The organism is Paenibacillus sp. FSL R5-0490 (assembly GCF_001956215.1).
GTDB lineage: Bacteria > Bacillota > Bacilli > Bacillales > Cytobacillaceae > Cytobacillus.
Window position 1 is genome coordinate 1 of record NZ_MRTQ01000015.1, and the last position, 115,343, is coordinate 115,343.

111 protein-coding genes and 5 pseudogenes (1 of these 116 running past the window's edge) are annotated in these 115,343 nt (G+C 42.3%); 86 read left to right on the forward strand and 30 right to left on the reverse strand.

What is annotated here, in order from left to right; genetic code table 11:
- Positions 1–79: 79 nt before the first annotated feature.
- A complete protein-coding gene (locus BK139_RS13420) occupies positions 80–322 on the reverse strand; it encodes a DUF2164 domain-containing protein (RefSeq protein ID WP_076259566.1) in 243 nt (80 codons plus the stop codon).
- A 79-nt stretch (positions 323–401) separates the two neighbouring features.
- On the reverse strand, positions 402–566 hold the full coding sequence (locus BK139_RS24000) for a hypothetical protein (RefSeq protein ID WP_175609117.1): 165 nt from the start codon (positions 564–566) through the stop codon (positions 402–404).
- 89 nt (positions 567–655) lie between these two features.
- Here BK139_RS24000 and BK139_RS13425 point away from each other — a divergent pair, with 89 nt between their 5' ends.
- The 4 genes from BK139_RS13425 to BK139_RS13440 all read left to right on the forward strand — a co-directional run bounded on the left by BK139_RS13425 (position 656) and on the right by BK139_RS13440 (position 3,240).
- Entirely contained in the window at positions 656–1,618 is a 963-nt protein-coding gene (locus tag BK139_RS13425) for a LacI family DNA-binding transcriptional regulator (RefSeq protein WP_076259568.1), read from the forward strand.
- A gap of 374 nt (positions 1,619–1,992) precedes the next feature.
- Complete coding sequence (locus BK139_RS13430; RefSeq protein WP_076259570.1) at positions 1,993–2,466, forward strand: hypothetical protein; 474 nt, start codon at positions 1,993–1,995, stop codon at positions 2,464–2,466.
- On the forward strand, positions 2,463–2,972 hold the full coding sequence (locus BK139_RS13435; protein ID WP_076259572.1) for a hypothetical protein: 510 nt from the start codon (positions 2,463–2,465) through the stop codon (positions 2,970–2,972). The genes BK139_RS13430 and BK139_RS13435 overlap by 4 nt, the downstream gene beginning before the upstream one ends.
- A 76-nt stretch (positions 2,973–3,048) precedes the next feature.
- Positions 3,049–3,240 carry a transcription initiation factor TFIIIB gene (locus BK139_RS13440; protein ID WP_394578959.1) on the forward strand — a complete coding sequence of 64 codons (192 nt, stop codon included), beginning with the start codon at positions 3,049–3,051 and terminating at the stop codon, positions 3,238–3,240.
- A gap of 239 nt (positions 3,241–3,479) precedes the next feature.
- On the opposite strand, the gene BK139_RS13445 is transcribed toward BK139_RS13440, so the two are convergent.
- On the reverse strand, positions 3,480–4,889 hold the full coding sequence (locus BK139_RS13445) for a vWA domain-containing protein (RefSeq protein ID WP_076259576.1): 1,410 nt from the start codon (positions 4,887–4,889) through the stop codon (positions 3,480–3,482).
- Positions 4,890–5,033: 144 nt separating this feature from the next.
- Here BK139_RS13445 and BK139_RS13450 point away from each other — a divergent pair, with 144 nt between their 5' ends.
- Together BK139_RS13450 and BK139_RS13455 are read left to right on the forward strand one after the other, a co-directional pair.
- Positions 5,034–5,576, forward strand: a complete 543-nt coding sequence (locus BK139_RS13450) for a GNAT family N-acetyltransferase (RefSeq protein ID WP_076259578.1) — start codon at positions 5,034–5,036, stop codon at positions 5,574–5,576.
- A gap of 27 nt (positions 5,577–5,603) precedes the next feature.
- Positions 5,604–5,945: an avidin-fold protein gene (locus BK139_RS13455; protein WP_076259580.1), complete on the forward strand. Its 342-nt coding sequence runs from the start codon at positions 5,604–5,606 to the stop codon at positions 5,943–5,945.
- Positions 5,946–5,972: 27 nt separating this feature from the next.
- Here BK139_RS13455 and BK139_RS13460 read toward each other — a convergent pair whose 3' ends face one another.
- Positions 5,973–7,208 (reverse strand): Bcr/CflA family efflux MFS transporter, encoded by a 1,236-nt coding sequence (locus BK139_RS13460; RefSeq protein WP_076259582.1) that lies wholly within the window; start codon positions 7,206–7,208, stop codon positions 5,973–5,975.
- A gap of 136 nt (positions 7,209–7,344) precedes the next feature.
- Positions 7,345–7,728 carry a VOC family protein gene (locus BK139_RS13465; RefSeq protein ID WP_076259584.1) on the reverse strand — a complete coding sequence of 128 codons (384 nt, stop codon included), beginning with the start codon at positions 7,726–7,728 and terminating at the stop codon, positions 7,345–7,347.
- A 221-nt stretch (positions 7,729–7,949) separates the two neighbouring features.
- Between BK139_RS13465 and BK139_RS13470 the strand changes: the two genes are divergently transcribed.
- Positions 7,950–8,561 carry a hypothetical protein gene (locus BK139_RS13470; protein ID WP_076259586.1) on the forward strand — a complete coding sequence of 204 codons (612 nt, stop codon included), beginning with the start codon at positions 7,950–7,952 and terminating at the stop codon, positions 8,559–8,561.
- 58 nt (positions 8,562–8,619) lie between these two features.
- On the opposite strand, the gene BK139_RS13475 is transcribed toward BK139_RS13470, so the two are convergent.
- Positions 8,620–12,276, reverse strand: coding sequence for a polysaccharide deacetylase family protein (locus tag BK139_RS13475; protein ID WP_083675369.1), 3,657 nt, complete (start codon positions 12,274–12,276; stop codon positions 8,620–8,622).
- A 254-nt stretch (positions 12,277–12,530) separates the two neighbouring features.
- Here BK139_RS13475 and BK139_RS13480 point away from each other — a divergent pair, with 254 nt between their 5' ends.
- A complete protein-coding gene (locus tag BK139_RS13480) occupies positions 12,531–14,021 on the forward strand; it encodes a flavin monoamine oxidase family protein (protein ID WP_076259588.1) in 1,491 nt (496 codons plus the stop codon).
- A gap of 152 nt (positions 14,022–14,173) precedes the next feature.
- The gene (locus BK139_RS24400; protein WP_286148787.1) at positions 14,174–14,305 is read left to right on the forward strand and encodes a hypothetical protein; all 132 of its coding nucleotides are present in this window, start codon (positions 14,174–14,176) and stop codon (positions 14,303–14,305) included.
- Between the two features lie 38 nt (positions 14,306–14,343).
- On the opposite strand, the gene BK139_RS13485 is transcribed toward BK139_RS24400, so the two are convergent.
- Positions 14,344–14,988, reverse strand: coding sequence for a 2OG-Fe(II) oxygenase (locus tag BK139_RS13485; protein WP_076259590.1), 645 nt, complete (start codon positions 14,986–14,988; stop codon positions 14,344–14,346).
- Positions 14,989–15,234: 246 nt separating this feature from the next.
- Here BK139_RS13485 and BK139_RS13490 point away from each other — a divergent pair, with 246 nt between their 5' ends.
- The 3 genes from BK139_RS13490 to BK139_RS13500 all read left to right on the forward strand — a co-directional run bounded on the left by BK139_RS13490 (position 15,235) and on the right by BK139_RS13500 (position 16,819).
- Positions 15,235–15,855 (forward strand): YitT family protein, encoded by a 621-nt coding sequence (locus BK139_RS13490; protein ID WP_076259592.1) that lies wholly within the window; start codon positions 15,235–15,237, stop codon positions 15,853–15,855.
- Positions 15,856–15,921: 66 nt separating this feature from the next.
- A complete protein-coding gene (locus BK139_RS13495) occupies positions 15,922–16,158 on the forward strand; it encodes a hypothetical protein (protein ID WP_076259594.1) in 237 nt (78 codons plus the stop codon).
- Positions 16,159–16,252: 94 nt separating this feature from the next.
- Complete coding sequence (locus BK139_RS13500) at positions 16,253–16,819, forward strand: hypothetical protein (RefSeq protein ID WP_076259596.1); 567 nt, start codon at positions 16,253–16,255, stop codon at positions 16,817–16,819.
- A 581-nt stretch (positions 16,820–17,400) separates the two neighbouring features.
- On the opposite strand, the gene BK139_RS13510 is transcribed toward BK139_RS13500, so the two are convergent.
- The 3 genes from BK139_RS13510 to BK139_RS13520 all read right to left on the reverse strand — a co-directional run bounded on the left by BK139_RS13510 (position 17,401) and on the right by BK139_RS13520 (position 20,272).
- Complete coding sequence (locus tag BK139_RS13510) at positions 17,401–18,609, reverse strand: CynX/NimT family MFS transporter (protein WP_076259791.1); 1,209 nt, start codon at positions 18,607–18,609, stop codon at positions 17,401–17,403.
- A 186-nt stretch (positions 18,610–18,795) separates the two neighbouring features.
- Complete coding sequence (locus tag BK139_RS13515) at positions 18,796–19,311, reverse strand: PadR family transcriptional regulator (RefSeq protein WP_076259600.1); 516 nt, start codon at positions 19,309–19,311, stop codon at positions 18,796–18,798.
- Between the two features lie 226 nt (positions 19,312–19,537).
- A complete protein-coding gene (locus BK139_RS13520; RefSeq protein ID WP_076259602.1) occupies positions 19,538–20,272 on the reverse strand; it encodes an SDR family NAD(P)-dependent oxidoreductase in 735 nt (244 codons plus the stop codon).
- A 225-nt stretch (positions 20,273–20,497) separates the two neighbouring features.
- On the opposite strand from BK139_RS13520, the gene BK139_RS13525 reads away from it, so the two are divergent.
- From BK139_RS13525 to BK139_RS13570, 9 genes are all read left to right on the forward strand, one after another.
- The gene (locus BK139_RS13525) at positions 20,498–20,947 is read left to right on the forward strand and encodes a MarR family winged helix-turn-helix transcriptional regulator (protein WP_076259604.1); all 450 of its coding nucleotides are present in this window, start codon (positions 20,498–20,500) and stop codon (positions 20,945–20,947) included.
- 64 nt (positions 20,948–21,011) lie between these two features.
- Positions 21,012–22,385, forward strand: a complete 1,374-nt coding sequence (locus tag BK139_RS13530) for an FAD-dependent oxidoreductase (protein ID WP_076259606.1) — start codon at positions 21,012–21,014, stop codon at positions 22,383–22,385.
- Between the two features lie 39 nt (positions 22,386–22,424).
- The gene (locus tag BK139_RS13535) at positions 22,425–22,631 is read left to right on the forward strand and encodes a hypothetical protein (protein WP_076259608.1); all 207 of its coding nucleotides are present in this window, start codon (positions 22,425–22,427) and stop codon (positions 22,629–22,631) included.
- 14 nt (positions 22,632–22,645) lie between these two features.
- A complete protein-coding gene (locus BK139_RS13540) occupies positions 22,646–23,896 on the forward strand; it encodes an MFS transporter (RefSeq protein ID WP_076259610.1) in 1,251 nt (416 codons plus the stop codon).
- A 13-nt stretch (positions 23,897–23,909) separates the two neighbouring features.
- Positions 23,910–24,407 carry an arsinothricin resistance N-acetyltransferase ArsN1 family A gene (locus BK139_RS13545; RefSeq protein WP_076259794.1) on the forward strand — a complete coding sequence of 166 codons (498 nt, stop codon included), beginning with the start codon at positions 23,910–23,912 and terminating at the stop codon, positions 24,405–24,407.
- 160 nt (positions 24,408–24,567) lie between these two features.
- Positions 24,568–24,912, forward strand: coding sequence for an ArsR/SmtB family transcription factor (locus tag BK139_RS13550; RefSeq protein WP_076259612.1), 345 nt, complete (start codon positions 24,568–24,570; stop codon positions 24,910–24,912).
- 14 nt (positions 24,913–24,926) lie between these two features.
- Positions 24,927–26,222 carry an arsenic transporter gene (locus BK139_RS13555; RefSeq protein WP_076259614.1) on the forward strand — a complete coding sequence of 432 codons (1,296 nt, stop codon included), beginning with the start codon at positions 24,927–24,929 and terminating at the stop codon, positions 26,220–26,222.
- A gap of 16 nt (positions 26,223–26,238) precedes the next feature.
- Complete coding sequence (gene arsC / locus BK139_RS13560) at positions 26,239–26,658, forward strand: arsenate reductase (thioredoxin) (RefSeq protein ID WP_048011477.1); 420 nt, start codon at positions 26,239–26,241, stop codon at positions 26,656–26,658.
- Between the two features lie 412 nt (positions 26,659–27,070).
- Positions 27,071–27,439 carry a DUF5661 family protein gene (locus tag BK139_RS13570; RefSeq protein WP_286148796.1) on the forward strand — a complete coding sequence of 123 codons (369 nt, stop codon included), beginning with the start codon at positions 27,071–27,073 and terminating at the stop codon, positions 27,437–27,439.
- Between the two features lie 537 nt (positions 27,440–27,976).
- On the opposite strand, the gene BK139_RS13575 is transcribed toward BK139_RS13570, so the two are convergent.
- Genes BK139_RS13575 through BK139_RS13590 form a run of 4 tightly spaced genes read right to left on the reverse strand, consistent with a single transcriptional unit; the run spans position 27,977 to position 32,610 of the window.
- Positions 27,977–28,375 carry a hypothetical protein gene (locus tag BK139_RS13575; protein ID WP_076259616.1) on the reverse strand — a complete coding sequence of 133 codons (399 nt, stop codon included), beginning with the start codon at positions 28,373–28,375 and terminating at the stop codon, positions 27,977–27,979.
- 5 nt (positions 28,376–28,380) lie between these two features.
- Complete coding sequence (locus BK139_RS13580; RefSeq protein WP_076259618.1) at positions 28,381–29,775, reverse strand: sensor histidine kinase; 1,395 nt, start codon at positions 29,773–29,775, stop codon at positions 28,381–28,383.
- Positions 29,772–30,443: a response regulator transcription factor gene (locus tag BK139_RS13585; RefSeq protein WP_076259620.1), complete on the reverse strand. Its 672-nt coding sequence runs from the start codon at positions 30,441–30,443 to the stop codon at positions 29,772–29,774. Before BK139_RS13585 ends, BK139_RS13580 begins: the two co-directional genes overlap by 4 nt.
- Before the next feature lie 40 nt (positions 30,444–30,483).
- A complete protein-coding gene (locus BK139_RS13590; RefSeq protein WP_076259622.1) occupies positions 30,484–32,610 on the reverse strand; it encodes an MMPL family transporter in 2,127 nt (708 codons plus the stop codon).
- A 146-nt stretch (positions 32,611–32,756) separates the two neighbouring features.
- Between BK139_RS13590 and BK139_RS13595 the strand changes: the two genes are divergently transcribed.
- Together BK139_RS13595 and BK139_RS13600 are read left to right on the forward strand one after the other, a co-directional pair.
- Entirely contained in the window at positions 32,757–33,308 is a 552-nt protein-coding gene (locus tag BK139_RS13595) for an isochorismatase family protein (RefSeq protein ID WP_076259624.1), read from the forward strand.
- 73 nt (positions 33,309–33,381) lie between these two features.
- On the forward strand, positions 33,382–34,071 hold the full coding sequence (locus BK139_RS13600) for a YetF domain-containing protein (RefSeq protein ID WP_076259626.1): 690 nt from the start codon (positions 33,382–33,384) through the stop codon (positions 34,069–34,071).
- Positions 34,072–34,096: 25 nt separating this feature from the next.
- Here the strand turns inward: BK139_RS13600 and BK139_RS13605 are convergent, their stop codons facing one another.
- Positions 34,097–34,834 carry a YqcI/YcgG family protein gene (locus BK139_RS13605; RefSeq protein WP_076259802.1) on the reverse strand — a complete coding sequence of 246 codons (738 nt, stop codon included), beginning with the start codon at positions 34,832–34,834 and terminating at the stop codon, positions 34,097–34,099.
- Positions 34,835–35,112: 278 nt separating this feature from the next.
- Here BK139_RS13605 and BK139_RS13610 point away from each other — a divergent pair, with 278 nt between their 5' ends.
- Both BK139_RS13610 and BK139_RS13615 read left to right on the forward strand, forming a co-directional pair.
- Positions 35,113–35,955 carry an STAS domain-containing protein gene (locus BK139_RS13610; RefSeq protein WP_076259628.1) on the forward strand — a complete coding sequence of 281 codons (843 nt, stop codon included), beginning with the start codon at positions 35,113–35,115 and terminating at the stop codon, positions 35,953–35,955.
- A 174-nt stretch (positions 35,956–36,129) separates the two neighbouring features.
- Positions 36,130–36,846: a YwaF family protein gene (locus BK139_RS13615; RefSeq protein ID WP_076259630.1), complete on the forward strand. Its 717-nt coding sequence runs from the start codon at positions 36,130–36,132 to the stop codon at positions 36,844–36,846.
- Positions 36,847–37,038: 192 nt separating this feature from the next.
- On the opposite strand, the gene BK139_RS24005 is transcribed toward BK139_RS13615, so the two are convergent.
- A complete protein-coding gene (locus tag BK139_RS24005) occupies positions 37,039–37,197 on the reverse strand; it encodes a hypothetical protein (protein WP_175609118.1) in 159 nt (52 codons plus the stop codon).
- Between the two features lie 138 nt (positions 37,198–37,335).
- On the opposite strand from BK139_RS24005, the gene BK139_RS13620 reads away from it, so the two are divergent.
- Complete coding sequence (locus tag BK139_RS13620) at positions 37,336–38,031, forward strand: copper homeostasis protein CutC (RefSeq protein ID WP_076259633.1); 696 nt, start codon at positions 37,336–37,338, stop codon at positions 38,029–38,031.
- A 39-nt stretch (positions 38,032–38,070) separates the two neighbouring features.
- Here the strand turns inward: BK139_RS13620 and BK139_RS13625 are convergent, their stop codons facing one another.
- Positions 38,071–38,262, reverse strand: a complete 192-nt coding sequence (locus BK139_RS13625; protein ID WP_076259636.1) for a hypothetical protein — start codon at positions 38,260–38,262, stop codon at positions 38,071–38,073.
- A 278-nt stretch (positions 38,263–38,540) separates the two neighbouring features.
- Between BK139_RS13625 and BK139_RS13630 the strand changes: the two genes are divergently transcribed.
- Together BK139_RS13630 and BK139_RS13635 are read left to right on the forward strand one after the other, a co-directional pair.
- A complete protein-coding gene (locus tag BK139_RS13630; protein WP_286148802.1) occupies positions 38,541–38,714 on the forward strand; it encodes a hypothetical protein in 174 nt (57 codons plus the stop codon).
- A gap of 433 nt (positions 38,715–39,147) precedes the next feature.
- Positions 39,148–41,052, forward strand: a pseudogene (locus BK139_RS13635) (endonuclease MutS2).
- A 427-nt stretch (positions 41,053–41,479) separates the two neighbouring features.
- Here BK139_RS13635 and BK139_RS13640 read toward each other — a convergent pair.
- Positions 41,480–42,904, reverse strand: coding sequence for a Na+/H+ antiporter NhaC family protein (locus BK139_RS13640; RefSeq protein ID WP_083675371.1), 1,425 nt, complete (start codon positions 42,902–42,904; stop codon positions 41,480–41,482).
- 221 nt (positions 42,905–43,125) lie between these two features.
- Here BK139_RS13640 and BK139_RS13645 point away from each other — a divergent pair, with 221 nt between their 5' ends.
- The 11 genes from BK139_RS13645 to BK139_RS13700 all read left to right on the forward strand — a co-directional run bounded on the left by BK139_RS13645 (position 43,126) and on the right by BK139_RS13700 (position 57,189).
- Complete coding sequence (locus BK139_RS13645) at positions 43,126–43,548, forward strand: VOC family protein (protein WP_076259638.1); 423 nt, start codon at positions 43,126–43,128, stop codon at positions 43,546–43,548.
- A gap of 347 nt (positions 43,549–43,895) precedes the next feature.
- Positions 43,896–44,234 (forward strand): hypothetical protein, encoded by a 339-nt coding sequence (locus BK139_RS13650; RefSeq protein WP_076259640.1) that lies wholly within the window; start codon positions 43,896–43,898, stop codon positions 44,232–44,234.
- A gap of 772 nt (positions 44,235–45,006) precedes the next feature.
- The gene (eutB, locus tag BK139_RS13660) at positions 45,007–46,026 is read left to right on the forward strand and encodes a hydroxyectoine utilization dehydratase EutB (protein ID WP_076259644.1); all 1,020 of its coding nucleotides are present in this window, start codon (positions 45,007–45,009) and stop codon (positions 46,024–46,026) included.
- A 180-nt stretch (positions 46,027–46,206) separates the two neighbouring features.
- A complete protein-coding gene (locus BK139_RS13665) occupies positions 46,207–47,919 on the forward strand; it encodes a PucR family transcriptional regulator (protein WP_076259646.1) in 1,713 nt (570 codons plus the stop codon).
- A 264-nt stretch (positions 47,920–48,183) separates the two neighbouring features.
- A complete protein-coding gene (locus tag BK139_RS13670) occupies positions 48,184–49,371 on the forward strand; it encodes a M24 family metallopeptidase (protein ID WP_076259648.1) in 1,188 nt (395 codons plus the stop codon).
- Positions 49,372–49,387: 16 nt separating this feature from the next.
- Entirely contained in the window at positions 49,388–50,392 is a 1,005-nt protein-coding gene (locus BK139_RS13675) for a cyclodeaminase (protein WP_076259650.1), read from the forward strand.
- A 14-nt stretch (positions 50,393–50,406) separates the two neighbouring features.
- Positions 50,407–51,609: a cystathionine gamma-synthase family protein gene (locus BK139_RS13680; RefSeq protein ID WP_076259652.1), complete on the forward strand. Its 1,203-nt coding sequence runs from the start codon at positions 50,407–50,409 to the stop codon at positions 51,607–51,609.
- Between the two features lie 29 nt (positions 51,610–51,638).
- Positions 51,639–52,886, forward strand: a complete 1,248-nt coding sequence (locus tag BK139_RS13685) for a M20 metallopeptidase family protein (RefSeq protein ID WP_076259654.1) — start codon at positions 51,639–51,641, stop codon at positions 52,884–52,886.
- Positions 52,876–53,931 (forward strand): homoserine dehydrogenase, encoded by a 1,056-nt coding sequence (locus tag BK139_RS13690; protein WP_076259656.1) that lies wholly within the window; start codon positions 52,876–52,878, stop codon positions 53,929–53,931. The genes BK139_RS13685 and BK139_RS13690 overlap by 11 nt, the downstream gene beginning before the upstream one ends.
- 21 nt (positions 53,932–53,952) lie before the next feature.
- Positions 53,953–55,404 carry an aldehyde dehydrogenase family protein gene (locus BK139_RS13695; protein WP_076259658.1) on the forward strand — a complete coding sequence of 484 codons (1,452 nt, stop codon included), beginning with the start codon at positions 53,953–53,955 and terminating at the stop codon, positions 55,402–55,404.
- A gap of 240 nt (positions 55,405–55,644) precedes the next feature.
- Positions 55,645–57,189, forward strand: coding sequence for a BCCT family transporter (locus tag BK139_RS13700; RefSeq protein WP_076259661.1), 1,545 nt, complete (start codon positions 55,645–55,647; stop codon positions 57,187–57,189).
- A gap of 134 nt (positions 57,190–57,323) precedes the next feature.
- On the opposite strand, the gene shc is transcribed toward BK139_RS13700, so the two are convergent.
- Positions 57,324–59,213 carry a squalene--hopene cyclase gene (gene shc / locus BK139_RS13705; protein WP_076259664.1) on the reverse strand — a complete coding sequence of 630 codons (1,890 nt, stop codon included), beginning with the start codon at positions 59,211–59,213 and terminating at the stop codon, positions 57,324–57,326.
- Between the two features lie 108 nt (positions 59,214–59,321).
- On the opposite strand from shc, the gene BK139_RS13710 reads away from it, so the two are divergent.
- The gene (locus BK139_RS13710; protein WP_076259667.1) at positions 59,322–60,404 is read left to right on the forward strand and encodes a DUF2515 family protein; all 1,083 of its coding nucleotides are present in this window, start codon (positions 59,322–59,324) and stop codon (positions 60,402–60,404) included.
- Positions 60,337–60,780, forward strand: coding sequence for a CBO0543 family protein (locus tag BK139_RS13715; RefSeq protein ID WP_286148811.1), 444 nt, complete (start codon positions 60,337–60,339; stop codon positions 60,778–60,780). Before BK139_RS13710 ends, BK139_RS13715 begins: the two co-directional genes overlap by 68 nt.
- A gap of 199 nt (positions 60,781–60,979) precedes the next feature.
- Here BK139_RS13715 and BK139_RS13720 read toward each other — a convergent pair whose 3' ends face one another.
- A complete protein-coding gene (locus tag BK139_RS13720) occupies positions 60,980–61,786 on the reverse strand; it encodes a cupin domain-containing protein (RefSeq protein WP_076259672.1) in 807 nt (268 codons plus the stop codon).
- Positions 61,787–62,315: 529 nt separating this feature from the next.
- On the opposite strand from BK139_RS13720, the gene BK139_RS24010 reads away from it, so the two are divergent.
- The 4 genes from BK139_RS24010 to BK139_RS13735 all read left to right on the forward strand — a co-directional run bounded on the left by BK139_RS24010 (position 62,316) and on the right by BK139_RS13735 (position 64,657).
- The gene (locus BK139_RS24010; protein ID WP_175609119.1) at positions 62,316–62,462 is read left to right on the forward strand and encodes a hypothetical protein; all 147 of its coding nucleotides are present in this window, start codon (positions 62,316–62,318) and stop codon (positions 62,460–62,462) included.
- Between the two features lie 226 nt (positions 62,463–62,688).
- Positions 62,689–63,444, forward strand: coding sequence for a DUF2087 domain-containing protein (locus tag BK139_RS13725; RefSeq protein ID WP_076259674.1), 756 nt, complete (start codon positions 62,689–62,691; stop codon positions 63,442–63,444).
- Positions 63,445–63,461: 17 nt separating this feature from the next.
- The gene (locus BK139_RS13730) at positions 63,462–63,812 is read left to right on the forward strand and encodes a GIY-YIG nuclease family protein (protein ID WP_076259677.1); all 351 of its coding nucleotides are present in this window, start codon (positions 63,462–63,464) and stop codon (positions 63,810–63,812) included.
- 200 nt (positions 63,813–64,012) lie between these two features.
- Positions 64,013–64,657, forward strand: a complete 645-nt coding sequence (locus BK139_RS13735; protein WP_076259679.1) for a hypothetical protein — start codon at positions 64,013–64,015, stop codon at positions 64,655–64,657.
- A 61-nt stretch (positions 64,658–64,718) separates the two neighbouring features.
- On the opposite strand, the gene BK139_RS13740 is transcribed toward BK139_RS13735, so the two are convergent.
- Positions 64,719–65,975 carry a dicarboxylate/amino acid:cation symporter gene (locus BK139_RS13740; protein WP_076259681.1) on the reverse strand — a complete coding sequence of 419 codons (1,257 nt, stop codon included), beginning with the start codon at positions 65,973–65,975 and terminating at the stop codon, positions 64,719–64,721.
- Positions 65,976–66,426: 451 nt separating this feature from the next.
- Between BK139_RS13740 and BK139_RS13745 the strand changes: the two genes are divergently transcribed.
- From BK139_RS13745 to BK139_RS13790, 10 genes are all read left to right on the forward strand, one after another.
- A complete protein-coding gene (locus tag BK139_RS13745; RefSeq protein ID WP_076259683.1) occupies positions 66,427–67,317 on the forward strand; it encodes a Vgb family protein in 891 nt (296 codons plus the stop codon).
- A 172-nt stretch (positions 67,318–67,489) separates the two neighbouring features.
- Positions 67,490–68,092: a TetR/AcrR family transcriptional regulator gene (locus tag BK139_RS13750; RefSeq protein ID WP_048008510.1), complete on the forward strand. Its 603-nt coding sequence runs from the start codon at positions 67,490–67,492 to the stop codon at positions 68,090–68,092.
- A gap of 14 nt (positions 68,093–68,106) precedes the next feature.
- Positions 68,107–69,588 (forward strand): o-succinylbenzoate--CoA ligase, encoded by a 1,482-nt coding sequence (locus tag BK139_RS13755; protein WP_076259685.1) that lies wholly within the window; start codon positions 68,107–68,109, stop codon positions 69,586–69,588.
- Between the two features lie 4 nt (positions 69,589–69,592).
- A complete protein-coding gene (locus BK139_RS13760) occupies positions 69,593–70,009 on the forward strand; it encodes a MaoC family dehydratase (RefSeq protein WP_076259687.1) in 417 nt (138 codons plus the stop codon).
- A complete protein-coding gene (locus tag BK139_RS13765) occupies positions 70,009–71,007 on the forward strand; it encodes a 3-oxoacyl-ACP synthase (RefSeq protein ID WP_076259689.1) in 999 nt (332 codons plus the stop codon). The genes BK139_RS13760 and BK139_RS13765 overlap by 1 nt, the downstream gene beginning before the upstream one ends.
- A gap of 106 nt (positions 71,008–71,113) precedes the next feature.
- Entirely contained in the window at positions 71,114–72,292 is a 1,179-nt protein-coding gene (locus tag BK139_RS13770; protein WP_483310648.1) for a substrate-binding domain-containing protein, read from the forward strand.
- 39 nt (positions 72,293–72,331) lie between these two features.
- Positions 72,332–73,105: an ABC transporter ATP-binding protein gene (locus tag BK139_RS13775; RefSeq protein WP_048008515.1), complete on the forward strand. Its 774-nt coding sequence runs from the start codon at positions 72,332–72,334 to the stop codon at positions 73,103–73,105.
- On the forward strand, positions 73,083–73,787 hold the full coding sequence (locus BK139_RS13780) for an ABC transporter ATP-binding protein (RefSeq protein ID WP_076259695.1): 705 nt from the start codon (positions 73,083–73,085) through the stop codon (positions 73,785–73,787). Before BK139_RS13775 ends, BK139_RS13780 begins: the two co-directional genes overlap by 23 nt.
- 20 nt (positions 73,788–73,807) lie before the next feature.
- Positions 73,808–74,677, forward strand: a complete 870-nt coding sequence (locus BK139_RS13785; RefSeq protein WP_076259698.1) for a branched-chain amino acid ABC transporter permease — start codon at positions 73,808–73,810, stop codon at positions 74,675–74,677.
- Between the two features lie 53 nt (positions 74,678–74,730).
- Positions 74,731–75,672, forward strand: coding sequence for a branched-chain amino acid ABC transporter permease (locus BK139_RS13790; RefSeq protein WP_434002965.1), 942 nt, complete (start codon positions 74,731–74,733; stop codon positions 75,670–75,672).
- Positions 75,673–75,936: 264 nt separating this feature from the next.
- Here BK139_RS13790 and BK139_RS13795 read toward each other — a convergent pair.
- Positions 75,937–76,302, reverse strand: a pseudogene (locus BK139_RS13795) (Rrf2 family transcriptional regulator); the annotation flags it as partial.
- Between the two features lie 131 nt (positions 76,303–76,433).
- Here BK139_RS13795 and BK139_RS13800 point away from each other — a divergent pair.
- Together BK139_RS13800 and BK139_RS13805 are read left to right on the forward strand one after the other, a co-directional pair.
- The gene (locus BK139_RS13800; RefSeq protein ID WP_076259700.1) at positions 76,434–76,898 is read left to right on the forward strand and encodes a hypothetical protein; all 465 of its coding nucleotides are present in this window, start codon (positions 76,434–76,436) and stop codon (positions 76,896–76,898) included.
- Between the two features lie 69 nt (positions 76,899–76,967).
- Entirely contained in the window at positions 76,968–77,657 is a 690-nt protein-coding gene (locus tag BK139_RS13805; protein ID WP_286148821.1) for a DUF3231 family protein, read from the forward strand.
- Between the two features lie 126 nt (positions 77,658–77,783).
- Here BK139_RS13805 and BK139_RS13810 read toward each other — a convergent pair whose 3' ends face one another.
- Positions 77,784–78,623, reverse strand: a complete 840-nt coding sequence (locus BK139_RS13810) for an isocitrate lyase/PEP mutase family protein (protein ID WP_076259703.1) — start codon at positions 78,621–78,623, stop codon at positions 77,784–77,786.
- Between the two features lie 271 nt (positions 78,624–78,894).
- Positions 78,895–79,398 carry a DinB family protein gene (locus BK139_RS13815; RefSeq protein WP_048008520.1) on the reverse strand — a complete coding sequence of 168 codons (504 nt, stop codon included), beginning with the start codon at positions 79,396–79,398 and terminating at the stop codon, positions 78,895–78,897.
- Positions 79,399–79,585: 187 nt separating this feature from the next.
- Here BK139_RS13815 and BK139_RS13820 point away from each other — a divergent pair, with 187 nt between their 5' ends.
- Entirely contained in the window at positions 79,586–80,647 is a 1,062-nt protein-coding gene (locus BK139_RS13820) for a tetratricopeptide repeat protein (RefSeq protein WP_076259706.1), read from the forward strand.
- Positions 80,648–80,705: 58 nt separating this feature from the next.
- Here BK139_RS13820 and BK139_RS13825 read toward each other — a convergent pair whose 3' ends face one another.
- Positions 80,706–81,287, reverse strand: a complete 582-nt coding sequence (locus BK139_RS13825) for a biotin transporter BioY (protein ID WP_076259708.1) — start codon at positions 81,285–81,287, stop codon at positions 80,706–80,708.
- Positions 81,288–81,418: 131 nt separating this feature from the next.
- On the opposite strand from BK139_RS13825, the gene bioD reads away from it, so the two are divergent.
- Together bioD and bioA are read left to right on the forward strand one after the other, a co-directional pair.
- Positions 81,419–82,102: a dethiobiotin synthase gene (bioD, locus tag BK139_RS13830; protein WP_286148840.1), complete on the forward strand. Its 684-nt coding sequence runs from the start codon at positions 81,419–81,421 to the stop codon at positions 82,100–82,102.
- A complete protein-coding gene (bioA, locus tag BK139_RS13835; RefSeq protein WP_076259713.1) occupies positions 82,095–83,456 on the forward strand; it encodes an adenosylmethionine--8-amino-7-oxononanoate transaminase in 1,362 nt (453 codons plus the stop codon). Before bioD ends, bioA begins: the two co-directional genes overlap by 8 nt.
- Before the next feature lie 15 nt (positions 83,457–83,471).
- Here the strand turns inward: bioA and BK139_RS13840 are convergent, their stop codons facing one another.
- The gene (locus BK139_RS13840) at positions 83,472–84,515 is read right to left on the reverse strand and encodes a GIY-YIG nuclease family protein (RefSeq protein ID WP_076259716.1); all 1,044 of its coding nucleotides are present in this window, start codon (positions 84,513–84,515) and stop codon (positions 83,472–83,474) included.
- A 226-nt stretch (positions 84,516–84,741) separates the two neighbouring features.
- On the opposite strand from BK139_RS13840, the pseudogene BK139_RS24560 reads away from it, so the two are divergent.
- The 22 genes and pseudogenes from BK139_RS24560 to BK139_RS13945 form a co-directional block, all read left to right on the forward strand.
- Positions 84,742–84,939 (forward strand): annotated as a pseudogene (locus tag BK139_RS24560) (glucosylceramidase); the annotation flags it as partial.
- 30 nt (positions 84,940–84,969) lie between these two features.
- Positions 84,970–85,152, forward strand: coding sequence for a glycoside hydrolase family 30 beta sandwich domain-containing protein (locus tag BK139_RS24565; RefSeq protein ID WP_353615007.1), 183 nt, complete (start codon positions 84,970–84,972; stop codon positions 85,150–85,152).
- Between the two features lie 685 nt (positions 85,153–85,837).
- On the forward strand, positions 85,838–86,284 hold the full coding sequence (locus tag BK139_RS13850; RefSeq protein ID WP_076259722.1) for a YaiI/YqxD family protein: 447 nt from the start codon (positions 85,838–85,840) through the stop codon (positions 86,282–86,284).
- A 35-nt stretch (positions 86,285–86,319) separates the two neighbouring features.
- A complete protein-coding gene (locus BK139_RS13855; RefSeq protein ID WP_048008527.1) occupies positions 86,320–86,511 on the forward strand; it encodes a hypothetical protein in 192 nt (63 codons plus the stop codon).
- Positions 86,512–86,766: 255 nt separating this feature from the next.
- Complete coding sequence (locus BK139_RS13860; RefSeq protein ID WP_483310647.1) at positions 86,767–87,540, forward strand: glycoside hydrolase family 30 protein; 774 nt, start codon at positions 86,767–86,769, stop codon at positions 87,538–87,540.
- A 287-nt stretch (positions 87,541–87,827) separates the two neighbouring features.
- On the forward strand, positions 87,828–89,612 hold the full coding sequence (locus BK139_RS13865; protein WP_076259728.1) for a sigma-54 interaction domain-containing protein: 1,785 nt from the start codon (positions 87,828–87,830) through the stop codon (positions 89,610–89,612).
- Positions 89,613–89,854: 242 nt separating this feature from the next.
- A complete protein-coding gene (locus BK139_RS13870; RefSeq protein WP_076259731.1) occupies positions 89,855–90,835 on the forward strand; it encodes an aminopeptidase in 981 nt (326 codons plus the stop codon).
- 16 nt (positions 90,836–90,851) lie between these two features.
- On the forward strand, positions 90,852–92,369 hold the full coding sequence (locus BK139_RS13875) for a tripartite tricarboxylate transporter permease (protein WP_076259733.1): 1,518 nt from the start codon (positions 90,852–90,854) through the stop codon (positions 92,367–92,369).
- Complete coding sequence (locus BK139_RS13880; protein WP_076259736.1) at positions 92,366–93,409, forward strand: tripartite tricarboxylate transporter substrate binding protein; 1,044 nt, start codon at positions 92,366–92,368, stop codon at positions 93,407–93,409. The genes BK139_RS13875 and BK139_RS13880 overlap by 4 nt, the downstream gene beginning before the upstream one ends.
- A gap of 15 nt (positions 93,410–93,424) precedes the next feature.
- Positions 93,425–93,871: a tripartite tricarboxylate transporter TctB family protein gene (locus BK139_RS13885; protein WP_076259738.1), complete on the forward strand. Its 447-nt coding sequence runs from the start codon at positions 93,425–93,427 to the stop codon at positions 93,869–93,871.
- 119 nt (positions 93,872–93,990) lie between these two features.
- Entirely contained in the window at positions 93,991–95,115 is a 1,125-nt protein-coding gene (locus BK139_RS13890) for a 2-keto-3-deoxygluconate permease (RefSeq protein WP_076259741.1), read from the forward strand.
- 16 nt (positions 95,116–95,131) lie between these two features.
- On the forward strand, positions 95,132–95,896 hold the full coding sequence (locus tag BK139_RS13895; RefSeq protein ID WP_175609121.1) for an enoyl-CoA hydratase/isomerase family protein: 765 nt from the start codon (positions 95,132–95,134) through the stop codon (positions 95,894–95,896).
- A gap of 46 nt (positions 95,897–95,942) precedes the next feature.
- On the forward strand, positions 95,943–96,938 hold the full coding sequence (locus BK139_RS13900) for an aminopeptidase (RefSeq protein ID WP_076259747.1): 996 nt from the start codon (positions 95,943–95,945) through the stop codon (positions 96,936–96,938).
- A 37-nt stretch (positions 96,939–96,975) separates the two neighbouring features.
- Complete coding sequence (locus BK139_RS13905) at positions 96,976–98,121, forward strand: CaiB/BaiF CoA transferase family protein (protein WP_217695240.1); 1,146 nt, start codon at positions 96,976–96,978, stop codon at positions 98,119–98,121.
- 45 nt (positions 98,122–98,166) lie between these two features.
- A complete protein-coding gene (locus BK139_RS13910) occupies positions 98,167–98,694 on the forward strand; it encodes a gamma carbonic anhydrase family protein (protein ID WP_076259752.1) in 528 nt (175 codons plus the stop codon).
- The gene (locus BK139_RS13915) at positions 98,691–99,998 is read left to right on the forward strand and encodes an aspartate aminotransferase family protein (protein WP_076259754.1); all 1,308 of its coding nucleotides are present in this window, start codon (positions 98,691–98,693) and stop codon (positions 99,996–99,998) included. The genes BK139_RS13910 and BK139_RS13915 overlap by 4 nt, the downstream gene beginning before the upstream one ends.
- Entirely contained in the window at positions 99,985–101,409 is a 1,425-nt protein-coding gene (locus tag BK139_RS13920; RefSeq protein WP_076259756.1) for an NAD-dependent succinate-semialdehyde dehydrogenase, read from the forward strand. The genes BK139_RS13915 and BK139_RS13920 overlap by 14 nt, the downstream gene beginning before the upstream one ends.
- Positions 101,410–101,426: 17 nt before the next feature.
- Positions 101,427–102,827, forward strand: a complete 1,401-nt coding sequence (locus BK139_RS13925; protein ID WP_076259759.1) for an FAD-binding oxidoreductase — start codon at positions 101,427–101,429, stop codon at positions 102,825–102,827.
- Positions 102,824–104,122: a (Fe-S)-binding protein gene (locus tag BK139_RS13930; protein WP_076259761.1), complete on the forward strand. Its 1,299-nt coding sequence runs from the start codon at positions 102,824–102,826 to the stop codon at positions 104,120–104,122. Before BK139_RS13925 ends, BK139_RS13930 begins: the two co-directional genes overlap by 4 nt.
- 258 nt (positions 104,123–104,380) lie before the next feature.
- The gene (locus BK139_RS13935; RefSeq protein ID WP_076259763.1) at positions 104,381–104,851 is read left to right on the forward strand and encodes a hypothetical protein; all 471 of its coding nucleotides are present in this window, start codon (positions 104,381–104,383) and stop codon (positions 104,849–104,851) included.
- A gap of 61 nt (positions 104,852–104,912) precedes the next feature.
- Positions 104,913–105,971: a tetratricopeptide repeat protein gene (locus BK139_RS13940; RefSeq protein ID WP_076259766.1), complete on the forward strand. Its 1,059-nt coding sequence runs from the start codon at positions 104,913–104,915 to the stop codon at positions 105,969–105,971.
- A gap of 65 nt (positions 105,972–106,036) precedes the next feature.
- A complete protein-coding gene (locus BK139_RS13945; protein WP_076259769.1) occupies positions 106,037–107,404 on the forward strand; it encodes a M20/M25/M40 family metallo-hydrolase in 1,368 nt (455 codons plus the stop codon).
- 319 nt (positions 107,405–107,723) lie between these two features.
- On the opposite strand, the gene BK139_RS23620 is transcribed toward BK139_RS13945, so the two are convergent.
- Positions 107,724–109,057, reverse strand: a protein-coding gene (locus tag BK139_RS23620; RefSeq protein WP_139325633.1) for an IS3 family transposase whose coding sequence is annotated in 2 segments (ribosomal slippage) — positions 107,724–108,685 and positions 108,685–109,057 — 1,335 coding nt in all. Because the reading frame shifts where the segments join, the coding sequence is not laid out codon by codon here.
- A 272-nt stretch (positions 109,058–109,329) separates the two neighbouring features.
- Here BK139_RS23620 and BK139_RS13960 point away from each other — a divergent pair.
- The gene (locus BK139_RS13960) at positions 109,330–109,569 is read left to right on the forward strand and encodes a helix-turn-helix domain-containing protein (RefSeq protein ID WP_076259773.1); all 240 of its coding nucleotides are present in this window, start codon (positions 109,330–109,332) and stop codon (positions 109,567–109,569) included.
- Positions 109,559–110,698, forward strand: a complete 1,140-nt coding sequence (locus tag BK139_RS13965) for an HNH endonuclease (RefSeq protein ID WP_076259776.1) — start codon at positions 109,559–109,561, stop codon at positions 110,696–110,698. Before BK139_RS13960 ends, BK139_RS13965 begins: the two co-directional genes overlap by 11 nt.
- A 393-nt stretch (positions 110,699–111,091) precedes the next feature.
- On the opposite strand, the pseudogene BK139_RS24405 reads toward BK139_RS13965, so the two are convergent.
- From BK139_RS24405 to BK139_RS13980, 3 genes and pseudogenes are all read right to left on the reverse strand, one after another.
- Positions 111,092–111,271, reverse strand: a pseudogene (locus BK139_RS24405) (IS3 family transposase); the annotation flags it as partial.
- A 231-nt stretch (positions 111,272–111,502) separates the two neighbouring features.
- A pseudogene (locus tag BK139_RS24410) lies at positions 111,503–111,727 on the reverse strand (transposase family protein); the annotation flags it as partial.
- A gap of 497 nt (positions 111,728–112,224) precedes the next feature.
- The gene (locus BK139_RS13980; RefSeq protein ID WP_076259779.1) at positions 112,225–112,662 is read right to left on the reverse strand and encodes a very short patch repair endonuclease; all 438 of its coding nucleotides are present in this window, start codon (positions 112,660–112,662) and stop codon (positions 112,225–112,227) included.
- Between the two features lie 404 nt (positions 112,663–113,066).
- On the opposite strand from BK139_RS13980, the gene dptF reads away from it, so the two are divergent.
- Positions 113,067–115,250: a DNA phosphorothioation-dependent restriction protein DptF gene (dptF, locus tag BK139_RS13985; protein WP_076259782.1), complete on the forward strand. Its 2,184-nt coding sequence runs from the start codon at positions 113,067–113,069 to the stop codon at positions 115,248–115,250.
- Between the two features lies 1 nt (position 115,251).
- Positions 115,252–115,343 carry the 5' end (the start) of a DNA phosphorothioation-dependent restriction protein DptG gene (dptG, locus tag BK139_RS13990; RefSeq protein ID WP_076259785.1) on the forward strand. The gene runs 1,285 nt beyond the window's last position, so 92 of the gene's 1,377 nt are visible here — the first part of the coding sequence; its start codon is at positions 115,252–115,254; its stop codon lies off the right edge, out of view.

Below are 115,343 nucleotides of genomic sequence, written 5' to 3' on the forward strand. Positions count from 1 at the left end.
CGCTAGCGGAGATCTTAGCGACACTAGAACGCGACTAACAATCAGTGGGGGATAAGGAAAACCCCCACTGATTGAAGTTTCACTTTATGGGACGCTCGAGCGTCAGGATTTCATCCTCCATTGAAGCATATTGCTGTTCCACCACATGCTTTACATCAGCGATTGCTGCATTGTAGAAATGCGGGGCCAAAGACTCCTTAACAAAATCCAATACTCTTTCTGCAGCGAACTCAGATAGATCCTCATCTCTTTCCTCGGAAAAGAAAATCTGGATATCCTCAATCATCTTTTGCTGCTGCTCTTTTGTCACTTTAATAAACACAGCATGCCTTCCTTTCGGGTTGGGATACATGTTACTATACACGGAAATTTCATAAAATGGGAGGGTGGGATTTTGGCGGTTATGCCTCATCCCCGTAGACATCAAATAAAGAGCTGTAGTAATCTTTTACATAAGTGTTACTGTTTGCCTTCTTTTTCGGATAGAGGAAAATAGGTATAGATGACAGGGCAAGAACAGAGCTGCATAATAAAACCAGATAGAATATTCCTGATAGAATGAACATGAAGGATACCTCCTTTAGTAGTTAAAAAAAGCTTAATGTATGAAACGCATTTCATAGCAAGTAAAAAAGTGAAAAAAACAGGTGGGTTTATGGCAAATATTAAAGATATCGCTAAAAGGGCAGGAGTTTCGGTTACAACTGTGTCGAGGGTGCTCAATAATCATCCCTATGTGAGGGAGGACAAGCGGGAAGCGGTCCTGCAGGCGATGGAGGAATTCAATTATCAGCGGAATATCAATGCTGTTCATTTGAGTAAAGGGGAAACCCTTCTTATTGGAGTGGTTGTTCCTTTTACCAATCATCCCTATTTCGGTCTGCTGGTAGAAGGGATTGCCAATGAAGCCATGAAAAACAACTATAAATTAGTTCTTTTTCAGACGAACTACGAGGAAGCCAGGGAAATAGAGGCTCTGAAAATGCTGCAGCATAAGCAAATTGATTCTTTAATCATTTGTTCAAGAATCTGCGGCTGGGAGGTCATTAACCAGTTTACCGAGTATGGTCCCATTGTCTTTTGTGAAGATGCAAGGAATCAGGATGTGTCCTCAATCTTTATCGATCATTATATGACGTTCACTAATGCTTTAGAGTATTTACATAATAAAGGGCATAATAAAATTGGATATTGTATTGGAAGAAGGTCCGGCGCCAACAGCAGGCAGCGCGGAAAGGCCTACGCAGATTTTTTAAGCCGAATTGGGGAGTCGTATAATGAAGACTATATCTTTTATGAGTGTCTGAATTTTGAGCATGGCGAAGAAGTGGTTCAGCGGTTATTGAACATGGATAATCCTCCGACCGCGCTGCTGGTAACAAGTGACTTTGCTGCTGCCGGAATCGTCACATCCTGCAGGGAAAAAGGGATTCGCATTCCTGAGGATCTCGCGATTATGGGATTTGATAACCAGCCGATCGCCAAAATCATGCACATCACCACACTTGAAATCCCGCTGGTGGAAATGGGGAAAAAGCTGATGCTTCAAGCGATAGATAGTGAAAGCCGTACTCATGAGGAAATATCGGTGAAGCTGATTGAGCGGGAGACTGTTTAGGATGGCGGCTGGCGCCGGAGTTGGGCATGGAATCAGGAGCGGCTTCGGACAGAGAATGCAGAAATCATAGTTTTTGAGTCAGAACCTGGAGCAACTTCGGACACAGAAAGCAGAAACCAGTGATTTGAGTCAGAACCTGGAGCAACTTTGGACACAGAAAGCCGAAATCGGAGTGTTTGAGTCAGAACCCGACGCAACTTCGGACACAGGAAGCCGAAAACACAGTGTCTGAGTCGGAACCCAGCCCTGACTTCGGCCACAGAGTTAAAAAATAAGTCTTTTTTCAAACCAGGTAAACACCTAAAGGAAGCCACGACAGAATAATTACCTCCATGCCCGCCAATACTAACAAAAAAATATGGGGATGATGTTACATGGGGTTCGTACTTTTGGTTTTTCTGGCATGGCTGGTGCTAATGCTGTTTACTACTATGAATAAGAAACTTACTTTTATTGAAAATACCTTTGTTTATTTGGCAGCGATGGTCATTCATATTAATTATACGTGGATTGTTTATGAAGAGCTGAATATGGCGGATATTTCCCAGCAGATCTTAAACAATTCTGCCTTTATAATACATAGAAGCATAACGCTTCCAATTACATTAGCAATCACATTAAATTTAGTAAGGACAGGGGATTCGCTGGGTTCAAAGTTTCTTAAAGTGGCGGTTTCCGTTGCTTTCCTTGTTTCTGCTGTGATGATTGCCAGGTATTTTGGAATTGTTGATTATAAAAAATGGAATATTGGCTATGAAATCATCTATTTATTCCTCCTGCATTTAGTGGTTCAATTCTTACTGAAGTATTTTGGGCAGCTTAAAACAAGAGGGGTGAATGAAGCATGAAATTGTGGAAGGACTTCGGCGGCAATGAGATTTATCTTTTGCTCATGATTGCTGCTGCCTATCTTGTTTATTTTCTCCTTATAAGAAGGCCGGACAGACTGGCGAAGCAGATCAGAGTGCTGAGTTTACTGTGGGGCATTGCCATTGGGATCCTTTATGATTTCACCATAGGCGGGGGCAGAACCGATTTTTATAAGATTAATGATCTAAATAATTATGAAGTGACAGATATTTTATACTATATCTTATTCGCTCCATTTGGCTACTTCTTTTTTTACCTTTATGAAAAACTGAACATCAGCAAAAAAACGTTTATAATTTATGTGTTGGGGTGGGCCTTATTTGGTGTGTTTTTTCAATGGGTGTTGACGGCGGCAGATATTATTACCCTGCAAAAAGGGTATAAGCTCATTCATTCTTTCCCAATCTTTTTGCTGACTCAGACACTGACAGGTGTTTATATTCAGGTGCTCAAATCAAAGGAATCACTTAGAGCAGCTGAATAGGCCGCAATGTTTTCATGAAACTTTTTTCTGCTTCTGAACGTATGACTTACTAAATGAAGCGGAAAGGAGAATGAATATGAAAGCAGAAAAATGTCCAAAGTGCGGATCAAATGAACTGGGGAAAGGGAAGCATTCGGGTTATGGGGGCATGTTTCCTGTGGATAAGATGAGTCTCGGTTCTGATATTGAATATGTTATTTGCACCAGCTGCGGTTTTATCATTGAAGGGTATGTGAAGAAGCCGGAGAAGTTTAAAAATAGAATGTAGGAGCATCATGAAAAAATTTAAGTTAAAGAACATTTTAAAGGATTAAAAAAGGGTACGCACTTTTACTTGATTGCGGAATCTGAATTTATTGGCATTAAAGAATATGTACTGCGGACAAAAGATTTATCGTATCGGATCTCCATTAATGAGGCCGAGCTGAAGAGGAATTTTATTTTCATGCCCAAAGAGTAAAAAAGAATGCTCAGAGCATGCCGCCCGGAGCATTCTTTAAAAATTTGTCACCAAATATCCCCGCGTTCTTTCTTCAGAGTCTTCATTTTTTCAACCCATTCGTCTACTCTCTGTCTAATTTCATCACTTTCCGTTTCAGCTGTATTCCGATTTTTTTCGTGCAGCTTCATATACAAATCCTTCATTTGGCCGCTGCGTTCGTAGCCCCATTCACGGAGTTCGGATCGCTGCTCATCCGTGATCCAGCCCTTATCTCCCATAATGGTGACGGCATCCAGGATTCGGTGTGCTTCACGCCTGCCGACTGTAAATAATTGGCGGGGATAAACTTCACCAATTTTATATTCATCCATCATTTCCCAAGGGCTTGGTGCCATTGTAAAAGCCCATGCGAGGTCACCGGCAGACGGAAGCCACTCGTATTGAATGGTGTCTTTCAGATCGTCGGGACTGTCTGCTTTAAAGTACTCCCCGTTGCCGGCTTCGGCTACTGCTTTTAATTGATCCTCGGCCTTGCCGTCTACATCAAACCCAATGATATTTACAGTATTGCTGCTGTTGTTATTTACAAGGTTCTCGCTGGCCTTGACAGGGTCGCCGTCACATGTTTCGGCACCGTCGCTGACAATGTAGATCGTGGTGGAGCCGTCATAGCCGCTGCTCATTTCTGCTGCTTTTTGAATGGCGCCGGCAAGAGGCGTCCAGCCTTTGCTTTCAAATGAATCAACAGCTTCGTGAAATTCCTTCTTGGAATATTTGCTCATAGGATAGACTTCCTCAACACCAGAGCAGGAAATTTCTTTATCAGCGTCTGCTTCAGAGCCTTTATGGCCATAGACCACAAGGGATACATCACTGCTTTGGCCAATCGTCTGGGCGAAACTCTTGACGGCGCTTTTAGCAATATCCATTTTCACTTTGCCGTCTGCCTGCAGCAGCATGGATGAACTGGCATCCAGAAGAATAATGGCCTGTTCTGCTGCCTTTTTTTCTTCTTCTCCGGGTTCTGACTTGGTGGGATCCGGCAGGTAAGGTTCTTCAAAATCGGGTTTGTAGGCATTGGACTTTTCAATAATGTCTTTATAATGTGGACTCGCCAGCAGGGAAACTAGCCCTTTTTTAATAGAGTCTGTATCCTTGGCTTCCTTCGTCAGCTCTTCCAGTTTGGGCGTCATCTTCCGTAAAAGTTCAGGATCAGTTTCCGGTATAACTTCAATGGCTTCAATGTCTTTTTCGTATGTAAGGTTATCCATTAGGGTTCCAGGAGGTAAATTTAGCAGGGTTTCTTCAGAGACCTCCAAATTAATATTCTTAGACTCTGCTAAAATGCTTACCTGCTTTTCTTCTTTCTTTTGCTCTTCTTTAACAGGTGAATCAGCGGCTGTTTTCTCTTTGTCATTGCTGCACGCGGAAAGAATCAATCCGGCAGACAGCAGCCATAGACCATAACGTTTCACAGAAATTCTCCTTTTGTTTATATTTTACTAATAATAGAGTTTAACATGGATAAAGCTGGTTTTGAAGTAATTTCCATATGGTAGGATTTTTTTACAGCAATTTGGTATAGTTGAAGATAGATATTTTGCAGAGGAGGCAGTCCGTTGGAAAAAGCATTTCCGATTCTTGAAACAGAAAGATTAATTTTAAGAGAAGCAACTGAAGAAGATGCAAAAGATATGTTTGTATACCTGTCAGATCAGCTGGTTGTAAAGCATATGGGAATCTCAGCCAGTGAAACTCCAGAGGAGGTGCTTGGAGAAATAGAATGGTATAAATCCATTTATACAAATGGCACAGGAATCCGCTGGGGCATCACCCTGAAGGATTCAGGGAAGGTCATTGGGAGCTGCGGTTTTCTGAATAGGAATCCGAAACATTACCGAAGTGAAGTCGGTTATGAACTAAGCAGGGAGCATTGGGGAAAAGGAATAGCGAATGAAGCCCTTGAAAGGGTGTTGAAATTCGGCTTTGAACACTTGGGGCTTGAAAGGATAGAAGCTTTGATCGAGCCAAAAAATCTCTCATCCCAGAAGCTGGTTGAAAGGCAGGGCTTCACGAGAGAAGGACTGCTTAGGCATTATGAATATACTAACGGGAAATTTGATGACTTGTATATGTACTCCATTTTAAAAGGGGATTTATAAATCGATACATACCAGGAGGATATTTTTATGAACTATAATGGCCGTACCTTTGTTTCTGTGCAAAATACAGAGAATGGTGAAGTTTCATCAAAGACCTTTTTTCATTATAAACAGGATGGAAATATAATATCAGCTAGTTATGGCGGGGGAGAGATCATTCAGGGGACACTGATTGGAATTGCCGATGAAGACGGATGTCTGGAATTCAGATATAACCATGTGAATAACAAAAATCAGCTGCGCGGCGGAAAATGTCTCTCCACCCCTGAAATTTTGGCTGACGGCCGCATCAGGCTGCATGAAAAATGGCAGTGGCAGGATGATGAAGGAACTGAAGGACAGTCGATTATCGAGGAAGTAAAAGAATAAAGCAGGCGGCATGCCAGCCGGAGGGAATTATCCCTCCGCATGCAGCTTCAGGTTCTGTCGGCTTCTTTTTGTTTTTTCTTTGGTTAAGGTAAAGAAGAAAACAAAGCCGATGAATGATGTAATAAACAAGATGGCACCCATTGGAACTGCAGTGGTTTCATCAATGCTCACCAAAGGGGAAACAGCCGAACCCAGCACTAAAGGAAGCATTCCAATAACGGCGCTGGCACTTCCGGCACGATGCCCCTGATTTTTCATGGCCAATGTAAACGAGCTGGTGATGATCATCCCCATTGAAGTCATATAGATAAAAATCGGAATGACAAGCATGAATAGCGGCCCTTTAATGATGGTCATAATTAATAGGAACAAAGTGGCACTTACCGCAATGCAGACCGCTGTCCGGAGCAGGCTTCTTTCTGGAATGACACCTGCCAGGCGGCCAATCAGGAAACTCCCCGTAATGATGGCCAATCCATTAATGCCAAACAGGATGCTGAACATCTGAGGCGAAACACCATAAATCCCCTGATAGACAAAGGGTGTCCCAGACACATAAGCAAAGCTTCCGCCATGTATGAAACCAACTATAAGAGCATACCCGATGAAGGAACGGTCCCTGAAAAGTCCCCCCATGCTTTTAACGGAATTCCCAATCGAGCTTGGGACCCTTTTTTCTGGAGGAAGGGTTTCTTTTAATCGGAAATAGATCACAATGGTAATAAATAATCCCAAAAAGCTTAGAAAATAAAAGATGGATTCCCAGCTTGCGAAAGGAATCAGAAGCAGGGCACCGCCTGTCATTGGCGCGATCATCGGAGCCGTTGCATTAATGACCATAAGCAAAGCAAAAAATTTCGTCAGCTCTTTTCCGCTGAACACATCACGGACAACCGCCCGGGATAGGACGATTCCGGCAGAGGCGGTTAATCCCTGCAGAAAACGGGCTGCAATAAAGGCTGCAATATTGGGTGAAATGGCGCATAAAAGGGAAGATACGGCAAAAAGAGAGATGCCGATTAGAAGCGGTTTTCTTCTTCCATGTGAATCGCTGAGCGGTCCAACAATAACCTGTCCAGCTGCAAGTCCGATCAAACACGCTGTTAAACTCATCTGTACAAGTGAAGCTCGGGTACTGAAATCATCAGCGATATCCGGGAAGCCCGGCAAATACATATCAATATTGAAGGGCCCCAATATTCCTAGCATACTGAGGAGAAAAGCCAGCGCAAGCCTCTCTTTTCCAGTCGGATTGTGAATCATGTTAAACACCTTTCTTTCTATGAAGCTGCTAATCTTTTACATAAATATGGCTAGTATACGCGAGGCAAATGTGGATGTCCAGCGGGGAATGCTGTAAATAAAAAAATCCATGGCCATCTAGCCACAGATTCTTTCATTAGCAATTGCAGATCATCAATACATTGCCATCCGGGTCCTGAAAGTTGAAATAAGCAAAATCTCCAATACGTTCAATTTCCCTCACAATCGAGATTCCCTGATTTTTAACAAAATCGTACGCCTCGTCAATATCCCGGGCAAAGAAATTAAATAAAACGTGACCGGAAGGAGTCCATTTGAAGGATGGATCAAAGGTGTGGTCATCCAGTGTAAGACCAGTTTCAGAGTTCACTGGAATGTTGTATACCGGAGATTTCACATCATCCATATTAAAAGGCAGTCCAAGCAGGCTGCTATACCATTCAGCCGATTTTTTTAGGTCCTTGACATGAATAAACACATTGTTCACTTTGCCTGCGATCGGGGAAGCAATTGAATTCATACTCTCACCGCTTTCATTGTTATTATTTTACATATTCTCTATATGAGGCACAATCCCTTTATTTAATATTTTAGAAATGCGGCAACAGGAACTTCTTTAAATACACAAATCCCGATTAATAGGAAAAAGTTAAAATATATGTCGTATTATACCCCCATAATATTCAGATTCTTATTCGTATTCTATGAATATAATCAATCATTAGTCATGAGGAGAATATTATGAAATCACCAGCTAAGGGAGCCCTAGTCATGGTAATAGCGGGGGCTTTAACGTTTTCTGCTGCCAATGGCATTTTGAAAGCAACTGAACTTTTTTCAGCGGAAAATTCATCTGTTTTAACAGGTATTCAAAAGAAATCTGAAGCATACATACAACATGACAAAAAAGCTGAATCAAAAACAGTGGCTGAAAAAAATACTGTGAAACAAAAAACGGAGGAAAATACTCCTGCTTCTGCAGAATCCCCCAAAAAGGGAGATAGCAATAAGGCAATTGCTGCTGTGCAAACGGATACCGAATTATCGAGCCGGAAACCTGCAGCAAAACCAGTGGTAAAAACGGAATCTGTACCAGCCAAAAAGCCTTCAGCTCCTGAGCCTGCTTCTGCGCCTACAGGAAATAAGACAACAAGTGAACCCGCAAAACCTGTAACCAGCCCAAAAGATTCCCAAGCACCAGCATCTGGCATGGGAGGGAATAGTACAGCAAGTCCTGCTGAAAAAGTTCTCAACCATGGACAGCAGGTTTCCCAGACCGCTAAAGAAAAAGCTGAGAGCAGACGAGCGGAAAAAGGAAATGAAAACAAAGAAAGCAATGGGAAGAACTTATAGACTTCCTGGATCATTAAAAATTAAAGGCCTCTCCCGCGATTGGGAAAGGCCTTTTAGTTTACAGCGGATGATCTTGTGTCACACTGCCTTTACGTTTTAGTTTATTCCAGCCGACAGTTACACCTTTTATGGCAGAGAAAATCGATTTTACCACCACATAGGTCATCAGCTGTTTATATAAAATTCGCTGTAAGAACAATGAGGCCAGTGGTTTAGGACTTTCTTTTTCCAGCCTGAACGCATATAAGGAGGTAAAGAAATCCATCAAGTAAAATAGAACAAATCCAATGGCTGCTTTTTCAGGCTTGGTGCTGAAAAAGGCTAAGATAAACAAAAGATCTGCAATGGGAGAAATCGTTTGATAAACATATTGAAAGAGCCACATGTTTGGAAGGGCTACATATCCTAATGATTGATGTTTTCTGTTAAATAATGCCTCCCTGTGTTTCCAAAGGCATTGAAGAGTCCCATATACCCACCGGTAGCGCTGCTTTGCCAGGCTTTTAATATCTTCCGGCACTTCAGTATAAGCATAGGCCTTTTCTTCGAATTCAATTTTCTTTCCATTGCGCAATAGGGCAAGCGTGATATCCGTATCCTCTGCAAGTGTATCCTCGCTAAAGTATCCGGCTTCTTCAACCTCAGACTTTTTCCATGCACCGATTGCACCTGGTACTACAGTAATACAGTTGAGAGCGGCGAAGGCTCTTCTTTCCAGATTAAAGCCTGTCACATATTCAATATGCTGCCAGTTCGTCAGGAGATTCCCTTTATTGCCGACCTTCACATTACCTGACACAGCAGCCACTTGATCGTCCTTGAAATGGCTGACAAGCAGAGAAATAGCATTTTCAGCGATAAGCGTATCGGCATCTAAAGCTACCACAATTTCCCCCTTAGCTTCCTTGAAACCAAGGTTTACAGCTGAAGATTTTCCGCCATTGGCTTTTTTAATTAATCTGACGCGCGGGTTGTCTGCAAAAGCATCTTCAACAGCACGGGCCGTCTGATCCTTTGAGCCATCATCAATAACCAGTATTTCAAAAGCAGAATAGTCACTGGTTAAAATGGAATCTACAGTTTTGCAGATGACCTTTTCCTCATTATAAGCAGCAATGACCACACTGACATATGGAGTAAATCCAGGGTCAATCTTTGTCTCTTTATACCGCTTAACCTGCTTCCTGGACAGGAAAACAAGAAAAACAAGACGCAAAATTCCTAAAAGGATGGCTGAATAAAACAAAAAGCTGATGCCGTTATTCCAGTTTTTAAGGATTTTAAAAACGGCACTATCATATACAGAATAAGGGTTTTCCTGATCAGCAAAAGGCATGATCTCACTGTCCCTTTTCCCAATTAAGCCGGCAGTAGTTGAAAATGTATAGCCGCGGCCTTTAAGTGTTTCAATAATAATCGGAAGGGCCTCAACAGTTTTGGAGCGGTCACCCCCGGCATCATGAAGCAAAATGACATTCCCTTCTGACAGCTGATCCAATGTTTGATTTACGAGATGATCAACTGTGGCTTCCTGCCAATCTCCAGAATCAATGGATTGGCCGACCATGGTATAGCCAAGCTTCTGAGCTTCCATTATAGGAAGCTGCTCATTCCTTGTGGCCAGTTCCGTATCTGCAATGTATGGAGGCCGAAAAAGAGTCATAGAACGGCCGGTTATGCCTTGAATTAAGCGTTGTGTTGCATTCAATTCCATCCTCAAACGGGAAGGTGTGATGGATGTAATATCTGGATGTGTAAAGGTATGGTTTCCAAGCTCATGCCCCTCATCATAAATTCTTTTAACAAGCTGAGGATGCATCAGCGCATTTTCCCCTACGACAAAAAAAGTGCCTTTCACCTGATACCTGTTCAATATGTCCAGTATTTCCGGAGTGTAGGCTGGATCAGGACCGTCATCAAACGTGAGAACGACTTCTTTTTTACTTGATTTTCCATGGCGGATTACTTCAAAAGGCTTTGGATATTGGACATAGGATTCCTTTTTGATCATTCCATTGGAATCCATTTCGATTGTCCTTCTTCCTTTTTCTGTTTCTGAAGCGATTTTCAATACCTCTCCGCTGCCAGTATGAATGGCTGAAAAATGACTATCAAAGGTACTAAGCACCTGAGATGGTTTTTTGCCTTCATTCCCCTTGTTAAGGAAATTCCAGATCGAAGGATCCTCGGAACCGAGCCGCCATATGGCAATCCCGGTAGAACCACTATTTAGCGCAAGGTTCATCTGGTTATAAAAAGTAGCAGCATCCAAAAACCAGACAGTATGATTTTTTCCATCCAGTTTATATCGTAAGTAGGGGTTTCCAGCTTCCATACTCCAATTGATATGGAGGTTCGCTTCCCTGCCCATCTTCATGATATCCCCAAACGTCATTTCTGCTGCTGGTTCACTTGAATTTTCTTCCCAGTTGTAGCCGTATGTCCCCAGTCCTGCAACCAATTTTTCGGAGGGAATATCAGTTTGATTCAGTTTCTCCTTTACCCAATCTGTTTGAGCGACGGGGCCTGGTGTGCTCATGGCATAGTGCTGGTCATAGAGCATCACAATGACGCGGTCAGCGTAGTTAGTCAAAGAAGCATAATCATAGCTTTCATCGTTCGGCGGAACATCCAATGTCACCAGTAAATCTACCTTATGAAAGGCTTTGTACACCTTACTCATGAATTGTGTAAAATGATCCCTGTCAGAAGATTTAATGGCTTCGAAATCAATATTAATCCCATCGAAGTTATTTGCTTTCACATAAAAAATCATTTCTTCAATAAAGCGATCTTCTGCCCCTGGAACAGTGAATAACCTATGCAGAACATCTGAATCCCATTTGCCGTCTATAAAATTATTTACTAATGGCAAAACCTTGATTTGATGTTCTTTAGCTTCTTTTACAATGGATGTGTCAATGGTGGACTTGACCTTTAGATCTGGTGTAACCTGCATCCATTCAGGTATCAAAGTAGTTATAGACTCTTTGTTTTTCTTGAAAGATATTTTACTATTTTCATCCCAATTGACATAGAATCCATACACTTCTTGATCTTGATTTTCTTGAATTTTGGCATCAGAGTTTGTTTCCTGAGCCCGAGATGCCGAATCCTTTTCATGGAAGGGCTTGTCAATCGGCTCTATCTGTGTGCTTGAAGGGTGCTGCTCCAGATTTAATGCAGGAACCCTGGGAGCCGTATTTAGGCTCTCAATAAAAAATGCTGATATCACTGCAATTAATAGAATGAAGCCTGCAGTCATTCGTTTGATTAGAGACCAGCGCCGTTTAGCCGGATCAAGAAATATAGATTCCTGTTTTCCATCATTTGTTTTCAGCCCCAGATTATAAAACCAGTGGAAGAAAAAATAGCAGACAAGTCCTACAATCCCTCCTAAAATACCAGAAACAACTGAATCGGATGATAATAATCCGCTTTTAAGATTTGAAATCAGCCGGAAATCGTCTAATGGGCCAAAATCCATGTAAGGCAGCTTATGTATGTATGGGATAAAAACAGTAATCAGAGAGCCCAGGAACAGGGCCACAATATTAAGGCGCAGCAGCAGTGAACAAGCAAACAACAATGGAATTCTGTAACTATCCAAAGGTAAAAATGCCAGAAAGAAGCCCAGAGTACTTGCAATCGCTCCTGCAGTACCAGTGACAGGGGCAAACAGAGATCTGACAATCCACCTAAAAAAACGATCCACATTTATTCCTCCCAAGATGTAATGTTAATTATGTAAAAGGGTACGGCTGTACTCCTAAACCTCCATTATTTCTACAAAAAATGACCATCAACAAAAATTTAGGCTTTCACTCTTTGATTTTGGGGGTAGGTTAAAATTTTGCACTGATTTTTTTATGGTAAAACTGGTTAATCATAAAAGAAGCATATTGTAAAGCTGTCCGGCAGTATGATGAAGTAATAGCTATTTGTCAGTTCGCCGGAAGGAGAATCGGAATGGCCTATTATCGGGATCCGCAGTTATCAACAGAGGAAATGCTTACCATCATCCGAAACGGACTCGGCATTTCTCAGGTTCAGAAGAAAATTATTATTGTCGGAGCCGGTATGTCCGGGCTGGTGGCTGCTTCGCTGCTGAAGGAAGCCGGTCATGATGTAACGGTATTAGAAGCAACACAACGGGTTGGCGGCAGGATTTTCACGATGAGAGAGCCGTTCATGGACGATTTATACCTGGATGTGGGCGCCATGCGAATTCCTCATATTCATCCATTAGTTCTTGAATATATTAAAAAATTCCGTTTAAAAGTAAATGAATTTAAGAACACAACACCCCAGGACCTGATCTTTGCCAATGGAATAAAAACGAATCGAACCGCCTATCAGAAGAATCCGGATATGCTGGGTTACCCGGTTGCTCCGCATGAAAAAGGAAAGACCGCGGAAGAGCTGCTCGCGATGGCAATAAAGCCAGTTGCAGATTTTATTAGGCAAAACCCTGCTCAAAATTGGAATATAGTAGTTAGAGAGTTTGACAGATATCCAATGAGTTTCTTTCTGAGGTACAACCCGGTGGGCCCCAGTCTGTCTCCCGGAGCCCTTGAAAGCATTAAAGTTCTGCTGGGTCTGGAAGGGTTTCCGGAGCTGAGCTTTCCGGCCATTCTGCGGGAGCTGCTTCCTTTATTCAGTCCGGACATTCATTTTTATGAAATAGAGGGAGGCAATGACAAGCTTCCAAATGCTTTTTTGCCTCAGTTAAAAGAAAATCTTTATTTTGGCTATCAGATGACAAAAATAGAACAGGATCAACAGCAGGTTACCATTCATGCCAGACATACCTTAAGCCAAAGGCCTTTGGCAGTAATGGGTGACCTGGCCATTATCACGATTCCTTTTTCTTTGCTCTCCTTCGTTGAAGTCGTTCCCCGGCATTCATTTTCGCATAATAAATGGAAAGCCATTCGGGAACTTCATTATGTTTCATCAACAAAAATCGGGCTTCAGTTCAAGCATCGATTCTGGGAACGGGAAGGACTGCATGGAGGGAAGCTCATGACAGATCTGCCCATTCGCTTTGCTGCCTATCCGAGCCATCTGATCGGATCTTCAGGTTCCGGAGTTATTATGGCAAGCTATACCTGGGAAGATGATACGTTATCCTGGGATAACCTTAAGGAAGGGGACCGGATCCGGAATGCCCTTGACAATTTGGCTGTTGTTCATGGCAATCAGGTCTACGAGCATTTCTTAACAGGAGCTTCCCATAGCTGGTCCCAGTACCCTTTTTCGGGCGGAGCCTTCTCCATGTTCAAGCCGAGCCAGGAGACAGAGCTGTACCCGTCTATTCCTGTTCCAGAGGGGAGAGTTCATTTCGCCGGGGAACATACTTCCACAGCCCCGGGCTGGATAGAGGGAGCGATTCAATCAGGCATCAGGGCTGCAAGTGAAGTGACCGATTTGCCAAGAGGCTATTATAAGTGGTCTTAAAGGCTAAATTGCGACAGAGATGTCTGTTTTTGACGTTAAAATGTGCCATTGGATAGGCACTTTTTAACGATTTTCCAACAAATTGTACAAGACAGGTGTAAACGCTTTCAATTATAATTGAAGTATCAGATAGGAAAGGGGGATGCGTTCAGGTGGAACTTTTAATGGAGCAATGTGAACATGGCCAGCAGGAAGGACCTTGTGAAGAGTGTGCCCCCAATATAGAAGGGGAAGAGACTTTCGATACCTCTGATTATGACTATCATAAGAGACTGTGGTTTTAAAGAAAGACGCTTGGGAATAATTTTCCCAAGCGCTTTTTTCATAGTTTCTTTCTCCTCATCCATTGCGTTGCAGCCCATTTGTCGCCAATGACAACAGGTGCTCCGCCATGAAGGGTAAGATCGTTCAAGTTTTGGTCATTATAAAAATATTCAAAGTACACGGCCATGCCTTTTTGTGGAGATACGGAGAGGTTAAGCTTTGGAAAATACGTTTCCCCGCCCTGTTCCACATCATTCAGGTACATCACAAGCGTGCTGATCCTCGGATTGCTTGCTGCTTTGCTGGCCGAAGAGAAGAAGTCAAAGTGTGCTTTATATTCCTGGCCTATTTTATAATTAAGAATCTGCAGCCCTTCACCATGATCTACTGGAATGTTCATGATTTGGGATACTCTTTTCTCGATTCTGGCAACGAGTTCATTTTCCCCTTCTTCGAAAAACGTGCTGCTGCTGGTTCTGAGTTCATCCACTTCAAGGGAGTTGGCAACTTTTGAACGCTGCATGCGATCTTTTGACTGTTGAATCAGCTGGTCACATTCTTCATCGCTCAAAACATTTCCCAGTACCACAATTAATGGTTCTGCGAATTTAGCGATTATTTGAATTTCCCGATCTTCTGTAATAATTTTATTTCCAGCATGATCAAAAATCGTTTGTTCTTTTATAGATGCATCCATTGCCATGTACATCAACCTCATTTATTTAGTTTTCTGAAAATTCAATATATTTTTGCGCTGCTTGACGTATTTCTATTTCTGTTTTTTAACCAGTTTTTCAGCTGGCTGAATTTATTTTACACTCTGATATGAAGGAATTCTATCTTTTTTTTCTGGGAAACTATTAAAAATTTAAAAGAAGCAACCGCATTTTATGGATTTAACGGAATATATTTCAATACATAAGCCAGACTGAACAAAAGGAGATGGACGGTGTATCGAAACAGAGTTCCATACTATTTAGGCCAGAGTCGAAATGGCACTTTTTCCGCATTTAAAAATGGACTGATTATCATACTCGGGGCAACACTTGTGGCTGTATCCCTGCAATTATTCCTTGTGAAAAATTATGTCATTGATGGCGGCATTGTCGGATTGAGCATCCTCCTTTCACATGTTTTTCATGTAGATGTGGGTGCCTTGATCCTGCTGTTGAATCTCCCGTTTTTAGCGGCAGGCTTTTTCTTTTTAGGAGGAAGATTTTTGGTGTTAAGCCTGTTTGCCAGTTCCGTGCTGGCAGGGGAGACATACATATTGGCTCCATTTGAGGAAGTGACTAACCATCCCTTGCTGATCATTATCCTGGGAGGACTTTTGCTCGGAACGGGAGTAGGGCTCATTATCCGTTTCGGGGCCTGTCTGGACGGTACAGAGGTTTTGGCCATTATTTTCAGCGAGCGCCTGCCGTTCACCATCGGGCAATGCATTTTGATCATGAATACTCTACTTTTTGGAAGTTCGGTTTTTTTATTCGGACTGACCGAAGCGGCATACTCCCTTGCTACATTTTTGGTTGCTTATAAAACCATAGATACCATTTTAATGAAGACTTAAACATTTTCGGATAATTTGGTGGGCCAGGTGCATCCTAAGCTTTAAAAAGCTGAAGGAGATAGTAACGTGAATCCATACGAAATAACCGGCTTGATTGTGGATGATGAATTCGATGGGGAAGAATATGTGACGGCAGAATTTCTTCATGAACACAATACCTATAGCATCACATTTAAAAAAGCAGATCTTGAGGTGATCAACGCCTGGGTATTTACTGATGGCTCGTCGCTTCCAGCAAATTTGTCTGAAGAGATAGTCGGGTTCATTAGAGGTGATGTGAAAAATAGAATAGGACTAAAATAGGGGCAGGAAAGTGAACCTCTATTTTTTTTGCATATTATTAGTCATCTCTCAAACAATACTTGTAAATACAATGTATTTGCAGGGAGGGTATTCTATGAGTTATAGCGAGTATTGGGAACGGATATATTTACAAAGTGAAAAGATGAATTCACTCATCTCTTCCTACTGGAGAGAATATTCAGGTTTTGGAGCCTGGCAGTATTGGGTGGTTTTCGCACTTATGGTGCTGCCTCTCGTTATTGTATACCTATCAGTTGACCGGACGAGAATATTTGAAATTTTCTTTTTTGGATATACCGTACATATACTTTGGACATACGCCGACAGCTTTTTGGAGCGATATAGTTATTTTGTTCACACCCATTTTTTATTACCCATGTTTCCCTATGCACTGAATATGACAGCATCAGCTTTACCGGTCGGTTTCCTGCTGATCTACCAATTCTGCACCAACCACAGCAAAAGCTTTCTGCTTTACACGATTTTAGGTTCTGCGATATTCGCCTTCGGATTTGCCACTATTGAAGAGTGGGCAGGTATGGCGCATTTTAACAAGGGAATGAATCAATTCTATATCTTTCTGATCGATATCGCGATTGCTTATGCAGCCTATTTTTTAACGATGTTTGTTAAAAGGATGAATGAGAATATTAAAAGGTGACCAGGCGTGTAGCTGCTTGTTTGCACAAGGCCCGGGGTTGGGACACAGAATGCTTGGGGAGCACGGGGTGAGTCGGAAGATGGGGTGGGTTCGGACATAGAATGCGTGGAAAGCTTGTGTTGTGTCAGAAGAAGGGCTAGGTTCTGACACAAAATGCGTGAAAAGCTCAGATTGAGTCGGAAGATGGGATGGGTTCGGACTCAGGAAGCTCGGAAAGCTCAAAATGAGTCGGAAGATGGGATGGGTTCGGACTCAGATTGCGGGAAGAGCTCAGGTTGAGTCGGAAGAAGGGCTAGGTTCTGACACAAAATGCATAAAAAGCTCAAATTGAGTTTGAAGCTGAGCCAGGTTAGGACACATGATGCGAGAAAAGCCCAGTTAGAGTCCGAAGATGGACAGGGGAATTACATAATTAACGAGAATACAAAGGCAAATCAAAAAAAATCGTCGCCACAGAGCGCCCGTGACGACGATATCTTCAAGTCGAGTCCGAAGAGAAGCCTGGTTTACCCCAAAAAGGCTAAATGTGTTCCTGCATAATAACCAGCAGCCGTTCTGCTGTTACCGGTCGCCGGTTATATTCAAGCAATGGTTGACGCAGTCTTTTTATGGTCTTTGTCCTGCAGAACAAATTGATCACGCCCCGCTCCAATTCCGGAAATCGTAAAGATGGCAGTAATGACCAAAAGCAAGACCAGCGGAACGGTCCATGACTGGAACAGGTCATATAGTGATCCGATGAGAATCGGTCCAGCCGCGGCGAGAAGGTAGCCGACGGATTGTGCCATTCCTGAAAGACTGGCAGCCTGTTGCGCATTTTCAGCACGAAGGCCGATCAGTGTTAAGGAATGGCTGATGGCAGCGCCCAGTCCGATCCCGATTAGAACGATACTGATGTTAGTGATGATGCTATTAACATTCAAAAGCAGACCAGTAATGCCGGCAAAAGTGAAAGTGCCGATGCCTAAAGCGATCGCTTTTTGGTTGGGGAGCCGGTCAGCAAGGATAGGAATAAGAATATTTACAGGGAGTCCTGAGAACTGGAGAACCGTTACCATCCATCCAGCGGAGGCTATATCCCGTCCCTGGCTGTGAAGAATCTCCGGAAGCCAGGTTGTGGTGCTGAAATAGACCATTGATTGCAATCCCATAAATAGTGTGACCTGCCAGGCGATGGGTGAGGTCCACATGGAAGACTTTGGTGCAGAAACCGCAGATACTTCCGTTTTTTTCTTTCCCATTCTGAGCTGAGGAAGCCAGACAATGATGGCAATTAAGATCAGGATGACCCATGCTCCAAGTGAAAGCCTCCAGCCCAACCCGAGTCCCTCAGCAAGCGGGACACTGAACCCTGGCGCAAGTCCCGCAAAAATCCCCATTGAAAATGTATAAATTCCTGTCAGCAGGCCAACCTTTTGCGGAAATTTTTCCTTGACCATTCCCGGAAGAAGAACATTGCAAAGACCTACCCCTAATCCAATTAAAATAGTTCCTATGTACAGCGGAGTAAGCATTCCTGCAGAACGGGCCGCAATGCCGGACCCTAAAATCGTTAACCCCAAAAGAATGCTCCATTCACCGCCAAGCTTTTGGGCGATCCTCGGCACAAAAGGGGAGAGCAGTGCGAAGGCAACGAGCGGCAGAGTGGTCAGAAGACCTGCTGCACCATTGGAAATTCCTGTCTCATCCCGTATAGACCCAATCAATGGCCCGACTGATGTAATCGCTGGGCGTAAATTAAAAGCCACAAAAATAATGCCGGCCATTAGTATAAGGTTTTTTGAATCCATTTTTGCTATAGTTCTCAACTTAAGACACTCCCTAAAGGTATTTCGAACATCCTTCGTTTTACGAAAAGGCAATATTCAGAATAGTATAATTGCTTTCGGATGAAAAGTACATAGCTTTTGGGGGAATTGGTAAAAATTTTACAGGGTGTTGGGGTGAATTTAAAGAAGGTAAGTGGATATACCCTCTTACCTCTCATCCGGAGACTCTACTACTTGGAGAATCTTTGTCAGCCAATTCATATAAAATTCATTTAAGCCCTTATAATGTTCCTGTATCAGATTGGGGATGACCGCCTGGTAGTCATGCTTTACTTTGCTCTCTGCTTTCAAGTCGGAAATCCAGTTTTTTATATGCTCAGCTGCTTCGGGGACTTGGGCTGATTGAACAAACAATAGGGCAGGATAAAGGGATCGCGGTTCTGGCATCCGCTTTTTAAAGACCTCTATGATTTCTTCCGATAGCTGCTTCTTTCCATCTTCAGTTATTTGGTAGACGGTACGGTTTGGACGGTTATTCACCTGCTCCTGCTTTTCCGCCTGGATCCACTTATGCTTTTCGAGCTTGCGGATGGCATGATACAAATTACCGTCCGTAACGGGGAATAGGTGATCCCATTTGTGTTCTAAAATGACTTTTTTCATTTCATATGGATGATATTCTTTCTCTTTTAAAAGACCGAGAATGACAATTTGGATAGACACGATTGGTAACTCCTTTTTAGACAATACCTTTGCTCTAATACAGGATATCATACCCTAATGTCATTTTAATGCAAGCAGCATTGGAATACCAAATGGAAGAGCAGGGGGAAAAGCTGCTGTATCATATTCAGCGCAGCTCCTCCTTTTAAACTGTCCAAACCATCACATGGCAGATGAGGGAACACACAAAAAACTGCCCCGCAGCGGGAACAGTTTTTTTGTTTGTTTATTGTGCAGAGAAACCGCCATCAATAACAAGTTCTGCACCTGTAATATAAGAAGCATCATCTGAAGCAAGGAACAAGACAGCACGTGCCACGTCATCAGCTTCACCAAGTCTTTGAAGCGGAGTTGCCTGAATTAATCTCTGCAGCACTTCACTGGATTCTGACAGGTTCTCGGTCATTGGCGTTTTAATGACGCCAGGGAAAACAGCATTAACCCTGATTCCGAATCGGCCGAACTGTGTGCTTGCCGCTCTGGAGATGGCTCTCACAGCACCTTTTGAAGCAGTGTACGTGTTTGTACCCATGCCAACCATGGCTGTGTAGCTGGAAATATTCACAACGGCACCGCTTTGCTGTTTGACCATTTGCGGCAATACATGCTTCATTCCTGCAAAAGGCCCGAAACCATTGATGCGCATCATAAGATCCCAGTCTTCAATTGTCACATCATCCATATGTTTCTCGCTAGATATGCCGGCATTATTAATTAATACATCGATTCTTCCATGATCAGCAACGATTTCATCCACTGCCTTTTTCCAATCATCCTCTGACATGACATTCAGCAATTTGCCTTCCACTGCATCATTTTGGCTGACAACGTTCAGGAGCTCTTTATTAATATCCGCTGCAATAACATATGCGCCTTCACCGACTAAAAGCTCAGTCATGCGTTTTCCCATTCCTGATGCTCCGCCAGTAACCAAAACAATTTTTTTATCGAATTTACCCATGATATATTGCCCCCTTGATCTATCTTTTTAAAATGCCTATTCAAATATATTGTAATCGATAATATACTTTGTGCAAAGTAATTTGTTTTGGAAAAAAGTTTAAAGTTAATAATGATTAAAAAAAGGATGACCGCTTTTTTAGTGAAAAAAATTCTTTAAAATTCTTCAAAAATTAGTTGTAAAATGCAACTTTATTAACTATACTATAACCAAGAGGTGAAAATAATGGAAAATCTTCGCAGTTTGTTTCAAGTAATGACGCGCCGTTTCGGCTTACTCAATAAAAATTGCTGCAGTGTCGGCGGGTGCGATATTTCCCTCATTCAAAGCCATATTCTTTATGAGATTGACAATCAGCATAACCCGTCCATGCAGCAGATTGCAGATTCGCTAGGGACGGATATTACAACTTTCAGCAGGCAGGTTCAATCTTTAGTGAAAATGAACTTAGTTAAGAAAACGCCGGATCCTGCTGATAAGAGAATCAGTATTCTTTCGCTGACTGCTGAAGGGAAATATATTGCAGGTGCCATAGATCAGCAGATGAATTCTTTTTTACAAGAGGTTTTTTCACAAATGAATGAGTTTGAAAAAGAAACAGTCATCCGCTCAATTCATTTGTTAAATAATGCAATGGCAAAATCCAATGCATGCTGTAAGCCGTTTCAGGGGTAAATGCCTCTGGGGCAAATACTTGCAATTTGCAAGTAAAAATTTATAGGAGAAAAGAGGAGAAAGCATGACTAATCAGAATGATCTTGTAAAGGGATGCTGCACGCCTAAGAAAAACGAAATAGAAAAGAATTCACAAAACAAGGGGAAAGCAAGAGCGTTGCCTGTAGCTATAATTGGCGCCGGACCGGTGGGACTGGCAGCTGCTGCACACCTGACAAGCAGGGGGCAGTCATTTATTTTGCTCGAGGCGGGGAAGCAAGCGGGAGCCAATATCAAAAGCTGGGGACATATTCGTTTATTCTCACCATGGCGGTACAATATTGACAAAGCTGCTGCCAGTTTATTAAGCGCAAATGGCTGGGTACAGCCGCAAATGGAAACACTGCCTACCGGTGAGGAACTTGTTGAACACTATCTAAAGCCGCTGTCCAGTTTACCTGAAATAAAGCCTTTCATTCATCTGAATACAAAGGTTTTGTCAGTCGGCAGAAAAGATACCGATAAAATGAAAACGGCAAACCGGGACGATATTCCTTTTGTTATTCATACTGAGCAGAATGGAGAGTACAAAACATTCGAATCGAGAGCAGTCATTGATGCTGCAGGTACCTGGGGTAATCCAAATCCGGCTTCATCAAGCGGAATTTGGCTGGCTGATGAGAGGGAACTGAAGGAAAAGATATTTTATGGAATACCCGATGTATTAGGGAGTGAGCAGCAGCGCTACCGGAATAAGTGCATTGCCGTTGTCGGCGGAGGCCATTCAGCGATCAATGCCTTGCTGGATTTAGCCGAATTGAAAGAGTTCTATCCCGAAACGGAGATTCTATGGATTATGAGAAGAAATCAGGTTGAGGATGCTTACGGAGGAGAAGAAAAAGATGCACTTGAAGCAAGGGGCCGCCTCGGAAGCAAGATCCATCGATTGGTTGATAACGGGCAAGTGGAGGCCGTTACTCCATTTCGTATCCAGCTGGTCAAAGAGTCGGAAACGGGAATAGAGTTAATAGGCAGCCAAAACGGGAAGCAGATAAGCCTGGATGGAATCGATGAAATGATTGTCAATACAGGGAACCGTCCGGATTTTTCAATCATAAGTGAACTTCGTACTTCCATTGATTCTGCAACTGAAAGTGCAGGTTCATTGGCACCATTAATTGATCCTAATATTCATAGCTGCGGTACGGTTCGCCCACATGGAGAAAGGGAATTAAGACAGCCTGAGAAGAACTTTTATATTGTGGGTTCAAAAAGCTATGGCCGTGCTCCGACCTTTTTGATGGCGACAGGCTATGAGCAGGTTAGGTCTGTGGCTGCTTATTTGAGCGGTGATTTCACTGCTGCAGAAAAAGTGGAGCTGGATTTGCCGGAAACGGGTGTATGCAGCGTTAATTTAAAAAGTTCAATTGAAGAGTCTGCATCATCGTGCTGCAATTGATTCGCTGCTCCTTAAAATGTAATTGAATAGGTGATAATAATGACCATAAATCATGCTGGAGCTCTCAAAAAAGAATATTTTATATCCTATATGAAATTAATCATGAATGCTTTTGGGTGTTCTGTTGAGGATGCAAAAGATAAAACATTTGAAAGGCTGTTTCGATTGCGGCAAAGTGAAATGGGGCAGGAGACGTATACACAATTTATTTTGGCGTATCGGGAATTGCTGAATCATTCGAATTAAAGGAGAGAATGAAGATGGCGGCTATTAAAAATTATTTATCTGCAAAGCCTATAATAATAGTCGCCATAGTCACAGCTTTAAGCCTTTTAGGTGACTCCATGCTGTATATTGCATTGCCTATTTATTGGGAAAGTGCGGGCCTGGACTCCCTTTGGCAAGTAGGTGTGCTCCTATCAATAAACCGCTTCATACGATTGCCATTTAATCCATTTGCAGGCTGGATGTACAAACATATTTCATTAAAGGCTGGCCTGATTATTGCTGTCCTGTTAGGCGGGTTCACAACGATAGGCTACGGAATTTTCAAAGGATTTGCGGCCTGGGTGATCCTTCGTGCTTTATGGGGGATTGCCTGGTCATTTTTTCGGATCGGAGGATTGTCGGTTGTTGCTGTTTATGCTGAAAACAACAAGCGTGGAAGTTCTATGGGCTTATATAACGGGCTCTACCGAACAGGAAGCCTGGTCGGAATGCTGGTTGGGGGCTTGCTCATTCCAATTATAGGCTTGAGCACCGTATCAATTGCATTTGGGTTATTGTCCCTTTTGGGGCTTCCACTAATGATGAGTTCTAAATTTAGTCAAGTTGAGGAGACACCCGGGAGGATTGATAAAAGGGCTGAAGATAAGCTTTTCATTGGCAGGACCGCATATAAAGCAGCCATTATTGTTTCAGGCTTTCTCGTTGCCATGTTATATCAGGGAATAGTGACATCCACAATGAGCTCCTTGATTGAACACTTTTACGGAGAGAGTATATCAATATGGAATGTGGTTGTCAGTGTTACTTTTTTATCAGGCATAATCCAGGCGGTAAGGTGGACATGGGAACCGTTTCTGGGGAAAACAGTTGGGCACTGGTCTGACCGGGCGCAGGGGAGGCTGCCGATTTTTATTGTTTCTTTGTTTTCATCAGCATTAGTCTTTGGAATCGTATCCATTAGACTTCCATTAGGGCTGTGGATAGCTGTTACTCTTGTAATGATGGCCGGGGCTACTATTTTATCAACCATTTTGGATACGATTGCCCTGGACACAGCAAAAACTGCAAACGTGGTTACTTTCCTTACGATATACTCCATCTCTCAAGATGTGGGTGCAGCTTTAGGACCGGCAATTAGTTACATATTAATCCAATTAGAGGCTGGCTTTAAATTTTTATATTGGGGCGGTTCGATCATACTGCTTATCTTAGCCGTGATTTGGACAGTTTTAGCAAAGAGGTTAAACACATTTATAAAAAAAGAGATCTATGAATCTTATTAGCGGGGGACCTGCAATGACCAGTGAGACTGTTGTTCGTGAAGCCAGAAAGGCAGATTTAACAGCTATTCTGGAGATTTATAATCAGGGAATAGAAGACCGTATCGCAACATTGGAAACAGAGAAAAAAGATCTTTCCTATATGGCAAAATGGTTTGAACAGCACCAAGGGCGATATTGTGTGCTTGCCGCGGAAATAGGGGGTCAAGTAATCGGCTGGTCTTCTCTGAATCCGTATAGCAGCCGCTGTGCATATGATGGAGTGGCGGATCTATCAATCTATATCGCAAGAGAGTTCAGAGGCAAGGGGGCAGGCGGGAAGCTGCTTTCTGCACTCGAAAAGAAAGCAAGAGAAAACAAGTTTCATAAGCTGGTTTTGTTTACTTTTCCATTTAATGAACTGGGACAGAGTCTTTATAAGAAAATGGGGTTTCGTGAAGTCGGTATATTTCAAAACCAGGGTGTGCTGGACGGAGAATTTGTGGACGTGATGGCTATGGAAAAACTTCTGTAAATATTGTGTTTGCGGCTAAAGTTTTAGCCGTTTTTTTTGGCTGCGTTCATGAATCACTCAAAAATAGTCCTCATAGTTTCCCTAAATAAGAAAAAACCATTTGCTTATATAAGCAAATCATTATATATTAATACGTGTGCAAAGCGGAGGTGATGAGATCATGATAGAATCCACAGTCGAAATCGGCAAGGCAGCATCCATTTTAAAATTATTAGGCGATAAAACGCGGCTCACAATGGTGAAGCTATTAAATAACCATGATTGCTGTGTATGTGAGTTTGTGGAGATTTTTAAAATGAGCCAGCCAGCCATTAGCCAGCATCTTAGGAAACTTAAAGATGCCGGTATGGTCAGGGAAAACAGACGAGGTCAGTGGATTATATATTCATTGAATCAGGAAAGTGATTATTACCCGCTGGTTCAGAATGTCCTTGATCACCTTCCAAGCCAGGATTATTTATTAACAGAATTGGAAGAGCAGGGATTGCGAATTTCCTGTGAGTAAGAGGGGGGAACACATTGACTCAAATAATTTTAGCTTCGGTGATTTTCTTGGTCACCCTCATATTAGTCATTTGGCAGCCAAAAGGTCTGTCCATCGGCTGGTCCGCATGCGGCGGAGCTATCCTCGCTTTAATAGCCGGTGTGGTGGATTTCAATGATGTCATCGATGTTACATCCATTGTCTGGAATGCCACATTAACCTTTATTGCCATCATCATTATATCGCTTATTTTAGATGAAATCGGGTTTTTCGAATGGGCCGCTTTACATATGGCAAGAGCGGCAAAGGGCAGCGGAGTGAAGATGTTCATTTACGTTTCCATTTTGGGAGCGGTTGTCGCAGCATTCTTTGCGAATGATGGAGCGGCACTCATTCTCACGCCCATTGTCCTTGCGATGGTGCGAAACCTTCAATTTGAAGAAAAATTGGTTTTTCCGTTTATTATTGCAAGCGGATTTATTGCGGATACCACGTCACTGCCATTGGTTGTCAGCAACCTTGTCAATATCGTCTCCGCTGATTTCTTTGGCATAGGCTTTGTGGAATATGCGTCCCGCATGATTATTCCGAACTTCTTTTCACTGGGTGCCAGCATTTTGGTTTTATTCTTATACTTTAGAAAAAGCATACCAAAGAATTATGATTTATCTCATTTGAAAAAACCAGCCGAAGCAGTTAAAGACAGCAAAATGTTCCGATTGTCATGGCTCGTTTTAGGCATCTTATTAATAGGCTACTTTGCCAGTGAGTGGATTGGTGTCCCAGTCTCATTCATCGCAGGCATTGTAACGGTGTTCTTTCTGATCATGGCCCGAAGAAGCCCGGCCGTGAATACGCGCACCGTCATCAAGGGTGCACCATGGGCTATCGTTTTCTTTTCGATAGGCATGTATGTAGTGGTTTACGGACTAAGAAACGCGGGCCTTACAAATGTATTGGCTGATGTAATTCAAATGACAGCTGACCAGGGTCTATTTGCAGCAACCATTGGAATGGGATTCATTGCGGCCATCCTTTCTTCTGTCATGAACAATATGCCAACCGTGATGATTGACGCTCTGGCCATTGCTGAAACTGATACAAGCGGAATCATCCGTGAAGCCCTTATTTATGCGAACGTGATTGGATCGGATCTAGGTCCGAAAATTACGCCGATTGGGTCCCTCGCAACTTTGCTGTGGCTTCATGTATTGTCCCTGAAGGGAGTAAAAATCTCATGGGGAACGTACTTTAAAACAGGGATCATCTTAACGATTCCAACACTGTTCATTACATTAACCGGATTGTACATTTGGCTAATGATTATCTAAAAAGGAGAATCTCAACATGACTAAAAAAACGATCTACTTCCTATGCACAGGCAACTCATGCCGCAGCCAGATGGCTGAAGGATGGGCAAAACAGCATTTAGGTGAAGAATGGAATGTTTATAGTGCCGGGATTGAAGCACATGGCTTGAATCCGAACGCTGTAAAAGCAATGAATGAAGCTGGAATTGACATCTCAAACCAGACTTCTGATATCATTGATCCGGAAATACTCAATAATGCAGATTTGGTTGTAACGCTTTGCGGTGATGCAGCGGATAAATGCCCAATGACACCTCCTCATGTAAAGCGCGAGCATTGGGGATTTGATGACCCTGCGAAAGCAGAAGGAACAGAAGAAGAAAAATGGGCTTTCTTCCAGCGTGTCCGGGATGAAATCGGCGGGCGGATTAAAACATTTGCCGAAACTGGAAAGTAAATAATATACTTAAAAACATCCAAGGGGAGGGAACAGGCATGAAAATCACAGACAATGCGCGTGATGAATTGAAAAAAATGCTGGAAGAACAAAATGCCAGCAGCGTCCGCATCTTTTTTGACGGCTATGGCTGAGGACAGCCAAGAATAGGACTGGCTCTGGATGAGCCTGAAGCAGATGATATTATTGTCACAATCAATGAAATCAAAGTAGCAATCGACCCGATTATTGAACCAAACACCGAAGACCTTGTTTTAGAGCGGAGCGGTAACGGAAGCGGGATCTCGATGATCGGGAATACAGGAAGATGCTGTTAGGAAAGGGCCTTTTAGAGGCTCTTTTTTATTTGATCTAATCCATGCTCCTAAATAAATCATTCACATACATTATGGTATCTGGCATGGAGAGGTGAATGTTGTTGTATTACTCTTATAATCCTTATGGGCATCACTTTAGCAGAGGACCTGTGAATCATCAGGCTTTTCCAAATACCAGCAGAGAAAGAGCAGGCTTTTCCAAAGAAGAGGCTGCAGCCATTGCGCTGCTATTGGGAATTGATTTTACGAAAACCCAGTTTGATTTGAATGAATTCTGGGTGGGTGTTAATACAGAACTGGAACATGGAAAACGATCAGGCCAAACGAATGTTACTGGAGATGATCCGCTACTTACAGGGAAAATTGCCCTGGCGCATCTTAACGAGTTTCCTGACTATTATAAGAGATTAAAAGTTTTGGAAGCGGAAGCAAAAGCCTATTGGAATTCATTGCAGCAAGGCTGAATAAAACAATGCCGGAGATATTTTCTTGAAATGTAAGCCCTTTGATAAGGGCTTTTATTCTTTATGCTGCTGAAGGGGCAGCTGGGATGGCGCGTGCTTGGGGTTTGGCGTTTTATCTAACAGGTTTTGGAGTTTATCTAGCATGTTGAGAGTTTTTTCCAACTGGATTATGAATTTATCTAACAGGTTTTTTGATTTATCTAGCATGTTTTGGAGTTTATCTTACATTTAGAACAATTCCTCTTTACGGAGAAGAAATCGACTATGAAAGCAGAGGGCGAGATGAGGAATGTTCCAAATAATTTGATTCTGGCGCATATAGCATGAAAGTGACGCATATCTGTGCCAAAGTGAAGCATATCCAGAAAAAGTAACGCATAACTGCAATTTTCAATAAAAAGAAGAGTCCAACTGATTCAGCTACCTATAATTACACACAAAAAAGAGCACCCATCAGGTGCTCTTTTTTGCTCTGCAGCGTCCTACTCTCACAGGGGGACAGCCCCCAAGCAAAGAGGAGTGCATTGCTTTTTCAGCTTACTGTTCCGATGTTTTCTCAGTTAAAAAGGTAATGGCTACAAAAAGTGCAAAGGCAAGCAATAGCAGGGTTCCGCCGACAATAAAGAAGACCAGAACAAAGGTGTCCCCTAAATTAAACGGATTTAAAGTATACATCCACATGCCGATTGTCAGACCAAGTGCTCCTGCCATTCCAAGGATGCTGTGAATGGAAACGAGCTTTTTGTATTTTACGCGGTAGACTTTATAAAAGATTCCCCATGCAAAGACGGAAAGCCATCCTACCAGCAGGATGTGGGCATGAATGGGCCTTAACGAATAATCCATCTGCCCGGACATATGCGACCCAAGGTAGGTTCCGATCATGCCAAAGATAGCTGCAAACCTTATTAATCTAATACTCCATTTTTGTTCCATAATATTTATTCCTCCCGTTGTTTCTCCCTGAAAAATGTAATGGTAAAGGTGGTGCCTTCGCCAGCCTGGCTGTCTGCCTTGATTTCCCCATTATGCAGCTCAATGATTTGTTTTACAATCGATAGCCCGAGTCCTGTGCCATCTTTTTTCCTGGCCGAGTCCACCCGGTAAAAGCGCTCGAAAACCTGGCTGATCGCATCCTCTGATATTCCGATTCCGGTGTCTTTAAAAACAACTTCAACCGCTGTTTGGGTTTGAGACAGGCTGATGAGAATACTGCCGCCATGCGAGTTATATTTTATCGCATTCGTCAGCAGGTTGTCCCAGATATTCACTATTAGCTCGGGGTCTCCCTTCAAAATGACGGGCGCGAGCTTGTAGGAAACCTCAATTTCTTTTTCTTCCAGCCGCCATTGATGCCTGCGGATTGTTTCCTTGATCTGTTCGTCCAGTTTGACCTCCGAAAGCTTCATCGGATAGGAATTCTGGTCAAGGGAAGTCAATAGCAGAAGCTGTTTGGTCAGATTGGACAGCCGCTTCGACTCCTGATCGATAATCTGCACGTATTCGCAATGTTCTTCATCTGACAGTTTCTGTGTCTGCAGAAGCTCCGCATACCCCTGAATATTCATAAGAGGGGACTGAAAGTCATGGGACACATTGTTGATGAATGACTTGCGGGCCTCATCATTGTGCTGCAGCTGAGCCTGCATGCGGCTGAAGCTTTCCGCGAGCTGTCCGATTTCATCCCTTCGGTCAATGTTCAATGGGAAGTTGAAATTCTCACGAGTAATTTCCCTGGTCGCCTCCGTCAGCTTCGTGATCGGCTTGATCAGGTGCTTGGCGAACCAGATCACCCCGGTAATGCTGACAACGGCAATGGCGACAAAGAACCACGCGAAGATCATGTGAATGTCGGAGAAAAGCAGCTTATTATCCGGCCGGAGAAATAGCCCGTAATTCTGGTTGTCCATGGTAAAAGGGACGCCGACCGTATTTTCAAGGTCGTTTGAAAAATGGCCCATCATCAGAAATTGGCCGGCAAAGCTATCCATCCCATGATAAACCTTCTGATCGGTCAGCACTTTTTCAGCTTCTTCAGGCAGATCTGTCTTATTGAAAGGCTGCCCGAAGAATTCTCCATCTCCGGATTCACTCACGATATAGAGCTGATAGCCGAGTTTGCTCATCGAATTTAAGTACGTTTCATAAGTGGAGCCAGAGGAATGCATATGTTCAAGGCCATTCGCGATTTCCTCTGCAATCACGACATTGTGTCTGTCGATTTTCCCTTTTGTCGAAGCCATATAGACCCAGTTGGTTAAAAAGAAGGAAAGCAGGATACTTATGGCTAAAATCACAAGTGTGGCTGCAATGAATTTCCGGTAGAGCGTCTTCATTTTGTTTCCTCAAGCTTATACCCGATGCCGCGGATAGTCTGGATCTCAACGGTTGCCCCGTATTTTTTCAACCGGTCGCGAATCCGGTTGATGTGGGTATTTAAAGTCTGTTCGCTGCCTTCATAATCCGCTCCCCACGCCTGTTCAATCAATGCGGCCCTCTGTGTTATTTTATTTTTTCGTGCCGATAGCAGGCTCAGGAGCTCAAATTCCTTTAATGGAAAAAGGATAGTCTCCTGATTGATTTCCACTTCAAAGCTTTTTCTGTCAATAGACAGATTACCGGCTTTAACAACTGTTTCCATCGCCCGCTCGGCTCTTCTTAACACAACGGCTACCCGGAAAAGCAGCTCCTTGACTTCAAACGGCTTGACAATATAATCTTCAGAACCGGATAGGAAGCCCTGTTCTTTATCACTGAGCTGCCCCTTTGCCGTCAGAAGAATAACAGGAATTCCGAAGTCACCGGTTAATATTCTGGTAAGCTCAAAACCATTCATGCCGGGCATCATGACATCCACAACGGCTAAATCTGCCGTTTGCTCTTCCAGGAGCGTTAATGCTTCTTGAGCATTATTTGCTCTCAGCACCTGATAGCCTTCATGATTCAGATGAATCGTAACAAGCTTCTGTATATGAACATCATCATCTACGACTAATATTTTCATGGCAGGGCCTCCTTAAAGGGAATAGGGAGGGACCCTCACTCTATTCCGAAATTTTTTCCCGGGAAGTTTCCTTATCTTTTTCGAAAAATAAGATCAATGCCGGAAGCAGCATCCCTCTCACAAGGAAGGTATCAATCAATATTCCCATGGCAACGATGAAGCCAAAGACGAATAAGTCTGCGATTGGCATGGTCATAAGGGCAGCAAAGGTAGCAGCCAGAATGAGGCCTGCCGAAGAAATAACACCGCCGGTATTGCGGATGCTAATTTCAAGAGCGTCCTTCACCCGGTGTTTCTTTCGTTCCTCCATAAAACGCGAAACCAGGATGATGTTGTAATCAATCCCCAATGCTACAAGGAAAATAAATGAATAGACAGGAACGCGCGAACTGATGGCTTCAAAGCCGAATAATACATCAACCAGGAAAATCCCAAGCCCTAAAGCCGAGACAAATGAAAGCAAAATAGTTGCCATCATGTAGATCGGCATCCTGATGGATTTCGTAAGCGCAAATAACAGCGCAAGGATCAGGACCGTTTCAAGCAGGACAATTTTCATTATATCACCGCTGTTGACATCCTGTTCGTCCACTATTTTCGGTGTGACCCCGCTATAGTAGGACTCAGCTTCCACACCGATCTCTTCTAATAGCTCAGGTGTGTCGTCACGCAAATTTTTCATAAAGGATATGGCTTCATTTGAATAGGGATTGATGGATAGTGCCACACTCATTTTTGCCGCCTTTCCGTCTTCTGATAGGGCAGACAGGCGGACAGAGGCAACTTCTTCATATTCCTGCAGCTTTTCACTTATCGCTGCTGTATCGTTTTCAGCCAATTGCTGATCACTGACAACGAGAAGTGTCGAAGGAGCCAGCTCGCCTTTGTCATATCTGGCTTCCACTATTTCATAGCCGACCCGCGATGGCAGGTCCTCAGGGAATTTCTTGACGGTGTCGAATTCATAATCAAGATTGAAAATATTAAACGCTGTGATGAGCATGAAAATGCCGACAATTCCGCCTGAGAGGCCGGGCTTGTTCACAACGAATTTGGCAATGGGTTCCCAGACACTATGTTTAACTTCTGTTTCAGCACCGTATTCAGGAACCTTCGGCCAGAATGCCTTGCGTCCGAAGAGGGTGAATAAAGCTGGAACCAATGTAACGGAAGCCAGCATGATAAAAAACATCGCTGTTCCAAAAATCGGGGCAAAGTTCTGATAATCACGGAAATCCGCTAAGAACAGAACCAGCATAGCAGCCAGAACCGTTCCGCCCGCAAAGAAAACAGGCTCGCCGGTTGCGCGCATTGCATGCTTCATGGCTTCATATTTGTTCTCGAAATGGTTAAGCTCCTCGCGGTAACGGGAGAACACAAATAATGAATAATCAATCACGGCAGCAAACAGCAAAATGCTCATGATGGAGGTTGTCTGGTTATTGATCTCAAGTCCGCCGGCACCCATTAATGCAACACTCTGGTTCACGACCTGGTAGACAATCACCGTCGCGAGAAGCGGAATGATGGCAAGCAATGGTGAACGGTAAATGGCTATAAGCAGGACAAGAATGATGACAACAGTCGCAATCAGGAGAACAAAGTCAGCCTGTTCGAACAGCTTGACTGTATCTCCGGCAATACCGGCTGGACCGGTGATATAAAAGGAGGTGCTTTCGAGATCCTCCGCAATTTTATTGCCGACTTTTGAGGCATGATCATTAATCTCGGCATACTGGTCATTGCCAAGTCCCTGTTCTAGCTCCATCGGCACTATTAAAGTGGACTTGTCTTCAGAAATGAAAGAACCTAGTGCTTGCGGCGGAAGCTTGCTGATATCGATAATCGTCTTGATTCCATCGATATCTTCTTTCATGATTCCTTCCAGAATCTGTTTAGCTTCTTCGATTTGAACCTCGCCATTTTCATTATGGAAAACCAATATGCCCGGAGTTCCTTGTTTGTTTGGAAAATATTCTTCTGTTTTATTCTGGGCAATAATGGATTTCGCCTCATCAGGAAGTGACTGGAAATTATTTGTTTTATAATCTCCAAGCATCGGACCTGCACTTAAGCCGATCATCAGCACAAGCCAGCCGATAATCGTAATCCACATTCCCCGTTTGGTGGAAACCCAATCTGTTACCCCATGCAGCAGTTTTTTCACATGAATGCCTCCTAAAACTAATTTCAATGGCTATTCTACAAAATGAAAATAAACTGAACCTCAACTTCTGTTTACAATTAGCCCGATGCATGAAAGAAGTGGTTTATATAGAAAATATAATCATATTAACACGAGGAGAGCCAAGGATGAAAACAGCACTGTTAATTTTGGACATGCAAAAGGGATTTGATGACCCTTACTGGGGGAAGAGGAACAATCCCCAGGCAGAAAACAATATGTTTCGCCTGCTGACTGAATGGAGGAAGCGGCAGTGGCCCATTTTCTTTTCAAAGCATTTGTCGCTTGACCCGCAATCGCCTCTTTATCATAAAAATGAGGCGGGAATCCAATTTATGGACCTGCTGGCACCAAAATACGGGGAACAGGTTTTTACAAAGAATGTAAACAGTGCTTTCATCGGCACAGAGCTTGAAATACAATTACGGCAGCAGCTGATCAAATCGGTTGTCATCACAGGCCTGTCCACACAGCATTGTGTCTCAACCACAACGAGAATGAGCGCTAATTTAGGGTTTATAACGTATTTGGCATCAGATGCGGTTGCCGCTTTTGACATCACTGATCATAAGGGGGTTGTCCATTCTGCGGAGACCGTGCAGGAATTGGAGCTCGCGGCATTGCACAAGGAGTTCGCTGTGATCGTGACGGCTGATGAAGTGATAAAAATGCTGACTTAATATTGTGGATTGGCTGTATTGCTCCAGGGAGGCATAAGTCTCTTTTAAAATTTGAAAGGTGTGTGTGTTAAGTATGCCTGTTAGTGAAACGATACTCCGTGTAACCATCTCGTTTTTAGTGCTTTTTTTGCTCGCAAGGCTGATGGGTCGGAAGGAAATTGGACAAATGACCTTTTTCAACTGGGCGTCCGCCATCGGAATTGGGTCAATCGGCGGAAACCTTGCTGTGAATGACAGTACCCGAATCAAGGATGGAGTCATCGCACTGGTTTTTTGGACGCTTTTCACCATTGTAATGGATATGATCGACCTTAAGTCGAAACAGGGACGGTCAGTTACAACAGGGGATCCCTTGATTGTCATTAAAGCAGGCAGAATCATGGAATCTGCTCTTAAAACAGCGAGGGTGGATCTGGATGAGCTTCAGGCGCTATTACGGCAAAAGGATATCTTTTCTTTTAAGGATGTTGATTACGCCATCCTCGAAACAAACGGAGACCTGTCTGTGTTAAAAAAGACAAGTCAACAGGCTGTGACGAAAAAGGATCTAAACATAAGCAGTCCAAACAGGGCTCTTTTTTCTTTGCCGACGGAAGTGATTGCGGATGGAAAAGTCAATTCAGAAAATCTGACGAAATTAGAATTAGATGAAAACTGGCTTGAAGGGGAACTGAAAAAAGCGGATATCCGCTCTGTTGAAGATGTATTTTTCGCACAAGTCCAACAGGACGGCACTCTTTATTTTGATCAAAAAGACACATAAAGGACAGAAATCGGATTCTGTCCATCTAGTTATGCTTGAAAGTTCCCAGCAGCCTCTGAAAGGGGCATTTGGAAATCGCGGTGTCATCATCGCGAAGAAAATATTGTTTCCATTCAAAATTGTCATCGGCGCCATAACTGTTCAAGTCAGGATGGATAGGGATGGCATCGTAATGTTGGAGCCGTTTGCGGATCTGATTTTTAAGGCGGGACGCTAATGTTTCTTTTTTCATGAACTCCTGCAGAACCCATCTCGGCGTGATGGCCAGCATCATCGTATCAAAATGGCGGCTCTGCCGATTTTTATGAGCAGGGGTGGCACAGTACACAAAATATTTTTCCCTGTGAAAGCAGAATTCCCAAAGCGGATCGTGCGGGTCTTTTGGGATTTCGTTTGGCCATTCCACTTCATCAATCTCAGACAGCCCCGTCAGCCCATCCCAAAAAAGCTGCTCATATTCCTCCACACTCAAATGCTCCTTTTGGTTAAAAAAAATGATCAGTGACGTGTAGCTTCCATAATCTCTTGAGTGCTTTGTGAATTCCTTCAGGATGGATGCTGTCTGCTGTATGGAGGCCGGGTTTCCCGGATCGTCTGCAAATCCAAATCGAAGCTGATTTTTGGCAAACCCGATGGTCGCAGGGATGCAGGGGAAGGGTTTTTCTCTGTCGGTCATCTTTTTCCGGAATTTATCTAAGGCATTCAGCTGCCAATCTTCTAAACTCTGCAGGCTGGAGGAGCTGGCAGTATATAAATGGCTGATCTTAGTCACCCCCTCTAACTCCTACACTATATTCAAAGCGGGATAAGGCGGGTGAGTGTCCATGGTGAAAATGGGCGGACAGAGGCGGGACGCGGCAGTTAATCAGGAGGAATTACGCCAAAACTTCCATCGAAAAAGGGGCAGGTAATCACAAATATTCCTTAAAATATTTACTCAAAGGTTTATTAAATAAAATAACCGGGTAATGGTATATGTTTAGGTATAAGATGAAGCGTTCTCATTGTTAAGATTAAATCCAGGTGCTATAGGGGGAGAAAATGAATAATCAGATGCTTCTTTTAGGGGAAAAGATTTTAAAAGAGAAGGATATATTAGCGAAAAAGCTGCATAAGGATCGAATGAGCGGGGTCGAGATGACTGAAACAGAGAGACTTCAGGCTGACAAGATGGAATCGCACATTGTTCAGATTCGTGCTGAGTTTATTGAATTGTTCGGTGTAGCATTGCTGAATCATGAGAACAAAGATGAAGCAATGGAGAAGATTGAAAAATGGTGCAAGGAGACAGGAGAGTATTTTTATAAGCTCGGAATCCCTTTGGATGAAGCTTTAAAGGATGCGGGATATTACCGGAAATATATCTGGAATGAACTTGAAGAAACGATGATGGAGCATAAAATGACAGCATCAGAGGTTATAAAGGTAGTCTATTTGATAGACCCCCTGCTGGATCATTCCATTCATTGTTTCAGCATGGCTTATGTCAAATTCCATCAGGTAACTCTCGAGAATGCAAAGCAGGCTTTCCTTGAGTTATCTGTCCCGGTTGTTCCATTCTCAAAAGGGGTGGGCATACTGCCTTTAATTGGGAATATTGATACAGGGAGAGCCCGGCTGTTAATGGAAGAAACGTTAAAACAATCTGCACACCTGAAGCTGTCTCATTTAATTTTAGACCTTTCCGGTGTAATGATTGTCGATACCATGGTCGCAGATCAGCTGTTTAAAGTAATTGAAGCCTTATCGCTTGTCGGCGTTAAAACCATTATTACAGGTATCCGCCCGGAAGTGGCACAGACGATTGTTACGCTCGGCATTAATCTGAATGGCATTAAGGTAAGAGCCAATGTGTATCAGGCATTTGAAGAACTTCATGGGTAAAATTGAAAACATCAGAGGAATTCAGATTGAATTTACTCTGCTGTTTTTTGTTTTAATCCCTTTCTGCCATGGGCATCCATTCAATTTTTCCGCATATGAACCGTGTTAATTTTCCCAGCCGTGAATACAATGAATCAAACAGCACTTCAATGAATATTGAGGGGTGATGACATCATGTTTTCGGTAACGGGAATGCAGGGTTTTGAAATTTTTTCGCTTATGCATCTGGTTACGTTGTTTCTTTTCTTTTTTACAGCCTGGTGGCTGGTTTATTACAGACAGGCGCTTAGAGCATATCAGAAAATCATTAAATGGACGCTGTTTTTTACGTTGCTTGCCTGTGAAGTGACCTATCATGTATGGCTGGTCCTGACCGATCAGTGGGATGTGTCAAATCTGCCGCTCCAGTTATGTTCCTTGAGCACGTTCATTGCACTTTTCCTATTTTTAAAGCCAAATCAAAAGGCTTTTTGGCTGCTGTATTTTATTGGTACAATTCCTCCCATTTTAAGCATGGTGACACCTGATATGGTTTACCAATTTCCTCATTACCGCTACATCAAATACTTTCTTCATCATTCAGCCATTCCATTAGCCGTACTATATTTTATTTTGTTTGAAGGATACAGGGTGCCGAAGAAAGCGGTGCTGACCGGCTTTTTAACGCTTAACATAATTGCGGTGCCAGTCTTCTTTTTAAATCTGCTGCTGGGGACCAATTTCTTCTATTTGGCGAGCCCGACAGAAACCAAAACCCTGCTCTCATTTTTCGGGAATGGTGTCTGGTATTATGCAACGCTTGAAGCAGCTGCGTTAGTTGTCTTTTTTATAACTTATTTACCTATGCAATATTTGCAGAGAGCCGAACAGAAAAGAGTCCGGGACAATTGAAAGCCGTAATCCTGCTTGGCGAGCAGGATTACGGCTTTTTTTATCGCAGTCTAACGGGCAGTAAGACCCCCACTTCAAGACTCTGAGGAATCAAAGGAGGATAGCGGGGATCAAACTGCCCGTAAAGGCCCGATTGGTTCAACTAACAATCAGTGGGGGGATAAGGAACCCCCCACTGATTGAAGTTTCACTTTATCGCTTATTCTGTTCCTTTTCTTTTTCGTACTGCCGCTGCGGAGTCATTTTGGAAATGGCATCATCCACAACCTCCTGGGCTTTCTTCGCTTCGCGGTCCTGTTTTTGTGCTTCCTCCTGAATGCGGTTTACATCCTTTGGGGTATTTTCGCTCATAACAGTAGCCTCCCTTTTTCAGATATAGTTATAATGTTTCCGATATGGGAGGAAATAAACAATTTGGAACCTATTGATATTTGCAACAGCCTTCTTTAATCTAGTATAAGGTATTTTATTAAAAGGAGAATCTTTGAAATGCTAATAGAAGTGATTGCCGACACCCTCAGTGATGCGCGGATTGCAGAGCAGGCCGGGGCAGGCAGAATTGAACTGGTAACCGGGCTGGCAGAAGGCGGCCTTACCCCGAGTTATGGAGTTATTGAAAGAGTGTGCAAAGAACTAAAGATCCCAGTAAATGTGATGATCCGCCCGCACAGCCGCGGGTTTTGCTATTCGGAAGTGAACATAGAAATCATGATTCAGGATATTAAGGTCTGCAAGAAGCTAGGAGCAGCAGGTGCAGTATTTGGCGTCCTCACACCTGATCGCAAAGTACATAATGAACATTTGAATCGGCTAATTCAAGCCGCAGATGGACTGGATATTACCTTCCACAGGGCATTTGATGAGACGGATGACCAATTTGCGGCTCTGGAAGTGATCAAGGAGTATCCGCAGATTTCGAGAATCCTTACATCCGGCGGCCAAAGAAGTGCTGCAGATGCAGCAGAAAGACTGAAACGTCTGCATGAGCTTACGGCAGATAGCCATTTAAAAATTATGGCTGGGGCCGGTCTATCAGCTGAAAATATTAAAGCGTTTATAGAAAAAGTGCCTGTAACTGAAGTTCACTTTGGTTCTGGTGTACGTTTCCAATCCAGCTATGAGAATGCCATTGATCCTGAGAGAGTGCAGGCGTTAAAGAAGATTATCGGCAGCAGAGCGTTATAGAAAAAAGCATCAATTTGTATGATGCTTTTTTGCGTTCTATTATGAACGAATGTGATTTGCATACGGGTCATAAAAACCAGCCAGCAATATAAAACTACCAAATAAAATGATGACTTCCACTAATAACAATCCTTTGTCAATCAGTCTATCCCTCTTTTTAAGTGAGATGGTCCCCATTATCATTAAAATTAATGAGATGGGTGCAAGTATTAATCCCAATCCAATGTTCATTGTCTATTTCTCCCCTTATGACACTGCCAAATTCAATCCAGTATTTATAGTTAAACAGATAGACAACAAAATCCTTTATTTAAGAAAACCGAGTGCCAACTTGCCGATTTGTGAAGGGCTGTAAGTCCCGCTATTTGAAAAAGCTATGTATTATTTTCATAAACTTTCTTAAAAGAAGGTTAAGGCATGTAAAAAAATGGATTTTACTCTTCTTTTTCAGTTCAATTTTTTCTATGATAACTACTGTAAGAAATATAGCAGCCAAGGAGGAAATGAAAATGAAAAAATGGATTTTAGCATTGATGGCAGCTTTAATGATTACAGGTGTGGCGACAGGCTGCAGCAATGAAGAGGACACTGACGAGACGAACACAGAAGAAACTGAAGATACCGGAACAGAAGAAGGCACTGAAGAAGACAGCGAAGATGAAACTGAAGAGGAAACAGAGTAAGGAATAACATAAGAAAGTGCACCTTTTGCAGTAAAGGTGTGCTTTTCTTTTGCCATTAATTCAAATTTTCAGAATGAAGATTGACTGAACCGGCAGTTCCGTGCTACATTAATTTCATATTATTAAAAGGTGTGGTGAAGTATGTCGATTGCAGGTGTCAACTAATTGTTTAGTTGAATTAGGTGCTAATTTTCTGGTTATTGCCAGTTTATTAAGAATGCCTTTTTTCAAACATGACATGTTTGAATACCTGCTATCAGACTGCTTCCATTTCTATATATTCGTGCAGATTTAGACACTATGTCTCTTTTTTAGGGTTTAGTTTGTTTATGCCTGTTCGAAAAGTAGAACGCCCGCGGAAGCTTTCTGCCCAATTCACATTGGGGTGGGGAAGGCTTTTGCGGGCTATTTTATTTGGAATGAGGCAGAGAGAATGAATGGAATGACCTTTGATAAATTGCAATACCACGAATTGAAAAATAAAGTAAAACAGCATTGCGTCAGCAGTTTAGGGAAAGCGCTAATCGATAAGATGGAGCCGAGCTCGAGTATAAAAGCCGTCCGCAACCGCTTAAACGAAACAAGCGAGGCGAGAAGGCTGCTGGACGCCGAAAAGCATCTGCCATTAACCGGCATTTCCAATATCACAGGCATTATTGAAAAAGTGGAAAAAGGGATCATATTAACTCCTTCAGAGTTAAACGCTGTATCCGATTTTCTAAGAGGATGCAGGAAAATCAAAAAGTTTATGGCAGATAAAGAATTCTTTGCGCCAGTTCTCTACACGTATGCGTTATCTATGACAGAATTCAGAAATATCGAAGAAGAGATCTTGTATGCAATCAAAGGAAACATGGTTGATTCGGGTGCCAGCAAAGAGCTGAAACGGATCAGAAACCATATTGCCAAAACCGAAGAGAAAATTGAAGAACGATTGAATAAGTTCTTGCGGAGCAGTTCTAATAAGGAATATATTCAAGAATTTTATATCAGTAAAAAGGATGACCGTTTTACGATTCCGATAAAAGCATCTTTTAAAAATCAGGTAGCCGGAACAGTGGTTGAAACCTCTTCAAAAGGGTCGACTGTTTTTATGGAGCCTGATGCCGTTTCAAAGCTTAATGTGGAATTGGCCATGCTGAAATCGGAGGAGTCAGTGGAGGAATATCAAATACTGGCCACACTTTCAGGAGCGATTCTTGAATCCATTCATGAGATCCGCATCAATATTGAATCCATCAGCCAGTACGACATGATTTTTGCGAAAGCGTAGTACAGCAAAAGTACAGACGGTATTGAACCGGCGATTAATAATCATGGGTATATCAAATTAGTAGGAAGCAAACATCCTTTATTGGAAGGAAATGTTGTCCCGCTGAATTTTGAAATCGGGAAGGACTATAGAAGCTTAGTCATAACAGGCCCCAATGCGGGCGGGAAAACCGTCGTCCTAAAGACTATCGGAATCCTTACACTGGCTGTCATGTCCGGGTTTCATATTATGGCGAAGCCGGGAAGTGAAATCGCCATCTTTGACAATGTCTTTGTTGATATTGGTGATAATCAGAGCATCGAGAACGCCCTAAGCACGTTTTCTTCTCATATGAAAAATATTTCCGAGATCATGAGTGCTTCCACTAATAATACGCTGCTTTTATTCGATGAGATTGGCAGCGGAACAGAGCCGAATGAAGGGGCTGCATTGGCCATTGCGATTCTGGAAGAGTTTTATCATATGGGATGCATCACGGTTGCCACTACTCATTACGGTGAGATTAAACGGTATTCTGAAATGCATGATGATTTTATGAACGCTGCCATGTTATTCGACAGTGCGGAATTGAGACCGATGTATAAGCTTTTAATAGGTGAATCAGGAGAGAGCAATGCGCTTTGGATTTCCAGAAAAATGAATATCCGCGAACATGTCCTGCAGCGCGCGCAATTGTATATTGAAAATAAGGATTATAATCTGGAAGCAGTAAGAGAGAACAAGGTAAGGAAGCCATTGATTGAAGTGGAGCATACCGAGGATGTGATTCAATATGAAATTGGTGACCGGGTAAAAGTGATTAGCCAGGATGATTATGCCATTGTGTATGAGCCCATAGATAAATTCAATAACATCAAGCTGTTTTATAAAAATGAAATAGTGGAAGTCAACAGCAAGCGGATTGAATTGGACATTAAAGCAAGCGAGCTATATCCGGAAGGGTATGACAGGAATACCTTATTTACCAGTTACCATGAACGGAAGCTGCAGCATGACCTGGAGAGAGGGTCGAAAAAGGCGCTGCGAAAGGTTGAAAAGGAGATTCGGAATAGGAAGCAGGAATAGAATTTGGCGATTCTCCGGGTGGAGGATCGCCTTTTTAGTGTTTAATCAGAGGTAGCCTCGGGTTCGGACTCAGCTCCTTGTTTTTCAGCTGTTTGTGTCAGAAGTGGCTCCGGGTTCGGACTCAACTCCCTGGTTTCCAGCTGTTTGTGTCAGAAGTTGTTCAAAGTTCGGACTCAACTCCCTGGTTTCCAGCTGTTTGTGTCAGAAGTTGTTCAAAGTTCGGACTCAGGTCCTTGGTTTCCAGCTATTTGTGTCAGAAGTTGGCCCGGGTTCAGACACAGAACCGCGGTATCCGGTTTTTTGAGTCCGAAGTTAGCCCGGGTTCAGACACAGAACTGCGGTTTTTTGCTTTTTAAGTCCGAAGTGACCCGCAGATCTACGATTTTGACTGTCTGATTAAACACCAAGATGGGGTTTTAAGCAAAATCTATGAAATCAACAACCCTGCCGCAATAAATAATGCAGCTGCAAGCACAGCCCCAATGGCTGAAACCTTCAATTTATATCGGGCATAGTCCACGAGGTCCATATCCAGAATAGAAGCAGTGGTAATGGTTGTATCACCAAGCGGTGACGTCAGCGCACCGAATGCCCCGCTTGCGAACACGGCTCCAACGGTAAGCGGGATGGAGGCGCCGGTCGAAACCGCGAGAGTAATTCCGAGCGGCATGAACAGACCCCAGGTTCCCCATGAGCTTCCAATAAAGTAGCCGACCACAGACCCTAGCACAAAGATAGCAGCCGGTGTCAGATAAGCTGGCAGAAAGCTTCCGAGTGAGCTCCCGATAAAATCTGAAAAACCAAGATCCTCCGCCGCCAGTGTCAGCGCCCAAATCAGGATGAGCAGGCTGATCGCCTCCATCATCTGATTCCCACCATCGTAAAAATGATAAAGAATTTCGTTCATTTTTTCCCGTCTGAGTATGTAGAAAATAAAGGTTAAGACGAGGGTGATAAAGACAGCCAGCAGCATTACAAATGTAGCGTCGGCCATGGAAAATGCTTCGAATATCGTATTTGCACCCTGCGACATTCCATCCTGCCATAAGAGTAACAGAGAAAAGGCGAGCAATAAAACTACAGGGAAAATCAAATGCCATGGCTGGGCTTTGACAAGCGATAATTCCTTCTTAATTCCCATCCGGTGGAATTCATGCTCTTTTTCCTCCAAATCGGTATGGGCTTCAGCTTTTTGCTCTCCAGTCTTTTTCCGGCGCCAAAACGTCTGCACAATCCCAATCAGCAGCATAATGATTGCGTAAAAATTAAACAGAATACTTAATAAAAAGATCTCATATGCGGACATATCCAGATCCAGCCCGCTGATGCCGCCTTCAACAAGGGATACCATGAAGCCCACAAAAGCAGTCGCAACCGGAAGCAGTACAATCACGGATTCGGTTGAAATATCAAGAGTCATGCCGACTTTCTGCTTGGACAGGTTCATTTTTTTAATCAAGGATTTGATAATGGGCCCGATCATCATGATTCGAAACATCGGCATCATGAAGGTGAACGGGAGAGTGATCCAGATGAACACAAGAAGACCGCGTTCAGAGCGGATCCGTCTGCCGGCCCATTCGGAAAAACCCTTAATGCCGCCCGCAATATTCATCATTCCCACAAGCCCGCCGAACAAATATAAAAATCCGACTATCTTGATATTCGTTTCATCGGAAAGCGTCGTCACAATATAAGTGACCGACTGTTCCGTGCCCGCCAGCAGGTCCGCAGACACTAGTATGGAGCCAACAAGGATGCCCGCCACCAATCCCGGCAGGATATTCTTTAACCAGATGGACATTCCGATTACGATTATAAATGGTATGATCGATAGCCAGGTGCTGTTCAAGTTTGTGACCTCCAATGAAAATGCCGTTACCTGTTTAGTATTTCCAGGGGAGGGCTGTAAATTCCTGAAATTTGACAAGGATACTGTCAGCCTGATATATCGGTGAACGGGTACAGGGTTATTCACTTTGGAAGAAATACCCGATGTTGGTTCAATAAATATTCGATTTGTTAGCCCCCGTATTTTAAAATGAACAGAGAACATTTTTTAGGAGGCATTAAATGAAACCGCGAATTTCAGTTATTACATTGGGTGTAGATGATTTGAAAAGGTCATTGAAGTTTTATCAGGATGGACTGGGACTATCAACAGAAGGAATAGTAGGTCAAGAATTTGAGCATGGGGCTGTTGCGTTTTTTGATTTACAATATGGAGTAAAACTTGCCATATGGAATCGTAAGGATATTGCTCATGATACAAACTTAAATCAAACACCCAAAAGCCCTACTGAATTTACCCTTGGTCATAACGTAGGGAGTAAGGAAGAGGTCGATAAAATAATGGAACAGGCAGATAAAGCTGGTGCAGTTATAACAGTTCCAGCACACGATACCTTTTGGGGAGGGTACTCTGGAAACTTCCAGGACCCTGACGGACATTTGTGGGAAGTAGTTTGGAATCCAGCTTGGGAAATTACTGAATAGGGTTTTATGTAACTGCATTTTCAACAAAAAGCTGACATAAAATCGCTAGGTATATAATTAACGGGTTCGGTTTTCGAGTACAAAATCTTTATTCACACACAAATTAGCAGCCTAATTCGCAGCTGAATCGGGCTGCATATTTTTCTTGATATATAAGCTTTTACATAAATTTAGGGGTGTTATAGCACTCGAATTTGCACCCCTTTTAGCAGGGTAACAGAAGATGTTTTTTGGATATTTATGTTAAAATCATAGGAGAGCTTATTCAACTAACAAGCAGGTTAGCAGAATAAGGATGGTTAAAATTATTTTAATTACTGTTATTAGGTTTTAGGGATGTGATAGCAATGTGTGGAATAGATTTTGTAATTGGAGTAACCGATAAAGAAGCATCAAAGGCAGAAAAATTTGTTCATTTTAACGAAAGAACACACGCTTACTTAATAAATATTGAAAAGGGTTCTGGTAATGACTTTAATCTTCTTTTGAAACTTGACCCTTACCGTCAAACAATAATATATAGAGATAAGATTCCAGATTTATTAGTAGTTTGCGAAGCTTTAATTAATAAATACAATTTAGCTGGAGAAAAACAATGTGAAATAAGGAATTTTGCACAAGAATTAAAGGAACTATGCGAAGATGCGATAAAACAAAAGAAACATATATACGCTATTGGAGATTAGTTTAGTTTGCTTATCAATCTCGGTTTCCATCTTGTTCAACGAACGGGTGCTAATCTTCAACAAAGTGGTGCTATAAAAAAAGCTCAAAGCATTATGGATCCGAGCTTTTTTGCGGCTGATATTTCTGCTGAAACGTCGGTAAATCGATTCTGGAGGTGCTTAAGCGTTCCTGCGGCATATCGCCCCGCGGAAAAAGGACAGCAGTTCGAATCACAGGGAAAAACCAGCTTTATCCAAATCCCGATTGGCTTTTACCGTGCCCGTCCATGGCTGAGGGGGAATTTGATTAGCTAGATTAGAAGATGAATCTGATTGAATTTCTGTTTTCGGGTGCTTGACGTGTGAATTGGCACACGTCATTTTTCTTGTTTATGAAGGCCTTAGCCTTTTATCGTTTTTGTCATTGCAATTGACATTATATTTTAATAAGAATTGTGCCGGAATAGTTGTCAATTTCAATGCCACTTGGACTGTTCTTCCACTGAAAAACAGGTGATTTTGTATAACGGAGAGAATTTATTTTTAGATAGAATTAACTCATGGCGGTTAAAAAATCCATCTCATAAAAATAAAGAATAGTGAAAACTCGTCATTTAGGGCGAGTTTTTTACCTTTTATATGTCATGTAAGGCATAATTGATAAGTGTACCATCCAAAGTATTTAAAAAAGTTGTATGAAAACATCTCCCCTTTTATTAGCACTTTTGACAATTGAATTTTCTGAAATATCGAACTATTATTAGGGCAAGGAAATTCTTTTTGGGAGGAGAACATGATGCATTCAAGATCTGTAAAGGAAAGAATAGATATTTCCATCCGCGATATTTGGGAAGCAAAGAAACGAATTTCTTCCCTTGTAGATAAGACTCCATTGATTCAATCGGCTATCCTGTCTGAGAAATTGGGACGGAGGGTTTTTTTGAAACTGGAGAATGTTCATGAAATCGGCGCCTTTAAAGTCAGAGGGGCAGCGAATAAAATTTTGAGTTTAAGTCCTGAAGCGAGAGAACGGGGAGTTGCCACCTATTCTACAGGGAACCATGGCATGGCTGTTGCCTATGTGGCGAAAAAGCTTGGAATCGAGGCAGTTGTTTGCATATCCAACCGTGTCCCAAAAGCTAAGGTAGATTCTTTAAAAAGGCTGGGAACTAAAATAGAAATTTACGGTGACAGCCAGGATGCCGCCGGGGAGCGATGCTATGATCTGGAGAGGACGGAAGGGCTGACTGTGATTCAGCCGTTCGATGATCCTCATGTGATTGCAGGTCAGGGAACAATTGGTTTGGAAATTTTGGAGGAACTTCCGAATGTATCAGATGTAATTGTCCCTCTTTCAGGCGGCGGGCTTCTTTCAGGGGTTGGGCTCGCACTTAAATCAAATGACAGAGGGATAAAGGTTTCAGGTGTATGTATGGAAAAATCCGCTGTAATGTATGAGAGTTTAAAGGCAGGGAAACCGGTAGTGCTTGAAGAGAGTGAGACTCTGGCTGACAGCTTGCTGGGAGGAATCGGTCTGGATAACTGCTACACACTTCGTATGGTTCAGGAATACATGGATAACGCTTATTTGATTCCCGAAGAGGAGATTGCAAACAGCATGGCTTTTATGATGGATAAGCACAGAATGATTATGGAGGGAGCAGCAGCTACTGGAGTTGCAGCGGTTTTAGGGGGTAAGATTCCCCGGCAGGAGGGGGATGTTGCTGTAATCATCAGCGGACATAATGTGGATCTTTCTGTCATACATCGGATCATTCAGGATTATGCCATCTGTAATGGTGTGAGTAAATAAGTGGCTGAAATGAAGGCTATGGCTATAACCGGACATATGGAAAAATACTGAATTTATTATATTAATAAAATATAAGCTGGCATTGCGGGAAATTTATAGTAGACGTTCCTATCTGAATATGGTTTCCTATAATAAAAGTCTTCTATTTTTTAATCTTAAGGTGTTCAGAGGGGAGCCAACATGAGATTAACAGTTAAAGATGTCCTAAAATACAAGATTCTCAATAGTGCCAAGATTGTTACCGGAAAGGAATATGCTGAAAAACGGCATATCCAATGGATTTCGGCCATAGAAATGCCAGTGGAAAACTTTGTCCGAAAAAATGAAGCGGTATTAACGACAGGGATAGGCTGCGGGCAGGATCCTGAAACTTTCAAAAGGTTTGTTCAGGATGTGATCGACTCTGACGCTTCGGCCCTGATGGTTGCTTTGGGAAGATACATTTTTGATATTCCGACTGAGGTCATAGAACTGGCTGAAATGAATAATTTTATTATTATTGAACTTCCATGGGAAATCCGTTTTTCCAGTATTATTGAATTGGTAATGAAAGAGATAAATGACATCGAATATAAAGAGCGTCAAAAATCAGAAAAGGTTCAGCAGGAACTTCTTAATCTCATTCTAAAAGACACCGATCTGAGGGGTATCTCAAAATTCGTTGAAAAACATATCGGGCATCCGCTCGTCATTACAGACCGATCAGGCACCCTTCATGAAAAAAGCATCCATACACAATCCTTTATAAAGGAGTGGAAAAAATATGTCCTGCAAGGAATTCTTCCATCAAGGACAGAAAACACTCTATTAAAAGGAGATCCTATGTTTCAGAAGTTCCAAATGATTAAAATAGAAAACCGGATTGTTTTTCAAATTCCGGTGCTCCAGGTAGCCGACAATCCACAAGGCTATATTTTTGTATTGGTTCCCAGTTCCGAATCAATCGAATCCTTTCTCACTCTCTTTCGGGTTAACGTGTTAGAGCACGCTGCAACTACGATTGCTCTTTGGCTTTCAAGGAGAAATGCCATTGAAGAGACAAAAATGCGCCTTCGCAGCGATTTTGTCCATGAGCTTTCTAAGGGCGAATTCCTATCACTTGAACAAGCCGATACAAGGGCAAAATTGCTTGGATATAATCTTAAACTCCCATATGTGTGTATTGTCGGGTATCCGGAAAATATGAAAATTTTATTCCAAAAGCGCAAGCAGGACTACGATTCCTACGAACATTGGCTTGAAAGCATGATTCAATATATTGAAGAAGAAGTCTACTATGCCGCCCAGTCTCTTAAAAAGGATATACTGATGACCTATCAGGGTGAACAGCTTGTCATTTTCCTGGAAACATCAGGGGTGAAGGGAAATGAAAACGCTACAAATTTCCTTGACCTTGTCGAACGGCGCCTGGGAAATTTGCTTCCTGAAGTTGTCATATCATGGGGCATAGGCAATGCGTTTGAAGGCATTTCAGGATTTGGTGAAAGCTTCCGTCATGCTGGCACTGCTTTAAGCATTGGCAGGCGGAAAAAGGGTTTCGGGCAGCGGATGATGTATGAGCAAACTAGAGTGGACAGGGTGCTGTTAAATTTGGCTGGCAATAAAGAGATGGAAGATATTATTATGTCAACTATTGAGCCTCTTGTACAATATGATGAGCAGCGGCACATGGATTTGATTGGAACTTTCATCGCTTATAATCAATGTCATGGGAATGTAAGTCAGACAGCGAGATCACTAAATCTCCACCGGCAGTCCCTGCTGTACCGGCTAAGGAAGATTGAATCCTTGACTGGCTTGTCCCTTATTGATCCGGATGATTTATTTCTTTTGGATCTGAGCATAAAGATTTGGAAAATAGGAGAACATGCCGTAATGGCAGGTCAACCTTAATAATATTAAAAAAATGCGGAAAAATCCTTTGCGGTTTTTTTCCGCATTTTTTTTGCTTCCAACCAATCACCCAACTTGTCTATTAATCTTTTTGCAGGAAAATTTACTTATAAATATTTTAAAAATTTAAAACCTTTCGATAGTTTGACTAAAATAAAATTTGAATTTTCATACAACTTTGCAGATGATAGTTTTTTTATCCTGACACTATAATAAACCTACAAACTTAATAAAATATCCGGTTTTGCAGGAGGGAGAGCCACCATGTCATTTGGAACAGCAGAGTTTAAAATGAGAATCTTGAAAACAAAAGAAAGAATGGCAGCAGAAGGGATTGAAGTATTGCTTATTACCGATCCCGCTAATATGAATTATCTATCGGGTTATGACGGATGGTCCTTCTACGTGCATCAAATGCTTGTCATCATCATTGATGAGGAACAGCCGATCTGGATCGGTCGCGGGCAGGATGCAAATGGAGCCAAGGTCACGACATGGCTATATCATGAAAATATTATTCCCTACCCTGACGATTATGTACAATCTGAAACCAAACATCCAATGGATTTTGTGGCAGAAATTTTAAAGCAAATCGGACAGCAGAATCGTTTCATTGGTGTTGAGATGGATAATTATTATTTCACGGCAAAGTGCTATGAGCAGCTGAAGAAGGGACTTCCAAATGCAAGTTTCCGGGATGCATCCCTGCTGGTAAACTGGGTCCGTATTATAAAGTCCGATACAGAAATCGAGTATATGAAGAAAGCAGCCAAAATTGTGGAGAAAACAATGGCAGCAGGAATTGAGCTGGTGAATGAAGGTGTACGGGAATGTGATGTGGCAGCGAAAATCTTTCATACACAAATAACAGGCACGGAAGAATTCGGAGGGGACTACCCGGCAATCATGCCTCTTCTTCCATCCGGGGAAAGAACTTCAACTCCGCACTTAACCTGGACGGACCAGCGTTATAAATCAGGCGAGCTTGTGATCCTGGAATTGGCCGGATGCTATAAGCGTTACCATTCTCCTCTTGCCAGAACGGTCCATATCGGCCAGCCCTCCGAAAAAATCATGTCACTTTCGGAAGTGGTTGTCGAGGGACTGAACGCTTGTCTGGACATGATTAAGCCCGGGATTGCCTGTGAAGAAATTGAGGAAGCATGGAAAAAATCGATTGAAAAGAGCGGAATTATAAAGGAATCGCGTCTTGGATATTCCATGGGTCTGAACTATCCGCCAGATTGGGGTGAGCATACGGCGAGCATCCGCAAAGGAGATAAAACCATCCTTCAGCCCAATATGACATTCCATTTGATCCCTGGTATCTGGCTTGATCAATACGGTTTCGAAGCAAGTGAATCATTCAGGGTAACCGAGAATGGATGCGAAACATTTGCAGAACTCCCTAGGCACTTATATATAAAAGAAGCATCACTTTCAAAAATCTAGGAGGTGAAGCAGAGAGATGCTAATTTTTACAGAACAGGAACTTAAGCAGTATGTGCAGCTGAACAAAGAAGCGATTGCAATTGTGGAAGCAGGATTTACGAAGCTTGCAGAAGATGAAGCCGTCATGCCGCCGATTATGCGCGTGGACCTGCACGACCAAAATGGGGAAGTGGATGTCAAAACCGCTTATGTAAAAGGGGAAGACATGTTTGCGATCAAAGTATCTTCCGGATTTTTCAATAATTATAAGCTGGGGCTTCCAAGCGGAAATGGCCTGATGCTATTAATCAGCACCCAAACAGGCCTCCCGCAGGCCATCCTGCTGGATAACGGCTATTTGACCGAGGTGCGGACAGCCGCAGCGGGAGCGATTGCTGCAAACTGCCTTTCCAGAAAAAACATTGAAACAGTAGGCGTGATAGGAGCTGGAAGCCAGGCGAGGTACCAGGCAAGGGCGCTGAAACTCGTACGGGACTTTAAAAAAATCCTGGTCTATTCCAGGTCAGAGGATCGGTCGAGAAAGTATGCCTTGGATATGTCGGCCGAATTAGGGGTTGAGGTCCAAGTGGCTGAGAGTGCTGAAGTTTTAGTCCGTAATAGTGATACCGTCATTACGACTACTCCCGCAAAAGAACCGGTGATCAAAGCGGAATGGCTTCATCCCGGCCTTCATATTACGGCTATGGGATCTGATGCTGAGCATAAGCAGGAGCTAGAGGCAGAAGTCCTTGCCCGGGCGGATAAGCTGGTATGCGATACAAAAGCACAGTGTGCCAGACTTGGAGAATTGCATCACGCACTTGACCAGGGAGTAGTAACGAATGAATCGCAGGTTATTGAATTGGGTCAATTAACATCTGGAAAGCTAAGCGGCCGGATAAATGACGAGGAAATTACGGTTTGTGATTTAACTGGAACAGGAGTCCAGGATACTGCCATCGCCCTGTTTGCATACAGTGAATTGGCCAGGCGGGAAATTGGGTTGAAAGTTGAGAACGAAAAACTGGCAATAAAAAACTGAGAAGGAGTGATCGTATGGTAAAAGAAAATGTTCAGGCAGGTACAAAAGCGGTATGGGCTGGGGAAAAGGATTATTTGGTGCATGGAGCGACCCAGGTGCCGGTCGTACTCAGTGTGGCATATGGCTATGATGATATGGATGAGTGGTATGATGTAGCGATTGGAAAGAAGAAGGGTCATATTTACGGAAGAAATACAAACCCGACTGTTCAGTCATTTGAAGATAAAGTGAAAATCCTCGAAGGCGCCGAATCAGCAACAAGCTTCTCAACTGGCATGGCTGCAATCAGCAATACATTAGCGACCTTCCTGGTTCCTGGAGACCGCATTGTATCCATGAAGGATACGTATGGCGGAACGAACAAGATTTTCACGGAATTCCTGCCGCGCCAGCAAATAGATGTGGCTCTTTGTGAAACGGGGAATCACGAGCAAATAGAAGCAGAGGTCGCAAAAGGGTGTAAAATCCTTTACCTCGAAACACCGACCAATCCAACTGTCAAGATCACTGATATCGAACGCATGGCAAAAGCAGGACACGATGCCGGGGCGATTGTCATTGTCGATAATACGTTTGCAACGCCAATGAATCAGAACCCTATTAAACTTGGTGTGGATCTGGTTATCCATAGTGCTACGAAATTCCTCGGCGGGCATGCGGATGCGCTCGGCGGAGTCGTTTGCGGTCCGCACGATCTTGTGGAAAAAATCTATCATTATCGTGAAATCAACGGAGCCACAATGGATCCGATGGCAGCTTATCTGATGATCCGCGGAATGAAAACGCTTCACCTTCGTGTCCGCCAGCAATGTAAAAATGCCATGGCGCTTGCCAAATACCTGCAGACAAAGGATATGGTGGAATCAGTTTATTATCCAGGGCTTGAAACACATCCAAACCATCATATTGCCAAAAGGCAGATGAAGGATTTTGGTGGGATGCTCAGCTTTGCTGTCAAAGGCGGAGTGGATACTGTCCGTGACTTGCTGCCAAAATTACAATTTGCCAACCGTGCTGCAAATCTCGGCGCTGTCGAAACAACAGTAGGGCCGGCCCGAACAACAAGCCATGTCGAGTGTACGCCTGAGGAGCGTGCAGCAGTTGGCATTCCGGAAGGGTTAATCCGTGTCTCCTGCGGGATTGAAGAAATTGAGGACCTCATTGCAGATTTTGAACAGGCATTTAGCCATGCAGAAAGTGTTTTGCAAGTAAAGTAGATTACTAGTTCCGATCGAGGTGAGAGATGATGTCAAATAATCATCCTATCGTTGAGCAAGCGAATAAGTTGGCTGGCCGTCTGGTTGAATGGCGCCGTCATCTTCATGAGCATCCCGAGCTTAGCTTTCAGGAGTTCGGGACCTCCCGTTTTGTTGCGGATGTGTTAAAGGAAATAGACGGTATCGAAGTAGAAACAGGAGTGGGTCTTGAAACAGGAGTATTAGGCACTTTGACCTCTGGGGATGGACCAGTCATTGCACTGAGGGCTGATATGGATGCCTTGCCGATTACGGAGGAAAATCGAACAGTCTATTCGTCCAGAACTGAAGGTGTGATGCATGCTTGCGGCCATGATGCACACACCTCCATTCTCCTGGGGGCGGCTTCCCTCCTCTCGGACCAATTTAAAAAGGGCGAATTGAAAGGGACGGTTAAATTTATTTTCCAGCCGGCAGAGGAGAGTACCGACACTAACGGACTTTCAGGTTCACCGTACATGGTCCGTGCAGGGGGTTATGACCAGGCCGAAGCTGCCCTTGCACTTCATGTCTGTCCATGGCTTCCGGTAGGGAAAGTGCAAATCAGCGATGGCTACAGTATGGCTAATGTAGATGTTTTTGAAGTGAAAATACATGGCTCAGGCGGACACGGAGCTTATCCGGAGCTTGGCACTGATCCTATTTGGATGCTTGGCCCCGTCATGCAGGCACTGTATGGAATTACAGCCAGGAGGGTTTCCGCGCTGGATGCTGCCGTTATCAGCATTGGGCAAATCCATGCAGGCACAGCAAGCAACATCATTCCGACTGAGGCAGTAATTCAGGGTACCATTCGAAGCTATACACCGGAAATCCGTGATTTTTTGGCATCGGAATTAAAGAAAGCGCTTTCTATTGTTGAGCATTTGGGCGGGTCCTTTTCATTGAGTATCCAAAGAGGGGAGCCGGCTTTAAAAAATCAACCTGCCGTCAATGAATGGATTACGGACGCCATTGCACAGACATATCCAGGCATGGGGATCATCAGGCGCCCATTTGGCCTTGGCGGAGAAGACTTCGGCTATGTCACTGAAAAAATACCGGGATCCATGTTTTTCCTTGGATGTGCACCAATGGAGGGGGGACAGCGTGATCTGCATACCCCGATTTTTGATTTGGATGAAGCCTGTCTGCCGATCGGAACAGCCATTTTGGCACAAACGGCGGGCACATTTTTAAAAAAGAAACAGAAAGTACAAATAGACCGAAATATGGAGGTGGAAATGCTTGGCACATAAATTGGCGTTTATAGGATTTGGGGTTGTTGGCCAGGGATTGGCGGAAATTCTGCGTGATAAGAAACAGGCGCTGAAACAGAACGAAGGATTCGAAGCAGAAATTGTTGCCATTTCCGATTTGAAGAAAGGGGCAATCTACCATCCGGGCGGACTGGATATCGTTAAAGTTTTGCAAGTATTGCAGGAAACAGGGAGCTTGGAGAATTATCCGGAAATCCCGGGGCTAATCAGGGGATGGGACAGTATCAGAACAATCAGGGACACCAATGCAGATACGGTTATCGAGGTTTCGTATACAGATGTCAAAACCGGTCAGCCCGCCATAGACCACTGTAAGGCTGCATTTGAAAAAGGAAAAAATGTGGTGATGACCAATAAAGGCCCTGTTGCACTCGCTTACCGTGAGCTATCTGAAATGGCCAAAAAGCATGGTGTCTACTGGGGATTTGAGGGAACCGTCATGAGCGGCACACCAGCATTACGGATGCCGGCCGCTGCCTTGGCCGGTAATGACATTACGGAAATCCGCGGCATATTGAATGGAACAACCAACTATATTCTGACCAAAATGGAACAGGAGGGTGTTTCTTATGAAGCGGCTCTAAAAGAGGCGCAAAAACTCGGCTATGCAGAAGCGGATCCTGCCAGCGATGTAGAAGGCTATGATGCAAGATATAAAATTGTCATTCTCGCAAACCATGTCATGAATGCTCCTTTATCAGTCGAGCAAGTGGAATGCAAGGGCATTACAGGCATCACGCTGAATGATATTGAAAAGGCTAAGGCGGAAGGGAAGACCTGGAAGCTGATTGCAAAAGCCAAAAAGGAAAACGGCAGGGTCATTGCCTCGATAACTCCTGAAAAATTGGATGCTGAAGATCCTTTGTCTTCCATTAGAGGCGCTGTCAATGCCATTACGTATCAATGCGATCTTTTGGGCACAGTCACATTAAGCGGTGCAGGAGCAGGGAAAATAGAGACAGGATTCTCCCTTTTGATTGACTTAATTTCCATTAATCGACAAAGGCAGCTTGTTTCAATCTAAAACGGAAAGGCGGTAATTAGCATGACCACTCAACTAACCGGACAAAGAATGTTTCTCGCAGGCGAATGGGCGGCAGGAGAAAGATTAATTGAAGTTCGCGATCCGCAGGATAACAGCATGATTGATACTGTACCAGCAGCTTCGAAGGAAGATATGCTGAATTGTATTGAAGAAGCGAAAGAGGGGGCGAAAATTGCTGCTTCCCTTCCTGTCCATCAGCGAATGGCGATTATTAATCGGGCTGCAGACTATATTGAAGCCAATAAAGTTAAATATGCCAATACGATCGCAAGGGAAGGAAGCAAAACCATTCGGGAAGCCTCTAAAGAAGTGGAAAGAGCCATACAGACCTTCCGGATCAGTGCAGAAGAAGCAAGAAGGATTCATGGAGAAACCATACCATTTGACCAGATGCCCGGGAGTGAAAACCGCCTGGGATACTACCGCCGTTTCCCTATTGGAATTATTGGCGCCATTACACCCTTTAACGATCCATTAAATCTTGTAGCGCATAAGGTGGGTCCCGCCATCGCTTCCGGCAATGCCATTATCGTGAAACCTGCAACAGTGACTCCTCTCAGCGCCCTTTTAATCGCCGAAGCCTTTGAACAAGCCGGATTGCCGCCTAAAGTGTTATCTGTCATCACTGGGTATGGAAGCGAAATTGGGGATGTTCTTGTCACCCATCCTGCTGTGCGAATGATTTCCTTTACTGGAGGCCTGGACGCCGGGGAACAAATTACCCGGAAAGCAGGATTGAAAAAGATAAGTATGGAGCTGGGGTCCAACTCTCCTGTCATTGTGCTAGAGGATGCTGATTTGGATGAGGCTGTTGAATCAACGGTTTCAGGGGCATTTTGGGCAGCAGGGCAAAATTGCCTCGGTGTTCAAAGAGTGTACATCCAGAATTCTGTTTATGAGGCATTTCAACAGGCTTTCGTTGCCAGGACAAATCAATACTGCGTAGGGGATAAGCAATCAGAACTGACGGATATGGGGCCGCTTATTACGGAAAAAGAGGCTGTCCGGGTTGAAAAGATGGTTAATGAAGCGAAACAAAAAGGAGCAGCCGTGTTAACAGGCGGGAAGAGGAATGGGGCATTTTACTCACCTACCGTTCTCGAAAATGTCCCGGAGGACTGTACCATTGCGAGAGAAGAAATTTTTGGTCCGGTTGTACTCTTGTACAAAGTATCTTGTCTTGACGAAGCAATCAGTAAATCGAATGACATAAATTATGGCTTGCAGGCCGGAATATTTACTAAGGATATCGAAAAAGCCCATAAAGCAATCGACAAATTGGATGTAGGCGGAATTATGATAAATGACAGCAGTGACTACCGGATTGATGCCATGCCATTTGGCGGCGTGAAAAATTCAGGATTAGGCAGGGAAGGCATCAAATTCTCCATCCAGGAGATGACGGAACCGAAAGTAGTCTGCTTTAAATTAGCGAACTATAGCAGTCTATAAATTTAATACTATCAGACAGCCGACAAGCTGCCTGAATATCGTGTGAGGAAGAACGATCCGGCTTCGGAGGGTCTTCCTTTCCTTTTAAATAGCTGAAGTTATAATTTATGTCATTCAACAACCTTTATAAACCTTTGAAATGCAGACAGGCTTTATAATCCTATCAAATTTGAATTACAGTTTTCCGGAAGGCAAACAAGTACGATAGCCGAACAAAAGACTAATAAGGAGGATTTTATTTTGAAGAAAAACGGGAACCGAGCTTCATATAACAATCCAGTCTTTAAGATCTCAGCCATAATTGTTGGACTTTTTACCATTTGGGGAGCCTTTTCACCTGATAGTCTTGCCAGAAATGCCTCAATTGTTTTTAACTTTACCAGTAAATCATTTGGATGGCTTTATTTAGTCAGTGTAGCTCTTTTTGTATTCTTTTGTTTATACCTTGCTTTTAGTAAATATGGAAACATAAAGCTCGGGCCGGATGGAGAAAAAGCCGAGTATTCCTTATTTGCCTGGATCAGTATGCTGTTCAGCGCGGGTTTTGGGGTAGGAATTGTCTTCTGGGGTGTAGCAGAACCGCTGTCTCACTTTACTTCTCCACCGCTTCCTGGTGTAGAGCCGCAATCAGCAGAAGCCGCACGGGTAGCCATGCGATATTCGTTTTTTAACTGGGGCATTCATCAATGGTCAGTCTTTGCCATTGTCGGACTGGCTCTTGCTTATTATCAATACCGTCATAAAAGGAAGGCTCTTGTAGGTGAAGTATTAAGCGCAAAGCACCCCGAAAAAAGAAAAAGGCTAAAGTCAGCAGTTAATATACTGGCGGTCATTGCTACAGTAACGGGAATTGCCACCTCGCTGGGAATGGGTGTATTGCAAATTAATGGCGGCTTGAACTATGTCTTCTCAGTACCCAACAATCCTTGGATGCAAATCGGCATTGTTGGCATCATGCTTGTCCTTTATCTTGTTTCAGCAACGACCGGTATTGATAAAGGGATTAAGATTTTGAGTAATACAAACATGATTTTGGTTCTTGCTTTAATGGTGATCTTCCTGATCAGTGGCCCCACCGTCTTTATATTCGAAAGCTTCGTTCTTGCCATTGGGGATTATATCCAGCATTTTATGGAAATGAGCTTCTATTTGACCCCATACACAGGTGAAGCGTGGGTTCAGGATTGGACAGTTTTTTATTGGGCATGGGTGATTGCCTGGTCTCCTTTCGTCGGTTCCTTTGTTGCACGGATATCAAAGGGGAGAACGATCAGGGAATTTATTATAGGTGTAATGATTGTCCCTCCAGCCATTGGGTTTGTATGGATGGCCATTTTCGGGGGAATAGGATTATACATGGATTTATTCCAGGGTACCGCCATTTCCGAAGCGGTTTCGCAGGATGTGACAACCGCCATTTTCGTTCTGTTAAAGGAGTTTCCATTATACACATTGTTATCAGTAATCATGCTTGTCCTAATCGTCATATTCCTTGTCACTTCGGCGGATTCAGCTGTTTTCGTTCTGGGCATGATGACATCTGATGGCGATTTAAATCCTTCCAATATGGTAAAAGTGATCTGGGGAGTATTAATGGCAGGGATTACTGCCGTGTTAATTGCCAGCAGCGGATTAAAAGGACTGCAAACCGCGTCCTTGGTTTCTGCTCTCCCTTTTACCATCATATTGGGCATTATTAGCATCTCGCTCTATAAATCATTGTCCAGGGAGAGAAAAGAAGCAAAAGGACAAACCGAGTCTGTTCCCTTGAAGAAAGCGCAGTAATAATTCAAAAGATTATACGGTGAACAATCCTAGCACTATTAACAGTAAAAACGCTATTCTTTCGATAAGGATAGCGTTTTTATTGTGTAAGGATTCTCTGCAGATGGCAGGATGATTTCTGCCTCGGCAGTATATTACTGGCCAAACTTCCCGCGATAATGAGCCAAAGCCATAAGCGGAAAGATATACCGATAGCTATGGTAATGAATATAAAAGCTCCCCGCCATGGCCTGCCCTTTTGGATAATCAGTCGTCCAATCCTCTTTGTCAATTGAGTTCAGCAGGTATTGAATTCCTTTTTGGATCTGTTCAGTTGGCTGGTCTTCCGCTGCAATTAGAGCATCAACCGCCCATGCCGTGTCTGTAAGGGTACTTGCCTTCAAGGGAACATAAGATTTTTGGCTGTCGCTCAGGCAGGATTCTCCCCATCCGCCATCCTCGTTTTGGATTTTCTTCAGCCAGTCACAAGCCTTCTTGACAGAAGGATGGTTTGCATGGCCTGCCGCAACAAGCCCTGTTACGGATGCCCAGGTCCCGTAAATATAGCAAATACCCCATCTTCCATACCAGGAACCGTCTTGTTCCTGATTATCCACTAGCCAGTTTACCGCGTTTTTATTCAAAGGGTCTGCAGCTGGCAGATTCGTATAGTTTCCCAAAAACTCAAGTGTTCTCCCGGTCAGATCGGCTGAGGTGGGGTCTCCAAACATATATTCACCCTTTTCAACCGGAAGGAAGGCGAGCCATGGATTTTCGGTATTTCTTTCAAATGAAGGCCAGCCGCCATCGTCATTCTGCATGGAGACCAGCCACTGAAGGCCGCGGTCCCAGGCATCCTGATATTCTGAACGGTCCTCGGCATCCTGATATTCTGAACGGTCCCCGGCACTTCTGGCGATGGCCCGCAATGTAGCAGTAGTATCATCTACATCCGGGTTGAGGGTGTTGACATCAGAAAATCCCCATCCTCCGGGCTTTCCATAGGGGTTATGGATAGCCCAGTCCCCAAACTTCACATGCTGACGCTTCAGCAAATAGGTGTTTGCTTTCTTTACTGCAGGGTCATCGGGAGAAACACCGGCTAATTGGAGAGCTGTATTTATGAGAGATGTATTCCATACACTGGCGTTTGCGTATTGGATATGAGGGAGGCCGTCTATATCAGTCCGGAGCGATTTCAGCCCCTCAACTGCATTCTTTATTACGGGCTCTTCTTTGGAATAGCCAAGGGACAGGAGCGCAAAAATCATTAAAAAGGTTGAGCTGAAATAACTATAGAAGGTCCCATCCGGCTCAATCCGTTCGAGCATATAATCCTTCGCCCGGTCCATTGCCAATGAGTGAAGCTGTTCTGGCAGACCCAAAAGCTCTTCAACACCTTCTTTGATGTCTGATAAAAATGATCGGTATCCCGGCTGGACCTCCCACCGGGCTCTTGTTAATAGCAAGTCAGAAAGGTCAGGGCTGTTTGCTGTTTTGATGCTGAACTTTTTTTCTGAAAGAATGAGAATCGGAGCCAGATTCACACGCCCATACACCGAAAACTGATAAAAATTGAAAGGGAAGGACAGGGGCAAAAGCATAATCTCAACATGAATCGGAAAGGATTCAGGCCATGGATATTGTCCCGTAGAAGCTAGCATAATTTTGGTAAATATATTTGCGTTCTCCATTCCGCCATGCTCCTGTATAAATTCTCTCGCAGCTTTCATCCTTGCGTCTTCCTTCCCTATATAGCCCGAATAAAGAAGTCCATAATAAGCCTCCAGTGTGGCATTTGCATTTCCATCCTGTTCATCCCGGAAAAGCTTCCAGGCTCCATTTTCTTCCTGCTTGCTTAGGATTCTTGCGGCCAGTCCCTTAATTAATTTTTCATCATGTATCTCCAGTGTCCTTAATAAAATGATCATATAAGCGTCTGTTGAAATGCCGGTTTCAAAAGGATAATTCCATGAACCATCATGGGACTGATTTTTTCTTAATGCGGCAATGAGACGTTTCATGCCAGCAGCGGTATAGGTCATTCATGCACATTCCTCTCCAATTAAATTGCTCCAATAAATACATATTCATTTCACAGAGAGAGAATTCATGGAGGAGGTCTGCTTATCTTTTTTCAAAAGAAACACCCAATGAACTGGTTAAAAGAAGAATTAAAGAAAAGAGTTCAAAAGCAGATAAACCTTTCAGATGAAGAAAAGAGGATTCTGAGCCAGGTTAAAAGGGAGACAACTGAATGGAATCTAAATAACGTCAGCCGGACACAAGCCTATCTTGATTTCTACCGGCAGCATCCCGATATCCATTGGGCCTTTTTGGGGCATATGGTTTCCCGCAATGGCGGCTGGAATATGACCGACCTAAAAGGGGAGCTCCTGTCCAGGTTACTATCAAATCGCGAAAAGCAATCCTTCTTTTCTTTTCTGGAAAGAGGGAACTGGCTCATTTTTCAGGATGCGTATCCGCAGTTTTTGATATATAAAGAAAGCCTGAAGCGAAACAAGCCCTTATTTTACCTTTTCCCGTTCCTTAATATCTCGGTTTTTATGGAAACAGTCTGGAGCAGTTTTTGGAGGAAGCCTGATCCCTATCTGCTCACTATTGCCCTAATCATCAATGAACAAAGCTATTTAGAACAAAGGGTGATTCAAAATCCGCATTATAAGCTCGAGGTTTTTCAAAAGCTTGAATTTAAGCTGCAGGAGCTGCTGTCTTTGAATCACATCCTCTTTCCTTATGAAAAGAAGGGTGTTCTTCATCTGAAAGGCCAGACATTGAATCATTTTGAATCGCTGCACGAGCGGATCACATTAGGGAAAAGGCTGTACGATGTTCTGTTTAAGGACAAAGAGGTGCTTGCCCTTACCGAAGAATGGGCAAATGCACATCCTCATACCGGCTCAAGAAAGGATTATTGGCCGCATATTTTCAATGATGTTCACCAAGGGCTTCCTGGTGAGCAATATCAATTTCAGCTAAAGTCGTGTCAGCTCCGGCCGGGCGGTAGAAGAATTTATAGCCCAAGCCTTGAAATCGCCTGGAAAAATGCAAGCCAGCCTGAAGCAGAATTAGGAGATTGGTATAAAAGTGATCACGTATTGGAGTATTTTTTTGAGTCAGACGATATGATTAATGGAGAGATCAGGCATGCATACTGTCAAACACTTGAAAGGCTCGAGCTCGCAGCCCTTGCCAAAAAGGCCGTCTGGAATTAAAGCCTATATACCGGCTATGCTGCTGGCATCGCTATTAGGCACATATTTAGATTTGTATTTTACCGGGAAGGGGATGTACTCTTTCCCAATAAGGCCATTCTCAGGCATCTTTACGATCAATATTTTATTCACCCTGGCCGTCCTTCCTATTTTCATGATTCCTTTACTAAAAATTATGGAAAGCTTAAAGGGCAGGTTCCGGGGAATATTTGTATTGGCCATCAGTATAGCGATGGCAGCTGCAGAAAAAATCGCAGAGAGCTTAGGTATGTTTGTTCATGCCGAAAACTGGCATCATCTTTATACCTTCACAGGCTACTGCTTATTTATTGGATTGATCGCTGTATTTCATGGATGGATGAATGGAAATCGCTAAAAAAAGCCTATTTCAATAGTGTAAAGGCTTCCGTTTTCGGTTGATTTATTGAAAATGGGCATAAAGAATGACGTGTGTTTGGCACACGTCATTTTCCTGAAAAACACAAAAAAACTCGTCACGTCATGATCGGCTAGTTATAAATACAAGCTGGAAAAAATATATCATTATTCAACAAAAGTTATTGATGTTGAATTATCTACATATTTTTGCTTTCCTGAAGAAGTTTGGATTTTCCGGTACGTTCCCATTCTTCTACTGTTTCATATGCCTTTTCAGGGGAATATCCCTTCCCTACAAGAACTCCCATTAGAATAAACTCTTGAAGAATGTGTGTCATATTAATTCCTCTTTTAACGTCCTCCAAGCCTTCTTTTACCAAAAACTCCGTATGTCTTACCCATTCATCCGGAGTCTTTCCGAAAGCTGCTGTTTTCCCATTTCCATTAGCCGAACCTTCTTCCATTGTCATCGCATCAGCCTTCGTTTTATGCACGGTACCAAATGGATGGTTTGGCGGGGCATATATGGAGTAAAGTTTCAACGGAACATTTCCTGTGTTTGTGACATTGTGCCACATTCCAGCCGGAATCATAATAGCAGAGTCATCGAAGACTCTCCATTGGAAACTTAAATTATCTTTGCTTTTGCCCATTTGAACAATTCCCTGGCCTTGTTCAATACGCAAGAATTGATCCACATCAGGGTGAACTTCCAATCCGATATCTTCACCAACATTAAGACTCATTAATGTAACCTGCAAATGATTTCCTGTCCATAGTGCAGTACGATACGTGCTGTTTTGTTTGGCGGCCTCATTGATATTGATAACAAATGGGTTAGAACCATAATCTTTTAAGATTTCTCTGCTATCACCATAAAATGCACCATAAGAATTGAATGCCAACTCATTAGGATAAGCCCAATAACCAGCAGCACTTCCGTAAGTATGCGCTGGTACATTTGCATAATAAGGATTTTGATGCGTATATGGCGTATAATACATTTTCCTCAATCCCTTCATATTTATCTATTATCAATAAATTATCTTATGTACATATAAGAGGAAGGTACTTATTAATTTTAAATGGCCAATTTCGCTGGTGGGAAATTCATTTCCTATTTTGCATTTATAAAACAAAGATGTCCTTTGTTAAAGAAAGCTAACACTCTATTTACAAATCGGTAAAGCTCCCATTGTTCGACATTTTTTAAATAATCCCTTGATATAATGACATTATTTTAAGAGGAAGGGAGATGAATACTGTTCAAATCCTAAGCAGTGAGAATAAACCCATCTAAAATAAAGATTCAATCATTGGGGGAGGAACCATGACAGAGATTTTGCTTTATGTCGGTACATATATTTCGCTAACTTTTGCCCTTGGCTGGCTGATTACGGTTGCTTTTAATCTATTTTTAAAATGAAAACCTTTGTAAAAAAGCTATTAAAGTCCTTTTCCTCTGCATGCACTCAGGACGCAGCTGCTCGTGCACATCTTTAAGGAATCTTATTATCCGGGGAGGAATTCGATATGTGGATTTTAACACTATTTTTACAGGACCGGATCCAAATGTTTGAGTATGACAGCAGGGAAGAAGCAAGAATTGAGCTAAAGAAAGCAAAAGGATGCAAAATACTATCTGAAATCATTCACTTTAGGGATTTTGAAAATAAATAAAATTCTCTTGGACAGCCGGAATACTAATCTGGGAAAAGACCTTCTTCCATTGAAGGTCTTTATTTTTTTTATTAGATAAACAGCTGCCTATTTTGTTTGGAAATAAGAAAACAAAGATAAAATCCGTTTAAGAGTTATTGACTAATATCAAACGTTGGTTTAATATGTTTATTATAAAACAAACAAATTTTGATTTTGTTTATAAAGATTAGGGTGTGTTTAACCGATGGAATTTTCAAATCAATTCTGGGACGCTTCTTTAGAGGAGCTTAAGCAGGGTTACATGGAAGAAAAAGAGACATACACTTGCCTGTTATGCGGGGAAAAGACGGAAAAAGGGATTGTATACCCATATAAAGATCGATTTTACGAAGCGGAACGGTATATGCGCATTCATATTGAAACGGAGCATATCTCGGTTTTTGACTATTTGCTTTCGATGGATAAGAAGCTGACAGGGCTTACGGATCATCAGAAAAGTCTTCTGCAGCTTTTTTATCAGGGGAAAAGCGATAAGGATATTCAGAAGAAGCTGGACATGGGGAGTACCTCGACCATTCGCCATCACCGTTTTGCCTTAAAAGAAAAGGAACGTCAGGCGAAGACCTTCCTGGCGATTATGGAATTGCTGAAGGAAAAGGATGAGCACGCACCAGCATTCCTGCCTGTCCATAAAACCGCCACAATGGTGGATGACCGCTACAACATTACAGAGGGGGAACAGGAGAAAATCCTAAAGAAATACTTTCCCGAGGGTGCCGCTAAACCCCTTGCAAAGTTTCCTCCTAGAGAGAAGCAAAGGCTGATTGTGCTGCGGGAGATTGCCGGTGGGCTGAAGGCCGAACACAAATACGGCGAGAAAGAGTTAAACGACACACTAAAGGCCATTTATGAGGATTATGCGTTGATCAGAAGGTATTTGATCGATTATGGATTTTTAGATCGAAAGCCCGATGGCAGAGAGTATTGGCTTAAAAAATAGAAAAACGGGGGATTAACATGGAACGAAAAAGAGAATTGAAGCAGCAGTTTAAAGAAACACCCATTGAAGCTGGGGTTTATCAAATTAAAAATACAGTTAACAATAAAATCTTCATTGGCAGCACAAATAATTTAAAAAGCCTGAACGGAGTCAGATTTTCACTCGAAACAAACGGCTACATGCCTAATCGGGGGCTGCAGGAGGAATGGAATCAGTTTGGGAAAGAGGCTTTTGAAATCAGTGTTCTGGAGAAGCTGAAGAAGAAGGATGATCCGTATTTTAACGGGAAGGAAGCCCTGGGGAAGCTGGAGGAAAAGTGGCTGGAGGAGCTGCAGCCATTTGGCGATAAAGGTTATAACCAGGAATAATACCAACAATAAGAAACAATTGAAGTCTGGTTCCCTTATGAATCGGACTTTATTTTTGTGGTGCAGCCTGATTTTGAAAGAATACTAGAAATCTGTGTCGATCTGGGATTTTTTATGAAAATTTTTGGTTATCTTTGTTAAAATTAAAGGCGGGAAGTTAACTTAATATAAGATATTTTATGAAAGGAATAAATTAACGAATGAAAAAGCCAACAAAGATTCTTTCTATTTATGTAATTGCAATGGTGATGGCAGGAATGCTCGCGGGATGCGGAGAAAAAACAAATGATGGGGCCAAGGATGACGATTTGAAAAACAATTCATCGTTAGAATCTGCTGCTGAAGAGACAGCAGGTGAGTCAGAGGCTAATGATGGAGAAGACTCTTCAACAGAAGAATCTGCTCATAGTGAACCAGATAGTATGGCTTCTGAAAATAGTGCAGGGGATAAAGAAGACAATAAAACATTATCCCAGTATTCCAGTCAGCAAATCGAATACGCAAGAGTTTGGCTGCAGCTTGGACCGAATCAGGATCTCGATGAATTGTATGTTAGGCACATTCCTGCCGGTACACCACTTAATCCGGAAGATGAGACAAGTGCAGGCTATCCGGAAGATGTAATTCAGTTAGCAGGTTCACGCCTTGCAGATGGTTCCGTTACTTATAGTGGAAATGGGGACGGGACGATTAATGTTTACAATGTTCCTTTGCGATGGGATGGCCAATACCCTGCAGGAGAAAAATTTTACAGTGATATAATTGAAAATACAAAGCAAGTGTCCATCGAACCAGGCGAGGATGAAAAGGTTATTGAATTAATAGAAAAGCAAATCGAAGAATAAATAGTATGGATGGAAAAAGAGCTGGACTGACAAAGTCAATTCCAGCTCTTTACACATGGTCTTATTTTAAAGCAAATGAATCCTTCAGCCAATTCTTCCCCTCAACAATCCGGCTGACCATCATGGCCGATACCGTGTTGCCGGCTGAATTCAGGAGGGTAGCCGGTGCATCAATGACCGTAGAGATGACTGCGATGATCGGCAGCACTTCAGGAGGGAAGCCGAACACACTCAAAATGAGCATCTCGCCTATCATTCCGCCACCAGGGATGGCCCCCATAACAGCTCCGACCAGGAATGAAACAGCCAGGATAGTAAGAATGCTGGTCATACTCGACATGTCTTTCCCGAACAAGCTGAACAGGAACACAATCTTAAAGACTCCGCCAAGAACAGAGCCATCTTTATGCGTGTTGGCCCCTAGCGGGATCATGGTTTCAGCGATATCCTGCGGAACGCCCATCTTTCTGACAGCAGCAAGGTTAATAGGAATACAAGCGGCACTCGAGCATGTAGCAATCGCACTGACAGAAGGAGTGATCGCATTTTTCCAGAACACCTTGACGCCATCTTTCCCGCCAGCCGCAAAGGCATACAGCGTAAAGAAGCCAAAGAAGTAGATTAGCGTTAATACCAGATAAAGAACAAACACACGTACATATCCGCCGAGTATCTGCGGGCCAAGCTCACCAATGATCGTCGCGAAATAACAGCCAAGACCGATTGGTGCATAGTACATCACAAATCCAACAATTTTCATCATCACAGCGGAACCGGATGAAAGAAGGTTGGCAATCGGTTTGCCTTTTTCACCGGACATCGCTGTTGCCAGTCCGAATAAAATCGAGAACACAATCAGCTGCAGCATGTTGTTCTTTGAGAACAGCATCTGGAAATCAGGAACCGTGAACGCCTGAACCAGCTGCCCTAGGAACGTAACTTCTTCTGCCTCAGGATCGATGGCCGCCTCCGTCATTATGCTTTTAATAGCAGAGACGTCTGTATTCTTCAGGGGATCCACAATGGAAATCCCGATGAATCCCAGTATAGCGGAAATGACAGCCGTTATAAAAAACACGGTGAAAATCCCGGCCATGATCTTCCCAAGCCTTTTCATTCCGCTCATATTCGCAAGGCTCGATGCGATGCTGAAAAAGACAAGCGGCACAATAATCATAAATAATAAATTTAAAAATAAATCCCCAAACGGCTTCACAACCGCAGTCTTCGGGCCAAAAACCACTCCGGCAACTCCGCCGATCAGGATGGAGAGGAGCAGGAAGATGGTTAGCTTGTAATTTGCAAAAACCTTTTTCATGATGTCTCAACCTTTCTGTGTAATTCAACACTCTATTATATAATTAAATCGTGGCTTAAAAGAAGGCTGATGGAATAATTCTTTTTATTCTGTCTGATTCGTCTTTACTGGCCAAGCACCATTTGACATCAATCAGTAAATATCTTACAGTGATATTATCCAAAAGTCGAAAGGGTGAAGAAAAGCACATGATCCTTTAATCCTGCACTTAGTGAAAGCCGATAGTACAGCCTTCCGTTCAAGTTCCACACCGTGTGGGAATGGGCTTTATTTATCGATGATTTTTCTGAGACAGGATTGAATGTGTGTGCTTTGCTTTTTGACTTGAAGAACGGCTTTATTTCGAAAAGCCTATTTAAGTCTATGGTTGTGCAGCACTGCCTCCTGTCTCGGAAAGTCGAGATAGGAGGCTTTTGTTTTGGGGAAATTTTAGTGGTTCGGAGGTAGAAGGATGGAATTTAAATTACAGGAGATAAAACTTGCCCGTACAAATACAGGCCCATACGGAATCGCTGTTTCAGACAAGGGTGAAGTCTGGTTTACACAGCATAAAGCCAATCAAATCAGCTGCATCGGATTGAATGGGGAAGTGACAGAGTATCCGCTTCCGACACAGGATGCAAAGGTCATGTGTGTAATGGTGTCGTCAAAAGGAGAGGTCTGGTTTACCGAGAATGCAGCAAACAGGATTGGGAGAATTACGAAGGAAGGCACTATTCAAGAATATCCCTTGCCCAATCCAGATTCAGCCCCTTATGGAATTACGGAAGGTCCGACTGGAGATATCTGGTTTACGGAAATGAATGGAAACCGTATTGGGCGGATTAAGGATGATGGTTCTATCACTGAATACAATCTTCCGGCTCAAGGTTCGTACCCGGCATTTATAACGCTGGGATCTGATGATGCTCTATGGTTCACAGAAAACCAAAATAATGCCATCGGAAGAATTACCGAAAATGGAGAAGTGACAGAATTTAAAATTCCTACACCTGCTTCCGGGCCGGTTGGAATTACGAAAGGAAACGATGGTGCACTCTGGTTTGTGGAGATTATCGGCAATAAAATAGGACGTATCAGCGCAGCGGGAGAAATAACTGAATTTGAAATTCCAACCGCGAACGCCCGCCCGCATGCCATCACAGCAGGGGCAGGCAATGATTTATGGTTCACAGAGTGGGGAGCAAATAAGATTGGAAGAATTACAGACAACGGGATGATTGAGGAGTATCCAATTAAAACTCCAAATGCTGAACCGCATGGGATTTCTAGCAGCGATGGGAAGAACATGTGGTTTGCATTGGAGTGTGACAGGATTGGGAAAATCACGTTGATCGAATAATAGAAGGCCTATTTTGATGTGAACTTAATAGATTATTTAACCCCGTCATATAGTCTGGACGGGGTTATTTTAACTCCGTTCTAATAGAATAAAATATTTGCCTGTAATTTTATATAATTTATTGTTGTAATTTTAAGAATATTATTTATAATAAAGTTGAGAGGTGATTCAGGTGTCAGTTAAAAATATTAGTGAGGAAAAAGCACTTACTCCAAGAGGAATTGAAACGCGTGAAAAATTGTTAAGAGCAGCTGAAGAGGTGTTTGGGCAGAAAGGGTATTTTGAAACTTCCATCGTCAATATTTCACAGGAAGCTAAAGTGGCCCAGGGAACATTCTATAACTATTTTCCTTCAAAGAAAGATATCTATGATGAGCTGATTCGAACCTACAGCCGGGATTTGCGCATTGCAATTAAGGAAGGTATGGCAGGAAGCTCTTCATTTGAGGAGGCACAGCGAAATGGCTTCTTCGCTTTCTTCAGCTGGGTCAAAAATCATCCGAATTTATACAGCATTGTCCAGCAGGCTGTTGTGGTGGACCAGGAGCTATTCCGCTGGTATTACGGGAAGCTGGCAAACGGATTTTTAAAGAGTCTGTCTCAAGGGATCGAAGCGGGAGAGTTTAAGGACCTGGACCAGGAGACAGTTGCTTACTGCTTAATGTCGATTGGACAGTTCCTCGGCATGAGATGGGTGTATTGGGAAAAGAAAGAAGTTCCTGAAGAAGCATTTGATGCGGCGATGACACTTATCTTTCAGGGGTTAAAAAAGTAAAGAGGGGGAGTTCGATGAAAGGCATTGCCTATTGGATTCAGAAATGGGCATTTACACATCCAGATAGGACAGCAGTCATAACAGATAACGACAAGGTATCCTACAGGCAGCTGGATAAAATGATCGATTCAGCTGCTGTGAAAATTAATGAAAAGCTGCAGGGAAGAAAAGGAGAACGCATCGCCATTCTGTCGAACAACCGGATTGAATACATAGTCCTTCTATTTGCCATTGCAAAGGCAGAATGTGTGGCCGTCCCGCTCAATATTCGGCTAAGTGCAAAGGAACTGGTTTTCCAGCTCAACGACAGCGGCTCAAAGCTGATTTTTGCCGAAAAAGAGAATGCAGAGTTTGCGTCTTCTCTTGTTGAACAAAGCGAATTAGAATCTATGGAGTTTATGGAGGATTTATGCGAGGTTACCCAAACGAGCATTACTAATGAGAATCCAATTGACGAGGAAGCTCCATACATTATCTGCTACACCTCCGGGACCACCGGAAAACCGAAAGGGGCCGTACTGACACAGAGCAATATGTTCTGGAATGCCGTGAATAACAAGCTTGCGATTGATTTAACGTCAAAGGATCGCTGTATCGTGCTGCTTCCGCTGTTTCATATAGGGGGAATCGGGCTGTTTGCCTTTCCGTCCTTATTTACAGGCGGAACCATTGTGATCCCAGGAAAGTTTGAGCCTGAAAAAGCGCTCGCGATGATTGAAAAACATAAGGTGTCCATTGTGATGGGAGTTCCGACCATCCACCAGGCACTGCTGACAAGCCCATCATTCAAAACGGCTGATTTAAGCACGGTCCGCTGGTTCTATAATGGAGGAGCCCCATGTCCGCGTGAATTAATAGATGCCTATTTTGATAGAGGATTCCTCTTTGGACAGGGCTTTGGAATGACGGAGACATCTCCTACTTTATTTATGCTCACAAAAGAAGACGCACCGCGGAAGAGAGGGTCCATCGGAAAGCCTGTGTTATTTTCTGAATATAAGCTGATCGATTCAAAGGGCAAAGCTGCTGCAAAAGGTGAAGTTGGCGAGCTTGCAGTGAGAGGGCCAAATATCATGAAGGAATATTGGAACCGGCCAGATGCTACTAAGGATGCACTGAAAGATGGATGGCTCCTGACGGGGGATTTAGCCAAATCAGATGAAGAAGGGTTCCTGTTCATTGTAGGCCGAAAGAAAGAAATGATTATTTCCGGCGGGGAAAATATCTATCCGCTGGAAGTGGAGCAAGTGATCAGTCAATTAAGAGATGTAGCCGAGGTTGCGGTGGTTGGAAATGCTAATCCACTTTGGGGTGAAGTGCCAGAAGCGTTCATTGTAAAAGTAAATGGAAGCGCTTTAACTGAAGATGATGTTGTTCAACACTGTCACGGGAATCTTGCAAAATATAAGATTCCAAAGAAGGTAACATTTTTAAACGAGCTCCCGAAAAATGCCACGGGAAAAATACAGAAAACACAACTTTTAGTAAGAAGGTGAAAAGGTGATCAGTTATAGTGTCGGCCAGGAGGCATCCTGCAGCAAAACCATTACAGAAACAGATTTTGTAATGTTTGCAGGAATTAGCGGAGATTTTAACCCGGTCCACATAGACGGGGAATACGCCAAAAAAACGAGATTTAAAAAGCGCATAGCACATGGTCTCTTAACATCCAGTCTATTATCCCAGCTATTGGGTGTGCATCTGCCCGGAAAAGGATCCATTTATGTTGAACAGACCATCCGGTTCAAGGCGCCTGTTTTTATAGGCGATACGATTACCGCACAAGGAATGGTTCAGGAGATTGACAGCAAAAGGCGAATACTGACTTTGCTGACCGAGTGCTTCAATCAGGATGGAACAAAAGTTTTGACAGGCACGGCCAAGATGATGGTGCCTGAGGATGGAGGGGTAATCTGATGGGAATTGGCATTAAAGCAACAGGAGTATTTTTCCCTCCTGGAATCGAAACGGCAGCCGATCTCGCAGTAAAGACAGGCATACCTGAAGAGGTGATTATCGAAAAGTTCGGTTTGGTACAGAAGCATGTTGCAGATGATAGCCTCCATGCCTCCGACTTGGCCATTGCTGCGGGAAGGCAGGCGATCGAAGGAATTGACCCGCTGTCCATCGATGTCGTGATTTATTTTGGCAGTCCTCATAAGGATTATTATGTCTGGTCCAGTGCTCCGAAAATCCAGCATGAATTAGGGGCGAAAAATGCCTATGCGTTTGAAATCATGAATGTCAGCTCCTGCTTTCCGATTGCTTTGAAGGTAGCAAAAGACATGATTGCTTCAGATCAATCAATCCAAAATATCCTGCTGGTTGGGGGATGCAAGGAATCACAAATTATCGATTATGCGAACCCGCGCTCGCGCTTCATGTTCAACTTTGCGGATGGCGGAACGGCTGCACTGATCACAAGGGATTCCTCGCATAGTGAAATACTCGAAAGTGCCATCCTGACAGACGGATCCTTCCATGATGATGTCCGAACGCCTGCTGGAGGGTCTAAGCATTATGCCAGCCGCGAAACAGTTGAAAAAAACCTTCATTATATTGATGTGAAGGATCCGCAATCCATGAAAGAAAGACTCGATCCTGTATCGATTGCAAATTTTGATCATGTAGTTCGCGAAGCACTCCATAGAAGCGGTTATTCTCCTCAAGATATGAAACTCCTATTGCCATTGCACACCAAACGTTCCATGTTCAAAGAACTCTTACAATCACTCGAACTTCCGGAAGAAAAAGCAATTTACTTAAATCACCATGGCCACATGTCTTCACTTGACCCATGCATTGGGCTGCATTTTTCCCAGGAACGGGGACTTTTGAATCCCGGGGATATTGCGGTTGCAGTCAGTGCGGGAACTGGGTATACGTGGGCTGCGACGGTTGTGCAGTGGAAATGAATTAGAAGGATTCATAGATAAGCAGCAAGATTTTACATGGCCTAAGAAAATGAAAATAGGGGGAATGGCTATGAAATTCAAGTTAAACGGCTTTAAATCACTATTAATGCTTGGAATTGCACTCACTCTTATCATTACTTCCGGATGTTCCGGAGACACAGCAAGTTCAGAAGAAGAAACGGTTAAAATTGGTGTTTTAGCTTCCTTAACCGGTCCTCTCGAGACGTACGGAAAGCAGACGGTTGCCGGATTTGAACTGGGGCTCGATTATGCAACCGAGGGATCCAAGGAAGTAGCGGGCAAAAAGGTCGAGTTCATTGTGGAAGATACGGAAACAAAACCTGATGTCGCCGTAAGAAAAGCAACCAAGCTTCTGGAAGAGGATGAAGTAGATTTCTTAGTGGGTTCATCAAGCAGTGGCGACACACTGGCCGTTTTGCCGCTTGCTGAAGAATACGAAAAGATCATGGTGGTGGAGCCTGCGGTTGCTGATAGCATAACCGGTCAGAACTGGAACAAGTATATATTCAGGACTGGAAGAAATTCATCTCAGGATGCCGTTGCCGGTGCAGCTGCAATCGCTGAAAAAGATGTGAAAATCGCGACCTTCGCACAGGATAATGCGTATGGACGGGAAGGAATCGCTGCTTTTAAAGAAGGAGCGGAGAAGCTTGGAGCCACTATTGTGAATGAACAGTTTGCAGACCCGAATTCCACTGATTTCACAGCGAATATTCAAAGCATCATAAATGAAAAGCCTGATTACCTTTATATCGTCTGGGCAGGATCCAATGCCCCATGGAAACAGTTAAAGGATATGCAGCTGGAAGAGCAGGGAATTAAAATTTCCACTGCGGCGCAGGATATTGCTTCCTTAAAGACGATGGATTCTCTAATTGGCATGAGAGGCTTTTCCATTTACTATCACACCCTTCCGGATAATGAAGTGAACGACTGGCTGGTGGAAGAGCATAAGAAAAAATTTGACGGTGAGATTCCTGACCTGTTTACAGCCGGCGGAATGACAGCTGCCATCTCCATTGTGGAGGCCCTGAAGAAAACAGAAGGTGATAAAGATGTGGACGGCCTGATCACCACAATGGAAAACATGGAGTTTGAGACACCGAAAGGAACGATGAAGTTCCGGGCTGAGGATCATCAGGCATTGCAGTCCCTGTACGCTGTAACCCTGGAGGAACAGGATGGTGTGGATCATCCGGTGCCGGTCCTGATCAGGGAATTGAATATGGAAGAAACCGAGCCGCCAATCCGAAATGACAAATAAAAATTCAGAATAGTTAGATATATAGGAGGATGCGCCAAGTTGGAAAATATTCTGGAAACCAAAAGCCTATCTGTTTCCTTTGGAGAGCATGATGTCATAAAAGATGTGAACATGGAAATAGAGCGAGGGAAGCTGACTTCGATTATCGGTCCAAATGGGGCCGGCAAGACCACTCTCTTTAACCTGCTGAGCGGCCAGATTGCTCCAACAAAGGGAGAGATTTATTTTAAGAAAGACAATATAACTAAGCTCTCTGTACCCTTACGGGCGAGAAGAGGCATTGGACGTTCCTTCCAGCTCACCAATATTTTTCCGGAATTGACGGTGCTCGAAAATATCAGACTGGCCATCCAATCATCAAGTAAAGATTACTACTCAATCTTTCCAAGGCTTTCGTACATGAACCGCCAGCAGGATGAAGCAAAAGCGGCCATGGAGAGGTGCATGTTAAGCGGGAAGGAAGATGTGCTGGCACAGGATCTGGCACATGGGGAAAAACGAAAACTGGAGCTGGCCATGCTGCTGGCTCTAAAAACAGAACTGCTTCTTCTCGATGAACCGACAGCAGGCATATCGATTGAAGAGATCCCTGCCATTCTGGAAGTGATTGAGAAAATTAAGAAGGAAGGCCTGTACACGATTGTCTTAATCGAACACAAAATGGAAATGGTCATGCACCTGTCCGATACCCTTGTGGTGCTATTCAATGGAGAGCTCCTGGCCAGCGGCAATCCGAAGGAAATTATTAAGGATCAAAGAGTTCAGACGGCATATTTAGGAGGCTTCCACCGTGAGTCTATTAAAACTGGATAATCTGGAGACCTATTTGGGTCAATATCACATTCTTCAGGGTGTGTCCATGTCTGTGGAAGAGGGAAGCATCACCGTTCTCTTCGGGAGAAATGGCGCAGGCAAAACGACAACACTGCGCACCATCATGGGCTTTAACCCATCCACCACGGGTTCCGTGCATTATCACGATCAGAAGATCAGCGGAATCCCTACCCACCTGATCTCCAGAAAAGGAATCGGCTATGTGCCGGAAAATCAGGGAATGTTCAGTGCGCTGACAGTAGAAGAAACCCTGAATCTGGCCAAGGCAAAGAACATAGGTGAGACAGAGGAAAAAATGGAGTGGATGCTGGAGCTCTTCCCGGATTTGAAGAAGTTCTGGAGCAAAAAAAGCGGTTTGCTTTCCGGTGGTCAAAAACAGATGCTGGCGATTGCCAGGGCGTATATCAATGGAGATGGACTGCTTCTGATTGATGAGCCAAGCAAAGGATTATCGCCGATCATGGTTGAAAAGCTGATGGAATCGATTCTGAAAATGAAGGAAAAAACCACGATTCTGCTTGTGGAGCAGAATTTCCTGATGGCGAGTGAAATCGGCGATTACTTTTACATTATGGACGACGGAAAAATAGTCCATGATGGCTTGATGCAGGATCTTAAGGAGGACAAGGAAACCTGTCAGAAATACTTGGGCATCGCGTAAGCAGTGAAGGGGGGCTGGAAATGGAAGTCTTTATTAATTTATTGGTCAATGGGGTTTCAACTGGGCTTTTGATATTCCTTCTGGCTGCTGGACTTACCTTAATCTTTGGACTGATGAGTGTATTGAACTTCGCCCATGGCGGATTATTCGTCTGGGGCGCTTTCTCAGGAGCATGGTTTTTTAAAGAAACAAACAGTTTTCTATTAGCGATAGCGGGTGCAGTTGCTGTCGGAATGGTCTTGGGCTGGGTATTGGAGAGATTCCTGATCCGTCCTGTCTATGGGAATCATGTGAGACAGCTGCTGATTACATTAGGCGGGATGCTGGTATTATCGGAAAGCATCAAAATCTTCTGGGGGCCAAACCCGATAAGGGTAAACCTGCCAGCGTGGCTTGAAGGGAGTTATCAGTTTGATGGAATCATCATCATAAAATACCGTGTGTTTGTGATTGTGGTTGGACTGCTGCTGTATCTGGCATTATGGCTTTTGCTCAGCCGTACGCAGATTGGACTTATGATCAGGGCTGGAGTGCTGGATAAGGAAATGGTTCAGGCGCTCGGAATCAATGTAAAAGGACTTTTTACATTCGTATTTCTGCTCGGTGCCGGATTGTCTGCTTTAGGCGGAGCGCTATTAGCGCCGTATTCTGGAGTCGTTTTTGCGGAAATGGGCATGCAGTATGCCATCCTGGCTTTCATTGTTGTCATCATTGGCGGAATGGGAAGCCTGCAGGGATCTGCACTGGCTTCCCTGATCGTAGGAGTAGCGGGAGCGTTTATGGCTTATTATATGCCTGATTTGTCACTGGCATTGAATATGCTCCTATTGGCTATCGTATTATTGGTGAAACCAACAGGGCTGCTGGGAGAAAAGGGGAGTGCTGTATGAGAGGTGTATTTCATAAAGTGCCGCTGTACTGGGGGCTTGCGATTCTGCTTTTCATGCTTCTGGTACCCTTTGTTAACGACTCCCGAAGCACACTGATTTTACTTACTCAAATTTTCATTTTTGCCATATTTGCGATGAGCTTTGATATTCTGTTAGGGTATACCGGCATTGTTTCCTTTGGTCATTGTATGTTCTTTGGAATCGGCGCTTACAGCACGGCTCTCATTTTTAATAAGCTGGATGCAACTCTGCCAAACTTTTTAATTGGATTGGTTATAGGCATCATCCTATCCGCTCTGGTTAGCTATATCATTGGTTTATTATCACTAAGGCTCAAAAGCCACTTTTATGCGATGCTGACACTGGCAGTATCACAGCTCTTTCTTGTACTGGCAGAGAAATGGAGGGGACTGACGCATGGCGGAGACGGTTTTACCTTCAGTGTGCCTGACGTATTCAAAGACCGTACTTCTTTCTATTACATTACACTCATTAGTGTTGCCGTTGTTTTCATCCTGCTGAAGCTTTTTACAGAATCGTCCACTGGCAAGGTGCTAAAAGCCATTTCCCAGAATGAATATCGTGCAGAAGCACTGGGGTATCAAACACTACATTATAAACTGATTGCCAGCGTGACGGCTGGAGTGGCAGCTTCCTTAAGCGGCGCACTTTATGCAGTGTCACTACGGTTCATTAATACCAATGTCTTTTCTATTGAAGTTACCCTTGATGCTCTCTTAATGACGATGATTGGGGGAATGGGAACCCTGGCTGGTGCCATAGCAGGAGCGGGGATCATCGAATTTTTAAGACATTATCTTTCTGAGCTTGCGATGACTTTCCCCATCTTTGAACGATGGACGATTATCCTCGGATTCTTATATATAGTGGTGCTCCTTGGGTTCCCTTCCGGTTTGGCAGGAGTTATTAAAAAGTTCACCTTGAAAAAGGGGAGGAGGGAGAAGAAGAAAAGGAATATGGAGAGGGCTGCATAGTGTGGGATAAGATGATTCTGGAAACCTTGCCATCATGGGTAAGGTTTTTTATTAATTGCAAAAACACTTATTTTTTCGGGATATTGAACGTGGGGTTAATATCAAAACTATTATCTTTAATGTTGTGAAAAAACGTTCTTAAGCTGATGAGAGCTGATAAATCCAATGCGGATCAGGCTATTGAAGCGGTCATAGTTATCATCAGAACATAGAAAAAGAATAAACCTCTCCATCAAAATCAAGGGATTTCAGGAGAGGCTGGTATTATAGGCTGCTCTTAGAAAAATATTTCCGGGTTTCTTCACGTGTTTGATTTGGCAGGACACGATCCAGCTCTTCATTTAACCATGAAAGTGTTTTACTGCGCAGGAAATCACGCATTTTTTCTTCGGCTGAGAGCATAACTAAATTGATGGTACAAGAGGAGGTACCTGAAGAGCAGATATTTTCTCTATACAAATAACCATTATCTTTAATGTTTTTACATTGAAAAATTGGCTTGGGACCTTCAACTGCTTCAATTACATCCCAAAAAGATATTTCTTCTGGAGATTTAGCGAGTTTATAACCACCCTTAACTCCAGGGACTGAACTAACAATTTCGTTCTTAGATAATTTACTGAATATCTTTAGTTTGAGAAGTGTGCTTACATACTAATAAGTGTTGTACTGAGTTATAGTGAATGTTAACTTCAGTCAATTAATAGATGTATGCTCTTAAAAGGACACATATAAGAGACATGGCAAGGAGCTTGAATAGAATGGAGACATCTATAGAAAGGTTATTATGGAGTATTGCACTTCCTGGTTTTGGGCAATTTTTAAATGGAAAATTGATAAAGGGAATGGTTATTGTATTTTTAGAGTTCCTTATAAATGTACAAGCGAATTTCAATAGGGTCATTATTTCAAGTTTTCATGGAGATATTGAAAAGGCAATTGCAGAAACCGATTATTTGTGGCTGATGTTTTACCCTTGTTTGTATTTTTTTGCTATGTGGGATTCCTTTAAAGATGCGGGAGGAGGAAAAAATAGTTATTCTTTTCTTCCGTTTGTGTCTTCAGCTTACTTTGTTACAGTGGGGTGTATGTATTCCTCTACCTTTAAGCTTTTTGGAGTACTATTAGGACCTATTTGGCTTCCGATTTTGTGCGTTATACCAGGTGTCAGTGTGGGCGTTATTTTAATGAAGATAATAAGAAAAAAACACTTCGAACCATTTTAACCAGGGCAGCCATCTTATTGTTAAGCACTTTAAGTAAGCTGTTTAGTCACTGTATAATGAATAATTACCATGTTCATTTACAAACTAAGAAAAGAAAATAATTTTCAATATACAGACTTAACCGTCCCAAAGGTTAAGAATTTCTTTAAAGAAATTCTCAATAAGTTAATGCAAATGGATATTTCTATTTTAGATTTGCTGGAGCAAAAGGGTTTACTCCAAAACAGGCCTTTTTCATACAAAAATGCTGAAGACAGAGAGAGCAAGCTATTCAAAGTGGCATCAACCCAGCAGAGGCCGCTTAATGCTGTTGAATTAGCAAGTATGTTTGGATCCTTTCAATGTAATAATGTTGGTTTAGCTTTATGTACTGCTTTTTCGGATGTCGCAAAGGATGAAGATACAAAGAGTTTTTTAGAGGATGGAACCAAATTGTCATACCATCAAGTTGATGTTTTATCAGAAATATACAGAGAAAACGGAGTGCCGACAACCACCGGATTGGAGGCTCACTTTTATAAGGTGAATAAATCCCCATTTTCAGATAAACTAATGGCTAACTTAATCATGTTCTTGAACCCCATCGGAATAGGCAATCTGCAAACTGCTGTGGTTTCAAGTTATAAAAAAAGTCACGTGAAAAGACTAAAGGAATTAATTGACCAGGTGGAAAGCTATTCAGCGCAAGGGTTTAAGTTATTGGTGCGGAAAGACTGGCTTAATGAGCCGCCTGTAGCCAATAGGTCAATTGATAGTTAATAATTTGAGTCAAACAGCCTAAAACATTCCCGAAAAGTTATGAGAGTGAACAAAAAGCCGATTTCATGATAATAGGAGAATCGGCTTCTTAACATTCTTCATTTTGTTGTTGGGTATTACAAGTTCTTATTGAATGAATTCAGTTAACCTCCTATAAGAAAGAACATCGCCATTTGTCATTTGATGAAAGGTCTGGTTGTTTACAATCTCTTCACCGATAGACCGTAAATAGGTTAAGGTCGCTCTAAATGGGACGGATCCACAGCTAAGCCTTTCGATTCCGATTTCAGATAGCTCTGATATAGAATGCATCTCTGGGTCAACCAATAAGTTGATAGGACAAGAAACTTCCTCTCTAATTTTTTTAATATACTTCCTATCAGTTAAGCCAGGAATGAAAATGCAATCAGCCCCTGCATCCTGGTAGGCTTTTGCCCGCTTTACAGCTTCTCGTAAACGCGTTGAAGAATCCCCAGCATTTAACCAAAACAGATCTGTTCGTGCATTAATAAATAACCGCATATTGCTGGATTCTGAAAGTTCTTTGATAGCTGCTATTTTTTCCTCTTGAGATGAAATATCAAATATTGGACTGTCAGGATCACCTGTACCGTCCTCCAGATTTATCCCGATAGCTCCAGCAGCAGCGACTGCTTTTACCGTCTCCAATACTTCTTCAACAGTCACTCCATAACCTGCCTCAATGTCTGCGCTCACAGGAACATTTACTGATTTAGCGATATTTTCAATCGTTTCAACCATTTTGTTAAGAGGTATACTTTGCCCATCCAAGTACCCCAAAGAAGCAGCAATACCAGCACTTGTTGTTCCAATCGCTTTAAAGCCGCATTCTTCAAACATCTTTGCACTGATTACATCCCATGCGTTTGGCAAAACAAAGGTGGATGATTGCTGATGTAAGCGGTGAAAGGTATTTGCCTTTAATGATTGTTCTTTGCTACTCATAGAATTAAGCTCCTTTTCCTGTTTTGGTTAAAGAATTTATTGCTTCATTTTCTATAGTAAAGGCTAAATAATTCAATATCATCGAAATATGAAATGCATATTGATTTCTCAATTGAAACCGCAGTGGATGCCCTCTTAAGTAGATGTTCGGAGGGCTTGAAAACTCTGGATGATCCCTAAGATCTCACTTTGAAAAAAGGGAAGTGGAGAGCGCTGCTTAGATAGCCATTTATCCAGAAACCAAGAAAAACGCTCGGCAATCTCGAGCGTATTACTGCGGCGGATTTGCAACGCCTAAATTAACCCAATCCTCTTTTGATGGACCATAAACCCCAAAAGGCTTTAACCCTGCCTGGCGGATGAGAATGGTCAATTGGCCTCGATGATGCACAATGTGTTTAATTAAGCCCATCAAAATTTGAGCATTGGTTTCCTCTCTTCCAAATGCCTTCTGTGTCTGGCTCAATGAGTCATCTGTCCATTGCTGTTCGATCGCCAGTTCCGCTTCCTCACTCAGCTTTTTAAATGTATCCGCAATTTCTTTGGCAGAAGAGGGGACATTTTCTTCATTTTCAGCTCTCTGCATTCTTACTCCGAAATGAGATAAATAATCAGGAATATTCGTGGTGAAATGCCAGGCAATTCGCCCTAAGGTGCGTCCTTCAGGATAGACCTGCTGCTTTAAAGAGTCATCTGTTAAACCGTCCAGTACCTTTTGTGTCAGCATTGCTTCTCTGTTCCATTCTTTAATAAAATCTGTGACTGTAACGTACATAAAGCATTCCTCCGTTCATTGGATAAATTATAAAACGTTTGTTCGTATTTTTCAAGATGTTCATCTTCTTAATAGGCTTATAATTGATACAAAATTTTCACAATTCATTCGACAATATTCGCGCGAAACTGGCCGCTGATTTCTATATAGTGAAAAGTGTTACGCTTTATAAGAATGGGGTGTAAAAATGAGAACTTTAAAGATAAAAGACTTAACCCTCGACGCTCTGGAAGAGCTGGAACACGATCTGCATGAAAATGGGGAAAAAAGCGATTACGGCTATTACATGCAGCTGGTGATCCTCTATGAAACGATGTATAAAAAGCTTACAAATCTCGCCAGAAATAATGGCCCCTATTATGACAACGCCCTTCAGCAAACGAAAAAACTGCTGATATCCCATCTTATTAAATATGGAACCTACTTAAAAATGAATCACTTCAGAGATGACGGGGATGCTGTAGAGTCACTCCTCAAGGCAATTAGAGTGGAACAAAAGCTTCCAATAGCGTATTACCGTCTTGGCTGCCTCGCCTATAAACACGGCAAATACGGTTCAGCTGTCCGCTATTTCCAGCAGTCCCTAAGTCAGCAGCTCTCAGGTGACCCAAGATACAGCCTCAATCAGCAGCAGGAACTCCACGCCCATATGTATTTGGCCAACAGCGGGCTGCATGTTGCGGGCGAGACCTATGAAACGATGGGAAAACTCCCATATCTGGATCAGCTCCCGAACGCAGAGCTGTCCCCATTATTTGAAGCAATATCAGCCAATGAAACCTACCTGCATAACCACGCCTTCTACAAAATGACCAAAAATAAAACGGAAACCTGTTCAAAGGATGCTTGCGAACAGCTCTTTGAAAACAATGAAGCAGGTGAGCTGGTCCTGTACTTTAACGACCGTGAAAATATACTATTATTTAATGGTCAGGATGCCATCATCACTCCAACCGATGCGAATATGATTAGACATTTTATGCTGTGCTCCAGCAAAGAAAATCCAAGTACAAGAATTACTATGCGCGACTTCTTCGGAAGAACGGGGCGTGATGGGGAGGTAAAAAAGAGCACCTTCATCAAATCCATAGAAAGACTCAGAGCAAAATTACGGGATATGCCTGAGATGATTGATGTAACGGAAGACAGGGGAGAGACTGCTTATTATTATAATGGAACCCATCCATTTACCGTTCTCTTCAGGGTGGATGATGCTTTTGCGAATGAGTATGTGAACGAAAATGCATGAATGAGGAGCCTAATGAGCGGTAATTTAAAACTGCTCATTAGGCTTTTTTTAAGGACTGTCACATCTCGGTGTTAAGATGATGTGTCCTTCTAAGTGCCTGTTTTAGTTTTGGAACAAGGAAAAAGGACAAAGCTGTTACAGCCAGGTCGAGAGGAAAATAGGCAAGCATCCAGCCCCAGGCCATACCGTAGCTAAATCCTGCCGGTGCATCTGCCCAAAGTAGAAGCGCAAAATACATCCAGTTGGTTCCAATTATGTAGTTGCAAAAAAGGCTTAAAGTTCCTGCCATAAAATAAGGCTTTGGTTTAACCAGCTGAGAATCCCCAACCCATTTTCCAGCAACATAGGCAACAGCAACAAAAGACAGCACAAAGCCAAAGGTCGGGCTTAATAACTGGGCAGGCCCTCCTTTAAACTGTGCAAAAACAGGTGCACCTATTAAACCGACAAACACATAGACCAGCATAGCAATGGATCCTTTTCTGCTCCCTAACATTGCCCCGGCTAATATAGCAAAGAGAAGCTGCAAAGTAATAGGAACACTCCCGATCATGAGAAATGGGGATAGATTTGCACCCACACCCATCAATGCCGCAAAAAGACCGCAAAGAACCAAATCTTGAGTCTTTAAATCTTTCATATGAATCTCCTTTTGTGTTAACCAAAAATATTTTTGGTTAACAATAAGTTGAATATAATATTCTCATATGTTAACTTATTTGTAAATATGGTTAACATATAAAAGGAGGAATAGTTATTAGAAGTCTCTTTATTACAGGCACAGATACTGACGCAGGAAAAACGACAGCTGCCGCTCTTCTTTTAGCGTATTTAAAAAAGAAAGGCATCCAGGCTGCTTCATATAAGCCCGTGCAAAGTGGTGCTGAAATGATTGATGGCTTGCTTTGCGCACCTGATGTGGAGTTTTATAAACTGGCCAATCCGGAATTAGCCGCTTCCACTACATATCTATTAAAAAAACCATGTTCCCCGCATCTGGCCGCAAGGGAAGAGGAAATAGAAATCGAGATTGATAAGATCATTGAGCATTATCAGCGGTTGTCAAGGGATAATGAATTTGTATTAATAGAAGGCGCTGGCGGAGTCTTCGTTCCTTTAAGGGACGATGGATACAGCATGCTTGATTTAATGAAAGAACTGTCTGCTCCAGTTGTGATTGTGGCAAGGACCGGGGTAGGCACAATCAACCACACCGTTCTGACCGCTGAAAGATTAAAACAAGAAGGGATAAATGTGATCGGCGTTATCATGAATCAGATGACAATAGAGGATACAGAGGTTGAGCAGGACAACATACGAATGATTGAGCTTATGACCAGGGTTCCTGTTTTAGGGATGATCCCCTATTTAGAAAATCCATTATCCGCCTTTGGTGATTCAGAAATGCTTGACCATTTATTTTCAAAGCTGATGGAGGTGGACAGTAATGAGTGAGCAGGCAAATCTGTTAAAAAGCAGCATGAAGCATCTATGGCTTCCGTTTACACAAATGACAGACTATGAGAGAGATCCGCTGATCATTAAGAGCGGAGAAGGGATCATTCTGAAGGATATGAATGGGAAGGAATATCTGGATGGATACTCCTCACTTTGGCTAAATGTGCACGGCCACCGGAAAAAGGAATTGAATGAGGCGATAATGGAGCAGCTTGATTTAATCGCACATTCCACACTTTTAGGAGCAGCGAATGTACCTGCTATCCGGCTTGCTGAGAAGCTTATTGAGATTACACCGGAAAATTTGCAGCGGGTATTCTATTCTGATTCCGGGGCAACATCCGTAGAAATCGCCATCAAAATGGCCTATCAATATTGGCAAAATAAAGGAAAACATAAGAAAAAGAAATTCGTCACGCTCACGAACAATTATCATGGAGATACAATTGGAGCCATTAGTATCGGGAATGTTGATTTATTCCACCGCGTGTATGGATCCTTAATGTTTCCAACCTTAAAAGCTTCTTTTCCTCTCCAATACCGGAGTCCCTATTCAGGTGAAGCAGAGGTTAAAGAAAGGGCATTAACAGAGCTGAGAGCCATTTTCCGGGAACATCATGAAGAAATTGCAGCCATAACACTCGAACCGCTGATCCAGGGAGCAGGCGGCATGAATGTCATGCCTGCTGGCTATCTTAAAGGGGTAGAAGAGCTTTGCCGTGAATTTAACATCCTTTTAATTGCGGATGAGGTAGCGACAGGCTTTGGCCGGACAGGAAAGATGTTTGCAGTCGAGCATGAAGGCGTTCAGCCGGATATCATGACCGTTGCGAAAGGGATCACAGGCGGTTATCTTCCGCTTGCTGCCACACTCACGACACAGGAAATTTATCAGGAGTTTTATGGGGAATATGAAGAAATGAAAACTTTCTTCCATGGGCATTCCTACACAGGCAATCAGCTCGGATGTGCAGTAGCCTTGGCTAACCTGGAAATCTATGAAAAAGAAAACCTAGTCGAACAAGCCGCAAGAAAAGCAGAAGTCATTCAATCTGAATTCACTGCATTAGAAAGCCTCAAGCATGTGGGAGACATCCGCCAATTAGGACTGATGTGCGGCATTGAGCTGGTTCAGGATAAAGAAACAGGGAAGCCTTTCCCATGGGAAAGCCGAATGGGGTATCATTCAACACTGGAAATGAGAAAAAGGGGCATGCTGACAAGACCGCTAGGGGATGTAATTGTCTTTATGCCGCCTTTGGCGAGTACGGATGACCAAATCAGGCAAATGATTCAAATCATGAGAGATTCGATTGAAGCCGTGACTGAAAAAGAAAAGTCGTTTGTTTGATTAGAAACAGCCCCCTTATTCATTTAATATAGGGGGCTGTAAGTGTTGAGTGCTATTTAGTAAATCCTCCAGTGCCAGATCCAGGGTGGAATGATTCTCAGATTCCAGCCAGCTTTCTGGAATGAGGAGATAAGAGCAGCTGCCGCTGTGTAAATAACGGTAAATAATATGCGCTGCATCGATTTCATGTCTGCTAATGTCTCCCGCCGCATTTGCTTCATCATTTTTAAAATAAGCTAAAATGTTCGCTTTTATTATTTCCTCCATGCTGCCTGCTGCTGCATAGCTGTGGCTGAACAGAATCTCCGTCCTTTTTATAAGGAAAAGTTTAATCGCTGAATCTGTTAATCTTTCGATCGCAACGATATTATGATTTTCTTCAGTGAAATCGATCACTTTTTCTTTTTTTAACAGGGAGCTTACTGTCTGTATATGATCCCGATAGGCGGAGGCCGCTTCAAAATCAAAGTTTTCAGAGGCGTTCAGCATCATCTGATTCATGTCCTCCAGAATACTCATGTCAGTGCCTTTCAGAAAACCGATAAACCTGTCCAGGATGTCATTGTACTGCTGTTCCGCAGGTCCCCCAAGACACCGGCCAAGGCAGGAGCCTAAGGAATAATTCAGGCAGGCGGAGTTCGATCCATTGGGATTGCTGCAGTTCAGCTTAAAGCAGTCCTTTAACCCCCGGAGAGCTCGTTCCACATTTCTTCGGCTCGTAAAAGGGCCAAAATAAACCTTGCCGTCATTTTCAATAGGATTAAAGGCTATATCAATTTTACGGTGATTGCCGGTAAGGCTGATCGAGATATAAATGAATGACTGCGGACTCTTCATCATTCGATTATAGAGCGGCTTAATGTTTTTAATTAATTGGCATTCAAGCATAAAAGCCTCGAATTCGGTATCTGTCAGGATATAGTCAAAATCCCTTAAGTGTTTGACCAGCTTTTTAATCTTGGGAGAATGATTGTTGGAGGCCCTGAAATAAGACTGAACCCGGTTCTTTAGATTTTTCGCCTTCCCTACATACAGAATTTGACCCTGCGAATCCTTCATCAGATATACGCCTGGAGTTAAGGGCAGGTTTTTCACCTTGTCAGGGAGATTAATAGGGATTCATTCCTTTACTGGGATATTTATTTAGTATTTTATCATGGAATGGGATTTGGGGGCGCTATTTCTCTGATTTGGGTGTTGGCATGGAAATGTACTGCTTGTGAAGGCATGAATTTGAAAACTTAGTTAGTCATTTGCAACCGGCGGCCGTCAGGCAGGAGAATGGCATTCGGGAAAGCGGTATGGCCGAAACATCATCGGCGACTTGAACAATCATCTTGAAGCATGGATTGACTGGAATCTCGTGCTGAATGAAGAAGGCGGGCCGAATCATGTGGGGAACTATTGCGATGCGCCGGTGATTGTGGATACGAAGAAGGATGAGGTTCACTATAACAGCTCCTACTATTATATTGGGCATTTCAGCAAGTTCATTAAGCCTGGAGCCAGGCGAATTGGCAGCAAGGCATCGAATAGCCGCATATTGGCCACCGCCTTTGAGAACACCAATGGAGGAACGGTGGCGGTTTTGATGAATGAGAATGATAGTAAAGAAGAAGTATCTTTATCCTTTGGGGGAAAAAGTATGATGCTGTTTCTTCCGGAGCATTCTATTGCGTCGATTATTATTCATTGATCGAATGAAATGGCCAGACCCCGGCTGTTTAAAAGCAGACAGGCCCCCCCTGTTCTTTATAGTAAAAAAATAATTCCTTTTTAGTAGATCTGGTAATTCACACTTTAAACAGCTAGTAAAGTAGGGGTGCTAGTGAATAAAGCAAAAGATAGTTTGGTAAAAAATGTGCCTTCAGCTAGGAAAATGACTTATACAAAACATAGATATTTATATAACAAAAATTAAAGTGTTATGTTTCCAGTTCACCTATACTTGTTTAATTATACAGCTATTTGGTTTTCCCCCATAATACTAGGTGGTCTCCCATATCTGCAAATTGAATAAACAATATTGTTATTGTGGTAAATGATGTCTTTTGTTGTATAAAAAGGATAGATGTATACAGGTGATCATCCTGTTCATTTATCCTTTTACTTTTACACCTATAAAATGTGTGACTTTCTAATCAAGTATTTAGTTCTAAGGTATCCTAGAGATTTAATATAAGCAGATGATTTAGCTACCTATTTTGTAGGCCATTGAACGACCATTTGCCAACAAAATTCTATAAAGTATAATATGAGGATAGAAAAATACAGCAAAAGGAAGAACTCTTGATTATTTTTAAACAAAAGTCACCAGTCTCTTTTATAGTTGAAAAGGATTAAGTTAAATAGTAAGTCGAACTTCTTAACAGGAGGGAAAGATGAAAATTTATGTGGATGCAGATGCTTGTCCGGTGAAAGATATTATTATTGCAGAAGCAAGGGATGTTGAAATTCCGGTTATCCTTGTTACAAGCTTTTCTCATTTTTCTAATGCAGAACAGCCATCAGGAGTGAAAACCATTTATGTTGATTCTGGAGCAGATGCTGCAGATTATCGGATTGTGAAGTTAGTGGAAAAAGGAGATATTATCGTGACGCAAGATTATGGTCTTGCGTCACTAGGTTTAGCAAAAGGAATTATCGTCCTCCACCATAAAGGATTTAGATATACAAATGAAAATATTGACCAATTATTACAAACACGTTATTTAAGTGCAATGGCTAGAAAAAGCGGACAGCGAACGAAGGGACCAAAGCCTTTTACAGCAGAAGACCGAGAGCAATTTAGGGATCTTTTTAAACAGGTTATTTCACGTAAAATTTAAGCTAAACTTAGAGATTCAGAAAGGAGCTAAATATTTTGAAGTATTTAAAATCGCAAATGCAACAACTAATTAAGGAAAATAAAGAACTCCATACACGCTTTAAAGAACTGAAGGCTGAGCATGGTCTTGAGAAAAACAATGCCCTCAAGGCCTTGTACCATTCAGAAGTTGCGGATGGAGGAAAGTACCAGGTAGCTTACCAAGCACTTGATCAGCCCAAAAAGTAGACTCTTATATCTAATTATACTTACTAAAAATTCTGTTATAAATGCTGGATGGTTATAAGTGGATTAAGTTAGTGACCAAATTATGAAGTGGGTTGCTACGCAGTACAACGATACTGCGTATTCGAAAGACATATAATTGTTCTCTTTGTAGAAGAATGTACTTATTAAAGAGGGCTTGAGTTTAATAAATAGTAATCTTGAATCACAGAGGGACGGTATTATTCGAAGTACATAGCGGCGATGGAAGAGGAAGGGGTGCCCATCTGGGGAATCACCATTCAGAACGAACCTGAAGCCAAGCAGGTAAGGGACTCCTGCCTGTACACAGGTGAAGAAGAGTGGGATTTTATCAAAAATCATCTTGGTCCATCCCTTGAGAAACTTGGCTTTGGTGATGTGAAGATTATCATCTGGGATCATAACCGTAATGTCATTTTCGAGAGATCCCAAGCCGTCCTGTCCGATCCAGAAGCTGCTAAATATGTGTGGGGAACGGGAGTCCATTGGTATGTATCTGAGGAATTTGAGAATCTCTCCAAGGTGCACGATGCATTCCCTGACAAGCACTTAATTTTCACAGAAGGGTGCATCAAAGGCGGCCCTCAGGCAGGCGAATGGCATACAGGAGAAAGATATGGCCGAAACATCATTGGCGACTTGAACAATAATCTTGAGGCGTGGATTGACCGGAATCTTGTGCTGAATGAAGAAGGCGGACCGAACCATGTGGGGAACTACTGCGATGCGTCTGTGATTGTGGATACGAAGAAGGATGAGGTTCATTATAACAGCTCCTACTATTATATTGGGCATTTCAGCAAGTTCATTAAGCCTGGAGCCAGACGAATTGGCATCCAGGCATCGAATAACCGTATATTGGCCACCGTCTTTGAAAATATTAATGGTGAAACGGTGGCGGTTATGATGAATGAGAATGATAGCATAGAAGAAGTGTCTCTATCCCTTGGTGGGGATAGTATGATGCTGGTTCTTCCGGAGCGTTCTATAGCGACGGTTATTATTCATTAATAGGAGAACAGCCCTGATTGGGGGCTGTTTTTTTGTATATTGTGTAAGACTTGTAAGCATGTATCAGGTGCTTTTTCTTAATACAATTTTGTAGGGTGTCTTATCCATTTCTTAACTATTTTATCGATATATTTCTTTCCAGAGAGATATTAAAAAACACTAATACTTAATGAATATTCAGAATTTTCCAGAGGTTTTTCACATTTCGAATCGAATGATATATAGTATCTGCAATTTTATAAACTTTCCTGCTCAATAGGAGGAACTAATCTGCGAGGAGGATATAAATGGGTAATTCAATCCTTTTTGAAATTCAAGAAGAAGTGAACTTAGTAGCAGAAGCCATTAAATCTGTTCTGTCTTTAGAAGTAATTATTTATGATAAAAATAAAGTTGTTGTTACAGCCACAGGCGGGGGCACGCATGCAGTTGTGGGTGAGCCGGTTCGAGGGCATATCATCGCAGAAGTCTTAAAAACAAATCAGCCTGTTTACAACTTTGAGCCAGGTTTTCATGACGTATGCAAAAGCTGTATCCTACATCAAAATTGCCCTGAAAAATCAGATGTTTCATATCCATTAACACATGAGGGCGAAATTGTCGGGGTTATCAGTTTAACGGCATTTTCTGAAAAACAAAAAAATGAATTTAAAGAGAAGCATCGTATTTTATCAAATTACCTGGGGAAAATGGCGGATTTAATCAGCAGCAAAATAAATGGAACATCTCTTTTAAAGAAATATTTATCTACCTCACAAATGCTGCAAGTGACGATTCAATCCATGTACGAGGGAATCATTGCTGTTGATCAGAAAGGGTACATTTTAGAGATGAATCCTTCAGCAGAAAAAATACTAAATATAAAAAAACACAATGTTTTAACTGTGAATATTTCCGAAGTTATTCAAAACCTTCCGATTACAAAAGTATTTTCAACTGGACAAGGATACTCGGATAAAGAATGTTCTCTTGTTGTGAATGGGAAATTGATTCAAGTCATTATCAGTGCTAACCCTCTGATACATAACAGCCAAATTATTGGATGTGCCATTACCCTCAAAGATTTAGCTGAAGTTCAAAAGTTTGCCTATTCTATAACATCTGAGGTAGATGATTCCACATTCGATATTATTGTGGGAAAAAGCCCTGCTATATTGCAGACAAAGGCCGCAGCCAAAAAAGTTGCGGCAACAGATTCTACAGTCATCTTTTTAGGGGAGAGCGGAACAGGGAAGGAGCTTTTTGCCAGAGCACTGCACCAAGAGAGCAAAAGAGTAGATAAACCATTTCGGGCCATTAATTGTGCAGCCATTCCAGAACATTTACTGGAAAGTGAATTGTTTGGATATAGCGAGGGTGCGTTTACGGGTGCAAGGAAAAGTGGAAAGCCCGGAAAATTTGAAATGGCACAAGGCGGCACTATTTTCCTGGATGAAATAGGTGATATGCCATTGCATTTGCAAGTGAAGCTGTTAAGAGTGTTAGAAGAAAGAAAAATTGAACGGATTGGTTCGAATAACTCAATAGATATAGATATCAGAGTCGTTGCAGCAACCCATAAAAACTTAGAAAAAATGGTAGCTGACGGAGAATTTCGACAGGATTTATTTTTTAGGCTAAGCGTCATTCCGCTTCATATTCCCCCATTGAGGGAAAGAGATGGGGATATTCTCGTCCTCCTTCAGCATTTTGTACAGCACTATGACAAAATTACCGGAAAGAAAGTGAGAGGTTTCACTCCTGATGCGGAGAGCAGGCTATGTTCGTACAATTGGCCAGGTAATATACGTGAACTTCAAAATGCTGTGGAATATGCCATAAACATGGCAACTGACCACTGGATTAGAGTAGAAAACCTGCCTCCAAGAATCCGTGAACAAAATCACCTGAATGGTGATAAAGAAAATATTACTCTGTCAGAAATGGAAGAAAGAATGATCATGGGCGCATTAAAAAGATATAGTGATACATTGAATGGAAAAAAACAAGCTGCAGATGAACTTGGCATAAATGTAGCAACTCTATACAGGAAAATTAATAAATACGAGCTTAATCGCAAAATGCAATTATAGTTCGCAAATTGCGATTACATTAAAAACATAGCAGATTTGTCTTTTCTTCTTAATTTGGACAGATCTCCTATGTTTTTTTTGCAATTTGCGAACAATGGACCTTAGTGATGTTTTCGATAAAAGAGAAGTTGTCCTGTATAACCCTTATAAACTGGGAGTCTTAAAGAAAAATAAAGAAAAATCATAACTTGGCACGGTACTTGCATTCTAACTAGTTGTAGTAAAAAACGAGGGGGAGTGCAATGAGAATCATAAATAAAATGTTTATGATGAAGTCCGTGCAGACTTTATTGAAGACATGTCTAAATGTAAAGCCTGGAGAAAACCTATTGATTCTAACGGATACAAATACGACAGAAATTGGAGAGGTATTCGCACTTGCTGGTGAAGGGATGGGAGCAGAAGTTGTGATGACAATCATGAATCCCACCACAAGGCATGGTGATGAACCGCCAAGAATCATTGCAGAGGCAATGAAAGCAGCTGATGCGATCGTTGCTCCGACAACTTTTTCTATTAATCATTCAACTGCCAGAAAAGAAGCGAGTAATGCAGGAGCAAGATTAATATTTATGCCCGATGCAAATGAAGAGGTTTTCTTAGATGGTTCGCTGGATATCGATTATTTTGCACAAAAGAAAATAATCGATAAAGTATCCGCCATACTTGAAGAAGGAGAACGATTGAGCATAACAACCCATTTAGGTACAGAGCTTTCCATGTCCATATCTGGTCGTCATGCTGTACCTCAAACTGGAATTTGCCATGAACCTGGAAGTATTTCACCCCCTCCTTGCATTGAAACAGCAGTGGCTCCAATAGAAGGAACAACAGAAGGAATCATGTACATTGATGGGGCCATTGTGCCGGGAAGGGCCTGTGAAGATCCGGTTAAAGTCGTCTTTAGAGAAGGAAAAATCATTTCTATTGAAGGAAAAGAAGATGCTGAAATGCTTAAGCAAACGCTGGAAAGTTACAATCACCCCAATGTATATTGCGCAGTGGAAATGGGAATTGGCATGAATCCAAAGGCGAAAATTGGCAGAGGAGGACAGCTGGAAGACGAGGCAGAGTACGGAACGATGCATATTGGAATTGGCAATGGCATTACATTTGGAAGCAGTATCAGAGCACCGGGACATTGTGATTTAGTGATTCGAAAACCGACAATCAAAGTGGATGGGAAAATCCTTATGAAAGATGGAGAACTCTATATAGATTAGGGGGAGGGAGGTTTATTTGGGAGAATTAAGTCTAATTGGTGAATCACTGGCCAGTTTCTTTACAGTTAAAATCATGCTTTTGTTTCTTTTTGGGACAGTTGCCGGAATGGCAGTCGGCGCACTCCCGGGTCTCACTACTACCATGGGAGTATCCCTTCTGATTTCATTTACCTGGGGGATGGAATGGATCGAAGCAATGGTTTTAATTGTTTCGGTTCATATAGGAGGTACCTATGGCGGGTCCACGCCAGCCATCTTCTTAAATATTCCGGGTACTCCGGCCTCAGCTGCGACTGCTATAGATGGCTATCCAATGGCACAGAGGGGGGAAGGAGGACTGGCAAGAGGACTGGCAACCTTCCAATCCTTTTTAGGTACTATTCTGGCAGCTGTTTTATTTCTGATAGGGGCGCCGCTCCTGCTGGATTTAAGTATGAATTTCGGATCATGGGAGTATTTTCTGCTTGCCATGTTTGGAATTATTCTCAGTGCAAACCTAACGGCAGAATCTTTGTCGAAGGGGCTTATTTCCGGGGTCTTAGGGTTAGCTCTAGCCACTGTAGGCATGGACAAGATCACAGGTGCCCAGCGTTTTACTTATGGAGAAAGTGCTCTCATGGATGGTTTTAGTTTAATTGCAGTCTTAATCGGAGTATTCGGAATAGCCGAGGTAATCGACTCTATCATGCAGCTGAAGAAGCCTTTAAAAGCGGAGAAATTCCAATCTATTATTCCCCCGTGGAAGATGTTAATAAAGTTTTTGCCCGCCGGCGGAAGATCTTCTGTAATAGGAGCTACGATAGGAGCGATACCGGGGGTTGGTGCAGATGTTGCAGCATGGGTTTCCTACGATGTGGCCCGCCGAAGAAGCAAGAAGCCTGAGACTTTTGGCAAGGGAAATCCAGAAGGAATCGTTGCAGCAGAAACGGCGAATAACGCTTGTGTGCCAGGTACATATATACCGATGTTAATACTTGGTATCCCTGGTGACGCAGTTACGGCAGTAATTATTGGGGGGCTTTTGCTTCACGGATTGCAGCCAGGTCCGCTTTTACTGACACAAAATCCGGACATTTTAAATCAGTTTTTTATCATTTTAACGATATCCGCAGCGTTCATGCTTGTGTTTGGATTATTTTTCTCTTATCTGTTTCAGAAAATCCTATCTGTTCCCAGAAGTATAGTTTTGCTGATTGTAACGGTATTTAGTGTGGTAGGGACTTTTGCAGTAAACAACCGGCCATTTGATATTGGAATTATGTTTCTTTTTGGCATCATCGGTTTTCTTATGCGTAAAGTCGGGCTGGCTGCCCCTCCTTTAGTGTTAGGGCTAATCCTTGGTTTAATGGCGGAACAGAATTTCCGAAGAGCGATGGTGAGTGCGGATTATTCGTTCGGGCCATTCTTCACACGGCCAATTAGTCTTTTCTTGCTGGTCTGTATTGTATTTCTGCTTTTAAATCAAAATTCATTCCTGACAAAACGCTTAAAACATTTGTGGGGGAAAATAAAGCCTAAGGGGGCAAACGAATGAAAATAAAAATAATGTTTCTGACTCTATTTTCAGCGGTTCTGATATTGAGTGCCTGTTCTGGTAACCAATCAAATCAAAAGGCATCTGGTAACAGCAAGGAAGCCGAAAATAATTACCCTTCAGAGCCAATTGAAATTATTGTCGGTTTTGGTGAGGGCGGGGGCACTGACACGATGGCCAGGACCCTGCAGCCGATCCTTCAGAAAGAATTGGGAGAATCCATTGCGGTGAGAAACATGCCTGGAGCCTCCAGTGCATTGGCCCTTGAATATGTTAACGAACAAGAGTCTGACGGACATACCATCCTATTTCAAACCGATCTGGTCCGTGTCTTTCCAACAATGGGCATGACAGATTTAACATACAAGGATTTCGAGCAAATTGGAATTGGCGCAATGGGGATTGCCAATTTTACAGTTAAAGACAACTCTGACCTGAAAACGTTTGATGATGTGGTTCAGCTATTAAAAGATGGAAATGCGAAGGTTGGTGTAGCAGCGATTGGGGACCCATGGCACCTCACTTTGGAGATTGTGAATAGTGTCGTGGGTGGAGATGCCGAAATTATCACGTATGACTCTGGTTCAAATGCTGCCATGGCTGCCATGAAGGGCGAGGTGGATTTCTCAATCAGCGGGGTTAATGAGGTAGTGGATCTGCTTCGGGCAGGGGATTTACGTTCACTGGCTGTTATGGATAATAAAGCTTTTGAAGTGGATGGACTTGAATCAATTCCGCCGGTCATTGAATTTGTTCCTGATTTGGAAAAATATGTACCGGAAGGAACCTGGTGGGGGCCAGCTGTGAAGCGCGGAACACCTGAAGAAATCGTAACCAAAATTAGAGACGCATACAACAAAGCGATCAGCAGTGATGAATTTAAGGAATTTGCAAAGAAACGGGCAATCGTCCTAACAGATATTGAGGATAGTCAAGAATATACAAAACAAATCACCGAAAAAACAAGCTGGCTGCTTTGGGATATTGGTGTGGGAAAACGGTCACCGGAAGAAGTAGGAATCAGCCGGCCAAAAGAGTGATAGAAAGGAGAAAAGATGCGGATTAATAAAGATTATCTTTTGGCGGGAATTGTTTTCGCGATTGGTCTCTTTTTTGTAATAGGCAGCTATAATTTCCCGCCGGGAGAACATTTTTTAAATTCATCTCGTTCATTTCCCATGCTGCTCGGCTATAGTTTGACAGTTCTATCAATCTGGCAGTTTGCCCAAACGTTCAGAAAGAAAAAAGAGGAGGGTGAGGAAACAGCTTCTGCCTCTATTCAGGAAGTTAAAAGAGGGATAGTATATCTGCTTTTAACAGTTGTTTATATCTTTCTGTTAATACCTTTCATAGGGTTTCTGTATTCTACTTTAATCTTTTTACTCATTGGCATGCTCTATTATAAGGAAGTTCGCTGGCATACGGCCACATTAGTATCCATAGGGATGATTGGATTCATATATGTGGTGTTTGAAAAACTCATGTATATTCGATTACCTTGAAAAACGAAATTATTATTTACTCTCTTACATGATCCAATGATTCAATGAAAGACGAGGAGACAGGATTTAAAGAATTCGCTGTAAAAGGAAATCAAATAATAGATATGGCGGTGATTTAAATGAAGATAAAGCAAACAATTGAAAAAGTTCCCGGAGGGCTTATGGTCATCCCGCTGATGCTTGGCGCTTTATTTAATACGATTGATCAGCTTCACATTCCAGTTATAATGAATTTCCTTAAAAGCATAGGGGTATCGCCGGTTGAAGAAGGAATTTATGAGTTTATGAAAATCGGAGGTTTCTCGGAAGCACTCTTTAAAACTGGAACGTTAACACTCATTGGCTTGTTCTTATTTTGTGCAGGCAGCCAGATGAATTTGCGGGTAGGCGGAAAGGCCTTAAAGAAAGGAATTCTATTAACAGGAAGCAAGTGCTTGACCGGGATTGCGATCGGTATTTTATTTGGGGTGTTTTTTGACCCAATGGACGGTCTGCTTGGATTATCTACTCTGGCCATTATTGCCGCTATGACCAATGGGAATGAAGGAATGTATGCAGTGTTGACAGGGCAATACGGAAACCGGTCAGATGTTGGGGCCATTTCCGTCCTGACTCTGAATGACGGTCCTTTTTTCACCATGCTGGCTTTGGGGATGGTTGGCGTTAATTTTCCTTTAATCGCATTCATAGCTGTCCTGCTTCCAATTGCTTTAGGAATGCTGTTAGGGAATCTGGATGAAGATATTCGGGAGTTTTTAAAGCCGGGTGAAACGCTGCTTGTACCATTCTTTGCATTCTGTCTTGGAGCAGGGATGAATTTCATGAGTTTCTTTAATCCTGAAGCTGTTTGGGGAGGTTTAGCTCTCGGGTTTGCCACAGTCATTTTTACCGCATTAACCGGAATCCTGGTCTATAGGTTATTTGGAGAAAAAAGTACGATTGGCCCTGTTGCAGAAGCATCAACTGCAGGGAACGCAGTGGGGACACCTGCTGCAATTGCAGCGGCAGCATCAGTGGCAGCGGGTGCAGGTCTGATGACAGTGGAGAAGGCTCAAAGTTTTCAGGAAATTGCCAATTTAGCAACAATACAAATTTCCATCTCTACTATTACTACCTCGATATTATGCCCAATAGCCGTCATTTTATGGGATAAGTATCAAAGAAGCAAAGGGATTGACGGACGTCTGGAGGATATACCCAGCAAAAAAATAAAAATCGCTGCTGAGATTGAACAGGAATCATAGAAGGGTGATGAAAAGGTTGGAAAAAATTCATGCTGAAATATCCGATTTTATTTGCACCATTACCATTAAAAACCCGCCAATGAATATTTTGACGAAAGAGTTTCGGCAAGAGTTTGTTCCCTATATGGAGAAGCTTAAGACCTCCTCGGATGTCCGGGTTATTCTCCTTACGGGAGAAGGGGATCGGGCCTTTTGCGCAGGAGCCGATTTAAACGAAGAAGGAGAGCTGACTCCTGAATCTGTCCGGCATTTCTTAGAGGAAGATTGCAGAATTTACGATATTGTCAATGAAATGCCACAGCCTGTCATTGCCGCAGTTAATGGCTATGCGTTTGGCGGAGGGTTCGAGCTTGCCCTAGCCTGTGATATCCGGATCATGTCGGAACGTGCCAAGCTTTGTGCGGCAGGGGTAAAGGTTGGACTGGTTGTCGGACCAACCCGGTTAGTCAGGCTGTTGGGTGAAGCATATGCCAAAGAAGTGATTTTGACAGGCAGAACGATAACAGCTGAAGAAGCATTGCAAAGAGGTTTGGCAAGCAGAGTGGTATCCCATGACAAGCTGCTGGCAGAAGCGCATGAATGGGCACAGCTGATTGCTTCCCGTGCTCCAATCGCAGTAAGACATGCGAAGAACACGATTCAGAAAACCATGGATTTTGAGTGGCAGGAAGCAATGGAGCAGGAACTGGATGCCTTTATTGAATGCCAGGATACATGGGATCACAAGCATGCGATTGAATCATTCTTTAACAAGAAGCCGCCAGCTTTTAAAGGAATGTAGGAGTGAACTTTGCAAAAATTGATCATACAGGGAGTTGTTTTAGAAGATGAAAGAAGCACTAATGTACCCGGCCGCTACAGCACTCGTAAAAGTTCTGGCAGGTGTTAAGAGCGGAGAAAAAGTTGTCATCCTGACAGATTTTTTAACAGATGGAATCACAAAAGTTCTGGCATCTGTGGTCTGTTCACTCGACGCTGAACCCATCACGATCTCAATGCCGCCGAGGAAAGGGCATGGAGATGCATTGCCGGATGCAGTCGCAGCGGCTATGAAGGAAGCCGATGTGATCATCGCACCGACAACCTATAACATTGCCCATACAAGAGCCCGCCATGATGCACAAAAGGCAGGAGCCCGAGTATTAATCTTACCTGAAGCACATGAAGACATTTTATTAAGCAAGGGGCTGCGTGCTGACTTTGCTGCACTGAGACCTCAAGTTGAGAAACTGGCAGACATACTGACAGCTGGTGAATTTGTCCATATCACAACAGCCCTTGGCACAGATTTAAGATTTTCCATCAAAGGCAGGCCAGGCAGAGCCCTAACAGGGTTTGCAAACAGTACGGATGTTTCGGCAGCTCACTGCATCGAATCCAGCATTGCTCCGGTTGAAGGAACCGCTGAAGGAATTTTAGTGGTAGATGGGAGTATTCCAGGGGTGGGTCTAATGGAGACTCCAGTTGAAGTGGTATTTAAGGAAGGAAAGGCGGTTTCGATTACAGGAGGCAGAGAAGCGGAGCAATTTAGGAAAATATTAATGGAGAAGAATGATGACGAAGGGAATATCTATTTTGCCGGTGAGTTTGGCATTGGCATGAATCCTGAATGTGAATTGGAAAACAGCATGCTAAGTGATGAAGGGGTTTATGGAACGATCCACATTGCTTTAGGTACGAATGCATATATCGGGGGAACTGTTAAGGCCAAAGGGCATTACGATATGGTCGTAAAGGATCCGCGGGTAGAAATCGACGGCAGAGTCATTCTGGACAATCAGGAACTCTATTTATTTGAAGATAAAGCCTTAAATAGACTTTGAGAAAGTGGAATCCATTTTATAGAAGGAGATGGTACAAGTGAGTGCATTGGAAGGCATTAGAGTAATCGACTTAAGCCAGGTTATGGCAGGGCCTTATTGCGGTATGCTGCTGGCCGATATGGGTGCTGATGTCATTAAAGTTGAACCGCCAAAAGGGGAAAGCACCAGAAGATGGTCCCCGTATAAGGAAGGGGAAAGCGGTGCGTTTATGGCGATAAACCGGAACAAGCGCAGCATAACGCTTGATTTAAAAAGCGCAGAGGATCAGAAAGTATTCTATAAGTTAATTGAAACCGCTGATATTTTGATAGAAAATTTCCGTCCCGGGGTAGTTAAGCGTTTAGGCGTTGATTATGAAACACTCAATCAGATTAATCCCAAACTGATTTACTGCTCTATTTCGGGATTCGGCCAGTATGGCCCATATTCATCCCGTGGCGGTTATGACTTAATCGCACAGGGAATGACCGGAATTATGAGTGTGACAGGGGAACGGAATGGCAACCCGGTAAAATGCGGCCTTCCGATTATCGATTTGGGTTCAGGCCTGTTTTCTGTCTATGGTATTTTATCGGCATTGTATTCCAGGGTTCATTCCGATGAGGGGCAGTATATTGACGCTTCTTTATATGATACGGGACTCGCATTATCGGTTTGGGAAAGCACCCAATATTGGTTTACGGGAGAAACACCGGCACCTACCGGAAGCGGACACCGCTTGTCTGCTCCATATCAGGCATTTCGTGCAAGTGATGGTTATTTTACTGTTGGTGCAGATACACCGCATCATTGGCCGGTATTTTGCCAGATCATCGGCAGGCCTGAATTCTTATCGGATGACCGATTTGCTGATGACGCCTCCCGGATTCAGCACTTAGATGAATTTGTCCGATTAATTGAAGAGAAAACGAGTCTGAATCCGAGACATTACTGGCTGGAAAAATTCGAGAAAGCGGGAATTCCTGCTGGCCCGATAAATACCTATCCAGAATCTTTAACTGACCCGCACACACTATCCAGAAGAATGATAGAAGAGGTTGTGCACCCTGTTGCCGGGAAAATAAAAGCATTAGGGATTCCTGTCAAACTATCAAAAACACCTGGAAAGATCGCGAAATCGGCTCCTGTGCTGGGAGAACATAAAGAAGAGATTCTAAAAGAATTAGGACTCGCAGCTAAATAAGGTGTAATAGATAAATCCTGATACTCATTAAGGAGAAGGATATGCATGATTGAACAATTAAAAGGGCGGGTTCCATCCATTCATGCCGAAACCATGATTCATGGCTCGGCACAAGTGATTGGCGACGTCAGAATAGCCAAAAATGTTAGTGTCTGGCCCCAATCAGTCTTAAGAGCAGACGATGATAATTTTATCGAAATAGGGGAAGGAAGCAATATCCAGGACGGCTGCATCTGCCATGTGACACCTGATGCTCCTTTAAGGATAGGGAAAATGGTAACGGTAGGGCATGGTGCCATTTTACATGCCTGTACGGTCGAAGATGGTGCTTTGATTGGGATTGGTTCTATTATTTTAGATGGGGCTGTCATTGAAAAAGGAGCACAAGTTGGAGCGGGTGCATTAGTTCCTCCAGGGAAAGTGATTCCTAAAGGCAGCTTAGCAATTGGAGTTCCTGCCAAAATCGTGCGGGAACTAACAGAAAATGAAATACATGACCTGGAAAAAAATGCAGAAGAATACATCGAGCTATGGAAACGAGATTATCGTGAAGAGAGTGAGGAGTCATTATGATTAAAGAGAATAAAAGCTTAGCAGAAAGAGGCGACCGTGTTCTGCCCCCGGCTGCCAACAGAGTAACGAGGATAGGTGTAACGAAAGCATTTGGCTCAACCATAGAGGATGAGAACGGAAAAAAATATCTCGATTTTGCCAGCGGTGTAGGAGTAAATAATGTGGGACACTGCCATCCTGAGGTGATTGAAGCGGTTAAGCTGCAGCTGGATACCATGATTCATGTTGGCCATAATGTGGCCTACTATCCATCCTATATTCAATTAGCGGAGGAACTAAATGAATTAACCGGATCACAGAAAATGGTGTACTTTTCAAATAGCGGAGCAGAAGCGAATGAGGGAGCAATCAAATTAGCGAAAAAAGCGACAAAGCGTCCAGCCATCCTATCATTCAAACGGGGATTCCATGGACGGACACTCGCAGCGACATCGATCACTTTCTCAAGCTCAGCTTATCGACAGGATTATGAGGGTCTTCTTCCAAGCGTATATGCTTGTGAATATCCATATCCTTTTAGAACCGGGCTAAATTATGAAGAAGAGACGAAACGATGTATTCAAAGCATCAACGAGGTATTCCAGTATCAAGTGGCTCCATCCCAGGTGGCAGCCATAATCCTTGAACCTGTACAGGGAGAGGGCGGGTATATTGTACCTCCGAAAGAATTTTTGAAACAAATAAGAGAAATATGTGATCAGCATGGGATATTGCTTATTTTTGATGAAGTTCAGACCGGATTCGGAAGAACAGGAAAAATGTTTGCCTATGAACATTTTGGAGTAGAGCCGGACATTCTTACCTTAGGAAAGGGAATTGCTTCAGGCTTCCCTTTAAGTGCCATCATTGCCAAGAAAGAAATTATGGAGAAATGGGAACCGGGAACACATGGAGGCACTTATGGCGGAAACCCTGTCTCCTGCGCGGCCGCCTTAGCTTCCATAGAAATTTTAAAACGGGAAGGTATAGATAATGCCCAAACTTTAGGGGGATATTTGAAACAGCAGTTATACGATTTGAAATCAGAATTTTCCGTCATTGGTGATGTTAGAGGCCTGGGCCTGATGATTGGCATAGAGTTCATGGATGAAAATGGCCGCCCGGATGCCAGTACAGTAAATTGGCTGAAGAATTTTGCTTTAGAAAACGGAGTCATTCTTTTAACCTGCGGCACGGAGAAGAATGTTTTGCGGTTTATCCCGCCTGTAACGGTATCAAAAGAGGAACTTGATCAGGCAGTTTCTGTACTGAAAGAAGGATTGCAGCAGCTCGCAAAAAAGGAGAACGGTCATGCTATATATTAATGGAGAATGGAAATCTTCCTATAAAAATAAATCGATTAGTGTGTATAATCCCGCTACTTTAGAAAAATTCGGCACTGTCGCTTATGGAGGAAAGGAAGAAGCCGAGGAAGCAATCCAGGCCGCATCCGCTGCCTTTCAAGACTGGAAGAAAACAAGCGCAGTTGAGAAATCGCAATATCTTAGAAAAATTGCCGATTGTCTAAGAGACAGAGAAGAAGATCTGGCAGTAACCATTACAAAAGAGATGGGCAAACCCCTGAAAGAATCTCTTGGTGAAATCAAACTGGCGATTTCCTATATGGATTGGTATGCAGAGGAAGCGAAGCGTATTTATGGAGAGACGATTCCAGCTTCCAGCCGGGATAAGCGCATCATGGTACTGCAGGAGCCGGTTGGAGTGACGGGAGCGATTACACCATGGAACTTTCCAGCCGCCATGGTTACCCGCAAAATTGCCCCAGCGTTAGCTGCCGGGTGTCCTGTCATCCTAAAACCAGCTTCAGCTACCCCCTTAACGGCAGTGAAGATATTCGAAGCCATTCATCAGGCTGGTCTGCCAAAAGGAGTAGCCAATTTGATCATTGGACCTTCTAATGAAATTGCTCAAACGTTATTAGACAGCAAGCAGGTGCGCAAACTGACTTTCACTGGTTCAACGGCGGTTGGGAAAAAGCTGATGAGGGAAGCATCAAATACGGTCAAAAAAGTTTCAATGGAATTAGGCGGTCATGCCCCTTTTATCGTATTTGAGGATGCTGATTTAGAGAAAGCCGCAGAAGCAGCGGTTGCAAGCAAGTTCAGGAATGCAGGACAAACGTGTGTCTGCACAAACCGGATTTATGTTCAGAGTGAAGCCGCAGAGGAATTTACCCGCTTGTTTGCAGAAAAGGTAAATCGTCTGCAAATCGGGAATGGCATGGATGATGATACGGATATTGGGCCATTAATTAATGAAGAAAGCCTTGATAAAGTCATTGAACATGTGGAGGATGCCAAAGAAAAAGGCGGTGTGGTGATTTGCGGCGGATCACTGGCAGATATGAATGCTAAAGGTGTATTCTATCAGCCTACTGTTATTCAACATGCAAATGAGTCGATGAAGATTGCAAGAGAAGAAACTTTTGGCCCAGTGGTGCCGATCTTCACCTTCGAAACGGAAGAAGAAGCAATCGAACGGGCAAATCATCCAGAATACGGACTGGCTTCTTACTGCTTCACTTCTGATTTAAATCGCGCCTTCCGGGTAATGGAATCTCTCGAATATGGCATTATTGGCATTAATGATGCGATGCCGACAACGGCACAAGCTCCCTTCGGAGGAATGAAGGAAAGCGGTGTAGGAAGAGAAGGGGGCAAGTACGGAATGATGGAGTATCTGGAAGAGAAGTTTGTGTCGCTCAATATTGGATAACCAAAGGGGCCATCAGAATGGAATTATTAATGGAGGAAATAAGAAGCATAATATCTTCAGACCAAATTCTTACGAGTTTGGCTGATCGATATAGTTATAGTTATGATGCTTCATTCGGCAGCTATCTTCCTGAAGTGGTCATCCAGGTGAAAAATAAGGAAGAGATTTCTTCACTTCTGAAGCTGGCCAATACATTTAACATACCCGTTTACCCAAGAGGACAGGGGACTTCTTTAAGCGGAGGTCCTCTCCCTGTTAAGGGGGGGATGGTTTTAGACATGTCCCAATGGAATCGTGATTTAAAAATTTACCCTGATGATTTGGTGGCTGTCGTATCACCGGGTGTACTGACAGCGAACATCAATCAGGAAGCAGAAAAGTTTGGACTCATGTACCCCCCTGATCCAAGCAGTGCCCATGTATCAACAATTGGAGGGAATTTAGCGGAAAACTCCGGCGGGCCAAGGGGTTTAAAATATGGGGTAACAAAGGATTATGTTATTGGTTTGGAAGTGGTGACACCTGAGGGAGAAATAATCAAAACAGGCGGAAAGACAATAAAAAATGTAACTGGGTATGACTTAACAAAATTGATCGTTGGATCCGAAGGCACGCTTGGCATCATTACGGAAGCAACACTGAAATTAGTGCCAAAGCCACCAGCATCAAAGACGATGATGGCTGTCTTTGACGATCTTGTCCAGTCAGGACAAGCGATTTCGAAAATATTAACTTCCGGAATCCTTCCGGCCAAAATGGAAATAATGGATCAGTCTTCCATAATAGCTGTGGAGAACTATCAGCCGCTGGGACTCCCTATTGAGGCAGAAGCCATACTCTTAATAGAACTGGATGGCCACCCTCTGGCGATTGAAAAGGAAATGAAAAAAATAGAAAAGATTTTTACAGAATTTGATTCTGTGAAAGTGAAAATAGCAGAAAATCAGGATGAAGCACAGAGTTACTGGAGAGCAAGAAAGCTGGTTTCCCCGGCTATTGTAAAGATAAAACCAACGAAAGTATCTGAAGATGCAACAGTGCCCCGCAGCAAGATTCCCGATATGTTCCAAAAACTAAAAGAAATCCGGGAGAAATATGATATTCATTTAGTCGTGTTTGGCCATGCGGGTGACGGAAACCTTCATCCAAATATTATCTGTGATAAGAGGGATATGGAGGAAATGATACGGGTTGAAAAAGCAGTAGAAGAAATCTTTAAAGCTGCTGTTGAACTGGGAGGGACACTCTCCGGTGAACATGGAATTGGCACATTAAAAGCCCCTTTTATGGAAATGGAATTGGGTGCAGCCGGACTTGATATGATGAAAAGAATTAAACAAATATGGGACCCGAATAACATCTTGAATCCTGGTAAAATTTTTCCTGAAGAAGGCCAGAAGCTGGTGCTGCGGGAATGAGTACAGGAGCCGGTCTAAAAGACAGATTACATTATAAGGAGACGTTTAATTGTGTCCAATGCGGATATTGCCTGCCGGTTTGCCCCACTTACGAAACGATGAAGAGCGAGGTGCATTCGCCGCGCGGCAGGATTAATCTTGTCAAAATGCTGGCAGAAGACAAGATCAAGGCAGAGGATTTGCGGGAACCCATCGAAAAATGCCTGGGATGCCGCGCCTGCGAAACAGCCTGTCCCACCAGCGTACAGTATGGGAAGATTTTAGAAGGAGCAAAAGAAGTTCTAGAATTTGCAGAGCAAAAATCGAGAGCGCAAAAAATAAGTGAATCATTGATTTATAATCAAATGTTTCCATCAAAAAGATGGATGAATACAATCGGTAATCTTTCATGGTTTTATCAAAAGTCCGGGCTGCAGAAAATGGCACAAAAAATGGGATTAACTCAGCTTGCTCCGCTTCACCTTGGGAAATTTGAGTCCGTTCTCCCTGATCTTCCATCTCCTGCAGAACGGAAAAACAGGGTTCAAGTCTACAAAGCAATTGGAACCAGGAAACTCACTGTTGGATTTATTACCGGATGTGTCATGGATGCCATCTTCTATGAGACGAATAGGAACACAATCGACCTGCTGACCAAGGCAGGAGCTGACGTACTTATTCCTGTAAATCAGACGTGCTGTGGAGCACTTCATGCACATGCCGGAAAAATAGCGGACGCTAAAGTTTTGGCCAAACGGAATATAGAGACATTTGAAATGGAAAAAGCAGACTATGTCGTTAACAATGCTGGAGGGTGCGGTTCGACCCTTTTGGAATATGCTGAACTATTCAAGGGAGACATCGAGTGGGAAAGCCGTGCACAAGCTTTTTCTAATAAGGTAAGAGATATTTCACAGGTACTATCTGAATTAGACGGTTTGAGCTTTACAAAGGAAGTGAATGGAACCATAACCTTTCAGCCATCCTGTCATATGATCAATGTTCAAAAGGTAAAAGATGAGCCATTATCTTTATTAAAGCAAGTAACAAGCAAAGGGTACCGTGAAATGAATGACAAAGAACGATGCTGTGGATCCGCAGGCATCTACAATATTGTTAACTACGAGGATTCCATGGAAATACTGGACAGTAAAATGAAAAATGCGAAAGACACATATGCATCAATAATTGTAACTTCAAATCCAGGCTGCCTGCTGCAGATGAAATTAGGCATTCAAAGGGAAGGGCTTGAGAAGAGTGTAAGAGCTGTTCATCTTGTGGATTTGCTTGTTGAGGCTGGGGCGGTTTCTAAATAATTTATAAGTAATAAAAATGAAGAAGTAGGAGCTGCAATAGATTCAACAGTTATCGGCTATTAATACACGGTTTACTTGAAGGGACACCACCCGCACAGTGAGAATACTGTGCGTTTTTTTGAGTTGAAGTTTATTGATTTAATGTGTGGGGGGATAGGCCTCTCACTCCACAAAAAAAATTTGTGGAGTTGTTCTTTAAACAAGTCTTTTTGAGATAATATTTAATTATTAAGGTAACTTAAGTGCGGAGGTTAGTTAATGAGCAAACAACGTTGTCTGGTATGTTTCCAGATTAAAAGTTCAACAGAATTCGCTTTGGGAAAAAAAGAGACTTGTGATGCTTGCATAAATCGCAGCGCCATGAAAACACGGTTGAAATATTCAACCAAGAAAAAGAGGACAGAGGTCTGCTCACAGTGCGAGAAAAAGGTCCAGGCTGTGAACGTGGACGGATGGTGCCAGGTGTGTGTGAAGGAACGCGAGAAAGCTCTTAAAGTGTCACCCAATAAGCTAAATAAACAAAAGGCACAGAACAGAACAGTTGAAGAAAAAATCTCAAAACTTAAAAGAGACGCTGCAAAAATAATTGTTGAATTAGTTCAAGATAATAGACATAATACTATCGTTGGTTTTGAGGAAATAGAGCTTAAAAGCATTTCGTATACTTATTTATATAAAAACTATTCTTTAGAGGAACTAGTATTGATTTTAACAGCTCTAAACCGTTAAATAATAGTATTTTAAAAAACTCCATTCAGTTTATATATCAGTTTAAGGAAGTGAACTAAAAATGAGCTTAAGAGATTTAACTCTTGAAGAACTTGAGGACCTTGAACAAGAATTGCATGAAAAGGGAGAAAAGAGTGATTATGGTTATTACGCCAAACTAGTAAATGTCTATGAAGAGATGTATAGAAGGTTAATTCCACTAGTAAAAAAAGATCGAGCAATGCACGAATATTCGCTAAAGTATACAAAAAAACTGCTTGTTTCCTATCTAATTAAATACGGTACATATTTAAAAATGAACAACTCTAAGGATGATCGAGTTGCTTTTTCATCCTTAACAAAAGCATTAAGATATCAGAAAAATATTCCGATTGCCTATTATAGATTAGGATTCTTATCCTATAAGCAAGGCGATTACAGCCAAGCTGTACGCTATTTTCAAAAGGCATTGAATTATCATAAATTAGGGGATGACCCAAGCTTTAGCCTTAATCAACAGCAGGAATTTCACGCACATATGTATCTGGCAAACAGTGCATTATATGTGGCGAGTTCAACTTATGAAGAAATGGAAGGTCTCTCATACTCCTCAGCAAAGCAACTCCCCAATTTAGCACTTTCACCATTATATGAAACCTTGAGGGACAATGAGCAGTTTTTAAAGAATCATGCTTTTTATAAAATTTCAAAAGGACAGATTGAGACCTGTTCGAAAGACACTTGCGAGGAAGTTGCCGAAAATGGGGAAAAGAATACGGTCGTCGTTTATTTTAATGATCGAGAAAATATCTTGTTCTTTAATGGGGAAGAGACCATAATTACCCCGGGACAGGCAAATATGATCAGGCATTTTCTGCTGTCATCTAATGAAAAGAAACCATGCACGAGAATGACGATGAAGGACTTTTTTGGAAGGACCGGAACGGACGGAGAAGTTAAGAAAAATACCTTCATTAAATCAATTGAGCGTCTCAGAGCCCGACTGAAAACATTAAATATGCCTGACATTATCGATGTGAAACAGTACCAGGGAGAAACAGCCTATTATTTTAACGAAACGATCCTATATATTGTTCTGTTCAGGGTTGATGATGCTTTTGCGAGTGACTATGTAAGCTGATGACAGGGCTGTCATCGCTCTTTTGTGATAATAAAGCTACATTCACGAAAGGGAGATGATGTTAAATGAAAAACTGGAATACATTATTCATTCGCCAAGGATTTGCTGTGAGGGAGTACTCAAAAAATGAGTTTGACCTTTTTAATGAAACCGAAGAAAATATAGAGTTTTTAATGGAGTGTCTTCAAAAAGCAGGTGTAAACTTCACACGTCAGCATTTCTTTCTTACTATTCACTCTGAGCCTGTTACTGAAAAAGAGTGGCTGGCTGCAGCTGATTTCCCTCACAGAGGGTACGGAGAAGGGCTTTGGTTCAATGCTGAAAAGGAAGAGCCGAAAATCAGGGAATTGGATTTGTATATCAGCGGCTTGGTCCGTCAATTAAACCGTCTAAAATTATTTACTATGGGAAGCTGCGACGGCAATGGAATAAGATATGCATCAATCCAATTTCGCCCCGGCGTATCTATGGATAAAGCGGCAAAACTTTTCAGCATCCTTTCTGATAAAAAGGTCAGAGTCAGAAACCAGCGCTTGATTCTGCCGCATTCCAGAGAGGAGCTTTTAGAATTAGCGGAAAAAGCTTTGAACATAGATGGAGCCATCCTGGAACTCGAACCGGAAGAAATCGAAAAGCAGCTGTTTTTTGACCAGCTGGAGGAGCTCCTTAACATCAGCGGAGAAAGCGGAAACGAGGGTAAAATCCGCAAGCATGCAGAAAAGATACTTGCTCCTCTAGTTGATCATCTAACTGTTGACAGCAAAGGCAACATCCTGGCTCAAAAACGCTATCGAGGCGGCAATGGACCGACTATTTTATTAAACGCCCATTTGGATACTGTACTGCCGATCGATCCAGGCAGAATCATATTAAAAGAAAATAACATCTGGACCAGCAGCTCCGGCATTCTGGGTGCAGATGACCGTGCTGGTGTGGCGGTATTGCTGCAAATGGCTAAAAACCTGGAAAAAAGCAGCTTTAGAGGCACTGTGAAATTTATTTTAACTGTTGAGGAGGAAATTGGGCTTGTAGGGGCACAGCATGTCGATGAATACTTCCTCTGGGACGTTGATGCAGCAATTGTTTTAGATCGTCGGGGCACTGGGGATATTGTAGTTTCATGCGGTGGGTACATTCCGTTCTGTGATGTAAGATATGGCCAGTTTTTTGAGGCTGCAGCCGTAAAAGCGGGATTGAAGAACTGGAAATGCACAAATGGAGGAAGCAGTGACACCAGGATTTGGGCTTCACATGGGATTCAGAGTGTTAATTTATCTGTTGGTTATTTTAATGAGCATACCAATGATGAGAAGCTGGATGTGGAGGCTTGTTATAATACGGTGAAGCTGGTGGAGGCGGTTTTTGAGATGGCGCGGGAGTTGAGGAGAGCTTTGGCAGGAAGAGACAGAAATAAATTTTATTTTGCAAACTAATTATTGATTTTTCTAAACTTGGTAATCAGGGGATGGTTCACGCGGTTATACTCTGAAAGAGAAACATAAGAACTGTCCCTGCGTTTCGTCTTCTTAATACCTTCTGGACGTTTTGTGCCAAAAGGAGTGTATTTGCATAAGGAATGTTGACAAGTAGTCTATATTAAATTTTGCAGGTCTTTTATAGACTGGAAAATTAAATGTCATAACGAACATTTAGATAATGCCATAAATACTTAGACATATTTTATTTATTACTTAAAAAGGTGTTCAATTAATGAACTGTACCCCCAATTACGGACAGTTTATAAAAAAGCGCCTATGCAGCTAATAAGTGGCCTCGGTATTGTACCGGGGTCATTTTATTTAAGCCCCATTGATAACGATGATGATTATATTCTTCGATTACACGATCTACTTCTTTCTTTACATCCTTTATATTTTCAAGTGATTTATACTCTGATAAGTCTTTAAAATGTCCAAAGAAACTTTCCATTGGTGCGTTATCCCAACAGTTTCCCTTTCGGGACATTGACTGAGTTAGGCCAAGCTTTTTTACTTTGCTTTGGAATAGAGGATGCGTGTAGTGCATTCCTTGGTCAGAATGCAATATGGCCTCTGGATGAAAGTGGTTGCCAACAGCTGCCTTTAACTTTTTTAACGTTTTATAAACAATATCCATCTCTAAAGACGTGGAAAGGTAGTAGGCAAGAATTTCTTTTGTAGCTCCGTCCTTTACGCAGGATAAATATGCTTTTTGGCCCTTTCCATTATAGAGATAAGTAATATCAGTAAGCAGAACCTTTTCTGGCACTGCCTGATTGAATTCACGGTCAAGAAGGTTAGGGCAGGTTCGATGTTCCTGAGTTGCCTTAGCCATCTTACGATATGGATTGGCTTTCCGTATCTTAGCTACAAGATTATATTTTGCCATTAAACGTCTAATCTTCTTGTGGTTCATTACAGTTGAATAGTCATTCTCCATAATCATTTTTATCTGGAGTGCACCTACTTTTTCTCTTTTGCTTATGAAAATTTCTCGGATTAACTCTATGTCCAATTCATCCTGCTCGTCACGTCGTGCCCGTAATGGTGCAGCCTTCAACCAATCATAGTAGCCACTTCGACTGACACCTGCCAGTTCACACAGGTAGGAAACAGCTTTACTTAACTGATGAATTCTGATGGTTTTCTCGATCAACGAGAACTTCTCAGCTGCCGTTAATATCGTTTCTTCTTCAACGCCTGCCTTTCTAACTCTTCCAGCTTTTTTAGGAAGTCATTCTCTGCCTCAAGGAATTTAATTCTTGCTTCAGCTTTTTTTAATTTCTCTTCTGCGGAAAGTTGCTTTAAAGAAGGACGCCCGGTACTCCCTTTGCCTCTGCGTTCCGTAAGGAAACCTTCCTTTCCAAACCTTTCATATGAATCCCTCCAAAACTTAAGACAACGCTGGGGTTGTTTCTTACCGATCATATCAAGGTCGAAGCCCTGTTCAATAAAGATTTGCGACGGTGCTTTTCCATTTTTATATTCCGTAACTGCTTTTAGCTTAAACTCAGGACTATAGGAGATTGACCTTTCAGAAGCGCATAAAACATTAGGATTCTTTTCAAGCTCTTTAATTTGAAATTCATTATAAATATTCTTACTCATATTAATCCTCCGCCCATATTCGTTAAATCTATTGAAACACAAAAAACCCCGGATAGGGGCACTTTTTTATCAGTGTCCGCTATCCGGGGTATAGTTCATAATGAGCAGCTTTTTTTCTTTAATTTGTAATAATGTGGGTACAAGACGCATCGATGAATCTAAGAGACTATATTTTTGCGATAAAGACACCAAATAGACGAAAATCGTCTACTGTTGGTGTCTTTATTTTTTATTTTTAAACTACTAATAATATACAGAGGAATGATTAATAGATGGAAAGAGCAAATATTAGCGGTAATAGAATAAAGGAAGCTAGAAAACGGGCCAGTATGGATCAAGTAGAATTAGCTGTTGCATTAGAGGTTGAGTACAAAGTTAATTTAACTCAATCTGATATATCAGAGATAGAACGTGGAATTCGCGGAGTTAAAGATTATGAGCTAGATTACATTTCAAGAATTTTAAATGTGAGTCCAATTTGGCTTCTTAGAGGTCAAAGTAATGAGATTTAAATATGATGAACTAAGTCAAGCTACATTAATAGTTAACTCAATATATGAAGGTGGTTCAAAAGGAAGTCCTCCTGCCGATGATCCTTTAACAAAGATATTTAAAGTTGACGGCTTTTTAAGAAGTGTTGGAAATAGAAGTGGATTTAGGAAATCTATGAAAGAAAAAAATGGAAAATCAACAAAAGATGTTGCTTTTGCTGTAATTTATTCTACGGGAAAAGTGAAGGAGTGGCCAGATTTCTATGATAAAAAAAACCAAACCTTTACATATTATGGTGACAATCGAGAACCAGGAAACCATTATCTAAATACAAAGCAAAGAGGGAATTTACTATTAAAGGATTTATTCGAAAAGGCCGCTTCAAAATCACCTGAAATTAGAAGGACTATCCCTCCTATTTTTGTATTTGAATCCACGGGGATTGCCTCAAATGTGGAATTTCTAGGTCTAGCTGTTCCTGGTGTTAAGGGGACAGCAGTAGACCAATCATTAGAGTTAGTTACATTTGGAGAAGAAGGAAGTCAGTTCCAGAATTATAGGGCCACTTTTACTATGGTAGAAATTGAATTAGAGGGAATTAGCAGGAAATGGCTGGCAGAACTTAAGGATTATAATGGAGATACGTTTAGGTACGCTCCAAAAGAGTGGGTGAAATTTGTTGAAGAGGGTCTAAATTCCGTTTCAGTGATGGATGGAAATTCTGGAGAACAAACAACTTTACCCAATGTTAATGGATATTCACCAAGTGAAAAGCAATATCTCCTTAAAACTAGACTTACTCAAGGGAAATTTCGTGAAACACTACTCAAGCGTTCGAGAGTTTGTAAGCTTTGCGGGATGGATAATATGAATCTACTAGTTGCCAGTCATATTAAACCTTGGAGTCACAGTGACGATAGAGAACGAATTAATTTCTATAATGGCATACTGTTATGTCCATCGCACGACGCTGCATTTGATAAGGGGTTAATTAGCTTTAAAAGCAATGGTAATATAGTCATTTCATCTCTCCTTAGTCAAGAAAATCAAAAACTCCTAAATGTTAACCCAGATATGAAGATAGAGCTGAAACCAAACCATAAAAAATTTATGGACTGGCATTTGAGCAAGGTTTTTGTAACGGAATAGTATTCGTACATTATTCTTACGAGGTAGGGAATAGCTTTTAGAAGAGTACAGGAGTTTAATTATTTAAAATGGCTTTTGGTTTACTGGTAATTAAGTAAAAGATTCAAATAAGCTATGAAGAAGAGTTAAGACGTTAGGAACCAAAATTCGTAAACAGGATTTAATGACTAACTGTAAAAAACAAGACTATAACAAAAGATTAGATAAGAAACTCTGCCATGGCGCAGGGTTTCTTCCTTTATGTTAATCATTTAATCAAGAAATCCAATTAGAAAATGGTGTCTGATACTACGTCAAGAAAATAGACACAGATTTTTCTACCGCGCTTTCGCTTGGTGGCCTTCATAAAAAAGTTTAAATAAAGAGCGATTTAAACTTTTTTATGAAGGAAAATCATGCTGCCGAATTTCCATACATTCGCTCAAATTCATTCGGTGTATTGTACCCCAGGGTTGAATGGATCCGCTTGGAATTGTAGAAAAACCCAATGTATTCAAATAGCGATTTCTTCGCGACCTCTCTTGTTTTATACTTTGTTTGATACACTAGCTCACGTTTAAGAATGCCGTGAAAGGGTGATACCTCGTGTGAATCGGGAGTATGGCGAATGAGGGTTAGCAGAGTATCATGGCTCACTGGCAGGTGCAGGTGCCTCGATAGCTTTTCAGCATTGAGGCAACTGGTGGAAAACGCCAATTTCCGGAGCAATTCCTCAGCACGGAGAGTCCTTCTTTTCTTTGGAAGGATCCATTCATATCTTTCCGTAAACACTTCCGTGCTACAAGACGGAGAATCACAAAACCATTTTCGGGCCAGTAGAAGGAGTTCAACTTGTTTATTGTTCATTGGCAAATCCTGAATAGCCCTTGAATACCGGCTATGCCTTCTGGTTGTGGAAGTTTGGCAGGCAGGGCATATGGAGGATTGTGTGGATGGCTCAACGACTAACGTGATCTTTTCTTCAGATTCATCAACGGAATGTAAAGTTAATAAAGGATCAGGGAGTGGAAAAGGAATTAAGGGTCCCATTGTTTGTCTCCTTTTTCCTTTCTCTATACCCAAATACTTTCTTTCGGAACCTCTCACCACTTGTCCGTAAGAACCACTTTCTGCTTGCAAAAAACACTACAGCAAAGAGTATAAAATCTGGTGTTGAAATATGAAACATAAGAAGTATCATTAAAGGGGGAAGGCTTATACAATGGAGCTTGAAATAAGAAAAGAGGCCACTCAAATTGAAATGAGTGGCTTTTTTGTATTTATAGTTAGAAGGAGTAGGTCATTAGAGTATTAAGGAACAAATAAATAACAATAGATCCGTAACAATAGTGCGCATACCGGTCGTCTCCAGCGTTGGTTGATAACCGAGTATTCATCACCCAATTAAAACTAAATCGCTAATAAGAAACTGTTGTTAGCTACATTGTTTCCATTTTCGAAATTAAAACAGAAGTGCAGGAAATTTAGTGAAGCATCTTTAGCAATTAATCCTATTTGGAAAGATTAAAATAAAGTCTTGATGAAAATCAAGGCCGTATTGATTTGTGTGTGGCTTCAGCTGTTTTTGCTTCATCTATGAAAGAGGCGATTTTTTCGATTGTAATATCGAATTCCTTCCTGATTTCATGCTCCCAAATCCTAAGTATGTGCCACCCTCTTTGAATGTAATATTGGGTGTGTTCTTTATCGCGTTCCTGATTACGGTCGAGCTTTTTCTTCCAAAAATCTACATTGCTTTTTGGCATTCTTCCATGTAATGGACAAAAATGCCAGAAACATGAATCTATGAAGATAACGATTTTATATTTCTTTATAGCTATATCTGGGGTACCGACCATTCCTTTTACATTTCGTCTGAATCTGAAGCCCCTTTTCCAAAGTTCATGAGTGACCATTGACTCCAATTTGGATACTGCTTTTATTGACGACATTATCTTGCTTCTGGTAGTAGATTCAGTAGACATGACCGTACTCCTTTATAAAAGATATGTAGTTAAAGTCTACCTATTTTAAGGAAATTTAAACATTTATCATTTATTTTTCCCAATTTAAAAGAAATGAAGTTTGGTGAAATAGGGATTGTTCTTTTCTTCTGCATCATTCCGAGATAACATAGTTAATATTGGAAGTAGCATTGGTTCAGGGAATATGCCGATGATAAATGCTAGCTATTGATACTGCGAAAGATAACTTAATGTACCAATTAAATAAAAAAGCCTCAGCTGGGTGCACATGACCTTGCACTATCCAAAATAAGGCTAGAATGGTATGTATTTAAGTGATTTATAGTTATAAGTCAATTTGTAAATAATATACAAAAATAATATAATTAATACAAAGAGAACCAAAAAAAAGGGAGATTAGAACCGTGACGAAAGAGGTAATCTGGCAAAAGTTAGCGAGTCTTATAGAGATTGATTATAGTTTAATAAATTATAGTGAACTACAAGGAATGTTGAGCAACAATCCAGCACTTGCTGTTGCTTATATGGATCCAGTGTTTTATGCTATTTCGCTTCAACGAATGAAACAGTTGGCAAACGAAGCAAAAACTGAAGAGATGTTTGAATCTTATTTTCAAGCATCCACGATTGAAACCGGATGGGAATTATTAAAAAATAAATTTGCGATTTCAGCAACAGAATATGCTAGTGCCCTGGAATATTGTACGTTAAGCAGGAAGAAGTTTAAAAGTAACTTATCAGCTGAAGAAGCAGAACAGGGTTTGTCCCAAATACTCTTCATTGCAGAGAAACTAGAAATTGATGAATATAAAGCGGAGCTACCTTTTGATACCAGGTTAAGTGAATCAGAAACAGCAGTTACAATTGACGGTGAATCAAAGAGGTTATCGACTGAAAATGCCATTTCCACTAAAGAGAGTAAGTTTGTATCTATGTTGGAAGTTTTGCAGTCTTCTTCTAAGGAATCGGTTGCAAACGCAGATTCCTTTGGAGGACTTCGTAGTTACATGCATGTGAAAAGGGACATTCAAAAAGATTTCGAAAAGATTTTGAACGATTTAAAGCAGAAGGAAAAGCCTGGCTTACTTCTTTTATGTGGTAGTGTTGGAGACGGTAAGAGTCACCTGCTAGCTTACATGAAGGAAAAGCACCGTGACCTTTTAGAGGGATTCTTTATTCATAATGATTCCACGGAGTCGTATGATTATGATAAAAACTCGTTGGAAACGCTTGAAAAAGTATTATCCCCATTTAATGATTCTGGAACCCCTAGCAGTCCTGTAATCATCGCCATAAATCTTGGTGTCTTACATAATTTTTATAGTAAACAACGAAAAGAAGGAAGATTCAAAGCTTTATGTGATTTCATCGAGAGTTGTGGCGTTTTTGATAAAGGGCAGCAAGGGAACAATCAAGACGGTGATTTTTATTTGCTTAATTTTGCAGATACACAGCCTTATGTTTTAACAAAGGAAGGACCAAAATCACCATTTTTCTTGCAGCTCATTGAAAAGGTGACGGCCCAGGATAATAGTAATCCATTTTTTTTAGCCTGGATCCAGGATAAGGAAAAAGGAATAACAAGTGCTGCACATTCAAACTATTATTTTCTACAGCATCAGGAAGTGAAAGAGTCTATTGTTCAGTCACTGATTGAAGTGATGATCAAGAAAAAAGTGTTTATCTCGACAAGGGCGTTTTATAATTTGCTTTTTGATATCATCGTACCAATTAATCAAGAATTAATCTCTACCGAGGCAGAAATAAAAGTAAATGATATGCTACCAAATTTAATGTATGGTCACCCTGATCGTTCACCATTACTTGCTGCATTGCATGAGGTCGATCCTGTAAAAAGAAGGCTTGAAGCAACTGATCGGTTAGTTTCTAATTTAATGCTTAAATCTGATCCCTTCCACTATGTTAAGGAAGAGCTAGGGGGAAAAATGAGTATTGGCCCCTGGAAGCAGGTAAACAGCATGCATCAAGAGGGTAATCAAACAGAATTTGCACGACTGTTTGTAAGACAGTTTGCCTTGTTATATAGAAAAGATTATGATGAGGCCTATCGAGAGTATGTAAGCTATTTGTACTCCTTCTATAAGGGTGATGGAGAAGGCATAGGTCAATTGTTTGAGTTAATTGAAAAAGTAATTTATGAGTGGAAGGGTTCACCAAAGGATCGCTATGTTTTTGCTGACCCACCGAACAAGTTATTTCGTGTTGCGTATCAAATCACTATTGAGCCTGAAGTAGATGATAACGTGTTTGGTGCAGCATCAAAAAATGATAATGTAGAGCGTTTTACCTCCTCTATGAGACTTGGCTTTAATCAAAGGGGAAGGACTTTTTTATTTGAATTGGATTATCAATTGTATTCACTGCTTAAGCGGATTAATGGTGGGTATCGGCCGAATCGTCAGGATATCCAAGATGCACTTCAATTCTCGGAATTTCATGATAAACTCCTGCAATCTGCAGATAAGAAAAACAATGTCCTTCTTGTTCATACACCCGATGGAAGCATGCGTGAGTTGAAGAAGCCGCGTTTTTCAAAGGCTTATTATGAAGTTGGAAAGGTGAATTAAAATGGTGTATCAATTAGATTTTGATAGAATTACTAAATTTATAGAGAAAAATGGGAAATATACCTTTAGGAGACGGTCTGTTACAAGCATTTT

Excerpts from the sequence above, each read along its gene's own strand:
- BK139_RS24000 (WP_175609117.1), bottom strand. The coding sequence starts at position 566 with ATGTTCATTCTATCAGGAATATTCTATCTGGTTTTATTATGCAGCTCT.
- BK139_RS13425 (WP_076259568.1), top strand. The coding sequence starts at position 656 with ATGGCAAATATTAAAGATATCGCTAAAAGGGCAGGAGTTTCGGTTACA.
- BK139_RS13430 (WP_076259570.1), top strand. The coding sequence starts at position 1,993 with ATGGGGTTCGTACTTTTGGTTTTTCTGGCATGGCTGGTGCTAATGCTG.
- BK139_RS13435 (WP_076259572.1), top strand. The coding sequence starts at position 2,463 with ATGAAATTGTGGAAGGACTTCGGCGGCAATGAGATTTATCTTTTGCTC.
- BK139_RS13440 (WP_394578959.1), top strand. The coding sequence starts at position 3,049 with ATGAAAGCAGAAAAATGTCCAAAGTGCGGATCAAATGAACTGGGGAAA.
- BK139_RS13455 (WP_076259580.1), top strand. The coding sequence starts at position 5,604 with ATGAACTATAATGGCCGTACCTTTGTTTCTGTGCAAAATACAGAGAAT.
- BK139_RS13460 (WP_076259582.1), bottom strand. The coding sequence starts at position 7,208 with ATGATTCACAATCCGACTGGAAAAGAGAGGCTTGCGCTGGCTTTTCTC.
- BK139_RS13465 (WP_076259584.1), bottom strand. The coding sequence starts at position 7,728 with ATGAATTCAATTGCTTCCCCGATCGCAGGCAAAGTGAACAATGTGTTT.
- BK139_RS13470 (WP_076259586.1), top strand. The coding sequence starts at position 7,950 with ATGAAATCACCAGCTAAGGGAGCCCTAGTCATGGTAATAGCGGGGGCT.
- BK139_RS13480 (WP_076259588.1), top strand. The coding sequence starts at position 12,531 with ATGGCCTATTATCGGGATCCGCAGTTATCAACAGAGGAAATGCTTACC.
- BK139_RS13485 (WP_076259590.1), bottom strand. The coding sequence starts at position 14,988 with ATGGCAATGGATGCATCTATAAAAGAACAAACGATTTTTGATCATGCT.
- BK139_RS13500 (WP_076259596.1), top strand. The coding sequence starts at position 16,253 with ATGAGTTATAGCGAGTATTGGGAACGGATATATTTACAAAGTGAAAAG.
- BK139_RS13510 (WP_076259791.1), bottom strand. The coding sequence starts at position 18,609 with ATGGATTCAAAAAACCTTATACTAATGGCCGGCATTATTTTTGTGGCT.
- BK139_RS13520 (WP_076259602.1), bottom strand. The coding sequence starts at position 20,272 with ATGGGTAAATTCGATAAAAAAATTGTTTTGGTTACTGGCGGAGCATCA.
- BK139_RS13525 (WP_076259604.1), top strand. The coding sequence starts at position 20,498 with ATGGAAAATCTTCGCAGTTTGTTTCAAGTAATGACGCGCCGTTTCGGC.
- BK139_RS13530 (WP_076259606.1), top strand. The coding sequence starts at position 21,012 with ATGACTAATCAGAATGATCTTGTAAAGGGATGCTGCACGCCTAAGAAA.
- BK139_RS13535 (WP_076259608.1), top strand. The coding sequence starts at position 22,425 with ATGACCATAAATCATGCTGGAGCTCTCAAAAAAGAATATTTTATATCC.
- BK139_RS13540 (WP_076259610.1), top strand. The coding sequence starts at position 22,646 with ATGGCGGCTATTAAAAATTATTTATCTGCAAAGCCTATAATAATAGTC.
- BK139_RS13545 (WP_076259794.1), top strand. The coding sequence starts at position 23,910 with ATGACCAGTGAGACTGTTGTTCGTGAAGCCAGAAAGGCAGATTTAACA.
- BK139_RS13550 (WP_076259612.1), top strand. The coding sequence starts at position 24,568 with ATGATAGAATCCACAGTCGAAATCGGCAAGGCAGCATCCATTTTAAAA.
- arsC (WP_048011477.1), top strand. The coding sequence starts at position 26,239 with ATGACTAAAAAAACGATCTACTTCCTATGCACAGGCAACTCATGCCGC.
- BK139_RS13570 (WP_286148796.1), top strand. The coding sequence starts at position 27,071 with ATGTTGTTGTATTACTCTTATAATCCTTATGGGCATCACTTTAGCAGA.
- BK139_RS13575 (WP_076259616.1), bottom strand. The coding sequence starts at position 28,375 with ATGGAACAAAAATGGAGTATTAGATTAATAAGGTTTGCAGCTATCTTT.
- BK139_RS13580 (WP_076259618.1), bottom strand. The coding sequence starts at position 29,775 with ATGAAGACGCTCTACCGGAAATTCATTGCAGCCACACTTGTGATTTTA.
- BK139_RS13585 (WP_076259620.1), bottom strand. The coding sequence starts at position 30,443 with ATGAAAATATTAGTCGTAGATGATGATGTTCATATACAGAAGCTTGTT.
- BK139_RS13595 (WP_076259624.1), top strand. The coding sequence starts at position 32,757 with ATGAAAACAGCACTGTTAATTTTGGACATGCAAAAGGGATTTGATGAC.
- BK139_RS13600 (WP_076259626.1), top strand. The coding sequence starts at position 33,382 with ATGCCTGTTAGTGAAACGATACTCCGTGTAACCATCTCGTTTTTAGTG.
- BK139_RS13610 (WP_076259628.1), top strand. The coding sequence starts at position 35,113 with ATGAATAATCAGATGCTTCTTTTAGGGGAAAAGATTTTAAAAGAGAAG.
- BK139_RS13615 (WP_076259630.1), top strand. The coding sequence starts at position 36,130 with ATGTTTTCGGTAACGGGAATGCAGGGTTTTGAAATTTTTTCGCTTATG.
- BK139_RS24005 (WP_175609118.1), bottom strand. The coding sequence starts at position 37,197 with ATGAGCGAAAATACCCCAAAGGATGTAAACCGCATTCAGGAGGAAGCA.
- BK139_RS13620 (WP_076259633.1), top strand. The coding sequence starts at position 37,336 with ATGCTAATAGAAGTGATTGCCGACACCCTCAGTGATGCGCGGATTGCA.
- BK139_RS13625 (WP_076259636.1), bottom strand. The coding sequence starts at position 38,262 with ATGAACATTGGATTGGGATTAATACTTGCACCCATCTCATTAATTTTA.
- BK139_RS13630 (WP_286148802.1), top strand. The coding sequence starts at position 38,541 with ATGAAAAAATGGATTTTAGCATTGATGGCAGCTTTAATGATTACAGGT.
- BK139_RS13645 (WP_076259638.1), top strand. The coding sequence starts at position 43,126 with ATGAAACCGCGAATTTCAGTTATTACATTGGGTGTAGATGATTTGAAA.
- BK139_RS13650 (WP_076259640.1), top strand. The coding sequence starts at position 43,896 with ATGTGTGGAATAGATTTTGTAATTGGAGTAACCGATAAAGAAGCATCA.
- eutB (WP_076259644.1), top strand. The coding sequence starts at position 45,007 with ATGATGCATTCAAGATCTGTAAAGGAAAGAATAGATATTTCCATCCGC.
- BK139_RS13665 (WP_076259646.1), top strand. The coding sequence starts at position 46,207 with ATGAGATTAACAGTTAAAGATGTCCTAAAATACAAGATTCTCAATAGT.
- BK139_RS13670 (WP_076259648.1), top strand. The coding sequence starts at position 48,184 with ATGTCATTTGGAACAGCAGAGTTTAAAATGAGAATCTTGAAAACAAAA.
- BK139_RS13675 (WP_076259650.1), top strand. The coding sequence starts at position 49,388 with ATGCTAATTTTTACAGAACAGGAACTTAAGCAGTATGTGCAGCTGAAC.
- BK139_RS13680 (WP_076259652.1), top strand. The coding sequence starts at position 50,407 with ATGGTAAAAGAAAATGTTCAGGCAGGTACAAAAGCGGTATGGGCTGGG.
- BK139_RS13685 (WP_076259654.1), top strand. The coding sequence starts at position 51,639 with ATGTCAAATAATCATCCTATCGTTGAGCAAGCGAATAAGTTGGCTGGC.
- BK139_RS13695 (WP_076259658.1), top strand. The coding sequence starts at position 53,953 with ATGACCACTCAACTAACCGGACAAAGAATGTTTCTCGCAGGCGAATGG.
- shc (WP_076259664.1), bottom strand. The coding sequence starts at position 59,213 with ATGACCTATACCGCTGCTGGCATGAAACGTCTCATTGCCGCATTAAGA.
- BK139_RS13710 (WP_076259667.1), top strand. The coding sequence starts at position 59,322 with ATGAACTGGTTAAAAGAAGAATTAAAGAAAAGAGTTCAAAAGCAGATA.
- BK139_RS13715 (WP_286148811.1), top strand. The coding sequence starts at position 60,337 with ATGCATACTGTCAAACACTTGAAAGGCTCGAGCTCGCAGCCCTTGCCA.
- BK139_RS13720 (WP_076259672.1), bottom strand. The coding sequence starts at position 61,786 with ATGTATTATACGCCATATACGCATCAAAATCCTTATTATGCAAATGTA.
- BK139_RS24010 (WP_175609119.1), top strand. The coding sequence starts at position 62,316 with ATGTGGATTTTAACACTATTTTTACAGGACCGGATCCAAATGTTTGAG.
- BK139_RS13725 (WP_076259674.1), top strand. The coding sequence starts at position 62,689 with ATGGAATTTTCAAATCAATTCTGGGACGCTTCTTTAGAGGAGCTTAAG.
- BK139_RS13730 (WP_076259677.1), top strand. The coding sequence starts at position 63,462 with ATGGAACGAAAAAGAGAATTGAAGCAGCAGTTTAAAGAAACACCCATT.
- BK139_RS13735 (WP_076259679.1), top strand. The coding sequence starts at position 64,013 with ATGAAAAAGCCAACAAAGATTCTTTCTATTTATGTAATTGCAATGGTG.
- BK139_RS13740 (WP_076259681.1), bottom strand. The coding sequence starts at position 65,975 with ATGAAAAAGGTTTTTGCAAATTACAAGCTAACCATCTTCCTGCTCCTC.
- BK139_RS13745 (WP_076259683.1), top strand. The coding sequence starts at position 66,427 with ATGGAATTTAAATTACAGGAGATAAAACTTGCCCGTACAAATACAGGC.
- BK139_RS13755 (WP_076259685.1), top strand. The coding sequence starts at position 68,107 with ATGAAAGGCATTGCCTATTGGATTCAGAAATGGGCATTTACACATCCA.
- BK139_RS13765 (WP_076259689.1), top strand. The coding sequence starts at position 70,009 with ATGGGAATTGGCATTAAAGCAACAGGAGTATTTTTCCCTCCTGGAATC.
- BK139_RS13770 (WP_483310648.1), top strand. The coding sequence starts at position 71,114 with ATGCTTGGAATTGCACTCACTCTTATCATTACTTCCGGATGTTCCGGA.
- BK139_RS13785 (WP_076259698.1), top strand. The coding sequence starts at position 73,808 with ATGGAAGTCTTTATTAATTTATTGGTCAATGGGGTTTCAACTGGGCTT.
- BK139_RS13790 (WP_434002965.1), top strand. The coding sequence starts at position 74,731 with ATGCTTCTGGTACCCTTTGTTAACGACTCCCGAAGCACACTGATTTTA.
- BK139_RS13800 (WP_076259700.1), top strand. The coding sequence starts at position 76,434 with ATGGAGACATCTATAGAAAGGTTATTATGGAGTATTGCACTTCCTGGT.
- BK139_RS13805 (WP_286148821.1), top strand. The coding sequence starts at position 76,968 with ATGTTCATTTACAAACTAAGAAAAGAAAATAATTTTCAATATACAGAC.
- BK139_RS13810 (WP_076259703.1), bottom strand. The coding sequence starts at position 78,623 with ATGAGTAGCAAAGAACAATCATTAAAGGCAAATACCTTTCACCGCTTA.
- BK139_RS13815 (WP_048008520.1), bottom strand. The coding sequence starts at position 79,398 with ATGTACGTTACAGTCACAGATTTTATTAAAGAATGGAACAGAGAAGCA.
- BK139_RS13820 (WP_076259706.1), top strand. The coding sequence starts at position 79,586 with ATGAGAACTTTAAAGATAAAAGACTTAACCCTCGACGCTCTGGAAGAG.
- BK139_RS13825 (WP_076259708.1), bottom strand. The coding sequence starts at position 81,287 with ATGAAAGATTTAAAGACTCAAGATTTGGTTCTTTGCGGTCTTTTTGCG.
- bioA (WP_076259713.1), top strand. The coding sequence starts at position 82,095 with ATGAGTGAGCAGGCAAATCTGTTAAAAAGCAGCATGAAGCATCTATGG.
- BK139_RS13840 (WP_076259716.1), bottom strand. The coding sequence starts at position 84,515 with ATGAAGGATTCGCAGGGTCAAATTCTGTATGTAGGGAAGGCGAAAAAT.
- BK139_RS13850 (WP_076259722.1), top strand. The coding sequence starts at position 85,838 with ATGAAAATTTATGTGGATGCAGATGCTTGTCCGGTGAAAGATATTATT.
- BK139_RS13865 (WP_076259728.1), top strand. The coding sequence starts at position 87,828 with ATGGGTAATTCAATCCTTTTTGAAATTCAAGAAGAAGTGAACTTAGTA.
- BK139_RS13870 (WP_076259731.1), top strand. The coding sequence starts at position 89,855 with ATGAGAATCATAAATAAAATGTTTATGATGAAGTCCGTGCAGACTTTA.
- BK139_RS13880 (WP_076259736.1), top strand. The coding sequence starts at position 92,366 with ATGAAAATAAAAATAATGTTTCTGACTCTATTTTCAGCGGTTCTGATA.
- BK139_RS13885 (WP_076259738.1), top strand. The coding sequence starts at position 93,425 with ATGCGGATTAATAAAGATTATCTTTTGGCGGGAATTGTTTTCGCGATT.
- BK139_RS13890 (WP_076259741.1), top strand. The coding sequence starts at position 93,991 with ATGAAGATAAAGCAAACAATTGAAAAAGTTCCCGGAGGGCTTATGGTC.
- BK139_RS13900 (WP_076259747.1), top strand. The coding sequence starts at position 95,943 with ATGAAAGAAGCACTAATGTACCCGGCCGCTACAGCACTCGTAAAAGTT.
- BK139_RS13910 (WP_076259752.1), top strand. The coding sequence starts at position 98,167 with ATGATTGAACAATTAAAAGGGCGGGTTCCATCCATTCATGCCGAAACC.
- BK139_RS13915 (WP_076259754.1), top strand. The coding sequence starts at position 98,691 with ATGATTAAAGAGAATAAAAGCTTAGCAGAAAGAGGCGACCGTGTTCTG.
- BK139_RS13920 (WP_076259756.1), top strand. The coding sequence starts at position 99,985 with ATGCTATATATTAATGGAGAATGGAAATCTTCCTATAAAAATAAATCG.
- BK139_RS13925 (WP_076259759.1), top strand. The coding sequence starts at position 101,427 with ATGGAATTATTAATGGAGGAAATAAGAAGCATAATATCTTCAGACCAA.
- BK139_RS13930 (WP_076259761.1), top strand. The coding sequence starts at position 102,824 with ATGAGTACAGGAGCCGGTCTAAAAGACAGATTACATTATAAGGAGACG.
- BK139_RS13935 (WP_076259763.1), top strand. The coding sequence starts at position 104,381 with ATGAGCAAACAACGTTGTCTGGTATGTTTCCAGATTAAAAGTTCAACA.
- BK139_RS13940 (WP_076259766.1), top strand. The coding sequence starts at position 104,913 with ATGAGCTTAAGAGATTTAACTCTTGAAGAACTTGAGGACCTTGAACAA.
- BK139_RS13945 (WP_076259769.1), top strand. The coding sequence starts at position 106,037 with ATGAAAAACTGGAATACATTATTCATTCGCCAAGGATTTGCTGTGAGG.
- BK139_RS13960 (WP_076259773.1), top strand. The coding sequence starts at position 109,330 with ATGGAAAGAGCAAATATTAGCGGTAATAGAATAAAGGAAGCTAGAAAA.
- BK139_RS13965 (WP_076259776.1), top strand. The coding sequence starts at position 109,559 with ATGAGATTTAAATATGATGAACTAAGTCAAGCTACATTAATAGTTAAC.
- BK139_RS13980 (WP_076259779.1), bottom strand. The coding sequence starts at position 112,662 with ATGTCTACTGAATCTACTACCAGAAGCAAGATAATGTCGTCAATAAAA.